The sequence below is a fragment of the Mycobacterium sp. 1081908.1 genome, from assembly GCF_001673535.1.
Taxonomy (GTDB): Bacteria; Actinomycetota; Actinomycetes; order Mycobacteriales; family Mycobacteriaceae; genus Mycobacterium.
Genome location: NZ_LZLY01000085.1, coordinates 1 through 95,850, shown reverse-complemented (window position 1 = coordinate 95,850; position 95,850 = coordinate 1). Strand labels below are relative to the sequence as shown.

Here is a 95,850-nt window from a genome sequence, read left to right as displayed (position 1 = left end):
CTCGCCGTCGGCCACGTCCAACTCGTCGGGCACCACGGCCAGCTTGGCCGCCGCGACGTCGACGTAGATCGCCCGGGCCTCGGCGCAGGCCTGGCGCAGCGCCGCGCCCGACTGCTGGATCGAGCGGCTGCCCGCGGTGAAGCCCTCGTCGGGGCTGCGATCGGTCGCCGCGGCCGTCATCCGCACCCGGGCGATGTCGACGTCGAGTTCCTCGGCGGCGATCTGCGCCAACGCCGTCAACACGCCCTGACCGAGCTCGACCTTGCCGGAGCGCACCTCCACGACGCCGTCCGACCCGATCCGAACCCATTCGCCCAGAACGGGATTAGCCGACAGTGACTCCGGCAGCTCAGGCATCCGCGGACCCCCGCATCTCGGCCGCCGCGCTCAGCACCGCCGCCACCACCCGGTTGTGCGAGCCGCACCGACACAGGTTGGGGTCCAGCGCAGCGCGCACCTCGGGCTCCGTCGGGTCGGGGTTGTCGGCCAGCAGCGCCGCGGCCGCGACCACGATGCCCGACATGCAATACCCGCACTGCGCCGCCTGCCGCGCGATCAACGCGCGCGAAACCGGGTGCGGCCCGCCGTCGTCGCCGAGCCCTTCGACCGTGCGGATGGATCGGTCGCCCACCGACCACAGCGGGGTGTCGCACGAGTAGATGGGGCGGTCGTCGGCCAGGACAAAGCACGCGCCGCACAACCCCACCCCGCAACCGAACCGCGTCCCCTTCAAGCCCAGGTCGTTGCGCAGCACGTACAGCAGCGGCGTGTCGTCCTCGGCGTCGACCTCGTGGCGCCGCCCGTTGACCGTCAGTCTTCGCATGGACTCCAGCATCCTCCGCCGGGGCGCTAGGGCAGGATCGACAGGTATGGATCAGCTATGGGCCAACCGGGCGGCCAGCTCCGAAGCCGCTGTCGCGCAACGCCACCTGAAGCGGTTGTGGGCGCTGCCGGCGACGCAGCTGGGGGTGGTGGCCTGGCCGGCGGCCCGGCGCGACCGGCTGTTCGGCACCTGGCACTACTGGTGGCAGGCGCACCTGCTGGATTGCCTCATCGACGCGCAGCTGCGCGACCCGCAACCGCACCGGCGCACGATGATCAACCGGCAGGTCCGCTCGCACCGGCTGCGCAACAACTTCCGCTGGACCAACAGCTATTACGACGACATGGCGTGGCTGGCGCTGGCGCTGGAACGCGCCGCTCGGATCGCCGGCGTCGAGCGCCATCGCGCGCTGCCCAAGCTGGCCGCCCAGTTCGTCGGGGCGTGGGCGCCCGAGCACGGCGGTGGCATCCCGTGGCGCAAGCAGGACAAGTTCTTCAACGCCCCGGCCAACGGCCCGGCGGGCATGTTCCTCGCCCGCTACGGCGACCACCTGCAAAGGGCCGACCAGATGGGCGACTGGATCGACCGCACCCTGATCGACCCCGAGACGCACCTGGTGTTCGACGGCATCAAGGACGGCTCGCTGGTGCGCGCCCAGTACACCTACTGCCAGGGCGTCGTGCTGGGACTTGAGACCGAGCTCGCCGCGCGCACCGGCGCGGAGGCCAGGGCCCGGCACCAGGCGCGGGTGCATCGGCTGGTCGCGGCGGTCGGCGAACACATGGCGCCCTCGGGCGTGCTGCAGGGCGCCGGCGGCGGCGACGGCGGCCTGTTCGCCGGCATCACCGCCCGATACCTCGCGCTGGTCGCCACCACCCTGCCCGGCGACTCGGCGGACGACGCCGTGGCCCGCGACGCCGCGCGCACCATCGTGCTGTCGTCGGCGAAATCGGCCTGGGACTGCCGGCAAACCGTGGACGGGCTGCCGCTGTTCGGCGCGTTCTGGGACCGCGACGCCGAGCTGCCCGAGGCGGGTGGCGAAGAGGCGCAATTCGTCGAGGGCGCGGTCAACGCTTCGGAGATCGCCGAGCGGGATCTGTCGGTTCAGCTATCGGGCTGGATGCTGATGGAGGCCGCATGTAACGTCACCGCCGTGAGCGAGAGATGAGCAAACTCAACGGCGATTGGATCCCGGACGAGGCGACGCTTGCCGACGCCAACCTGACCCGCTTCATGGCCTGGCTCGCCGAGACCGGTCGCGGCGAGTACGGCGACTACCACGAGCTCCTGCGCAACTCGGTCGACGACATCGAATGGTTCTGGGAAGCCGTCTGGCATTTCTTCGACATCCAGGCCGACAGCCCCCCGAGCGCGGTGCTGGGCGACCGTTCCATGCCGGGCGCCGAGTGGTTTCCGGGCGCCACGATCAACTACGCCACCGAGGTGTTCCGGCACGCCACCGACGCGCGCCCGGCCCTGATCGCCGTCGGCGAGGACGGCTCGACCGAGTGGCCGTGGGCCCGGCTGCAGCGTGAGACGGCGGCGTTCGCGGCCTACCTGCGCGGCCTCGACGTGCAGCCCGGCGACGCCGTCGTCGGCTACCTGCCCAACGTCGCCGAGGCCGTCGTCGCCGCCCTGGCCGCGGCCAGCGTCGGCGCGATCTGGGCGGTGTGCAACCAGGACGTCGCCGTCGAAGGCGTCATCGCCCGGCTGGGTCAGGTGCAGCCGGCCGTGCTGGTGGCGACCGACGGGTCGGTGTACGGCGGCAAGCGCATCGATCGGCGCGCGGAGCTGGCCACGATCCGGCAGGCGATGCCGACGCTGAAGGCCACCGTCGTGGTGCCCCGGCTCGGCCTCGACGCCGGCGACACCGTGCCGTGGTCCACGGCGGTGGCGGAGGACGCCCCCCTGGAGATCACGCCGGTTCCGTTCGCCCACCCGCTGTGGGTGATGTTCTCGTCGGGAACGACGGGCAAGCCGAAGGGCATCGTGCACGGCCACGGCGGCGTGGTGCTGGAGCACCTGAAATACCTGAGCCTGCAACTGGATCTGCACCCGGACGACCGCTTCCTGTGGTACTCGTCGACCAGCTGGATGATGTGGAACTTCCTGGTGTCCGGTCTGCTGGTTGACACGACGATCGTGCTCTACGACGGCAGCCCAACGCATTTGACCACCGATGGCCTCTGGCGGGTCGCCGCCGAGGCCGGTGTCACGGTGCTCGGCGCCGGCGCGGGCTACCTATTGGCTTGCGCCAAACAGGAATTGAAGCCGGGCGAGGTGTATCCGCTGGACGCGGTGCGCGCGGTCGGATCCACCGGTTCCCCGCTGCCGGCGTCGGGATTCCGCTGGGTGCAGGAGGGGCTCGGCCGGGCCGTCCCGGTGATCTCGATGAGCGGCGGCACCGACGTCTGCACCGCCTTCATCGGTGGTTGCCCGATCGTGCCGGTAAAGGCCGGCGAGTTGTCGTCGCTGTGCCTGGGCGCGGCCATCGAGGCGTGGAAGGGCCTGGGCCACCCCGTGATCGGGGAGGAGGGCGAGCTGGTGGTGACCAAGCCGATGCCGTCCATGCCGGTGTTCTTCTGGAACGACGACGACGGCAGCCGCTACCGCGCCGCCTACTTCGACAAGTACCCCGGCGTGTGGTGCCACGGCGACTGGATCACCATCACCGAGCGGGGATCCGTTGTGGTGCACGGCCGTTCGGACGCGACCCTGAACCGGATGGGGGTGCGGATGGGCAGCGCCGAGATCTACACGGCGGTCGAGCGGATGCCCGAGGTGCAAGATTGCCTCGTCGTCGGCGTCGAGCAGGACGACGGCGGCTACTGGATGCCGTTGTTCGTGGCCCTGGCCGACGGCGTCGAGCTCGACGAGGCGCTGCGGTCGAGGATCGCCGCGGAGATCCGCCAGCACGCCTCGCCGCGCCACGTGCCCGACGACATCCTGGACGTGCCCGGCATTCCGCGGACGCTGACCGGCAAGCGGCTGGAGATCCCGATCAAGCGGATCCTGCTGGGGGCCGCGCCGGACCAGGCCGTGCAGCAGAGTTCGATCGACAGGCCGGACCTGCTAGGCGCTTTCGTTGCTTACCGCAGAAGTCGGGTGTCCTGAGTCGGGCTCCTCGCCGGCCGCGCGGCGGCGCCCCCGATACGCGCGCCATGCGGCGATGAACGCCGGGATCAGCGACACGAACAGGATGCCCAGGATGATCTTTTCCAGGTTCTGGTGCACGAACGGCACCGTGCCCAGGAAGTAGCCCGCCAGCGTCACACCGCCGCCCCACAGGACGCCGCCGACGATGTCGAACCCGAGGAACACCGGGTAGCGCATGTACGACACCCCGGCCACCGGCGGGACGAACGTGCGCACGAACGGCGCGAACCGGGCCAGGATGATCGCCCAGGGCCCGTACTTCTCGAAGAACGCGTGCGACTCGGTCACGTAGTGCTTCTTGAAGAACCGGGAATCTTCCTTCTTGAACAGCGCCGGGCCGATCCGCCGCCCGATGAAATACCCGCACTGATCGCCCGCGATCGCGACCAGCGCGACGGCCGGGGCCAGCACCCAGATGCTCGCGGGCGGGTTGGGGTGCGCGGTCAGCAGCCCGCCGGTGAACAACAGCGATTCGCCCGGCAGCAGCGGAAACAGCAGCCCGGTCTCGATGAAGACGATGACCAGGATCCCGGGCAGCACCGCCTTCCCGAAGACGCCGCCCGAGCCCAGCCAGTACATCGGGTCGAGGATGTTCGGCAGGGCCGTCACCACGGTGCTCACGATGCTTCAACATACCGGTCTTGCGATACTTGACGGACCCAGCCGCCAGGAGGAGCCCATGCCCATCGCCACGCCCGAGGTCTACGCCGAGATGCTGGGACGCGCCAAGGAGAACGCGTACGCCTTCCCGGCCATCAACTGCACCTCGTCGGAAACGGTCAACGCCGCGCTCAAGGGCTTCGCCGACGCCGGCAGCGACGGCATCATCCAGTTCTCCACGGGCGGTGCGGAGTTCGCCTCCGGCCTCGGGGTCAAGGACATGGTGGCCGGCGCCGTCGCGCTGGCCGAATTCACCCGCAGCATCGCGGCCAGATACCCGATCAACGTCGCGCTGCACACCGACCACTGCCCCAAGGACAAGCTGGACAGCTACGTGCGGCCGCTGCTGGCGATCTCCGCCGAGCGGGTGGCGGCCGGCGAGGACCCGCTGTTCCAGTCGCACATGTGGGACGGCTCGGCGGTGCCGGTCGAGGAGAATCTCGCCATCGCACAGGAGCTGCTCAAGGAGGCCGCGGCCGCCAAGATCATCCTCGAGGTCGAGATCGGCGTGGTGGGCGGCGAGGAGGACGGCGTCGCCCACGAGATCAACGACAAGCTCTACTCGACGCCCGATGACTTCGAGCGGACGGTCGACGCGCTGGGCCACGGCGAGCACGGCAAGTACCTGCTGGCCGCGACGTTCGGCAACGTGCACGGCGTGTACAAACCCGGCAACGTCAAGCTGCGCCCCGACGTGCTGGCGCTGGGCCAGCAGGTCGCGGCGGCCAAACTGGGCCTGGCCGCCGACGCCAAGCCGTTCGACTTCGTCTTCCACGGCGGTTCGGGCTCGCTGAAGTCGGAGATCGAGGAGGCGCTGCGCTACGGCGTGGTGAAGATGAACGTCGACACCGACACCCAGTACGCGTTCACCCGCCCGATCGCGGGTCACATGTTCGCCAACTACGACGGCGTGCTCAAGGTCGACGGCGAGGTCGGCGTCAAGAAGGTCTACGACCCGCGCAGCTACCTCAAGAAGGCCGAGGCCGGCATGAGCGAGCGGGTCGTGGAGGCCTGCAACGACCTGCACTGCGCCGGCAAGTCGCTGGGCTGAGGCTGATTCTTCGCGAACGTGCGGCTGGCCGCACACTCGGCACCGAACGTGCGGCTGGCCGCACACTCGGCACGGCTAGCCGCTGGGGGACTGGCAGATCTTCCACCGGTCGTCGCGGTACTGCAGGTCGAGGCTGCGCGTCGAACGCAGCGACGGGTCGTACGCCATGAACGTGGTGATGTTCGCCTCGGCGTGCTGGCCGTTGACGACGACCTGGTCGACGCTGGCGATCACCGGATACTGCTTGGCCGCCGAGACCCGCTGATAGGTTTCCTGCCACGCGCGTTCGTCGTAGTCCACGTACCCGTCGCGGACGGTCCCGCACGTGACGGTGCGCAGCGCGGTCAGGTCGCCTCGCTGCACCGCGATGTCGTACTGCTGGATGGTGTGCCGAACCTGGTCTTCCTCAGACACTTTCGCGTGTTTGCCGCGGGTCAGCAGCACGGTGCCCAGGATCGCGATCGCCGCCAGCGCCAGCACGATCACCACCAGCGCCAGCACCCAGCCCCAGTTGAACTGCCGCGTGGTGCGCAGCTTCGCCCCCAATCTGGGCGGAATCGACTGCGGCACAGCGGCTTTCGGAGGCACGCCCATCTGCGCCGTCGCGCCTCCGGCCGGCGGCGGCGACGCGAAGACCTCGGTGGCCGGCTCCGGGGAGGTCGCGATGACCTGGGTCTCCTTCGCGTCGAAGCCGGGTGCGGTGAAACGACGCTCCCGCTGCTGGCCGTCCGCGGCCTCGGCATCGCTGTCCTGATCGCCCTTGTTGATCACCACGGTCTCGGTCTCGGGGTCGACGGGCACCAGCGGCTGGTCCTCGGCTGCCCCTTCGGGTTCGGGTGGATTGGGCATAGAGGGAGCTTAGCGACCCGTCGCGGGGGAACGGCAAAATAGACGCCATGACGTCGATGGGAGATCTCCTCGGACCCGATCCGATTCTGCTGCCGGGCGATAGCGACGCCGAGGCGGAGCTGTTGGCCAACGAGAACCCGACCGCGGTCGCGGCCGCGCATCCGTCGGCGTCGGTGGCCTGGGCCGCGCTCGCCGAAGGGGCGCTGGCGGAGGACAAGGCCGTCACCGCCTACGCCTACGCGCGCACCGGTTACCACCGCGGCCTGGACCAGCTGCGGCGAAACGGCTGGAAGGGCTTCGGCCCGGTGCCCTACGCGCACGAGCCCAACCGCGGCTTCCTGCGCTGCGTGGCGGCGCTGGCCAAGGCCGCCGACAGCATCGGCGAGACCGCCGAATACCTGCGCTGCCTGGACCTGCTCGACGATTGCGACCCCGCGGCGCGCCAGGCGCTCGGCCTCTAAAAGCCTTCCGCGCAGTCGCCGGGCCGGTCCGGCGACTCGATCTGGACGGTGGCGTGGTCCAGCCCCCGCGCGGACAGCACCGCGCGCGCGTCGGCCAAGACCCGGGCGGAGTCGCCGTCGCTGGTCAGGTGCGCGGTGCACATGTCCTTGCCGGGCGAGAGCGTCCACACGTGCAGGTCGTGCACCTCGGTCACGCCGTCGACGGCGCCCAGCGCGCCGCGCAGCTCCTCCACGTCGATGTGGGCCGGCGAGGCCTCGGACAGGATGCGCAGCGCGTCGCGAGCCAGGGAGATGGCTCGGGGCGCCACCCACAGCGCGACCAGCACCGCGACCACCACGTCGGCGTACGGCCAGCGCGTCGTGACGGTGACGATGCCGGCGATCAGCACGCCCAGGCTGCCCACGCTGTCGGCCACCACCTCCGTGTAGGCGCCCTTGACGGCCAGGCTGCCTTCCGCGTGCGACCGCAGCAGCAGCGCGACCACCAGGTTGGCCAGCAGGCCGAGCAGCGCGACGACGATCATCGGCACGCCGGGGATCGACGGGGTCTCCTTGAGCCGCTGGATCGCCTCCCACAGGATGAACAGGGCGACGCCGATCAGCAGCCCGGCGTTGGCTACCGCGGTGAACACCTCGGCGCGGTGCCAGCCGTAGGTGCGCGCGGGCGACGAGCTGCCGCGCCGGGCCAGCGTCACGGCGGCCAGCCCCATGAACACCGCGACGACGTCGGTCAGCATGTGTCCGGCGTCAGCCAGCAGCGCGATCGAGTTGATCAGCAGCGAGGTGGTCAGCTCCACCACGAAGAACACCGCCAGGATCGCCGCCGCGGCGACCATGCGGGGGATCATCCGCGAGGCGTCGCTCTCGGCGGGGGTGTGGTTGTGGCCGGCGCCCATAGCCAGCAATATATGCGTAACGACGCATATATTGCAAGGGTCAGAACCAGGCGCTCCAGAACCGGGTCAGCGAGTTGCCCCAGGCCACCAGCACGTGCGGCACCCCGGAGAAATCGAACAGATAGAGCACCAGCCCGAAGAACCAGCGGCTGGCCGCCAGGATCAGGAACAGCAGGATGAAGAAGCCCCACTGCTTCGCGGGCGCCAGCGCGCGCTGCGTCTCGGGGCTCAGGTGCGGCTCCAGGGCGTCATACCCGTCCAGGCCCGGAATCGGCAGCAGGTTCAGTAACAGAGCGGTGAGCTGAAGGAACCCCAGGAACGCCACCCCCGACCACAGCACCGCATGGTCCGGGTCGAAAAAGAACCGGGTCAGCGCCAGCAGCAGCACCGCCAGCACCAGGTTGGCCGCCGGGCCCGCCAGGCTGACCATGGTCCGGCGGGCGGGCGTCATGAACCACGTCCGCACGTACACCGCGGCCCCCGGCAGGCCGATCCCACCCAGCAGGATGATGACCACCGGCAGCAGCAGCGAGAGCGCGGGGTGGCTGTAGCGGCGCGGGTCCAGGGTCAGATACCCGCGCACCGCGACATCGTGATCGCCGAATCGCCAGGCAGTCACGGCGTGCCCGAATTCGTGCAGGCACAGCGACACCACCCAGCCGGCGACCACGAAGACGAAGACGCCGGCGTAGGACAGCGGCCGCACGCTAGACCCGGCCAGCCACGCCAGCACGCCGCCGGCGGCCGTCAACGCGACCAGGGCCAAAAAGAGCGGGCTGGGCCGCACCGATTCGTGTTGCCGGGCGGGGAAGCTCACCGCTTGAAATTACCTCGACACCCGCCGCCGCTGCGGGCGCAGCGCCCAGGACGCAACGGTCAGGCCCGCGAGTAGCACGGGACCCACCAGCGTTGTGGCGTCGTCGCCGACCCACAGATGCGACGCCGTCGCTCCGGTGTAGATGAACATCAGACCCGCGTATGCCCACTCCTTGACCAGCGCGGTCCGCGGGGCCAGCAGAACAATGCCGGCCGACACGTAGCAGACGCCGAGAATGGTCATGAAATACAGCGGATAACCGAGATGTGTCACGACGCCTTCGAACGGCTGCAGGCGCAACGCGCCCATCACCCCACCGACAAAACATTCGGCGGCGAGCACGGCGGTCGCCGCCCAGTAGATCCGGTTTCGGTAGCCGGAAGCGGAACGTGTCATCGGCGAAGCCTCCTCACAACTTCGACACCCCGCGGACCCGACGTGTGACCGGACCGGATTGAGCGAAGACGCGAAAACCCACGTTTGCGTCGGGGACCCGGCAGCCGCCCGCTACCGTCCCAAAACCATGACGGATGCAAGCGGTTCGCTCGAGGTCTGGCTGCGCCAGGACGACGAGGAGATCGTGTGCACGGTCGTCCGTGACGACGAGAGCACCTACGAGCTGGACGTGGACGCGCTGTCAATGCGCGGCGCGCAACGCGAGATGACCGGCTACTTCATCGACGAAGGCTACGAGCCGGCGGGCCCGTGGCAGGACGAGGTTGCCGGCCACGACGGCCCCGCGGAGACGGCGCGCAGGTTCCGGCCGGCAGCGCTCCAGGCGTCGGACCCGAACGTCGACCTGGCGGTCGACGCGTACGACACGCTCGAGGCCGGTGCCGGTGAGGTGTTGCCGTAACACCGACGACGCCTAGCGGACCAGCAGCCAGCCCTCGACATTGCGGTAGAACGTCGACCGCCGCGTGGCGCGCGGGGCGGCGACGCCGTCGCGCACGACGGTGACGCCGGCGCTGCCGAGCTGGGCCGCGCGGCCCGCGACCCACCGGCCCTTCACCCGGGCCCGGAGGCCCGGCACGGCCAGCGTCGGCTCGATCCACGCCCCGGCGACCTCCCCGTCGAACAGCGTGGTGTCGTCGACCACGGCCTCGCCGTGGACGGTCGCCCGGCCGTCGGGGGGCAGCCAGCGCGCGCGGCCCACGATCACCGACCCGGTGTCGTCGCGGATCAGGGTGGCCCGGCCGGCAGCGCCGCGGATCGCGCGTCGCGCCGCCCGGCGCCCGGCCGGGACTTTGTACGCTCGGGTGGCCGGGGTGCGCCGGGGCGGCACGTAGGCCACCTCGACGTCGAGCCGCTCGGCGCGCAACAGCCGGGTCAGCACCGCGGCCAGGTCGGCGTCGGCGCCGACGACCACCAGCCGCCGGTAGGAGCCGATCGCGGCGTCGAGATCCGCCGAATGGACCGGCAGGCCCCTCAGCGCACGCGGCACCCGCCGCCCGCCGAAGACCAACACCCCCACGTTATTCATGCGTCGCTTCCGAGCTCCTGGGATAGGGTGTGTCACCGGCTGGACCACAATAAGCAGGCGAGATCAGGTGGGAGCAACGTCATGCCGGCAATCGTCCTCATCGGCGCCCAATGGGGCGACGAGGGCAAAGGTAAGGCCACTGACCTGCTCGGCGGCCGCGTCCAGTGGGTGGTGCGCTACCAGGGTGGCAACAACGCTGGGCACACCGTCGTGCTGCCCACCGGCGAACACTTCGCCCTGCATCTGATCCCGTCGGGCGTGCTCACCCCCGGGGTCACCAACGTCATCGGCAACGGCGTCGTGGTGGATCCCGGGGTGCTGCTCGACGAGCTGAAAGGCCTCGAGGACCGCGGCGTCGACACCGCCAGGCTGCTGATCTCCGCCGACGCGCACCTGCTGTTGCCCTACCACGTGGCCATCGACAAGGTCACCGAGCGCTACATGGGCAATAAGAAGATCGGCACCACCGGCCGCGGCATCGGCCCGTGCTACCAGGACAAGATCGCCCGCCAGGGGATCCGCGTGGCCGACGTGCTCGACCCCGACGCGCTCACCCACAAGATCGAGGGCGCGCTGGAACTCAAGAACCAGATCCTGGTCAAGATCTACAACCGCAAGGCCCTCGACCCGCACCAGGTGGTCGACGCCCTGCTGGCGCAGGCCGAGGGTTTCCGGCACCGGATCGCCGATACCCGGCGGCTGCTCAACACCGCGCTGGAGGACGGCGAAACGGTCCTGCTGGAGGGATCGCAGGGCACCCTGCTCGACGTCGACCACGGCACGTATCCCTACGTCACGTCGTCGAATCCGACCGCGGGCGGCGCGGCCGTCGGCTCCGGGATCGGCCCGACCCGGATCACCGCGGTGCTGGGGATCCTCAAGGCCTACACGACCCGCGTCGGCTCCGGCCCGTTCCCCACCGAGCTGTTCGACGAGAAGGGCGAGTACCTGTCCAAGACCGGCGGCGAATTCGGTGTCACCACGGGGCGGCGCCGGCGCTGCGGCTGGTTCGACGCCGTGATCGCCCGCTACGCCACCCGGGTCAACGGCATCACCGACTTCTTCCTGACCAAGCTCGACGTGCTGTCCAGCCTGGAAACGGTGCCGGTGTGCGTCGGCTACCGGATCGACGGGGCGAGCATCAACGACATGCCGATGACCCAGAGCGACCTCGCCCGCGCCGAACCGATCTACGAGGAGCTGCCGGGCTGGTGGGAGGACATCTCGGACGCGCGGGAGTTCAACGACCTGCCCGCCAAGGCGCGCGATTACGTCTTGCGGCTGGAAGAGCTTGCGGGAGCACACATTTCGTGCATCGGCGTCGGTCCCGGACGCGATGAGACGATCGTGCGCCGCGACGTCCTGGCGGCCCGCCCGTGACCGAACCCGACCCGAAAGAGCTCGACCCGGAATACGAACACCACGGTGGTTTCCCGGAATACGGCCCGGCCAGCCCCGGCCCCGGATTCGGCCGGTTCGTCGCGGCCATGCGCCGGCTGCAGGACCTTGCGGTGTCCGCCGACCCGGGCGACGACGTCTGGGACGACGCGGCCGACCGCGCCGCGGCGCTGGTGGAGGTGCTGGGCCCGTTCCAGGCCGAGGAGGGCAAGGCGCCGGCGGGGCGGACGCCCGACGTTCCTGGCATGGGCAGCCTGCTGCTGCCGCCCTGGACGTTGACGCGTTACGCGCCCGACGGTGTCGAAATGACCGGGTATTTCAGCCGGTTTCACGTCGGCGGCAACCACGCCGTGCACGGCGGCGTGCTGCCGCTGCTGTTCGACCACATGTTCGGGATGGTCTCGCACGCGGCCGGGCGGCCGATCAGCCGCACGGCCTTCCTGCACGTCGACTACCGCAAGGTCACGCCGATCGACACGCCGCTGCTGGTGCGCGGGCGGGTCACCCGCACCGAGGGGCGCAAGGCGTTCGTCGCCGCGGAGCTCGTCGACGGTGACGACGCCGTGCTGGCCGAGGCCAACGGCCTGATGGTGCGGCTGCTCCCGGGTCAGCCGTAGCCACGCCGGGACCGACCTATCCTTGAGCGGTGACTGACGGCTTGACCCAAGGACAGGACGACAAGACGACCGCGCTCGCCGTGTCGCCGCAGGCTGCCCCCCAACCGCCGGAAGACGGCAGGCCGGCGGTGCTGCTGCTCGGCTCCGGCGAGCTCGGCCGGGAGCTGGCGGTCGCGCTGCGCCACCTCGGCGCGCGGGTGATCGCGGCCGAAGACGACCGCATCCCGCTGACCGACGGCGCCGAGCTGTCCAAGGCGATTCAGCAGCTCAAGCCCGACTTCGTGGTGACCGCGACCGACGCGGTCGCCACTGGAGCCCTCGAGGCGCTCGTCGACGGCCAGCGCCCCCAGCTGGTGCCCAATGCCCGCACCGTCCGGCTCACCTCCGACCGGGAGGCGCTGCGGCGGATGGCCGCCGACGAGTTGGGGCTGCCCACCGCGCCGTTCTGGTTCGTCGGCTCGGTCGGCGAACTGCAGGCGGTGGCCGCCCACGCCGGCTATCCGCTGCTGGTGAAGCCGGTGACGGGCCGGGGACACTCGGTGGTTTCCGGGCCCGACGACATCGAGCCGGCCTGGCAGCGCGCGCAGGGGAGTTCGGCCGGGCGGGTGCTGGCCGAGACGGTGGTCGAGGTCGACTTCGACGTCACCCTCCTCGTCGTGCGCGGCGAGGGCCCGAGCGGTCCGCTGATCGAGTTCTGCTCACCCATCGGCCACCGCGACGTCGACGGCGCCGTGCTGGAATCCTGGCAGCCCCAGCAGATGGGCGAGGCCGCGGTGGATGCGGCCAAGTCGATCGCCGCGCGAATCGTCAAGGCGCTCGGCGGGCGCGGCGTCTTCGCTGTCGAGTTGATGATCAAGGGCGACGAGGTGTATTTCGTCGACGTCACCGCGCACCCGCACCCGAGCGTCTGGGTGACCGTACGCAGCCAGCGGCTTTCGGCGTTCGAACTGCAGGCCCGGGCCATCCTGGGCCTGCCGGTGGACACCATGATGATGTCGCCGGCCGCCGCCCACGCGATCAATCCGGCCCCCGACGGCGCGTCGTCGGCCACCGACGCGTTGACTCGCGCGCTGCGGGTGCCGGAAAGCGATCTGCGCGTCTTCGCTACGGGGCATGGGGTGGCGCTGGCGACCGCACCCGAAGTGGCGACCGCGCGCGACCATGCCCGGCAGGTGGCGAACGCGCTGAATATGCGAGACTCACGCGGATGAGCTACGCGGGAGACATCACGCCGGAACAGGCGTGGAAGCTACTGAGCGACAACCCCAACGCCGTGCTGGTCGACGTCCGCACCGACGCCGAATGGCGGTTCGTCGGCGTGCCCGACCTGTCGAGCCTGGGCCGCGACGTGGTGTACATCGAGTGGGTCACCGCCAACGGCATGCCCAACGCGAACTTCGCCGACGAGCTGACCAGCCGCGTCCCGCCGGCAGACCAAGAGCGGCCCGTGATCTTCCTGTGCCGCTCGGGCAACCGCTCGATCGGCGCGGCCCAGGTCGCGACCCAGGTGGGCCTCACCCCGGCCTACAACGTGCTGGACGGTTTCGAGGGCCAGCTCGACGCCAGCGGCCATCGCGGCGAAAACGGTTGGCGCGCGGTCGGATTGCCCTGGAAGCAAGGATGACGGACGACCAACCGGTCCGTACGCCCAAGGCGCTGCCCGACGGCGTCAGCCAGGCCACCCTCGGCGTGCGCGGGGGTCTGCTGCGATCCGGTTTCGAGGAGACCGCCGAGGCGATGTTCCTGACGTCCGGCTACGTCTACGAGTCGGCGGCCGTGGCGGAGCGGTCGTTCACCGGCGAGCTGGACCATTTCGTCTACTCGCGCTACGGCAACCCGACCGTGACGATGTTCGAGGAGCGGTTGCGCCTGATCGAGGGCGCGCCCGCGGCGTTCGCCACCGCGAGCGGCATGGCCGCCGTGTTCACCTCGTTGGGCGCGCTGCTGGGCGCCGGCGACCGGCTGGTCGCGGCGCGCAGCCTGTTCGGGTCGTGCTTCGTGGTGTGCAACGAGATCCTGCCGCGCTGGGGGGTCGAGACCGTCTTCGTCGACGGCGACGACCTCGCCCAGTGGGAAGAGGCGCTGTCGGTGCCCACCCAGGCGGTGTTCTTCGAGACCCCGTCAAACCCCATGCAGTCGCTGGTCGACATCGCCGCGGTGACCGAGCTTTCCCACGCTGCGGGCGCGAAAGTGGTGCTGGACAATGTCTTTGCCACACCGCTTCTGCAGCAGGGCTTCCCGCTCGGGGTGGACGTGGTGGTGTACTCCGGGACCAAGCACATCGACGGGCAGGGCCGGGTGCTGGGCGGCGCCATCCTCGGCGACAAGGAGTACATCGACGGCCCGGTGCAGAAGCTGATGCGGCACACCGGCCCGGCGATGAGCGCCTTCAACGCCTGGGTGTTGCTGAAAGGCCTTGAGACGCTGGCGGTTCGGGTCGAGCACTGCAACGCGTCGGCACATCGCATCGCGGAGTTCCTGGAGACCCATCCGGCGGTGAGCTGGGTGCGCTATCCCTTCCTGACGTCGCACCCGCAATACGACCTGGCCAAGCGCCAGATGACCGGCGGGGGGACGGTGATCACCTTCGCGCTCGACTGCGCCGAAAGTGCCGCCAAGCAGCGGGCTTTCGAGGTGCTGGACAAGCTGCGGCTGATCGACATCTCCAACAACCTGGGCGACGCGAAATCCCTGATCACCCATCCGGCGACCACGACGCACCGCGCCATGGGCCCGGAGGGCCGCGCGGCGATCGGGTTGGGCGACAACGTGGTCCGCATCTCCGTCGGGCTGGAGGGCACCGACGACCTGATCGCCGATATCGATCAGGCCCTGGGCTAGCCGGCCTGCTTCTCGGCCGCTTCGATGCGTTCGGCCGCCGCCAGCGTCCCGTCCTGCGCCTGCTTCTCCACCCAGTCCACCACCGGCCGCGCGTACATCATCTGGCTGGTGATGGCCATCTGGCCGCGGGTGCGCCCCAGGAAGGAGATGCCCCAGGCGAACATGGCGGCGATGCGGTTGCGGAAGCCGACCAGGTACAACAGGTGCAGCAACAGCCACGCCAACCAGGCGACGAAGCCGCCGAACTCCAGCTTGCCGACCTGCGCGACAGCGCTGTAGCGGGAGATGAGGGCCATGCTGCCCTTGTCGAAGTACTTGAACGGCTTGCGGTTGGCCGGGTCGTCGTGGCCCTTCACGGCGTTCTTGATCAGCGCGGTGGCGTAGTGCGCCCCCTGGATCGCGCCCTGGGCCATCCCGGGCACGCCGGGAACCGACATGAGGTCGCCGACGACGAAGACGTACGGGTGACCCTTGACCGAGAGGTCGGGTTCGACGACCACGCGTCCGGCGCGGTCGGTCTCCGTGCCGTCGGACTGTTCGGCGATCATCTTGCCCAGCGCACTGGCCTGAACGCCGGCCGCCCACACCTTGCACGCGCACTCGATGCGGCGCTCGGTGCCGTCCGTCTCCTTGACCGTGATGCCCATGTAGTCGACAGCGGTCACCATCGCGTTGAGCTGGACCTCGACGCCCATCTTCTCGAGCCGCCGCTGGGCCTTGAGGCCAAGCTTCTCGCCCATCGGTGGCAGCACCGCGGGCGCGGCGTCGAGCAGGACGACCCGGCACTCGCTGGGCGTGATGGTCCGGAACGCCCCGGCCAGGGTGCGCTCGGCGAGCTGCACGATCTCGCCGGCCAGCTCGACGCCGGTCGGCCCCGCGCCGACCACGACGAAGGTCAGCCGGCGTTTCCGCTCGTCCGGGTCGGTGGCGACCTCGGCGGCCTCGAACGCGCCGAGGATGCGACTCCGCAGCTCGAGCGCGTCGTCGATGCTCTTCATCCCGGGGGCGAAGGCGGCGTAGTCGTCGTTGCCGAAGTAGGACTGCTGGGCGCCCGCCGCCACGATGAGGCTGTCGTAGTGCGTCACGGTCTCCATCCCCATCAGGTGCGACGTGACCGTCTGCGCCGTCAGGTCGATCCCTTCGACTTCGCCCCACAACACCCGGACGTTCTTCTGCTTACGCAGGACGAGCCGGGTGGTGGGCGCGACGTCGCCCTCGGACAGGATGCCGGTGGCCACCTGGTAGAGCAGCGGCTGGAACAGGTGGGTGGTGGTCTTCGAGATCAGGGTGACGTCGACGTCGGCCCGCTTGAGTGACCGCGCCGCGTTCAGGCCCCCGAATCCGCTTCCGATGATGACGACGTGATGGCGCGCCATGCCTACCCCTTCGTGTCGTGGTCCCCGCAGCCCATCACCAGCCTAGGTTGTCGGGGGGCCGGACCATGGCCAGCTACCGGTCTTGATTTTGCGCCGCGCGGACCACATGAGAACCGAGCCCGTCGCGATTGCGAGGACGCCCCCGGACGCCCACAGATAGTTCGGCTTTCCCTCGCTCGCCGTGAAGGCCGCATAGGTGCCGTCGCGCTTGCCGATGAGATGAACGTCCACCTGCGACCCGACCGCATGTCGGTCGTAGTCTCCGACGATCAGGCCGGTGTTCGACTTTCCGCTGACGCCCCACCTGCCGTAGCAGCTTTCGTCGTCCCCGCGCAGCGAGGTGTGCGAGTCGCAATGATCGATCGTCACCGTCGTGGGTGTGCCGAACCGATACGCAACGGCGTGCCACACACCGAATTCCAGACCAAAGATCAGCCCGCCGACCACGCAGACGCCGCCAAGCACCCCGGCGACCCACGCCCCGATGCGCGCCGGCTTGCGGCTCCCGATGTGCTGCTCGGGGTCGTCCTCGTCCATCACCAGATCCCTTCTAGCGCACTTAGAAAGGCCACGCCGCGGCGTTGGTCTTGTACTTCCCGTTGAGCTGATTGCAGAAGTCGTCGTTGGAGCCGGCGAGGAAGATGTAATAGGCCTCGGCGTTGCTGCGGCGGCTGTCGAAGGAATTGGGCGTGGTCCAACCGCTGTTGCACATCGCCGTGTCCGACCCCGTGGTGGGCTTGCGCCAATTGGTCTTGGCGCAGGCGCTGAGGGCGTCGACGTTGGGGGTGGCGCTCTTCGCGGCGACGAGCATCGCGCCGCCCCACAGCCCGTCGTTGCGCCGGTAGGCGCGCGCCCCGAATCCCGCGTTGTTCGTCTGGCACGCCATCGCCCGCTTGAGTAGCCCGAAGGGGGCGGCGAGCTGCGGATTGCCGACCGCCGCTGCGGCCGTGATGAATTGGGCCGCGTCCGAGCCGTCGACCTCCTGGACGTTCGGGTTGCCAAGGCCGGTCAGCTGCTGCGCAATCCCGGAGTTGTTGCCGCCGCCGATGATCGGTCCGCCGCCGCCGGACGTCATCGGGGGCAGGGTGACGGGATCGGCGGTTGCGACGGGGGCGGACAGGGCCAGCCCGCACGCGGCGAACAGCACGCCGATCCGATATACGACAGATCCCATGAGCGGTTCTCCTATCAGCGGAACGCGTCGCTGCCGGTGAAGGCCTGGCCGAGGACGAGCTGGTGCATCTCCGGGGTGCCCTCGTAGGTCAGCACCGATTCCAGGTTGACCATGTGCCGGATGACGGGGTATTCCAGCGATATCCCGTTGCCGCCCAATATGGTTCGGGCGGTCCGGCAGATCTTGATCGCCTCGCGGGTGTTGTTGAGCTTGCCGAAGCTGACCTGCTCGGGGCGCAGTCCGACGCCGTCCTTGAGGCGGCCGAGGTGCAGCGACAGCAGCTGCCCCTTGTGCAGTTCGACCGCCATGTCGACGAGTTTGGCCTGCGTCAGCTGGAACCCGGCGATGGGGCGGCCGAACTGGGTGCGCTGCGTGGCGTAGTCGAGGGCGGCCTGCCAGGCCGACCGCGCCGCGCCCATCGATCCCCAGATGATCCCGTAGCGCGCCTCCGACAGGCACGACAGCGGGCCGCGCAAACCCGTCGCCCCGGGCAGCATCGCATCGGCCGGCAGGCGCACGTCGTCGAGCACCAGCTCGCTGGTGATCGACGCCCGCAGCGACAGCTTGTGGTGGATGGTGTTGGCGGTGAAGCCCGCGGTCCGGGTGGGCACGATGAAGCCGCGGATCCCCTCGTCGGTGGCCGCCCACACGATCGCCACGTCGGCGACCGAGCCGTTGGTGATCCACAACTTGCGACCGTTGATCACCCAGTCCGAGCCGTCTTGGCGCGCACGGGTTTTCATCGCGGCCGGATCGCTTCCGACGTCGGGTTCGGTCAGCCCGAAGCAGCCGAGGAGTTCACCGGCGGCCATGCCCGGCAGCCACCGCTGCTTCTGCTCCTCCGACCCGAAGTTCCAGATCGCGAACATCGCCAGCGACCCCTGCACGGAGACCATCGACCGGATGCCCGAGTCGGCGGCCTCCAGCTCGGTACAGGCCAGGCCGTAGTGCACCGCCGAAGCGCCTCCGCAGCCGTAGCCGTGCAGGTGCATCCCGAGCAGTCCGAGCTGGCCGAACTGCTTGGCCAGCTGGCGGACCGGAAGGTCGCCGATCTCGAACCACTCGCCGACGTACGGGATGACGTGCTCGGCGCAAAACTTTCGCACGGTGTCGCGCACGGCGAGCTCGTCGCCGGACAGGGAGGCGTCCAGACCCAGCGGGTCGTCCCGGTCGAACGCGGGGGGTGCATCGGTGCTCATGGTTGCCAGCCTGCCACCCGGTAGTCTCGCGGCATGCGACGGATTGCATACCTGCTGGTGGACGTCGTCGCCGTCCTGGTGTTTTGCGCCGCCGGGCGCCGCAGCCACGCCGAAGGGCTGACGATCGGCGGCCTCGCGACGACGGCCTGGCCGTTTCTGACCGGGACGCTCGTCGGGTGGCTGCTGTCCCGCGGCTGGCGGCGGCCCGCCGCCGTCGCGCCCACGGGGCTGATCGTCTGGGTGTCCACCGTGGTCGTCGGCATGCTGCTGCGCAAAGCCAGCTCGGCGGGAGTGGGCGCGAGCTTCGTGGTGGTCGCCGCGTCGGTCACCGCGGTCCTGTTGCTCGGCTGGCGGGCCGGTGTGGGCCTGGCCCTGCGGCGCCGCTCCGACGCCTGAGCCGACGATGGCACCTGCCCGCTGGAATCCGGCCTCCGGGGATGGCCTGACCACCACGTTCGACGCGGTCGTGCGGGCCGTCGCCACGAACAAGGGCCTCCTGCACGACCCATTCGCCGAGCCGCTGGTGCGCGCCGCGGGGGTGAAGTACTTCGCCGAGGTGATCGACGACGAGCGCTACGCGGACGACGACGGCCACCCGATCATGGCGGGGCTCATCTACGTCCAGGCGGCCTACGGAAGGTTCCTGGACGAGTTCCTCGCCGACGCGGGCCGGTCCGGCATTCGCCAGGTGGTGATCCTGGCGTCGGGCCTCGACACCCGGCCCTATCGGCTGTGGTGGCCACCGGGGACGACGGTGTACGAGATCGAACGGCCGGAGGTCCTCGATTTCAAGGCCGAAGTGCTGCGGGGGCTGGACGCGCGGCCCAACGCGCACCGGCGCGAGATCGGCGTCGACCTGCGTCAGGATTGGCCGGCGGCCCTGCGGCGGGCCGGTTTCGACGCCGCGAGGCCCACGGCCTGGATCGCCGAGCAACTGCTCGTCGGCTACCTGCCGCCCGACGCGCAGCACCGGTTGCTGTACGGCGTGAGCGAGGCGAGCGCGCCCGGTAGCCGCTTCTCCGCCGATCACATGGCCACCTGGACGCCCGAACGGCAGGCGGCGCGGCAGGCCTTTGTCGACGGCTGGCGACGGCACGGCCTCGACGTCGACCTGGCCGGCCTGACCTACCCGGGCGAATACCGATACGTCCCCGAATATCTGGCGGCGCACGGCTGGGAGACGGCCCAGCGCAACGTCGTCGAGTTGTTCGCCGCCATCGGTTTGAGCGATTCCTGGCGCGGCCGCCCCCAGGACGTGAACCTCGTGCCGGGATATGTGACCGCCGTCCGGCCCGGAATGCCTCCCCACGACGAGCGTTAGACGTTAGGTGATGACCGAAATCCAGCTCGAGTTCGTGCCGGCCACCCACGACGACCCGTTGGCGGGGCCGCTGCTGGCCGAGCTGGCCGTCGAGTACGCGCAGCGCTACGGCGGGACGCCGGACGCGCACCTGGCCTGGTTGCCCGTGCCGGCGGAGGAGCTGGCGCCACCCGACGGCGGCCTGCTGATCGGGGTGGTGAACGGAGCGCCGGTCACCGGTGGGGCGTTTCGGCGGTACGACGCCGACACCGCCGAGCTCAAGCGGATCTGGACCGACAGCGCGCATCGGCGCCGCGGCTACGCCCGGGCGCTGCTGGCGGCGCTGGAGGCCGAGGCCGCCGCGCGCGGCTACCGGCGGCTGTACCTGATCACCGGCAATCGGCAGCCCGAGGCGGAGGCGCTCTACGATGCGACGGGCTACACCCGCATCGCCCCCGACCCGCTGCCGGACTGGGGGCCGTTCCTCCCGATCGCCTTCGAGAAGTGGCTGCGATGAGCCCTCAGTTCCATTTGGGCGTAGCGCTCGACGGATACGGGTGGCATCCCCACGCGTGGCGGGCGGCCCTGGAGGCCGGCGCGGCCTCGGTGCTCAGCGGCGCCTACTGGGCCGGGCTGGCGGCCACCGCCGAACGCGGGCTGCTGGACTTCCTTACCATCGACGACACCCTGATGCCGCAGATCGGGCGAAGCTCCCGGATTCATCCGGATCGGCTGACCGGCCGCGCCGACGCCGTGCTGGTCGCGGCCCGGATCGCCCCGGCCACGCGGCACATCGGCCTGATCCCGGTGGCCACGGTCACCCACACCGAGCCATTCCACGTCTCCAAATCGATTGCGACCCTTGACTTCGTGTCGCACGGCCGGGCCGGCTGGCAGCCACGGGTGAGCGCCACCACGCATGAGGCGGCGCTGTTCGGCCGCCGGGACGTATCCCAGGTGCCCCTCTTCGAGGAGGCGGTCGAGTACGTCGACGTGGTGCGCCGGTTGTGGGACAGCTGGGAGGACGACGCGATCATCCGCGACGCGAGCACCGGGCGCTACGTCGACGTGAACAAGCTGCACTACGTCGACTTCACCGGGAAATACTTCTCGGTCAAGGGGCCCTCGATCACGCCGCGCCCACCCCAGGGCCAGCCCGTGGTGGCCGCGCTGGCGCACGTCGGCCCCGCCTACGAGTTCGCCGCGGCCGGCGCCGACGTCGTCTTTATCACGCCCACCGACGGCGCCTCGGTGCAAAGAATCCTCGCCGACGTGCGCGCGGCGGGCGGCACGCACCTGAAAACCCTTGCCGACGTGGTGGTTTCGTTCGACGGCACCGCCGACTTCCGTTCCGACGCGCTCGTCTTCACCGGCGGGGCCACGGAATTGGTGGAGCTGCTGCTGGACTGGCAGCGGCTGGGCATCGACGGCGCCCGCCTGCGCCCCGCCGTCAACACCACCGACCTGCCGGTGATCGCCGACGAGGTGGTGCCGCTGCTGCAGCGGGCCGGGCTCTTCCGCACCGGCTATCGCGAGGGGGAAACCCTGCGCGCCCGCCTCGGCCTGCCCGTGGCGCCCAATCGCTATGCGGCGGTGAACCGGTGACCCCGGTGCCGCTGTCGATCCTCGACCTGTCGCCGATCAGCTCGGGCGGCGACGCCGCGACCGCCCTGCGCAACACCGTCGACCTGGCCCAGCACGCGGAGCGGTGGGGCTTTCGCCGGTTCTGGATCGCCGAACACCACTTCGTCGCCGTTGCCAGCGCGGCGCCGGCCGTGCTGATCGGCCAGATCGCGGCCGCCACCAACACGATTCGCGTCGGCTCGGCAGCCGTGCAACTCAGCCACACCACGGCCGCCGCGGTGGTGGAGAGCTTCGGCATGCTCGACGCGTTCCACCCGGGCCGCATCGACCTGGGCCTGGGCCGCTCCGCGCAGCGGCGGATCACCAAGCCGCGATCCCCGAAACCCCCCAGGCCCGAACCTTCCCGGGAATGGCGCGAGGTCGACGGCGTCGTCATCCCGCCGCCGTTCGACCTGCGCAAGCTGCTGGGCGGCGGCCGCGTGCAGGCGACCCAGGCGATCCTGCAGCAGCCCGAGGCCGTCGCGCCCGAGTTCGAAGAGCAGCTCGGGGACATCATCGCGATGTTGACCGGCACCTACCAGGTCGACGGGTTCGACGTGCATGCGGTGCCCGGCGAGGGCTCCGCGCTGACGCCGTGGATCTTCGGCAGCAGCAAGGGACGCAGCGCCCGCGCCGCCGGCGCGCTGGGGCTGCCGTTCGTGGCCAGCTACCACCTCACGCCCGCGACCGCGCTGGACGCCATCGACGCCTACCGGGACGCCTTCGTCCCCTCGGGATGGCTGCCGCGGCCCTACGTCGTGGTGTCGGCCGACATCGTCGTCGCCGACGACGCCGCCACCGCAAAGCATTTGGCGTCCAGCTACGGCCACTGGGTGTATTCGATCCGGGCCGGCGGCGGCGCCATCCCCTATCCCGACCCCGACCGGTGCGATCCCCTGACCGACGAACAGCTCGAGGTCGTGATCGACCGCATCGCAACGCAATTCGTCGGCAACCCCGACGAGGTCGCCGAGCGGCTGGAAACGCTGCAGCGGGCCACCGGCGCCGACGAGCTCGTCATCACCTCGGTCACCCACCGGCACGAGGACCGGCTGCGCTCGCACGAACTGATCGCCAAGCGCTGGGGGCTCACCGGATGAGCGTGCGGGAGGGCAAGCAGCGCAAGCCGATTCACCTGGCCGCCCACTTCCCGGGCGTCAACAACACCACGGTGTGGACCGACCCGGGCTCGGGCAGTCAGATCGAGTTCGAGTCGTTCGTGCACCTGGCCCGCACCGCCGAGCGGGGATTGTTCGATTTCTTCTTCCTGGCCGAGGGGCTGCGGCTGCGGGAGCATCGGGGGCGCATCTACGACCTCGACGTGGTGGGCCGCCCGGACACCTTCACCGTGCTGGCCGCGCTCGCCGGCGTCACCGACCGGATCGGGCTGACCGGAACCATCAACACCACCTTCAACGAACCCTTCGAGGTGGCACGGCAATTCGCGTCGCTGGACCACCTGTCCGGGGGCCGCGCCGGGTGGAACATGGTGACCTCGTCGGACGCCTTCACCGGCGCCAACTTCCGCCGCGGCGGCTTTCTCGACCACGCCGAGCGCTACCAGCGGGCCGAGGAGTTCCTGGCCGTGGCCCGCCAGTTCTGGGACAGCTGGCAAGCCGACGCCGTGCTGGCCGACGTCGGGGCCGGGGCCTATGTCGATCCCGACCGAATCCGAAGCGTCGAGCACCGCGGCCCGCAATTCGACGTGCGCGGGTTCGCCACGCTGCCCGCCGGGCCGCAGGGCCATCCGATTCTGCTGCAGGCCGGCGACTCCGCCGACGGCCGCGCGTTCGGCGCCCGCAACGCCGACGCCCTGTTCACGCTGCACGGGTCGCTGGAGGACGGGCGGCGCTATTACGCCGACGTCAAGGGACGCGCCGCGTCCTACGGCCGGGATCCCAACCGGCTCAAGGTGTTTCCGGCGGCGACGTTCGTCATCGGGGACACCGACGCCGAGGCGCAGGACCGGGCGCGGCACATCCGCTACCAACAGGTCAGCGGCGCGACGGCGATCGCCATGCTCGAGCAGGTGTGGGGCCGCGAGCTGTCCGACCACGACCCGGACGGCCCGCTGCCCGACTTCGACCCGGTCGTCGACAGCGCGATCACGCAGGGCCGGGTGCGGCACGGCGACCCGGTCGCCGTCGCCCGCAGTTGGCGCGAACGCGCCGACGCCGAGAACCTGTCGATCCGCGAGCTGATCATCGCCGTCACCAGTCGCGAGCAGTTCGTCGGCACGCCGGGTCGCATCGCCGACGCCATCGACACCTACATCCAGTCCGACGCCTGTGACGGTTTCATCCTGGTGCCGCACCTGACGCCGCACGGCCTGGACGAGTTCGTCGACCGGGTGGTGCCGGTGCTGCAGGAGCGCGGCGCGTTCCGCACCGGGTACGCCGGCGAGACGCTGCGGGACCACCTCGGGCTGTAACGCGCCCTACTTGTGGTACGCGTCGTCCTGGATGACCTTCACGCCGCGCCAGCCCCAGTACACGCAGTGGCGCTGGATGAGCCCGTCGGCGATCTCCATGACCTCGACGAAATCCATCTGCTCGCCGTCGGGCGCGTCGCGCGGGTATTCGAACATCATCGTTCGCGCGCCGTCGGTGAGATAGCCGGTCCGGTGGTAGGTCCGCAGCGGCGGCTTGCGGGCCGCGACCCGCTCGAGCAGCGGCCGCAATTCGCTGTGCCCGTGGACTATTCCGGTTTCGGTGCCCAACGTCAGCGGAACCGCCGGGCTCTCCAGCACGGCGTCGGGGGCATAGAGGGCCAGGAGGGCGTCGACGTCGTCTTCGCTGAGCGCCTTGTCCCAGTCGTGGTAGATGCGTTCGGCCGCCTGCTGGAAACTCTCGTTGTCTGGCATGCCCAACGGGTACCCAGGTTGGCCCGAATGTCATCGCGGTCCGGTCGGGGCGGAAAGCTTGGTGGCGGCGAGTTTGACGAGGCTGACGATCGCGGCGCCCACTCCGCCGATGTAGGCCTTGGCCATGTCATGCGTGGACGCGCCCGGGGCGGCCCGCAACGAAGCCAGCCACGCGACCGCGTCGTCGCGTTCGTTGTCCTGATACACCCGCACCGGGCACGGCATCCACGCGCCGATGCTGCGGGCCGGCACCCGAACCCAGCCAAGGTCGCTCACAACCGCGCAGCCGTCGAGCAGCCGCGTGTAGCTCGCCCCGAGTCGGGCGTCTGCCCACAGCGCGCCCGGTGTGATGCGCTGGAAGCCCGGGCCGAATTGGTACAGCAGCCGCAGCCGACTACCCGTTCGTCGCGCCCGATCGACCAGCGGTGCAAAGACCTGGTCGTAATCTGCCGTCGTTACGGTGCCGACCGCTTCCAAGGCCTGGATCCCGTCGGGCATGCCCGCCAGTTCTTCCAGCACGATGACCCTCGCTCGCAACGCTGACTAATTGCCTAGTGCAACTATTGCCTAATGATATAATCATTTTGGGCTGCGTTGAAAGGGGTGTGCGCATGAAGGTCGCCATCGTCGGTGCCGGCATCGCCGGCCCGACGCTCGCGTACTGGCTTTGGCGTTATGGCCACGAGCCGACCCTGATAGAAAAGGCGCCGCGGCTGCGCACGGGCGGCTATGTGGTGGATTTCTGGGGTGGCGGGTATGCGGTCGCCGAACGGATGGGGCTTACCCCCGAATTGCACGCCGCCGGTTACGTGGTCCGGGAACTGCGCCTGGTGGACCGCAATTCGCGGAAGGTGGGGGGCTTTTCGGCGGAGTCGTTCCGGCGCAACCTCGATGGCCGCTTCGTCACCGTCCCGCGCGGGGATCTGGCCGCCGTGATCCACCGCTCGATCGACCCGCATGTCGAAACCCTGTTCGGTGAAAGCGTTTCGGCCATCGCGCAAGACGGCGCGGGTGTTCGGGTCACGTTGGAGGGCGGCCAGTCGCGACGGTTTGACTTGGTCGTCGGCGCCGGTGGCATCCATTCGCCGGTGCGTGGCTTGGTGTTCGGGCCGGAGTCTCGATTCGAGGCCGACCTCGGTTACCGCGTGGCCGCCTTCGAGGCCGAGGGCTACCGGCCGCGCGACGAACTCGTCTACCTCGCCTACACCACACCCGGGCGAATGCTCTCGCGGTTCGCGATGCGTGACGAAAAGACCTTGTTTCTTTTCGTTTTCACCGCCGAGCACATGCGCGGCCCCGACCCACGGGACGTGCCGGAGGTCAGGGCCACCCTGCGGCAGGTCTTCGGCGACACCGGCTGGGAATGCCCCGAGATCCTGCGCGAACTCGACCGTGCTCCCGACGTGTACTTCGACCGCGTGAGCCAAATCGTCATGGACCGCTGGTCGCAGGGGCGGGTGGCGCTGATCGGCGACGCCGCGGCCGCGGTCTCGCTGTTGGCCGGGGAGGGGACGGGTCTGGCGATGGTGCAGGGCTACATCCTGGCCGGCGAACTCGGCCGCGCCGGCGCCGACCACCGCGAGGCGTTTCTGCGCTATGAACGCCGGCTGCGTCCGATCGTCGAGGCCCGGCAGCGGTCGGCGCGTGCGTTCGCGTCGATGTTCGCGCCGAAGACGTCGCTCGGATTGTGGACCCGGAACCAGGCCTCCAAATTGCTGGACATCCCGTGGGTCGCCGACCGGCTCATCGGGACTGAATTCCGCGACGACATCGCCCTGCCCGAGTACGTCGCTTCGCGCTAGATCGCCGCCCCGTTCGTCATTGCGCGCGCTTGAGCGCCTCCTCCGTCGCATCGCGGATTGGACCGCGCCACACGTCGCCGTGACCGGGCAGCAGCACCTCGGTGTCCAGCGCGGCCAGCGCCTCCAGGCTGCGCAGGCAGTTCTGCTGGTCGTGGCTGAACACCGCCGGCAGCAGTTGTGGCCCGCCGCGCCGCAGCAGCGGGTGGCCGGTGATCAGGGCGTCGCCGCTGGCCAGCACGCCGTCGACGACGTACGAGCAGTGCCCGCCGGTGTGTCCCGGGGTGGCGACGGCCGTCGGGTTGCCGGGCAGGCCCGCGGCCACCTCGGCGGTCAGCGGCCGCGTCGACGGGATGCCGTCGCGGATCAGACCGCCGTTGCGCACCACGTGCGCGCCCCACACCGCCCACCGCGGCCGCCAAATGCGCAGCGCCACATCGAAAACGGACACCTGTTCCAGGTATTCCCGCTTGGCGTGACCCACCTCGTCGGCGTGGCAGTACACCGGGGTGCCGTGCTCGCGCGCGAACCAGATCGCCGAGCCCAGGTGGTCGATGTGCGCGTGCGTGAGCAGGACGGCGCGCACGTCGCCCGCGCCGTAGCCCAGCTTGGCCAGCGAGGCCAGCACGTCCTCGCGATCCCCGGGGTAGCCGGCGTCGATCAGCAGCACGCCGGTGCCGTCGACGACCAGGGTCCAGTTAACGGCGTGGCCCTGGGCGAGGTAGACGGTGTCGGTGACCTGAACAAGTGTTGGCGCTGGTGCCATGCCCAACACTGTAGGAGTAGAAATAACCCGTGGCTGAACTCAAACTCGGATACAAGGCGTCCGCCGAACAATTCGCACCGCGCGAGCTCGTCGAACTGGCCGTCGCCGCCGAAGCGCACGGCATGGACAGCGCAACCGTCAGCGACCACTTCCAGCCGTGGCGGCACAAGGGTGGGCACGCCCCGTTCTCGCTGGCCTGGATGACCGCGGTCGGCGAGCGCACCGAGCGGATCGTGCTGGGCACCTCGGTGCTGACCCCGACCTTCCGGTACAACCCCGCCGTCATCGCGCAAGCCTTCGCGACCATGGGCTGCCTGTACCCGAACCGCATCTTCCTGGGCGTCGGCACCGGCGAGGCCCTCAACGAGATCGCGACCGGATACGAGGGCGAGTGGCCGGAGTTCAAGGAGCGCTACGCGCGGCTGCGCGAATCGGTGCGGCTGATGCGCGAACTGTGGCTCGGCGACCGCGTCGACTTCCAGGGCGAGTACTACAAGACCAAGGGCGCCTCGATCTACGACGTGCCCGAGGGCGGTATCCCGATCTACATCGCCGCGGGGGGGCCGCAGGTGGCCAAGTACGCCGGGCGCGCCGGCGACGGGTTCATCTGCACCTCCGGCAAGGGCGAGGAGCTCTACAAGGACAAGCTGATCCCCGCGATGCGCGAGGGCGCCGAGGCGGCGGGCAAGAACCCCGACGACATCGACCGGATGATCGAGATCAAGATCTCCTACGACACCGACCCGGAACTGGCCCGGGAGAACACCCGGTTCTGGGCGCCGCTGTCGCTGACCGCCGAGCAGAAGCACAGCATCGACGACCCGATCGAGATGGAGAAGGCCGCCGACGCGCTGCCGATCGAGCAGATCACCAAGCGCTGGATCGTCGCGTCGGATCCCGACGAGGCCGTCGAAAAGGTCGGTCAATACGTGACCTGGGGCCTCAACCACCTGGTGTTCCACGCGCCGGGTCACGACCAGCGCCGGTTCCTGGAGCTCTTCGAAAAGGACCTGGCGCCCAGGCTGCGCCGACTTGGCTGAAAGTTCGGCGATATACATCGCCGCGCCCGAGCCGGAGACCGGCAAGTCGACGATCGCGCTGGGGCTGCTGCACCGGCTGACCGCGACCGTCGCGCGGGTCGGCGTGTTCCGTCCCATCACGCGCCTCGGCGAGGACCGTGACTACATCCTCGAGCTGCTGCTGGAGCACACCACCGCCGGCCTGTCCTACGAGCAGTGCGTTGGCGTGACCTACCAGCAGCTGCACGCCGACAGCGACGCCGCGATCGGCGCCATCGTCGACGCCTTTCACGCGATGGCGCAGTCCTGCGACATGGTGGTGATCGTCGGCAGCGACTACACCGACGTCACCCGGCCCGCCGAGCTCTCGGTCAACGCGCGCATCGCGGCCAACCTCGGCGCGCCGGTGCTGCTGACGGTCAGCGGCAAGGGCCGGACCCCGCAGGAGGTCGCCGGCGTCGTCGAGGTGTGCCTGGCCGAGCTGATCGCCCAGCACGCGCACGCCGCGGCGGTGGTGGCCAACCGGTGCGACCCGGCGGACCTGGCGGAGGTAGCGGAAGCGTTGTGCGCGTTCACCCAGCGCAGCTACGTGCTGCCCGAGGCGCCGCTGCTGTGCGCGCCGACGGTGGCCGAGCTGGAGCGGGCCGTGGCCGGGACGCCGGTCAGCGGTGAGGCGTCGCTGCGGCAGCGCGAGGTCACCGACGTGCTGGTCGCCGGGATGACCGCCGATCACGTCTTGGAACGGCTGCGCGACGGCATGGCGGTCATCACCCCGGGCGACCGCTCCGACGTGGTGCTCGCCGTGGCCAGCGCCCATGCGGCGGAAGGGTTTCCGTCGCTGTCGTGCCTGGTGCTCAACGGCGGGTTCGAGCTGCATCCGTCGATCGCGGCGCTGGTGAGCGGCCTGCGGCTGCGCCTGCCGATCATCGCGACCGCGCTGGGCACCTACGACACGGCCAGCGCGGCCGCCTCGGCGCGCGGCCGGGTCACCGCGATGTCGCAGCGCAAGATCGACACCGCGCTCGAGCTGATGGACCGCCACGTCGACATCGCGGATCTGCTTGCGCAGCTGACAATTTCGGTCCCGACCGTGATCACCCCGCAGATGTTCACCTACCAGCTTCGGCTGCGGGCCCGGGCGGATCGCAGGCACATCGTGCTGCCCGAGGGCGACGACGACCGCATCCTCCGCTCGGCCGGCCGCCTGCTGCAGCGTGGCATCGCCGACCTGACCATCCTGGGCGACGAGGCCCAAATCCGGCTGCGCTCGGCCGAACTCGGGGTGAACCTCGACGGCGCGCAGGTGATCGACCCGCTGGCGAGCGAGCTGCGCGACCAGTTCGCCGATCAGTACGCGGAGCTGCGCAAGGCGAAGGGCATCACGGCCGAGCACGCCCGCGAGATCATGCGCGACGCCACGTATTTCGGCACCATGCTGGTGCATAACGGCGTCGTCGACGGCATGGTTTCCGGCGCCGCCCACACCACCGCGCACACCGTCCGGCCGGCGTTCGAGATCATCAAGACGGTCCCGGACGTCTCCACCGTCTCCAGCGTCTTCTTCATGTGCCTGCCCGACCGGGTGCTGGTGTACGGCGACTGCGCGATCATCCCGAACCCGACGTCCGAGCAGCTCGCCGACATCGCGATCAGCTCCGCCCGCACCGCCGCGCAGTTCGGCATCGAGCCGCGGGTGGCCATGCTGTCCTACTCGACCGGCGACTCCGGCACCGGCGCCGACGTCGACAAGGTCAGGGCGGCAACGGATCTGGTGCGACGGCGCGATCCCGAGTTGCTGGTCGAGGGTCCTATCCAATACGACGCCGCGATAGAGCCGTCGGTGGCGGCCACCAAGCTGGGGGATTCGCCGGTGGCCGGGCACGCCACCGTGCTGATCTTCCCGGACCTCAACACCGGCAACAACACCTACAAGGCGGTGCAGCGCAGCGCCGGGGCCATCGCGATCGGCCCGGTGCTGCAGGGGCTGCGCAAGCCGGTCAACGACCTGTCCCGCGGCGCGCTGGTCGAAGACATTGTGAACACCGTGGCGATCACCGCCATCCAGGCGCAGGCCACCACCCATGGCCGATAACCGCCTCGTGCTGGTGATCAACTCCGGCTCGTCGTCGTTGAAATATCAACTGGTCGACCCGGATTCGGGCGAGGCGCGGGCGTCGGGCCACATCGAGCGGATCGGCGAGGACGGGTCGGGGGTCAGCGATCACGAGGCCGCGCTGCAGCGCGCCTTCGACACGTTGGCATCCGACGGCATCGACCTGCGGACCTGTGGGCTGACGGCGGTGGGGCACCGGGTGGTGCACGGCGGCAACGAGTTCTACCGGCCCACGGTGATGGACGACGCGCGGGTCGCCGCGCTGGGCAAGCTGTCCGAATTGGCCCCCCTGCACAATCCGCCCGCGCTCAAGGGCATCGAGGTGGCGCGCAAGCTGCTGGGAGACTTCCCCCACGTGGCCGTCTTCGACACGGCGTTCTTCCACGACATGCCGCCCGCCGCGGCGACCTACGCGATCGACCGTGAGGTGGCCGAGCGGTGGCAGATCCGCCGCTACGGGTTTCACGGCACGTCGCACCGTTACGTCAGCGAACGGGCCGCCGCCTTCCTCGATCGCCCCCTCGGCGGCCTGAAACAGATTGTGCTGCACCTGGGCAACGGCTGCTCGGCGTCCGCGATCGCCGGCACCCGGCCGATCGACACGTCCATGGGCCTGACGCCGCTGGAGGGTCTGGTGATGGGCACCCGCAGCGGCGACATCGACCCCAGCATCGTCAGCTACCTGTGGCACCGGGCCCAGATGGGCGTCGACGACGTCGAGGAGATGCTCAATCAAAGGTCCGGGGTGCTCGGCCTGGCCGGCGAGCGCGACTTCCGGCGCCTGCGGGCCATGATCGAATCCGGCGACGGCGCCGCGCAATTGGCCTACAGCGTGTTCATTCACCGGCTGCGCAAGTACATCGGCGCCTACCTGGCGGTGCTGGGGCACACCGACGTCATCAGCTTCACCGCCGGGATCGGCGAGAACGACCCGGCGGTGCGCCGCGACGCGGTGGCGGGCCTGGAGGAGCTGGGCGTCGTGCTCGACGAGCGCCGCAACCTCAGCGGCGGGCGGGGCGCGCGGCAGATCTCCGCCGAATCGTCGCCGATCGCCGTGCTGGTGATACCGACCAACGAAGAACTGGCCATCGCCCGCGACTGCGTGCGCGCGCTAAGCGGTTAGGAAGCCCAGGCTGTTTCGTCCCGGCCCGACCGACGGGGTGGGATCGGCCGCCACGGTCCGGGTCAGCAGCTCGTGGTAGACGTCGCGAAAGTCGGTGGTGTACTTCAGGTCCCCGTTGTCGAGGTCGGTGAGGCTGGGTTCCTCGCCGTAAAACCCGCCCTTGACCGGCGCGCCGGCGACGAAGACGGGGCCGGCGGTGCCGTGGTCGGTGCCTTGCGAGGCGTTCGCGCGCACGCGGCGCCCGAACTCGGAATACGCCATCACGACCACGTTCGGATCGCCCACCTGCTGCAGGAACGACGTGACGGCCTCGTCGAACGTTCCGAGCAGGCGCTGCTGGGTTTCGCGTTCGTCGGCGTGGGTGTCGAATCCGCCCAACTGCACCGTGTAGACGCGCGTCGGGACGCGGGCCCGTACCGCGGCGGCGACTACGCCCAGCTGCGCGGCCAGCGAATTATGGCCCTTGGCGACGGGTTTGATCGAGTCGAACGCGCCGTTGGCGGTCCGTGCGGCGCGGTAGGCCTTGCGCACCGCGGCCATCGCCGGGGTGTCGTTCGGGTCGTCGGCGCCCAGCGCGCCCATGATGCCGTCGAATTGCTGGGCCTTATCCGGCGCCCCGCCCGGCGAAAGCGCCGCCGCCGTGCACTTTTCGCCGACCGCCAGCGGCGGCAGGACGGGCCCGACGTTGACCGCGCGCAGCGGGTCGTCCCCGGTGGCGTCGAGCCAGCGGCCGATCCAGCCGGTTGCGACCGGCTCGGCCGGCGACGCCGTCTGCCAGATGTCCATGGACCGGAAGTGGCTGTGGTCCGGCTTGGGGTAGCCGACGCCGCGCACGATGGCGAGTTGACGCCGGCCCCACAGTTGCGCGAGCCCCTTCATCGCCGGGTTGAGCCCGAGCCGCTCGTCGAGGTGGATCACGTCGCCCGGGGCGTAGGCAAGCTCGGGTCGGGCGTCGTGGTAGGCGTTGTCGCCGTACGGGATCAGGGTGTTGACGCCGTCGTTGCCGCCGTACAACGTGACGAGCACCAGCACGCCGGCGCCCTCGGGCAGCGGCCGGTCCCGGGCCGCGCGCATCAGGTCGGGCCATTCGACCGCGACGGCCGTCGAGAGCAGGCCGGCCGCGCCGACGCCCGCGCTGGCGATCAGGAATTTGCGGCGATTGATCTCGGGCATGCTCGGTCTCACTCAGGACGTCAGGTATTCGGGCGTGTTGACCGCGGCCGCGACCAACTGCGGCGGCGTGCGGACCAGGGGGGCCAGCGCGTCGGCCGTCCGGGCGGACCAGTCGCCGACGCCGATCAGGTAGCCGACCGCGTCGATGCGGTCGTTCGGCGCGGCTCCTTCGACGGCCGAGAGGTCGCCCGCGTGCGCCAGCTGCGTCGCGGCGCGCAGGCGCGCCCCCGCGCTGGCGGTGGACAGCCACACCGGGCCGCGGGGCCAGCCGCCGACGCTCGGCGGGTAGAACGGACGCTGTCCCAGCGCGCGCAGCGTCGCGTCGGCGAGCTTGCGCTGCGCGGGATTTCCGATGGGCACGCGCAGTGCCCGCAGCACGCCGACGAGCCATTCGACCGGGGTGTTGACGACCGTGGCCCGCCCGCCGGTGAACTCGGCGTCCGTGAGGATCGCCCGCGTCAGCGCCCGCAGGTCGCGTCCCGGGCCGTACGCGGCGACGAGGCGGTCGAGCGCGCCGGGCGACGGCGGGTCGTCGGAGGCCAGCTGCTGCCACAGCCTCCGCGCGACGTACTGCGCCGACTCGGGCTGGGCAAGCACGGCGTCGCAGAACGCCGCGGCGTCGAAGTTGCCGGTCGACCCGAAGAGCGTCTTGGCCGTCGGGTCATGGCGTTTGGGCACCACCGCGGTTTGGCCGTCGGCGCCGATCACCCAGCCCGTCAGCGCCCTCGCGCCGGCCCGCACGTCGTCCTCGGTGTAGCCGTTGCCGTGTCCCAGCGCGAACAGCTCCATGAATTCGCGGGCCAGGTTTTCGTTGGGGGCCTTGGCGGTGTTGGTCTGCCCGTCGAGCCAGCGCAGCATCGCGGCGTCGGTCAGCATCGCGTAGGCCAGCGAGCGGAAATCGCCCAGCGCCCCGGTGCGCAGCTTCTGATTCTGCGCGGCCAGGTACGCGGCCACCCGAACCTTCTGCGCGGAAGTGGCGAAGTGGTTGTGCCACAACAGGGTCAGCTTCTCGTGGATCGGCTGGCCGACGCCGACCATGCGGCTCAGCCACCAATCCGACAGCGCGCGCTGCTGCTCGGACATCGCGGCGTTGTACTGCTTGCGGGCCGCCTGCGGCGCGCCCTTGCCGGGCGGGCGCGTCGCCTCCAGGGTGGGCATCGGGGTGGCGGCGGCGCCCGGGTCCGCGTCGGGGTCGGCGGCCAGGATGGCGTCGACGTATTGCGGCCAGTCCCGGGCCGCGACCGCGTCGACCTCGGCGCCCGTCACGCCGAACCCGGCCCGACGCAGCGCGCGGGCCGTGCTGATCCACCGCGTGGACTGCCCCGGCATGTCATAACTGTGCGGTACGAACCTATGTCTGGGCTGTGCGTGCGCCTGTGGTTTTGAGTGGGCACTGAGGGTCTTGAGTGTGTGTCCCGGGCGAGGAAATCGCCAAGATCCCGCCACCGGTTCACCCGCAAAGCCGTGAGCGCACACCCGCCTGCCTGCTGTGGATAGATGTCGGCGTGGACCGCGGATACTGTGCGATTGTCCGCCGCATGAGGGAACCATTCATCGGCAGCGTGGCCGTGGCATCTGGAGCGCTGAGCCGGCATCAACTGCGAACGCGCTATCGCGCGGTCTTTCCGAACGTCTACCTGCCGAAGGACGTAGAGCCGTCCCTCGAGTTGCGCACCGCCGCCGCATGGCTGTGGTCGGGAGGGAAGGCGACGATCGTGGGAGCGGCCGCCGCGGCCGTGCACGGAGCCAAGTGGATTCCCGATAATGTCCCGATCGAGCTGAATCAGGCCAACAGTCGCCCACCACACGGCGTGCTGACGAGGCGCGACGCGCTGGCCGACGGCGAGACGCAGGTCGTGGACGGACGTACCGTCACCACTCCCGAACGGACCGCCTTCGACATCGGCCGGCGCGGTGCCATCCGCTCGGCCGTGGTCCGGTTGGACGCCCTCGCGCGGGCAACGGGTTTCAAGGTCGAGGACGTGCTGGCTGTTTCGCGACGACACCCCCGCTCGCCGGGCCTGCGGCGATTGGAGACCGCGCTCGAACTCGTCGATGCCGGCGCACAGTCTCCCCGAGAGAGCTACCTGCGGCTGCTTCTCATCGACGCCGGATTCCCGCGGCCGCAGACCCAGATACCGGTGTTCGGCGCCGACGGTATGCCGGTCGCGCACATCGACGTCGGCTGGGAGGAGTTCATGGTCGGCGTTGAATATGACGGCGATCAGCACCAGACCGACCGCCGGCGGTACGTGCACGACATTCAGCGCCTGGAGACGCTCGAGCGAATGGGCTGGATCATCGTGCGAGTCGTCGCCGAGGACCACCGCGCAAACATCGTGCGCCGCGTCCGCGTGGCAATGGCCGAACGCGGTTGGCCTGCGGGCTGACCCGTTGAGAGTGAGCCCATGGCTTTGAGTGTGAGCGAGCGGTGGGATCTGCCCGATTTCGCCGCCCAGCATTCACACCCAAAGCCCAGGCTTCACACGCGAATTCATCGGCCGTCGGATGTGCGCTGACGCGGTTGGCCTGGGGTCTGACTCGTCGACCGTGAGCCCGCGGCTTTGAGTGTGAGCTCACGGCTTTGAGTGTGCGCCTGAGGCTTTCAGTGTGAGCCGGTGGCGGGAGCTGGGCGATTTTCCCGCCCAGGATTCACACGCAAAGCCCAGGATTCACACGCGAAGTCCAGGATTCACACGCGACGCGAAAGCGCGACGCAGCCCTAGAACGTGCTCGTGGGTCGCACCTTGTTCGCCATGTCCACCAGCGTGTAGCGGTGCCGCTGCGTGGGCGCGACGCGGGCCAGGCTGCGCAGCGACGCCTCGACGCCCAGGCGCAGGCCGTGTTCGGTGAAGGGGAAGCCGAGGATGTGATTGGTGCTGGCCTCGTTGTCCTGCAGCCAGTCCATCGCGCCGCCGAGCACCAGGGCGCGGATCTGCAGCACCCGTGGCTCGGTGGGGGGCAGCGCCTCGACGCGCCGGGCCGCGTCGCGGATCTGCGCCTCGGTGATCTCGCCGGTGGAGCGGCCCGACATCAGCGTCACCGCGCTGGTCAGCCGCGCGGTGGTGAAATGCCTTGAGGTGGGCGGCACCTCGTCCAGCGTGTTCACCGCGTCCTCGCGATTGCCCTCGGCCGAAAGGGACCTGGCCAGCCCGAAGGCGGCGGAGATCACGCCGTCGTTGGTCTTCCACACCGTCTCGTAGAACTTGTGCTCGTCGGTGTTGCCGGCCAGCTCGGCGGTGGCGGCCAGCGCCAGCTTGGGCGCGAGCTCGCCGGGGAAGGTGTCCAGCACCTCGGTGAAATGCTTTGTGGCCGAGTCGTAGTCGCCGGTCAGCAGCTCGGAGACGGCCCGGTACCATACCAACCGCCACCGCCAGCCGACGCGCTCGGCGAGGTCGTCGAGCTTGCGGGTGGCCTTGGCCACGTCGCCCAGGTCCAGCAGCGCGCGGACCTCCATCAGCGGCAGCTCGATCGACTCGGCGACCTCGATGCCGTCGGCGTCCAGCGACCCGTGCCGCGCCGCGCGCAACGAGTCCAGCGTCTGCACCGGCTGGGACAGCACGGTCGCCTGCAGCACCGGGGCAGCGACGTCGGCCGGGTCGACCAGCGGCACCGGCAGCGCGGTCACGATCTCCCGGGCGGTCAGCTTCTCCGAATGGACCTGCCCGTCCAGGTACACGTCGGTGTGCGCGACCAGCAGGTCCACCCCGAACGTCGAGCGGCTGGGGGAGAAGATCGTCGACAGGCCGGGCCGCGGGATCCGGGTGTCCTGGGCGACCACCTCGCGCAGCACGCCCATCAACTGGGCCGACATCTCCTCGGCGGTGGAGAACCGGCGCCGCGGATCGGGGTCGGTGGCGCGGCGCAGCAGCCGGCCGAACGAGTCGTAGGTCTTCAGCACGGGATCGTCGTCCGGCAGCCCGTCCACGTAGCGGCCGTTGCGGGTGCGCAGGTTCAACGTCAGCGCCGCCAGCGTGCGTCCCACGGTGTAGATGTCGGTGGCCACCGTCGGGCCGGTCCGCACGATCTCCGGCGCCTGGAAACCCGGTGTGCCGTACAGATACCCGAACGAATTGATCCGAGACACCGCGCCCAGGTCGATCAGCTTGAGCTGCTCCTCGGTGAGCATGATGTTCTCCGGCTTCAGGTCGTTGTAGACCAGGCCGATGGAATGCAGGTAGCTCAGCGCGGGCATGATCTCGAGCAGGTAGGCGATGGCCTCGGAGACCGGAAGCTTCTCGGATTTCCCGTCTTTGAGGTTGCGCCGCAGCGACTGCCCGCCGATGTACTCCATCACGATGTAGCCGACCGGCTCCCCGTGCCGGTCGGTGTGCTCGACGAAGTTGAAGATCTGCACGATCTGCGGGTGAACCACCTCGGCGAGGAACTGGCGCTCGGCCATGGCGATCGCCTGCGCCTCGGCGTCGCCGGAGTGCACCAGGCCCTTGAGCACCACCGGGCGGTCGTTGACGTTGTGGTCGACCGCCAGGTAGACCCAGCCCAGCCCGCCGTGCGCGATGCAGCCCTTCACCTCGTACTGGCCCGCGACGGTGTCGCCTGGATTCAGCTGCGGCAGAAACGAATACGGGCTCCCGCAGGCGGGGCACCAGCCCTCCGACGCGCCCTTGCCCTCGGATCCGGAGCGGCCGACGGGCTTTCCGCAGTTCCAGCAGAAGCGCTTGGACTCCGGCACCACCGGATTGGTCATCAGCGCCTCGAGCGGATCGATGTCGCGCACCCGCGGGATCTCGACCAGCCCACCGCCGAGCTGCCGGGTCGGTGGCAGCACCCGGGTGGCCACCGTCATCCGCTCCGGCGCGTCGGTGTCTATGCCGGGGATGAGGAAGTCGTCGTCGTCATCGTCGTCGAAATCGGGACGGAACAGCGCCTGGGTGGCCTGCGGCCGCGACTCTGCCGCCGCGCCGGTTTGCACGTCCGGCGCCTGGCCGACCTCTTCGGAGTCCATGGCCTCGGCCATCAGTCCACGTACCTCGGTGTGGGCGGGGCGGGCGCGGGTCCCAACACCGTCAACCACTTGCGGTACAACGTGTTCCACGTCCCGTCGCGGCGGATGCGTTCCAGCGTGCCGTTGACGAACCGGACCAGTCCGGGGTTGTTCAGGTTGACGCCGATGCCGTACGGCTGGGTGGCCATGTTCGGCCCGACGATGTGCAGGTACGGGTCTTCCTCCACCAGCCCGGCCAGGATCGAGTCGTCGGTGCTGACGGCGTCGATCTCGCGCTGTTGCATGGCCACCAGGCAGTCGGCCCAGTTCACCACCGACACGATGACCGGCGCCGGGTCGATCTGCTGGATGCGGTGCAACGACGTGGTGCCCCGCGCCACACAGACCCGCTTGCCGGACAGGTCGGCCGCCCGGGCGATCGGCGAGTCGCGCGGGGCCAGGATGCGCTGGTTGGCGTCCAGGTAGACGGTGGAGAAATTCACCAGCTTGCGCCGCTCGCAGGTGATGGTCATGGTCTTGACGACGACGTCGACCTCCGACCGCTGCAGCGCGGTGACCCGCTCGTCCGACGACAGGATGCGGTACTCGACGTGCGAGGGGGCGCCGAAGATGTCGCGCGCGATCTCGCCGGCGATGTCGACGTCGAAGCCGGTGATCTCGCCGGTGATCGGGTCGCGGAAGCTGAACAGGTTGCTGCCGATGTCGAGCCCGACGATCAGCCGGCCGCGGGCGCGGATGTCGGCGACGGCGGCGTCGGCCTCGGCCTTGTTGGGGAAGGGGCGCAGGCTGGCCGTCAGGTCGCAGCCCTGGCTCGGGTCGTCCGGCGGCAGCGGCGGCTCCGGGGGCAGCTGCTGCATGCCGACCGGCGTGGGCGGCGGCAGGGTCGGCGCGGTGGCCACGGTCAGCGACTCGGTGTGGCCGCAGCCCGCGAGCAGGCCCGCCGCGGCGAGCGCCCCGAGGCAGCGCCGGATCACCGGTACTCCTTGAGCCGCGGCCACAGGCCCAGCGCGACGGCGATGGCCGCGCCGAGGGACAGCACCACGCCGCCGACCTGGGCGCCGGACAGCCCGCTGCGCGCGTTGATCACGTCGTTGCGCAGGTGGGTGCGGCTCTGGTCCATGGCCTTGCCCAGTTCGTCCTCGAGCTTGTCGAACGCCGGGGTGGAGTCGTCCTCGCCGCTGCCGAGGGCGACCTGGGTGGCGGCGCGGTAGTTGCCCACCGAGATGTAGGAGTTGATCCGGTCGTTGGCCTGGCGCCAGCGGAGCAGCAACTGATCGGCGCCCTGCAGGTCCGGCTTGTCGACGGCGTCGCTGCGCGACAGGTACTGGTCGAGCTGCTGATGCATGGAGTCGATGCGCTGGTAGAACGACTGCTTGCGCATCTCCTCGTCACCGCGGCGGATCAGCGACAGCGTCTCGTCGGCCCGCGCCTGCTGGGCGGTGATGGCGACGTTGGTGACGGTCCGCAGGGACTCCGCGGCGGTGTCCTTGGCACTGCGACTCGCGGTCGTCGAGATGGTCAGCGCGGTTCCCACCCATACCACCATGACGAGGATACCGAGGGCGCCGACGACCAGCCCCGGGTTGATTCGGCGCCGGGTGCGGCGGGCCAGCCAGCGATGCGAGAACGCGCCGAACACCACCGTGCTGGCCACGACGAGGATCACCGGGGCCGGGAAGTGGGTGGACGCGGTGGTCTCGCTGTCCACCCGCTCGGACGTCGCCTGGTACAGCTGCGCCGCGTCGGGCAGGATCCGCGACTGCATCAGCCCCGACGCCTCCGACAGGTACGACGACCCGACCGGATTGCCCTCGCGGTTGTTGGTCCGGGCGATCTCGATCAGACCGGTGTAGACGGCCAACTCCGCGTTGAGCCGGCCCAGCAGCTGCACCAGCGGTTCGTCGGTCAGCCCGCTCGACGCCCTCGTCACGGCCACCGCGGCGTCGGTGATGGCCTGCTCGTAGCGCTGCCGGACGGGCCGCGGTTCGGCCTGCGCGATGAACGCGGTCGCGGCCGCGGCGTCGGCCACCGACAGCGTGGTGTACAGCCGCCCCGCGGCGAACGACAGCGGCTCGGTGTGGTTGAGCACCGTGGACAGCACCTGCTGCCGGTGGTTGATGGTCGTCGAGGTGGCGAAGGCGCTGGAGACGCCGAGGGCCGCCAGCACGATCCCGATCGTCAGGATCCGTCCCGGCGTCGTGGAGATGAACCACCAGCGGGGATGGGCCGGTTCGGCCGGCGACCGCGACCCCTTCGGTTCGGTCGACGGGTGCGCCAGCTCAACCGTCACGTCAGATCAGCCCTCATACTTTCGGCCCACGAACCCGGATAAGCGAATTCTAAGAGAATGTTCGCGCGGATGGGGGGAGGCGAGTCAATTGACCGGCGGGGTCGCCTGCATATCCTGATCTCGTGCACGGCGACGGCGACGGATGGGTGGTATCCGAGGGTGGCGCCCACTACTGGGGCCGCTTCGGCGCGGCGGGCTTGCTGTTGCGCGCGCCGCGGCCCGACGGCACGCCCGCGGTCCTGTTGCAGCACCGGGCGGTGTGGAGCCACCAGGGCGGGACGTGGGGGCTGCCGGGCGGCGCGCGGGACAGCCACGAGACGCCGGAGCAAACCGCGGTCCGCGAAGCCCACGAGGAGGCCGGGCTGGCGGCCGAGCGGGTCGCCGTGCGCGCCACGGTCGTCACCGCCGAGGTGTCCGGGCTCGCCGGCACCCGCTGGACCTACACCACCGTCGTCGCCGACGCGGCCGAGTTGCTGGACACCGTGCCCAACCGGGAAAGCGCCGAGATGCGCTGGGTCGCCGAGAGCGAGGTGGCCGACCTGCCGCTGCACCCCGGCTTCGCGGCCAGCTGGCAGCGGCTGCGCACCGCGCCGGCGCTGTTGCCGCTGGACCACGGCGACGAACGCCGGCACCACCTGCCGCGCACGCTCGAGGTCGAGGCCGGGGTTTTCGTGTGGTGCATGCCGGGTGACGCCGACGAGGAGCCCTCGCAGCTGAGTCTCCGGATCAGTTCGCTGCTGCAAGCGCCGACCTGAGCCTTTCGGCCGCCGCCCGCGGGTCCCGCGCCGCGGTGATCGCCCGCACCACGACGACGCGGCGCGCGCCGGCGCCGAGCACCTCGGGCAGCCGCCGTTCGTCGATGCCGCCGATCGCGAACCATGGCTTGTCCCCGCCGACGCGGGCGGCTTCGCGCACCAGGTCCAGGCCCGGCGCGGCGCGGCCGGGCTTGGTCGGGGTGGGCCAGCATGGGCCGACGCAGAAGTAATCAGCCTCCGACGCGGCGGCGGCGGCCAGCTGGCCGCCGTCGTGGGTGGACAGGCCGATCAGCACCTCCGGGCCGACGATGTCGCGGGCCACGGCCGGCGGCAGGTCGCCCTGGCCCAGGTGCAGCACGTCGGCGCCGGCCGCGCGGGCGATGTCGGCGCGGTCGTTGACCGCGAACAGGGCGCCGTGCCGGCGGGCCGCGTCGGCGAGGATCTCGCAGGCGGCCAGCTCGTCGCGGGCCTCCAGGGGACCGAACCACCCCTCACCCGCCGACCCCTTGTCGCGCAGCTGCACGATGTCGACCCCACCGGCCAGGGCGGCATCGACGAACTCGGCCAGGTCGCCGCGCTCGCGGCGCGCGTCGGTACACAGATACAGCCTCGCCGCCGCGAGCCGGGTGGACGGTTGGTGCACACCGCGACGCTAGCGCGCTAGCGTGGAGTCCGAAGAGCACGGGAGTCCCAGCGGCCGGGGACTGAGAGTGGGCGCGCACGCCCTTACCGTCACACCTGATCCGGGTCATGCCGGCGAAGGGAGCAAAGGATGCCGGACTCACTGGCCGTTGTCGGCGGCGGCGTCATCGGGCTGTCGGTGGCGCGCCGCGCGGCGCGGGCCGGCTGGTCGGTGGTGGTGCATCGCAGCGGCGAGCCGGGCGCGTCATGGGTGGCGGGCGGCATGCTCGCCCCGCACAGCGAGGGTTGGCCCGGCGAGGAGCGGTTGCTGCGGCTGGGCCTGGAGTCGCTGCGGCTGTGGCGCGAGGGCGGCTTCACCGACGGCTGGCCGCCGGAGGTGATCACCGCCCGCGAGTCGCTGGTGGTGGCCGTCGACCGCGCCGACGTCGCGGACCTGCGCACCGTCGCCGACTGGTTGTCCGGGCAAGGCCATCCGGTGGTGTGGGAGCCGGCCGCCCGCGACGTGGAACCGCTGCTGGCGCAAGGCATCCGGCACGGGTTTCGGGCGCCCACAGAGCTGGCGGTGGACAACCGCGCGGTGCTCGACGCGCTGGGCCGGGACTGCGAACGCCTCGGGGTCCGGTGGGCGGGGCCGGTGAGCGACCTCGCCCGGGTTCAGGCCGACGCGGTGGTGGTCGCCAACGGCGTCGACGCGCCGGCCCTGGTGCCGGGCCTGCCGGTGCGGCCGGTGAAGGGCGAGGTGCTGCGGCTGCGCTGGCGGAAGGGATGTATGCCGTTGCCGCAGAGGGTGATTCGCGCACGGGTGCACGGGCGGCAGGTGTACCTGGTGCCGCGCCCGGACGGGGTGGTCGTCGGCGCCACCCAGTACGAGCACGGACGCGACACGGCGCCGGTGGTGTCGGGGGTGCGTGATCTGCTCGACGACGCGTGCGCGGTGCTGCCGGCGCTCGGCGAGTACGAGCTGGCCGAGTGCGCGGCCGGGCTGCGTCCGATGACGCCCGACAACCTGCCCCTCGTGCGACGCGTGGACGAGCGAACCCTGGTCGCGGCGGGCCACGGCCGGTCGGGGTTCCTGCTGGCGCCGTGGACCGCCGAACAGATCGTCGCCGAGCTGAGCCCGGTCGGGGCCCGGTCATGATCGTTACGGTCAACGAAAAATCGGTCGAGGTCGACGAGCGGACCACCGTCGCCGCGCTGCTGGAGTCGCTGGGCTTTCCCGGCCGCGGAATCGCGGTGGCGATGGACGACGCTGTGCTCCCGCGATCCGACTGGACCGCAACGCTTTTCGATGGCGCCCGACTCGAGGTGGTGACGGCGGTGCAAGGTGGCTGATTCGAAACTGACGATCGCCGATCGCAGCTTCGCCTCGCGGCTCATCATGGGCACGGGCGGGGCGACCAACCTGGCGGTGCTGGAGGAGGCGCTGATCGCGTCGGGCACGGAGCTGACCACCGTGGCGATCCGCCGCGTCGACGCCGAGGGCGGGACCGGGCTGCTGGACCTGCTCAACCGGCTGGGCATCACGCCGCTGCCCAACACCGCGGGCTGCCGCGGCGCGGCCGAGGCGGTGCTCACCGCGCAGCTGGCCCGCGAGGCGCTGGACACCAACTGGGTCAAGCTCGAGGTGATCGCCGACGAACGCACGCTGCTGCCCGACGCCGTCGAATTGGTCCGCGCAGCAGAGCAATTGGTGGACGACGGGTTCGTCGTGCTGCCCTACACCAACGATGACCCGGCGCTGGCACGCCGGCTCGAGGACGCCGGTTGCGCGGCGGTGATGCCGCTGGGCGCCCCCATCGGCACCGGCCTGGGCATCACCAACCCGCACAACATCGAGATGATCGTCGCGCGGGCCGGGGTCCCGGTCGTGCTCGACGCGGGCATCGGCACCGCGAGCGACGCCGCGCTGGCGATGGAATTGGGTTGCGACGCCGTGCTGTTGGCCACCGCCGTGACCCGCGCCGCCGACCCGCCGGCGATGGCCGCCGCCATGGCCGCGGCCGTCACCGCCGGACACCTGGCGCGGCGGGCCGGACGGATCCCCAAGCGATTCTGGGCGCAGGCGTCCTCCCCCGAGCGATGAAACGCTATGTCGCCCTGGGCAGTTCGATGGCCGCCGGCCCCGGCATCCGGCCCCGCGCCGAGGCCGCGCCGCGGTGGTCGGGCCGATCGGCCCGCAACTATCCGCATCTGGTCGCCGGGCGGTTGGGCCTCGAACTGGTCGACGTCACGTTTTCCGGCGCCACCACCGCCCACGTGCTCGCCGATCGCCAGCACGGCTGGCCGCCGCAGATCGCCGCGCTGGACGGCTCGGAGGCCCTGGTCACCGTGACCATCGGCGGCAACGACGTCGGCTACGTTCCGCTGTTGATGGCCGCCTCGCTGCCGCCCGCGGCGCGGCGCCTGCCGCTGCTGGGCGGGCTGATATCCGGACTGCTGGACCGTGATACGCGCGATCGGGAGCTGGCCGACGCGTTCGATTCGTTGCGGGCGGTCGGCACGGCGCTGCGCGAGCGCGCGCCGAAGGCACGGATCGTTTTCGTCGACTACCTGACCATCCTGCCGCCCGCCGGCGCGCCGGCCCCGCCGCTGCGGCGGGCGGACGCCGACCTCGGGCGGCACGTGGCCGCGACGCTCGAACGCCTCACCGCCGAGGCGGCCGCGGCGACCGGATGCGAGGTCGTCGGCGCCGCCGCGGCCAGCCGGGACCACCACGCCTGGTCGGCCGAGCCGTGGACGACCACCCCGGCGCGCTTCGTTGTGTCGCTGCCGGGCCGGCCGGCCCCGCTGCACCCCAACGCCGCCGGAATGCGCGCGGTCGCGGAATTACTTGCCGCGCAACTGTAGATCCTCAGCCGTTGGTGCGCCACCACTGGTAGAGCGCGTTGACGTCGGTGTTGGACGCGCGGATGTGGCTCAACACGTTCTTGGCGTCGGTGGTCCAGGTGATGACCGCGGCGCTCTTGTAGGTTCCGCACGCCACCTGTCCGGCCGTCGCGCCGGTACTGCCCGTGTGCCAGGTGCCCGGCGATTGGCCGTTGTCCCCGCAGGGGCTCAGCGACACCCCGTTGATGCCGCCGGTGAACGCGGCGGCCAGGTCGCTGCCGTTGGCGAAGAGCTGGTAGACGCCGGCGGCCGGGCCGTTGGGGTCGGGGCTTTGCCCGCAGTCGAGCTCGGCCAGGATCGGGCCGGACAGCTGGGCCGGCTGGCAGTTGTTGAGGCCGTAGCCCTTCGACAGATTGGCGGCCAGCGTGTTGATGTCCGCCGAGTTACCCGTGCCGGGATCCGCGGCCGCCGTGGCGGTGCCGGCGATGATCGAGCCGCCCATCAGCGCCACGGCCGACGCCGCCCGCAGCGCCTTGGAGAGAGGGGACATTCTGAACTCCTTCGTTGCGTTGGAAAACCAAGGAACCGAGCGTCTTTCGGGCGTCAGCCGTTCGCGCGCCACCACTGGTACAGCGCCGGCACGTCGTTGTTCGACCCGCGAATGAGGCTCAGGACGTTTTTGGCGTCCGTGGTCCAGATGATCTCCGCGGCGTTCTGGTATGTCCCGCACGCCACCGATCCGGAGTTGGCGTTGCTGCTGCCCTGATGCCAGGTGGTGGGCGACTGCCCGGCGTCCCCACAGGCGGTCAGCACGTCGTCGCGGATGCTGGTCTTGAACGAGCCGGCCAGGTTGTCGGCGTTGTTGAACAGGATGTATCTGGCCTGGACCGGGCCGCTGGGGTCGGGGCTCTGCCCGCAGGTGAGCACGGCGAGTTCGCCGGCGTCGAGGTTTCCGGCGGTGCAGTTGTTGAGGCCGTAGCCCTTCGACAGCGTGGCGGCCAGCGTGTTGATGTCCGCCGAGCTACCGGTATTGGTGGGGTCCGCGGCCGCCGTCGCGGCGCCGGCGATCGCGCAACTGCCCGCGGCCACCGTGGCCGCCGCGGCGCGCAGCGCCTTGCTGAGATGAGGCATCTTTGGCTCCTATCGGTGCGTCGCTCACCGGAAATAGTGCTTCCGCTAAAGGGATCGTAGGTCTATGTCCTGTCCATGCAACACATTCCGCTGGAAATTATCTGTCTGGTCATCATTGCGGTTACCGGCGGCCGAAGGCGCTCGGCCGGGAAAGTGGTTGAAAGCACGCGACTTTCGCACCCGCCGGGCCCCCTCGCCAGGGCGGGTGGCAACGCGACTGTGGTCGGCGGATCCGTCGCGGCGCCGACGGAAACGGCGAATTTCGCGGAGATAGTGCCCTCGCGGCGCCGCTCCGGTATGGTAAGCACCGCTCGACGCCAGCTAACTCGCCTCGACTGGAGAACCCATGACACAGCCGCCCCCTCCGCCCGGATACCCGCCACAGCAACCTGCCGGGCAAGCGCCGAACAACTACCTGGTGTGGTCGATTCTGGTGACGCTCTTCTGCTGTCTGCCATTCGGGATCGTGGCGATCGTCAAGTCCAGCCAGGTCAATGGTTTGTGGGCGCAGGGCCAATACGCGGAGGCTCAGGCGTCCGCCGACAGCGCCAAGAAGTGGGTGATCTGGTCGGTGGTTGCCGGTGTGGTCGTGGGCGTCATCTACGGCATCCTGATGGCCGTTGGTGCGCTGAACGTCAACACGAACACCGCGCTCGCCGCGATGTTCTAAGCCGGCGTCGCAATCATGGTGACCCGCCCCGGGTCGGCGCGCCTGAGTCTGGGTGCGCCGCTCCTGGTGGCGGCGTCCACCACCCTGGTCTGCGCCGCCACCTGGGTGGGTGATCCGACGACCCCGGGCGGGCCGCTGCCGGTGTGCCCCACCAAGGCCCTGTTGGGCATCGACTGCCCGGGTTGTGGCAGCGCGCGGATGTTGTATTCGCTCATGCACGGCAATGTGATGGCCGCCGCCCGGTTCAACGCGCTGGGCCTGGTGGCGCTGGTCTTGCTGGTGTGGGCGTACGCGGCGTGGACCTACGGGCGGGTGACGGGCCGGCCGGTCAGGGGCTGGCAGCACCAGCGCTGGGCGGCGGCGGTGACGCTGGCGCTGGTCACGGCCTGGTTCGTGGTGCGCAATCTGCCCTTTGCGCCATTCAGCGCGCTGTTTGTCTAGCCTTGGGCGCGATGGCAAAAACTTCCAGGACGATTGGCGCGGTGCTCGCCGTGCTCGCCCTGACCGCGTCTCTGACCGGTTGCTCTCACCGCCGCGAGAACTCGCAGCAGGCCACCGGCGACCCCGGCGCGGCCGACTTCGCCAACGGCCTGCACAAGAAGGTCACGACCGACGCCATGATGGCGCACCTGACCAAGCTCCAGGAAATCGCCAACGCCAACAACGGCACTCGCGCGGTCGGCACCCCCGGCTACGACGCCAGCGTCGACTACGTGGTGAACACGTTGCGCAACAGCGGCTTTGACGTCCAGACGCCCGAATTCTCGGCGCGGGTATTTCACGGCGACAAGCCGACGGTGACGGTCGGCGGGCTGGCCGTGGAGGCGCGCCCGCTGGAGTTCAGCCTGGGCACCCCCCCCGACGGGGTGAGCGGGCCGTTGGTGCCGGTGCCGCCGGGCGACGACCCGGGCTGTAAGCCCGCCGACTTCGACGGGCTGCGGGTGCAGGGCGCGGTGGTGCTGGTGGACCGCGGCACCTGCCCGTTCGCCCAGAAGGAGAACGCCGCGGCGCAGCGCGGTGCGGTCGCGATGATCGTCGCCGACAACGTCGACGAGCAGCAGATGGGCGGCACCCTGGGGGCCGACACGGAGGTGAAGATCCCGGTCGTGAGCGTCACCAAGTCCACCGGGCTGCAGCTGCGCGGGCAACCCGGGCCCACCACGATCAAGCTCAACGCCAGCGTCCAAACCTTCAAGGCCCGCAACGTCATCGCGCAGACCAAGACCGGCTCGCCCACCGACGTGGTGATGGCGGGCGCACACCTGGACAGCGTGCCCGAGGGGCCGGGCATCAACGACAACGGCTCCGGCGTGGCCGCCGTGCTGGAAACCGCGGTGCAGCTGGGGAACTCGCCGCCGGTGCACAACGCGGTGCGGTTCGGATTCTGGGGGGCGGAGGAACTCGGGCTGATCGGGTCGCGCAACTACGTGGAGTCGCTGAACCTCGACGGGCTCAAAGACATTGCGCTGTACCTGAACTTCGACATGCTCGCCTCGCCGAACCCCGGCTACTTCACCTATGACGGCGACCAATCGCTGCCGTCGGACTCCCGCGGCCAGCCGGTGGTGCCGGAAGGCTCGGCCGGCATCGAGCGCACCCTGGTCGCCTATTTGAAGTCGGCGGGCAAGACCGCGCAGGACACGTCGTTCGACGGGCGTTCGGACTACGACGGATTCACGCTGGCCGGCATCCCGGCGGGCGGGCTGTTCTCGGGCGCCGAGGTCAAGATGTCCGCCGATCAGGCCAAGCTCTGGGGCGGGACCGCCGAGGCGCCCTTCGATCCCAACTACCACCAGAAGACCGACACCCTCGACCACATCGACCGCACCTCGCTGGGCATCAACGGCGGCGGTGTGGCCTACGCGGTGGCCCTTTACGCGCAGGACCTCGGCGGCCGAAATGGCGTGCCGGTGATGGCCGATCGCACCCGCCACGTGCTGAACAAGCCATGATCCGTCGGCTTGCCGCGGCGCTGACGCTGATCGGATTGGTGGCGGGGTGCTCGCCGTCGCGGCCCGCGCCGCAGGCGGCAGCGCCGGATCTGGCCCGGGGACTGGCGGCAAAGGTGACCGCGGACCGGATGGTCGCGCATCTGCGCGCGCTGCAGGGCATCGCCAACACCAACCGCGGAAGCCGCGCCGACGGCACGCCGGGCTACGACGCCAGCGTCGACTACGTGGCGAAGACGTTGCGGGACAGGGGCTTTAAGGTCTCGACCCCGCAGTTCGACCGGCTCTACAACGTCACACCGGGCAAGCCGACGGTGATGGTGGCCGGCCGCACCTATCCGGTCGACCAGGCGTCGATGCTGGTCCGAACGCCGCCCGGCGGCCTGACCGGTCCGCCGGTCCACCCGGCGCGGCCGTCGGGCTGCGCCGCCGGTGACTACCCGGCCGCCCTGCCCGCCGGCGCGATCGCCGTCGTCGACGACGCGGGCTGCTCGGTGGTCGACAAGCAGAACGGCGCCGTGGCCAGGGGAGCGGCGGGGCTGATCGTGGTGAGCGCGCCCAACGGGCAGGGCGCCCCGCCGACGCTGTTCGGCCCCGGCTACTTCAAGCAGCTGACCGTGCCGGTCGCCGTCGTCGGCGCCACCGGCGCCGCGGCGCTCGCCCACGACACCGCGCCGGTGCGTCTGGTGCTGGACGCCGAGAACCGCACGATCTCATCACGAAACGTGTTGGCGCAGACCGAAACCGGCTCCCCGCACGAAGCGATTGTGGTCGGCGCGCATCTGGACAGCCCGCGCGACGGTCCGGGGATCAACGACGACGGGACCGGCGTGGCCGCGGTGCTGGAAACGGCGCTGCAGCTGGGGCCGCTGGCCGCGGTGAACAACGCGGTGCGGTTCGTGTTCTGGGGCGCCGACGAGGACGGCATCAACGGCGCGATGGACTACGTCTTCGGCATGGACCGCGACCAGCTCAACGACATCGCGATGTACCTCGACTTCACCATGCTCGGTTCGCCGAACGCCGGCTTCTTCACCGATGACGGCGACCAGTCCGGACCGCCCACGCCCGGCATCGCATTCGGCGACGTGCCCGACGGCTCGGCCGGCATCGAGCGCACCCTGGGCGGCTACCTGAACCTGGCCGGCAAGCGGCCCGCCGACATGCCGTTGGGCACCATGACCGACTACCACCCGTTCATGGTCGCCGGCGTTCCGGTCGGGGGCCTGACCGCCGGCGCCTCCCAGCTCAAGACCACGGTGCAGGCGCGGCTGTGGGGCGGTCAGGCGGGTGTCCCGTTCGACCCCAATTTCCAGAGCCCGCGGGACACCGTCGACGCCGTCAACCGGGAGGCGTTGGCGGTCATGGGTTCTGGCGCGGCGTTCGCGGTGGGCACCTACGCGGAGTCGATCGGCGGGGCCAACGGCGTCCCGCCGCACGACAAGCGGCATCGCACGCGCGTGCCCTAGCCGTCGGGCCGGGATTAGGATCGCGCCATGAGGCCACTTCGGGTGCCCGATGCGTTGGCCGCGCTGGCCGGACGCACTGACACGCTGGCCGGTGAGGTCCTCGCCGGGCAAGCCCCGGCCTCGGGTGCTCCGTCGCAACCCAGCGCGGCAGCGGTGAGCGCCGCGCACGCGGGTGTGGCGGCGGTGGGGGCGGCGTCGGCGGCGCGGATGCGGGCCACCGGAAGCAGGTTGTCGGCCGCCTGGGTCGACTACTCCGAGAACGAGGCACAATCGGCGCGCGAGCTGGGTGGATTGGAGAGGGGACTCTAGATGGCCGCCGGACCGCTGCCGCCGCTGTCGGAGCTGTTGTCTTGGGGCACCGCCCACTTGATCGACGGCGCGGATTATTGGGTTCGCTTCGCCAACCGCCTCGAGTCCGGGTTCGTCGATGTGCACCAACGCATCCGTATGAGTGGCTGGGAAGGCGAGGCGTACGACACGGCCGAAGGCCGGGCCGCCTCGGACATCGAGAAGGCGACCGGCGTCGGCGACCGCTTGCGCGGGGCCGCCAAAGTCGCCTGTGCGGGTGCGTCCGACGAGTCGGCCGCCCAAAGCGGATTGCGCTACGCGCTGGAAGACGCGTGGGACGCAGGTTTTGACGTCCACGACGACTACACCGTCAAAGACGCCGGAACTGTCGAGACCATTGAGGAGCGGGCCGCCCGGCAGGCGCAAGCCGAAGCCCTCGCCGGGAACATCCGCGCGCGTGCGGCTCAGCTGGTGGGTCTCGACCAGCGGATCGGGGCCCACATCACCGCCGCCCTGGGCGGTTTGGCCGGCTTCAGTTTCGACGAAAAGCCGGCCGGCTTTGCACCGGAATCCATGTTTGCCCCACCACCCGATGTGAGCCTTGTGTGGTGCGTAGCGCAGGTGACGGGTTTTCTGTGCACGCAGTACTTCCACGACGGCAGCACGTATGTCTACCCGTCTCCGACCGATCGCTCCGGTGTGGTGACGCAGCACGGACCTTGAGTTCCCGGGAGGAGCGTGACATGGAGTCGGAAGACCGCCCCCTCGGCGAAGACGTAGGGGCAGATGCGATGGGGTTTTACAGCCGACCGCAGCTCGAAGAGTTACCCGACGGGTCGTGGCGCGCCTATTACCCGGCCTCGGATTGGTCGATCACCGCGGCCAGTCGGGACGCAGCGATAGCGAAGCTGCAACTCGAAGATCAGCGCAGGAGCCAAGAGCAGCCGGACTACACGGCCACCCGTTACAGGGCGCTGCGCCGCCACTTGATCGAGCCCATCCCCGGGGTGTACGCGATCAGCCAGGAAGAAGCCGAACGCATCCGCTCAACGCCGGACCCGCAGGCCGAGTTCAACCGGATCGCGGACGAGATGGACGCCGGTAACATCCCCAATCCACCCGCGTGACCGGCTGGTCGCGGCAAACGCACCGCGATGCCTTCGCGCACCGCCGACGCCGCCGCGGGGCGTGCCCGGGGGCACCGGCAATTTACGGGCTGAATACCGCCCGGCCCGTTGATGTTTCGCGATGGGACACCGCGGCAAACCGCGAGCGCCATTTGGGCTGTCAGAGTTAGCCAGGCCATCTAGAATGAGATCCCTTTGATGCTGCCTTGCAGCCCGGTCGGGATGAGGTTTTGTCATGAGTGTGCGCGGGCGGAGTCGACGTCTGAAGGCGGCAATCGCCTGCGCGGGGGCGGTGCTCGTGGTGGCGGGCTGCACCACGATGGTCGATGGGCGCGCCCTGTCCATGCTCAACGACCCCTTCCGGGTGGGCGGCCTGCCCGCGACCAGCGGTCCCAGCGGGATCCGCGCGAACGCGCCGGCCCCCACCGGCACGGTGGTCAACACCGACAACGGGCCCATCGACAAGCTGTCCCTGCTCTCGATCAACGACATCGAGGACTACTGGAAGTCGGTGTACAGCGAATCGCTGAAAGGGACCTTCATCCCGGTCGCCAAGATGGTGTCCTACGACTCCGACAATCCGAACAGTCCCATCGTTTGCCACAGCGAGACCTATAAGCTCGTCAACGCCTTTTTCACGTCGCGCTGCAACCTGATCGCCTGGGATCGCGGGGTGTTCATGGCCGTCGCGCAACGCTATTTCGGTGACATGTCCGTGAACGGTGTGCTGGCGCACGAATTCGGGCACGCCCTGCAGCAGATGGCGAAGCTGGTGACCCGAACGGACCCGACCATCGTCCGCGAACAGCAGGCCGATTGCTTCGCGGGCGTGTATCTGTTCTGGGTGGCGGACGGCAAGTCGCCGCGCTTCACGCTGAGCACCGCCGACGGGCTCGACCACGTGCTGGCCGGGATCATCACCACCCGCGACCCGGTCCTGGACGCCGACACCACCAACGACGACGAACACGGGTCGGCCCTGGACCGGATCAGCGCCTTCCAGATGGGGTTCATCGACGGCGCCTCGGCGTGCGCCGGCATCAACAAGCAGGAAATCGCCCAGCGCCGCGGCGACCTGCCGACCGCCCTTCGGACCGACTCCAGCGGGGACCCCGAGACCGGCGAGGTCCCGATCAACGAGGACACGTTGTCCACGCTGATGGAGCTGCTGGGAAAGATCTTCTCCCCCAAGAGTCCGCCGACGCTGTCCTATAAGCCGGCCGACTGCCCGGACGCCAAGGCCAGCCCGCCGGCGTCGTACTGTCCGGCGACCAACACCATCGTGATCGACCTGCCCGGGCTGGCGAAGGCGGGCAAGGTCGCCGCCGAGAACGAGCACACCCTGCCGCAGGGTGACGACACCGCGCTGTCGATGGTGATGTCGAGGTACGCGCTGGCGGTGCAGCACGAGCGCGGGCTCGCGATGCAGAGCCCCTGGACCGCGCTGCGCACCGCGTGCCTGACGGGTGTCGTGCATCGCAAGATGGCCGAACCGATCGAGCTGCCGTCCCAGAAGCAGCTCGTGCTGACGGCCGGCGATCTCGACGAGGCCGTCTCCGGCCTGCTGATCAACCACCTGGTCGCCAGCGACGCCGACGGCACCAGCGTGCCGGCCGGCTTCACCCGGATCGCCGCCTTCCGCGGCGGCGTGGCCGGCAACATGGACGCCTGCTACTCGCGCTATCCCGGCTAGCCTCAGGCGATTTCGGCGAGCCGGGGCACGACCTCGTCGCCGAACCGGCGGATGAAGCCGACGGGGTCGGGGTTGCCGGGCACGGGACCGGTGTTGATCATCTCGATGCCGAGCGAGGCATAACGCTCGACCGTCTTCAGGTACGCGTCGGTGTCCGCAAAGGGGTCGTCGAAAAAGCCGACCGTCTTGCGGATCTCGCCGGGATCCCTGCCCACCGCCTCGCAGTGCCGGTTCAGCACGTCGACCTTGTGCTTCAGCGCCTCGACGTCGCTCGTCGTGCTGTTCCAGACATCGGCGTACCGCGCGACCAGCCGCAGCGTCTTCTTCTCGCCGTCGCCGCCGATCAGGATCGGGGGCCGCCGAATCGGTTGCGGCACACAGATTGTCTCGGCCAGCCGATAGTGCTGGCCGGTGTAGGGCCCGTCGTTGTCGCTCCACATCTGCAGGCAGACCTGCAGCGTCTCTTCCAGCATCTCGAAGCGCGCGCCGAGCGGCGGGTACGGAACGCCGAGGCCGGCGTGTTCGCGGTCGTACCACGCCGCGCCGAGGCCGAGCATGGACCGGCCCGCCGACAGCACGTCCAGAGTCGTCACCGTCTTGGCCAGCACGCCCGGGTAGCGATAGGTGACCCCGGTGACCAGCAGGGCCAGGTCGATGGTCGCGGTCTGCCCGGCCAGGAACCCCAGCGACGTATAGCCCTCCAGGAACGGATCCTCGGCCCGCCCAACGGTTTCCATCTGGAAGAAGTGGTCGGCCAGGGTGAACAGCGTGGCGCCGCCCTGCTCGGCGGCCCTGGCGGCGTCGGCCAGCGTCGGGCCCAGCTTCGCCGGATCCCCCGGCAGGAAGTCGATGAAGTGAATTCCCAGTTCCATTGCGGTGTCCCCTCTTTTCGTCATTCGGTCAGGCGCTCGAGCAGCGACAGCGCATCGAGGATGATCCGGCGTTCCCGTTCGGAATACCGCTCCTGGATGGCGCGCGCCAGCCATTCCTCCCGCAACCGGCGATCGCTCTCGGCGCGCCGCCGGCCCTTGACGGTCAGCGAAACAACCTGGCGGCGGCCGTCTTCGGGGTCGGGCGCGCGTTCGATGAGCCCGCGTCGCTCGAGCGCGGCCACGATCGTGGCCATCGACTGCGGTCGCACCCCTTCGGCGCCGGCCAGCGCGCTGGCCGACGACGCGCCCTCTTTCCAGAGACGGGTGAGCACCGCGGTCTGGGACGGCGTGAGGTCGTCGTCGACCCCGAGGCTGCGCAGCCGCCGGCGCAACCGGCTGAACAGCACCCGCAGATCGCGGGCCGCCGCCACGGCCGAGTCACCGACGCCGTCCATGACTCCACCCTAAATTAGACAGTCAAAACTGTCCAGTTTTAGCTGACTAAAGCCGTCACGTCATGCAGACGTTTGCGACGATCAGGACCGGCCACGACACGATCGAGCCCAGGAAGGACACCGCCAGGTCGACGCCGTGCATCTGGTGCAGATGCTCGGTGTGGGTGGTGGACCAGATGGTCCCCACCAGCAGGTAGGGGGTGCCGAGGATGAGCCCGATCGCCATCAGCTGGGCGATGCTCAGCCGGAATTCGAGCACTCGGCGAAGTTTTTCCAACATGGTTGCGGTTTATGTTATTCGAATCAGCCGCAGCGCGGCCTCGATCGCGAGCGCGGGCACGTCCAGGGTCTTCGAGCGCAGGTCATGGCGCGCGCCGGTGATCTCGACGACCTCCGTCGGCGCGGCGATCAGCGCGGCGGCGGCGCGCAGCTCCTCGGGCGTGCCGAACGGATCGGACGTCCCGTGGGTGAAGACGGTGGGCACCCGGATGTCGGGCAGGTGCTCGGTGCGGGCTCGCTCCGGCTTGCCCGGCGGGTGCACCGGATAGGAGAACAGCGTCAGCACGTCCACCGGAGCCTCGCCGCCGGCCACCACCATGGACGTCTGCCGGCCGCCGTAGGAGTGGCCGCCGGCGATCAGCGGGCCCCCGGACAGCCCGCGGCACAACGTGATCGCCTCGACGATGCCCTCACGGTCGCCGGCCGCCGAACCGGACGGCGGGCCCTTGGGCCGGCGCCGGCGGTACGGCAGGTTGTAGCGCACCGCGAGCCAGCCGCGCCGGGCCCATTCGTCGCAAACCCGTTGCAGCAGCGGCGATTCCCGGTCGCCGCCGGCTCCGTGGGTCAACACCACGACGCCGGCCGGCGATCCCGCGGGTTGGTGCGCGACGCCGGCGATCTGATCGAGGTTCACGAGAGCCTGAACAGGGGCGAGACGGGGCCGTGGCCGCCGCCCAACGGGTAGGCGGCGCGCAGGGATTCGGTGACCCAGCGCTTGCCGAACCCGACCGCGTCGGGCACCGTGAAACCGTGCGCCAGCGCGCACGCGACCGCGGTCGCGAGCGTGTCACCACCCCCGTGGTCGTTGCCGGTGGGCAGGCGAGGCGAGTCGAACTCGTGGAAGTCGGCCCCGTCATAAAGCAGGTCGCAGCTGCGGTCCGACGAGCGCAGGTGGCCGCCCTTGACCAACACCCAGCGCGGGCCGAGCGCGTGCAGCGCCTTGGCCGCCGCCCGCTGCGACGCGGGGTCGGTCACCTCGATGTCCACCAGCAGCCGCACCTCGTCGAGGTTCGGTGTCACCAGCGTGGCGAGCGGAAACAGCTGTCCGCGCAGGGAATCCAGGGCCGACGACGCCATGAGCGCGTCGCCGTGCATGGACGCGCACACCGGGTCGACGACGAGCGGCACCGTCAAGCCCAGCCGGCGCCAGGTGGCGGCCACCGCCGCGATGATGGCCGACGACGCCAGCATCCCGGTCTTGGCGGCCTGGATGCCGATGTCGGTGACCACGGCGTCGATCTGGTCGCCGACCACGTCGCCGGGCACCTCGTGAAAGCTCTTGACCCCCAACGTGTTCTGCACGGTGACCGCGGTGACCGCGACGCAGGCGTGCACGCCCAGCAGCGCCATGGTGCGCATGTCGGCCTGGATGCCCGCGCCGCCGCCGGAGTCCGATCCGGCGATGGTCAGCACGCGCAACGGCGTGCAGCCCGCCGGCGCCAACGGCAGGAAACTCACTGCGTGATCGGCAGATACACCCGATTGCCGTGCTCGGCGAACTCGTGCGACTTCTCCGCCATCGCGGCCTCGATCGCCTCCTCGCTGTCGAGACCGTGCGCGGCCGCGTAGTCGCGGACGTCCTGGGTGATGCGCATCGAGCAGAACTTCGGCCCGCACATCGAGCAGAAGTGCGCCGTCTTGGCCGGTTCGGCCGGCAGCGTCTCGTCGTGGAATTCCCGCGCGGTGTCGGGATCCAGCGACAGCGCGAACTGGTCGTTCCAGCGGAACTCGAAACGCGCGGTGCTCAACGCGTCGTCGCGCTCCTGGGCGCGGGGGTGCCCCTTGGCCAGGTCGGCCGAGTGGGCCGCGATCTTGTAGGCGATCACGCCGTCCTTGACGTCCTTGCGGTCGGGCAGCCCCAGGTGCTCCTTGGGGGTCACGTAGCACAGCATCGCGGTGCCGGCCTGGGCGATGATCGCCGCGCCGATCGCCGACGTGATGTGGTCATAGGCCGGCGCGATGTCGGTCGCCAGCGGGCCCAGCGTGTAGAACGGGGCCTCCTCGCACAGCTCCTCTTCCAGCCGCACGTTCTCGACGATCTTGTGCATCGGGATGTGCCCCGGACCTTCGATCATCACCTGCGCGCCATGGGCTTTGGCGATCTTGGTCAGCTCACCCAGGGTTCGCAGCTCGGCGAACTGGGCGGCGTCGTTGGCGTCGGCGATCGAGCCCGGCCGCAGCCCGTCGCCGAGCGAGAATGTGACGTCGTAGCGCGCGAAGATCTCGCACAGCTCGTCAAAGTTGGTGTACAGGAACGATTCCCGGTGATGAGCCAGGCACCAGGCCGCCATGATCGACCCGCCGCGGGACACGATGCCGGTGACCCGCTTGGCGGTCAGCGGCACGTACCGAAGCAGCACGCCGGCGTGCACGGTCATGTAGTCCACGCCCTGCTCGCACTGCTCGATCACGGTGTCGCGGTAGATCTCCCAGGTCAGCTCGGTGGGGTCGCCCTTGGTCTTTTCCAGCGCCTGGTAGATCGGCACCGTACCGACGGGCACCGGCGAGTTGCGCAGGATCCACTCGCGGGTCTCGTGAATGTTCTTGCCGGTGGACAGGTCCATGATGGTGTCGGCGCCCCAGCGGGTGGCCCAGACCATCTTGTCGACCTCTTCGGCGATCGACGACGTCACCGCCGAGTTGCCGATGTTGGCGTTGACCTTGACCGCGAACGCCTTGCCGATGATCATCGGCTCGCTCTCGGGGTGGTTGTGGTTGGCCGGGATCACCGCGCGGCCGCGGGCGACCTCGTCGCGCACCAGTTCGGCGGGCAAGCCCTCGCGGGCCGCGATGAACGCCATCTCGGCCGTGATCTCACCGGCGCGGGCCCGCTGCAGCTGGGTGCCGCGGTCGCGGACCACGCCGGGCCGCGCCGGCAGCCCGGCCGTCAGGTCGATCGCCGCGTCCGGATCGGTGTAGGGCCCGGACGTGTCGTAGAGGTCGAAGTGGTCTCCGGTGGACAGGTTGACCCGCCGGAAGGGCACCCGCGCACCGCCGTCCAGCTCGCGGTAGGCCTTGCTGCTGCCCCAGATCGGTCCGGTGGTGACGGACGGCTCGATGGTGACGGTCATGCTCTTCTCCCTACGCCGGCATTACCCGGTCAGGTTCGTACGGTCGACGGCCCCGAGCCGTCCTCTCAGCGCACTCGGCGTGCGCTCCCGCGTGGTGGATGGGTCCGTCCGCGACGTTACCCCCTAGACGGTAGCCGCGAGTACCCGCCGGGTGGGAGGATGCAAACGTGCAACCCGCCGAGAGCCCGACGCAGCCGAGCGGCGCAACCGAGGCCGCGACCAGGTACATGAATGTCGGCGCCTTCCGCTTCTGGTTCGTCGGTCAGCGCTGGGAATGGTCCGACGAGGTGGCCCGGATGCACGGCTACGAACCCGGCCAGGTGGTGCCGACGACCAAACTGCTGCTGTCGCACAAGCATCCCGAGGACCGCGCCCACGTGCAGGACCTGCTGGACTACGCCCTGCAGTCCGAGGAGTCGTTCTCCAGCCGCCACCGGTTTATCGACACCGCGGGCAACGTGCACGACGCGATCGTGGTGGCCGACCGCATGCTGGACGACTCCGGCGCCGTGGTGGGCACCGCCGGGTATTACATCGACCTCACCGACACCTTCGACGAGGCGCGCCAGGAAGTGCTCGACGAGGCGCTGCCGGACCTGTTCGAGAACCGCGCGGCCATCGAGCAGGCCAAGGGCGTGCTGATGTACGTCTATCGGGTCAGCCCCGATCAGGCCTTCCGCGTGCTGCAGTGGCGCTCGCAGGAGACCAATGTGAAGCTGCGCTCGCTGGCGAAGCAATTGCTCGCCGAGGTCATGACGCTGCCCGCGCCGACCGCCGCCGCCCAAAGTCAGTTCGACCATTTGCTGCTGACGGTGCACGAACGGATTCCCGCGGAGCCTTCCGGGTAATCGCTAGGCTTCGAAACATTCTTTCCTGGGCATGCTGCTAATTCGGGCCGTCGCAGTGGTGCCCAGGGAAGGAATTCTCCCTTGTTCGAGGCGGTGAAAGGCATGGAGTTGTTGGCGGTTGACCACGAGGCCCGGGAGGACGCTGTACTCGTTCGGGTAACGGGCGATGTCGATTCCAGCACCGTCGACCAGCTCACGCCCCATCTGGTCGCCGCGCTGCAGGTGGCCGCGAAGCATCCGGCGCGGCTGGTGATCGTCGACCTGCAGCCGGTGACCTTCTTCGGAAGCGCGGCGTTGAACGCGGTTCTCGATTGTCACGAGGGCGGGAGGGAAGCCGGCACGTCGGTGCGGCTGGTGGCGGACAACGACCAAGTCCTTCGACCGATCCAGGTGACCGAGCTCGATCGCATCCTCGAGGTGTATCCGACGGTGTCCGACGCGCTGCAACGCGACCGCCGGCAATGAATCCGCTGCCGGCCGACCTCGCGGCCGCGGTCGCCCTGGGCGGCGAGATGGGCCGCCGGTTTGCCGAGTTCGATTGGGCCGCACATCCTTTGGGACCGCCGCAGCAATGGCCGGCCGGGTTCCGCGCGGCGGTGGTGACGGCGCTGACGTCGCGGTTCCCGATCGTGCTGTGGCTGGGGTCGCAGGATCTGTTCCTGGTCTACAACGACGCCTACATCTCGGCGCTGGCCGACAAGCACCCGTCCGCGCTGGGCCGGCCCGGCCGGGAAGTGTGGTGGGACATCTGGGAACCGATCAGCCCCATGCTGGCGAGCGTCGTCGCGACCGGCAAAGCCACCTGGTCCGACGACTTGCTGCTGACGATGGTGGTGGAGGGCCGGCGGCTGGACCGGTATTTCACCTTCACCTACGGCCCGTTGATCGGCGATAGCGGCGACGTCTCCGGAATCTTCTGCGCGGTCAACGAAACGACCGAACGGGTGCTGGGGGAGCGGCGCCTGCGCCTGCTCAACGACGTGGCCGCCGCCGCCATGGGCGCCCAGAGCATCGACGAGGCCGTGGCCGCGGCCGTCGCGGCGTGTGCGGCCCAGCCGGCGGACCTGCCGTTCATCGCCGCCTACGTCGCCGGCGCGGACGGCGACGTCGCGCTGCGGGGCGCGACGGCGTCGGTGCTGCCGGTCCTGCCCCGATCGCTTCGGACCCTGATCAATTCCGGTTCGAAGTCGGAGATCGGCGACGTCGCGGCGGCGGTTCCCGGGATCGAGGCGATCCTCGGTGGCGACTGCCCCGAGCGGGCGCTGGTGTTGCCGCTGGGCGAGGGCGATACCGCCGGGGCGCTGGTGGTCGGGATCAATCCGCGCCGCCTGCTCGACGACCAGTACCGCGGCTTCTGCCAGCTGCTGGCCGACCAGCTGTCGGCGACATTCGCGCGGATCGCGTCCTACGAACAGCAGCGGATGCGGGCCGACGCGCTCGCCGAGTTGGACCGCGCCAAGACGGCGTTTCTGACCAACGTCAGCCACGAATTCCGCACGCCGCTAACGCTTTTGCTGGGACCGCTGGAGGACGCCCTGTCCGATGCGCCGCCCGAAAGCGCGCTGGCGGATCGGCTGACCACGGCGGCGCGCAACGCGCGGCGCCTGCAGCGCCTGGTCGACTCGTTGCTCGATTTCTCGCGCATCGAGGCGGGCCGGGCGAACGCCAAACTGGTGTGCACCGACGTCGGCGCGCTCACCGAGCACATCGCGTCGTCGTTCACCGAGCTGTGCCGGCGGGCGGGCCTGGATCTCGTGTTGGACTACGGCCCGGCGATCGCCGACGTCGACCCGGGCATGTGGGAAACCATCGTGCTCAACCTGCTGTCCAACGCCGTCAAGTACACGCTGCGCGGATCGATCACGGTCGAGGTGCGCGCCGAGCCCACGGATTGCCGAATCACGTTGCGGGACACCGGTGTCGGGATCGGCCCGGAGGACCTGGACCGGCTGTTCGAACGCTTCTACCGGGCCGACAACACCCGCGGCCGCAGCGTGGAGGGCGCCGGCATCGGGCTGTCGCTGGTGCGCGGGCTGGTCGAGCTGCAACGCGGAACGGTGGAGATCGACAGCGAACCGGATCGCGGAACCGCGGTCACCATCCGGCTGCCCCGATCGGCCAACGCCACGCCCGTCGAGTCGTCCCCCGCCGGCGCGCCGGACGGGGGCAACCCCTACGTGGCCGAGGCGCGGCAGTGGCTGACCGCCGTCGCGGACCCGGTCGCTTCGCGGGACGGGCAGCGCCGATTGGTGCTGGTCGCCGACGACAACGCCGACATGCGCGCCCACCTGGAGCGCGTGCTATCGCCCCATTGGCAAACGGTTTTGGTCGCCGACGGGCAGTCGGCGCTGGCCGCGGCCCGGGAGCTGCGACCGGACGCGATCGTGACCGACATCATGATGCCGGGGCTCAGCGGCTTCGACCTGGTCGCGGCGATCCGCGCGGATCCGGCGCTGGCCGCCACTCCGGTCCTGATGCTGTCGGCGCGTGCCGGCGCGGAGGCTCTCGACGAGGGCTTCGCCGCCGGGGCCGACGACTACCTGCCCAAACCGTTCCGGTCGCAGGAGCTGGTCGAGCGGGTGGCGTCGCGGTTGTCCGCGGTCGCTCGCGAGCGCGATCGCCAGCGCCGCGAGGCGCCGCTCGACCTGGCGCAGCTCGACGCCGCCCTGCAGGCCGCCGACTCGGTGGCCGGAATCTTGCGCGCGCTCATCGACTCCAGCTCCGGTCCGGGCGATGCCGCCGCCGTGACGATCGGGTTGTTCGACGGCGAGCGCCACGTCCGGTTCGAGTACGCCGGCGACGTCCCCGCGGAGGTGCGCGACCGCTACCACGTCGCCGCGCTCGACGCGCCCTTGGTCGGAGTCGACGTCGTGACCGCCGGAGAGCCGATGGTCATCACCGACACCTTCGACCTGCCCCCGCGCTACGAGCACGCCGTGCGCGACACCGCCGCAAGTGTCCGCGCGTGCGTCGCTCATCCGTTGCGGGACAACGGGGGTCGCGTCATCGGCGTGCTGGTCCTGCTGTGGCCGGCCCCGCGCCAGTTCGACGCCGCCGAACTCGACACGTTCGCACGGATCGCCGCGCTCACCCAGTCGGCGGTGGACCGCGTGCGCGTGATGGCGCGCGAGCACCGGATCGCCGTCGACTTCCAGGAGCACCTGCTCGACCTGGACCGCGGCTCGACCGCGGCCGTCGTGGCGGCCGTCTACCAGCCGGCCGGGGAGGCGATGCGCGTCGGCGGCGACTGGTACTCGGTGACCCCGCTGAGCCACCCGGGAAGGATCGGCATATCGGTCGGCGACGTCGTCGGGCACGGCCTGGCCGCCGCGATCGTGATGAGCAGGCTGCGCGCCGCGGTGGCCGCCTCGGCGCTCAGCGCGGCCGAGCCGGTCTTGGTGCTGGGCGCGTTGGACAGGTACGCCGCCAGCATCACCGGCGCCCGCTGCGCGACGGTGGCCTACGCCCTGATCGACACCGGCGCGGGTGGCGCCACCGTCAGCTACAGCTGCGCCGGGCACCCGTACCCGTTGCTCATCCCCCCCGACGGTGATCCGGTCTTCCTCGAGTCGGGTCGGCGGCCCCCGGTGGCCGTGGCGGACGCCGTGGCCGACGACGCCGCGACCGCCGAGCTGGCGCCGGGCAGCCTGATGCTGCTCTATACCGACGGACTCATCGAGCGGGCCGGGGAAACGCTCGACGAGGGGTTCGCCCGCCTGAAGGCGGCGGCCGCCGGTTGCGCCGGCCTGCCGGTCGAATCGGTGTGCGCCGAGCTGCTGGCGCGGATGACCCCGCCGGGGGGCTACCGCGACGACGTCGTGGTGCTCGCGCTGCGCCCGCCCCACACGGCCGCGCGCAGCTTCGCCACCGTGCTGCCGGCGGTGCCGGCGCAGATCCCCGTCGCGCGCCGCCGGCTGCGGGGCTGGCTGGACGGCCTCGCGGCGGTGCCGCGCCGCGAGGAGGACATCCTGCTGGCGACCGGGGAGGCGGTCACCAACGCCATCGAACACGGCAGCCGCTGCGAGCCGCGACAGACGGTCTCCGTCGAGGCCTTCGTGCACGGGCGGACCGTCGCGGTCACCGTCAGCGATAGCGGGAGTTGGGTCGGCGATTCGTCCGTCAGCATGCGCAGCCATCGTCGCGGGCGCGGGCTCACCCTGATCGGTGGGCTGGCCGACCGCGTCGCCACCGTCCGCACCTCGGGTGGCACCCGCGTCACGCTGGAGTTCGAGCACGCGGTGAGCGACTAGACCTCTTCCATCGCCTCGCCGAGCTCCTCGAGGAGCCGGTTGTGGTGGTTGCTGGCCAGCACGTGGCCGGCGGCGATGACCAGCGCGACGGGCCAGTCGATGAGTTCGAATGCCGCCAGGGCGGCCAGGCCGCCGTAGTAGGCCAGTTGCTCCGGGCGCGGAATCTCCACCTGACCCACCACCGGCACGTTCACCACGAAGGTTTCGCCCTCGCGGATCTTCTCCACGGCTTCGCGCTGCGTCGTCCCCTTGCGCGATTTCTTTTCGGCCATGATTCGCCTTTCGGTAACGAAGGGTTTGCCGCCCCGCCGGGTACTCCGACCAACGTCGGACTTATGTCGACGACCGACTCCGTGTCCGACCCGCTGGTTTCGTCGATCGCTTTGGTGCTGAAGGTGCCCCTGGTGGAACTCTATGCGCTGCTGTGGCGGGTCGGGGTGGTCGAGATTCGCCATTCCGATCGGACGGCTCAGCGCTCGTCGCGTCAGGTGCCGGTGGCAGCGTGTGCGGCGTGCCCCAACCGTCCGAAACCCGGTTCAGAACGGCTATCGCGATCGTCGCCCCGGCGGCGGCACCCAGCGCCTGTCCCCAGCCGAGGGGACCAAGCGGCGTGCAGCCGAGCAATTGGCTGACCACCGGGATGCTGATCAGCGTTCCCATCGCGCCGAGCGAGCCCACCGCCGTGAGCACCACCAGCGGGGCGTGAGAGTCCAGCAGCGTCTGGCCCAGCTCGGCGCCGACTAGCGCGACCAGCGCCACGGTGGACGCCCGCTGCGGGCGCCCGGTGACGCTGGCCATCGCCCACGCCACCGTCGTCGCGGCGGCTGTGGTGACCCCACGGATGGCCACCGCGCGCCACAGCGCGGGCTGGTCGGGGCCGCGAACGCCCGGGTCGATCGGGGTGCTGGGCTCGCTGACCGCAAGGGCGGCGGCCGGCAGCGCGTCGGTCATCATGTTGACCAGCAGCAGCTGGCGGGTGTTCAGCGGCGACGTGCCGGTGATCGCGGCACCGATGACGGCGAACAGCACCTCGCCGGCGTTGCCGCCGAGCAGCACCGACACCGCCGCCTGCACCCGCTGCCACAGCTGGCGCCCCTCCTCGATGGCCTGCACCAGCGCCTCGATGCGGGCGTCCACCAGGACCACGTCGGCCGCCATGTGGGCCGGGTCGCTGCCCCCCGACACGACGCCAATGCCGACGGTGGCGGCACGGATGGCGGCGGCGTCGTTGGAGCCGTCGCCGACCATCGCGCACAGCACGCCGGCACCCTCCAGCGTCTGGACGACCTGCACCTTGTTCTCGGGCGTCATCCGCGCGAAGATCACCCGCTCGGTCACGACGCGCTCTTGTTCCTTGCGCGACAGCGCGTCCCACTGCGAACCGCTGATCACCTGCTCGTCGGTCACCGACAGGCCCAGCTCCCGGGCGATGGCCAGCGCGGTGATGGGGTGGTCGCCGGTGATCAGCTTCACGCCCACCCCCTGCCGGCGCAGGTTCGCCAGCAGGTCGACCGCCTCGGCCCGCGGCGTGTCGGACAAGCCGAGGAAGCCCGTCAGCGTCAGCCCGTCGCGGCAGAAATCCGCGATGTCGTCGGGGTCGTCCCGGATCGCCTCGGCCTGTTGCGGCGTCAGCCGGCGCTGCGCCACCGCGATCACCCGCAGGCCGCCGGCGGCCAGCTCGCCGACCGCTTTCTTGATCTTCGGGCCGGTGTTGTCGCAGGCGGCCAGCACCACCTCGGGCGCACCCTTGACGGTCAGCTCCGTGCCGGTGACCGACGCGGAGAACGACCGCCCGGAGCGGAAGGGCAGGTGCGCGTCCGCTTCCCCGCTCGGCGCCGAGCCGTCGAGCGAACGCAGCGCCGCCTCGACGATGGCGGCGTCGGTGGCGTGCGCCTGCGGGCTGCCGTTGGCGGCCGGGGCGGCGTGCGCGGCCTCGCGCAGCACCTCCTCGGGAGGGTGCCCCGGCGCCGGGCGGACCTCCGCCACCCGCAGGCGGTTCTCGCTGAGCGTCCCGGTCTTGTCGAAGCAGACCACGTCGATGCGGCCGAGCGCCTCCACCGAACGCGGAACGCGGACCAGCGCGCCGAACTTGGTCAGCCGTCGCGCCGAGGCCGACTGCGCCAGCGTCGCCACCAGCGGCATCCCCTCGGGGACCGCGGCGACGGCGATGGCGATGCCGCTGGCCACCGCCTGGCGCAGGCCCGTTCCGCGCAGCATGCCCAGCCCGCCGACCAGCGCGCCGCCGGTGACGCTGACGGGGAAGGCCCGATTGGTGAGCTGGCTGAGCTGGTGCTGCAGGCCGACGTCGGAGGACGTGTCGCCGGACACCAGCTCGGCCGCCCGGCGTTCCTGGGTGTCGGCCCCGACCGCGGTCACCACGGCGACCGCGGTGCCCGCCACGACGGTGGTCCCGGCGTACAGCATGCAGCGGCGCTCGGCGAGGTCGGCGCCCGGCGTGGCGTCCACCTGCTTCTCCACCGACAGCGACTCGCCGGTCAGCGTCGACTCGTCGACCTCGACGTCGACCTCCTCGACGATCCGGGCGTCGGCGGGCACCACCTCGTGCGTCCGGATTTCGATGACGTCGCCGGGCCGCAATTGCGCGGCGATGACGTCGGTGTACGTCCGCTCGCCGTCCAGGCCGGTCTCGACCCGCCGGGCCGGCGGGATCTGCTGCGCCAGCAGGCGGTCGAGGCGGTTCTCGGCGCGCAGCCGCTGGCTGGCCGCCAGGATGGAGTTACCGGTCAGGACCGAAAACACCAGGACGGCGTCGACGGGCGAACCGAGCACCGCGCTGGCCGCCGACCCGAGCGCCAGCACCGGGGTCAGCGGGTCGGTCAGCTCGGCGCGGACGGCCTTGAGCAGCTGCCACACCGCATTCGGGGGTGCGTCGACCCGCCCTTCGGGCCGGGCCTCCGCCTCCGGGCCGGGCGGCGGCAGGGCCCTGCGCACCTGCTCGACCGACATCGCGTGCCATTCGTGAACGGCCGCCGGCCGCGGCGAGTCCGCGGTCATGACCCCGCGTGCCAGCAGGTAGCCGGAGAGCGCGCCCGCCGCGGCGCCGGTGGTCACCGGGCCGGGCCCGATGCCGCGGACGCCCGGGATCATCAGGAGCGATCCCATGGCCGTCGCGCCCGCCGATATCCCGACCCCGCGCTGGGTGGCGGCCTTGGCCGCCGGGAGCGCGTGCAGGACGCGCCAGGCGGCCGTCAGGTCGGGCAGCACCAGATCGGCGCACCAAGGCGGCGGGCCGGCGCCGGGCCGGGGCAGCACGCCCAGCGCCACGTCCGCGGACGAAAGCGCTTGTGCGCCAGACGAAGACAGCACGGCGACCGTGCGACCCGCCCGCTGCAGTTCGGCGACGGCGCGGGCGAGGGCGTCGTCGACCGACCCGTTGCCGAGCGGCGTGATCTCGTCGAAGGCGGGCCGCAGCTCGCCCAGCGAATCGACGTCGACCGACACCAGGTCCGCCCCGCTGCGGTGGGCCTCGGCGACCACGGCCGACGCCAACGGGTCGTGGGAGGGGCGGAAAAGCGCCTCGACCGTCGCGTGCGGATCGCTGGCCGACATCCCCGGCACCCGGTGCCAGCCCGGCCGGTGGCCGTTGTTCTGCAGCACCACCTGGGCGCGGTTCCACGCGGCGGACAGCTCACGCTCGTCGGCGCCGCGGATGCGCGCCACCCGCATGCCGGTGGTGCACAACACCCGTGGGTCGATGACGATCGCGTCGACGCGGTCGAGGCGGCGCAGCGCGTCCGGCCGCAGCGACAGCACGGCGTGCCGCTCGGCCAACCCGCGTCCGAGGGAGGCGGCGAACGCCTCCGGCGTGGTGCGGCTGGCCTTGGGGGCGGTCACCAGCACCGCGGTGGCGGTCATGTTCGGGTTGCGGGTGGTCACCGCGACCAGCCCCGCGCCGAGCGCCTGGACGAGCGCGAAACGGCCGGCGCTGCGTTCCACGACCCGGGCCCGCGGCGGCCTCGGCGACGGCGCGTCGCCGGGCGGTTGGTCGGCGTGGCGGGCCAGCTCGGGTTCGTGGTGGCGCCAGGCCCGGGCCTCGGCGCGGCATTCGGCGGCCTTCATCGATTGCATCAGCAGACCCACGGACAGCGACGCCGGCGCGAGGGTGACGGTTTCGGCGGCCGCCATGGCCAGCGTCAGCACGGTGTCCGTGGCGGGCCCGCCGATGCGGTCCTCGATCAGGCGCCGCAGCCAGGGCTGGTAGTCGATCGCCACGATGGGCGCCTGGACGCCGATCGGCAAGCGCGGCCAGTGCAGCGCGCGGCCGGCCAGCGCGACGCCGAGCCCGGCCGCGTTGGCGGCCAGCGTCACGGCCCTGGTCGCCGCCACCACGCCGTCGCCCGGCAAATCCGTGGCGGGCGCCTTGCTCGTTGCGCGGCAACGCTTTTCGGCGTCCTCGACGACGCGGCACAGGTCACGCAGCGAGGCGTCCGGATCGCCGAGGGTGACGACGACGCGCGACAAGGGATGGTTCAGGCTGGCCGACGTGACGCCGGGGTGCTCGCGCAGGCCGTCGAGCACGGCCTGGCCCAATTCGCCGTCGCTGGCGTCCTCGAGGCCGCGGACCTCGATCCAGGCGCGTTGATCCCCGCGCCAGCAGCGCCGGCTCAGCGTTTCCTGGGGCAGGTCGCCGGTGAGCGCCCTGGCGCCTTCGCGCAGCGGAATCGCCGCGATGTGAAGGGCCTCTTGTGCCAGTCCGGTCAGAGCCCGCAGCGGCGTCGATCGTGGTAACGACGTGACAATGCTCAAGGGCTCCCCGGACGATTCTCAGTTGGTGCTGCGCAACTCGGCGGCACCGGCGCGGCGCCCGGCCGCCTTCTTGGCCGCCGGCTTGCCGGCGGCCTTCTGCGGCACCGCCTTTTTCGACGGCTCGGACGGCACCGGCTTGAGGTTCGCCTTCGGCGCCGCGGCGCTCTCGGGCTTGCGGCTCATCCTGTGCAAGAGCAGCGCCCCGCCCCCGACGGCCAGCAGCACCGGCCACTCGACCAGGCCGGCCACGCCGATCGCGCCGAGCGCCAGCGCGGCCGCCGGCGTCGAATGACTGCCGCTGCTGATGCCGCGTTTGATGCCCTCAGCGGCTCCGGTGACACCGCCGACGATTCCGTTGACCGCGGCGCCACCCACGGCGCCCGCGGCCGCCGTGGTCGCGTCGGCCGCGCGACCCACCGTCTTGCCTACGCTGCGTACTGTCCCACCGACGACACCCATGATCACTCCCTGGTATCTCATCGCTCTCACTGGGAACCGCGTGGCAACCCGTGTAACCGCTGAACGCGAGGTTAACAGCAACAACGAAATTGTTCTCTCTATCTATAAGGCGAAAGCCTGCCACTTTACAAACGCGCGTACAACGAGCAACTTCGTAAACCGGGCTCACATCGACCTTAAATGTGGCTCACATCGACCAGCACCGGTGCGTGATCGCTGGGGGCCTTGCCCTTGCGTTCGTCCCGGGCGATCTGCGCGGCCGTCACGCGGCGGGCCAACGCGGGCGATGCGAGGATGAAATCGATGCGCATGCCCCGATTCTTCGGGAACCGCAGCTGGGTGTAGTCCCAGTAGGTGTAGACGCCCGGGCCCGGGGTGAATGGCCTTACCACGTCGGTGAATTGCGCGTCGAGGATGGCGTCGAACGCGCGGCGCTCCGGCGCGGAGACGTGGGTGGCGCCGGCATAGAATTCGGTGCTCCACACGTCGTCGTCCGTCGGGGCGATGTTCCAGTCGCCGACCATCGCGATCGGCGCCTCCGGATCGTCGCGCAGCCAGCCGGCCGCCGTATCCCGCAGCGCGGCAAGCCAATTCAGCTTGTAGGTGTAATGCGGGTCGCCGACGGCGCGGCCGTTGGGCACGTACAGGCTCCACACCCGCACCCCGCCGCAGGTGGCGCCCAGCGCGCGGGCTTCCGCGGTGGCGGCCACCTCCGGCTTGGACGTCCAGGTGGGCTGGCCCGCGAAGCCGACCGCGACGTCGTCGAGGCCGACGCGGGAGGCGATGGCCACGCCGTTCCACTGGTTGAAGCCGACGTGCGCCACCTCGTACCCGAGTTCGAAGAACGGCAGGGTGGGGAACTGGCCGTCGGCGCACTTGGTCTCCTGCATGGCGAGCACGTCGACGTCGGCGCGGGCCAGCCAGTCGAGGACCCGGTCCAGGCGCGTGCGAATCGAATTCACGTTCCAGGTGGCGAGCCGCAGCGTGCCGTCGGGCATGGCTAGACGGTATCGGTCGCTCGGATGAAGCGGCGCCGGTGGTGCAGCCGGAAGCCGAGGGACGCGGCGTGGGCGACGTTGTCGGCGTCGTCGTCGCCGACCTGCAGGTAACCGCGGGTCGCCCCGCGGCCGGCGCCCCAGGCCAACAGCGTCTCGCAATCGCCCGCCGGGCCGTCGGCCGAAAGGCACAGCCACCGGGTGCCGTCGGGTGCTTCGGTCACCGCCGCGCGCCAGCCCCCCTCGTGCCGTGGTCCCGGCGTGACGCCCGCGAGGTCGCGTACCAGGATGCGTTCGGTGCGTTCGCCCGGCAGGCCGGGTGGGATCCTCACCAGGCGGTCGGGGATGACCAGCCAGGGCGTCAGGTCGCGCTGCCGGTACCAGTCGACGATCGCGGGGACCGCGCTCAAGCGAGCCGAAATGTCAAGCGGCGTGGCCGAATCGGCGAAGGGGCCGCCGCCGGGGCCGGTGCGCAGCAGCCAGCCGTCGAGCCAGGCCTGTTCGGCGCCGGGCCAGGCCGCGACGGCCACCCGCTCGATGGCCCGGATGTCGGAGGTGCGCACCGGCGCGTCGGTCAGCGCCCGCAGCGCGACGACGTCGGCGGGCGCGAACTGCACCACCGCGCCGGTTTTCGTCCGCACCCGCACCAGCGGGTCGACCGCCAGCAGGTGGCCGACCGCGTCGGTCAGCGGCGGCACCGACCCGGCGGGGAGCCGGTAGCGAACCGTCACCCGCGTTCCCAGGTCCGGCCACGAGACCATCAGTGACCGAACGGGTCCGGCCCCTCGCCCGGCAGCCACGACAATCCCGGAACGCCCCAACCGTGTGACTTCACGGCCCGTTTCGCGGCGCGCGCGTGCCGGCCGATGAGGCGATCCAGATACAGGAAGCCGTCCAGGTGACCGGTTTCGTGCTGCAGCATCCGCGCGAACAGGCCGGTGCCCTCGATGGTGATCGGGCTGCCGTCGGCGTCGAGTCCGGTCACCCGCGCCCACTTCGCCCGGCCGGTGGGAAAGGACTCGCCGGGAACCGACAGGCAGCCCTCGTCGTCGTCGCCCGGGTCGGGCATGGTTTCGGGAATCTCGGAGGTTTCCAGCACCGGGTTGATGACGACGCCGCGGCGGCGGTCGGTCAGGCCGCGGTCCTCGGAGCAGTCGTAGACGAAGAGCCGCAGGCCGTATCCGATCTGGTTGGCGGCGAGCCCGACGCCGTGCGCGGCGTCCATGGTGTCGTACATGGTGGCGATCAGCTCGGGCAGATCGGCCGGCAGCGAACCGTCGGCGGCGACGGCCACCGGCGTCGTCGGGGCGTGCAGGACCGGATCTCCGACGATGCGTATGGGGACGACTGCCATGATCGGCTAGCTTAAGCGGGGTCCGTGGGGGCGCCGGGGGGAGCCGGGCAATCGCAGCCAATCGGCCGACTCGCGGGTCTGGATTACGGCTTGAGGGTTCGCGGCGTGGTTCAATATTCGCGCGAAACATGCCCTTTAAACGCCTACGTAAGTCAGTCATTCGAGCACGTTGAGAATCGCCGGAAGGGTCCAGGGGAAGCGGATATGGACAGCGCCATGGCGCGGGCAAATCGATCGGGGGACGACGCTGATATCGCCGATGGCCTCACCCGTCGCGAACACGACATCCTGGCGTTCGAGCGCCAGTGGTGGAAGTACGCCGGGGTCAAGGAGGACGCCATCAAGGAGCTGTTCTCGATGTCGGCGACGCGGTACTACCAGGTGCTCAACGCGCTGGTCGATCGACCCGAGGCGCTGGCCGCCGACCCGATGCTGGTGAAGCGGCTGCGACGGCTGCGCGCGAGCCGGCAAAAGGCACGGGCCGCCCGCCGACTCGGCTTCGAGGTGACCTGACTCGCTACAGTGGGGCTCGATGAAAGAGCGTGTGCCCGACTCCACGGGCCTTCCCCTGCGGGCCATGGTGATGGTGCTGTTGTTCCTGGGCGTCATCTTCCTGCTGCTCGGGTGGCAGGCGCTCAGTTCCTCCGGGAAGTCCGATGACGAGTCGTCGTCTGCGGCTTCCAGCGTCACCAACACCACCAGCGCGACGGGCGCGACCACCAGCGCCCCCGCGAACCAGGCCGAGGTGCACGTCTACAACATCTCGTCCAAAGAGGGTGTCGCGGCAAAGACCAAGGATCAGCTCACTTCCGCTGGGTTCAAGGTGACCGACGTCGGAAACCTGACGATCCCCGACGTCACCGCCACGACGGTGTACTACAGCGATGCCGAGGGTGAGCACGCCACCGCCGACGCGGTGGGCCAGAAGCTGGGAGCGCCCGTCCAGCCGCGGATTCCGGCGCTCAAGGACCAGCCGCCCGGCGTCATCGTCCTCGTGACGGGCTGAGCATCGCAACTCCAAATTCGGGGATGCTCGGGATAGGCTTCTCGCTATGCCTAAGCACCGCAATGCCGCTGCTGCCGCCGCCGCCGTGTCCGCGATCGCATTGGTGGCGGGGTGCGCATCGCCCCAACACGCCGCGACCGTCCCCGGCACCACGCCCGCGGTGTGGACCGGGTCGAGCGCGCCGACGGCGAGCGCGGGCACCGAGGGCGATCAGCAGCAGCAACCCGCTGGGCGCAGCATCACCACCCAACTGAAGGGGCCCGACGGGGTCGAGGTCGCGACCGCGAAGTTCGATTTCAGCAACGGCTATGCCACCATCACGATCGCGACGAGCGGCGCCGGCCACCTCGCGCCCGGCTTCCACGGCGTGCACATCCACAAGGTCGGCAAGTGCGAGGCCAATTCGACGGCCCCGACCGGCGGCGCGCCCGGCGACTTCCTGTCCGCGGGCGGGCACTTCCAGGCGCCCGGGCATTCCGCCGAGCCCGCCAGCGGCGACCTCACCTCGCTTCAGGTTCGCAAGGACGGTGTCGGGATGCTGGTGACGACCACGGACGCCTTCGCCATGGAGGACCTGCTCACCGGCGAGAAGACCGCGATCGTGATCCACGCCGGGGCCGACAATTTCGCCAACATCCCGTCGGATCGCTACAACCAGACCAACGGAACGCCGGGCCCCGACCAGATGACGATGACGACCGGTGACGCCGGCAAGCGGGTGGCGTGCGGTGTCATCGGTGCCGGCTAGCAGGTCCCGCGCTCACATCGACTTCGCCCGCTCACCGCGGCCGACCATCGGCGTGGAGTGGGAGTTCGCGCTCATCGACGCCCAGACCCGCGACCTGAGCAACGAGGCCCCCGCGGTGATCGCCGAGATCGGCCAAAACCCGCGCGTGCACAAGGAATTGCTGCGCAACACCGTCGAGGTGGTCAGCGGCATCTGCGACTGCGCCGCGCAGGCGATGGAGGACCTGCGCGACACCCTGGGCCCCGCCCGCAGGATCGTCCGGGACCGCGGCATGGAGCTGTTCTGCGCCGGCACGCACCCCTTCGCCAAGTGGTCCACGCAGAAACTCACCGACGCGCCGCGCTATGCCGAGCTGATCAAACGCACCCAGTGGTGGGGCCGGCAGATGCTGATCTGGGGAGTGCATGTGCACGTGGGGATCTCGTCGGCCAACAAGGTGATGCCGATCATGACGTCGCTGCTCAACTACTACCCGCACCTGCTGGCGCTGTCGGCGTCGTCGCCGTGGTGGGCCGGTGAGGACACCGGGTACGCCAGCAACCGCGCGATGATGTTTCAGCAGCTGCCCACCGCCGGGCTGCCGTTTCACTTTCAGACCTGGGCGGAGTTCGAAGGCTTCGTCTACGACCAGAAGAAGACCGGCATCATCGACCACATGGACGAAATCCGTTGGGACATCAGGCCGTCGCCGCACCTCGGCACGCTCGAGGTGCGGGTCTGCGACGGCGTGCCCAACCTGCGCGAGCTGGGCGCGCTGGTCGCCCTGACGCATTGCCTGGTCGTGGACCTGGACCGCCGGCTGGACGCCGGCGACTCGCCGCCGATCATGCCGCCGTGGCATGTGCAGGAAAACAAATGGCGCGCAGCGCGATACGGCCTGGACGCGGTGATCATCCTGGACGCCGAGAGCAACGAGCGGCTGGTCACCGAGGACCTCGACGACGTGCTGACCCGGCTGGAGCCGATCGCCAAGTCGCTGCATTGCGTCGACGAACTGGCCGCGGTCTCCGACATTTACCGCGGCGGCGCGTCGTATCAGCGGCAGCGGCGGGTGGCCGAGGAGCACGACGGCGACCTGCGCGCGGTCGTCGACGCGCTGGTGGCCGAGCTGGATATCTAGCATGACGGCTCCCGAACGCGTTGAGCGGGCGATGTTCCCGCTCGAATCGGCGCTGTTGCCCGGGCAGGAGCTGCCGTTGCGGATCTTCGAGCCGCGCTACGCCGCGCTGGTGCGGCGCTGCCTCGCCGGCGCGGAACCGTTCGGCGTCGTGCTGATCGCGCAGGGCCGCGAGGTCGGCGGCGGCGACGCCCGCTGCGACGTCGGCGTCCTGTCGCGGATCGAGGAACACGCCGACCTCGGCGCCGGCCGGTACGCGCTGCGCTGCCGCACCGGCGAGCGGATCCGGGTGTGCGAGTGGCTGCCCGACGACCCGTATCCGCGCGCGACCGTGACGCTCTGGCCCGACGAACCGGGCGACCCGGTCACCGGCGCGCAGCTGCTCGATCTGGAGGACCGGGTGATCGCGCTGTTCGAGCGGATCGCCCAGGCGCGCGACGCCCGGCTGCCGGAGCGCGAGGTGCTGCTGGGCTACCGGGAGGGCTCTGAAACCCAGGCCGGACAACGCCTGTTCGCGTTGGCATCTCGCATCCCGATCGGCGCCGCCGACCGGTACTCCGTGCTGTCGGCGCCGTCGGCCGCCGACCGCTTCACCGCGCTCAGCGAGGCCGTGGACGCGCTTGCCGACATGGTGGAATTCCAGCTGTCCGAATAGGGGGCGATGCGATGAGCGCCGACGTGACGATCGACATCGACGCGGGCGTGGCCGTGCTGACGCTGAATCGCCCCGACCATCTCAACGCCTATACCGCCGAAATGGGCGGGCTGCTGAGCGGGGCGTACCGCGACTGCGACGGCGACGACGACGTCCGCGCCATCGTGGTGACCGGTGCGGGCAGCGCCTTTTGCGTCGGCGCGGATTTCTCGGGCAACATCTCGCCGTTCGACGCCCCGGCGGACGCCGGCGCGTTCTCGGCGTCGCCGATCGACCCGGCCGCCTTCGAGTTGCGCAAGCCGGTGATCGCCGCGCTCAACGGTCACGCGATCGGGATCGGCCTGACGATCGCCCTGCAGGCCGACATCCGCGTGGTCGCCGAGGACGCCAAATATGGTGTGGTGCAAGTGCGCCGGGGAGTGATACCCGACTGCATGTCGCACTGGACGCTGGCGCATCTGGCCACGCTGGGGGTGGCCGCCGAGGTGCTGCTCACGGGCCGCACCTTCACGGGTGCCGAGGCGGTGGCGCTCGGCATCGCGAACCGGGCGCTGCCGGCCGAGCGGGTGCTCGACCACGCGGTGGAGATGGCCCGCGACATCGCGGCCCACGTGGCGCCGATGTCCGCGGCGTTGTGCAAGCGACTGCTGTGGGACAGCGCCATCCACAACTACACCCCGCGACAGGTGGCGTCGCTGGAAACTCAGCTGCACCACCGCGTGATGGGCACCGCGGACGCCCGCGAGGGGGTCACCGCGTTCCTGGACCGCCGCGCGCCGCGGTTCAGCTCACGGCTCTCGGCCGACTGGACGGACCTGCCGGAGCCCTGAGCGTCGGGTGTGCATCGGTGTACTTGTTTGTGCATCCAGGGCGAAAATTCGGCGAATATCCCGCCCTACGTTCACACGCGAATGCCTGGATTCACACGCGAATGCCGTGATTCACGCCCTGTCGCACAACTTTTCGGACAGCAGCCACCAGTCCGCGGCGCGCTGTTCGTCGCTCGCGTAGGGCGCGACCGCGTCGCTGACCCGGCAGTCTTCCAGGTACAGCGCGCCCTTCTCGGCCAGCTCCGGGCTGACCGCGGCCCACACCTGGGTGGCCGCGCCCTGCTCGGGCGTGGCGCGATCCAGCCCGCCGTCCGACGGCTCGCCGCGGGCTGCGGCGCGGGCGGCCACCATCTTGCGCAGCTCGGAGAAGTCCGTGCGGGACATGTAGCGCGCCAGGGAGGTGGCCACCGTGCCCGGATGGACGGCGAAGGCGCGGATGCCCGAGCCGCGCAGCCGCCGGTCCGCTTCCACCGCGTGCAGGATGTTCGCCGTCTTGGACGCGCCGTACGCGACGAACTTGTCGTACCGTCGGCTCTCCCAGTTGGGGTCGTCGAAGTCGACGTCGCCCATGACGTGGCCGCCGGAGGACAGGGTGACGATGCGGGCCTGCCGGGCGGCCGCCAGCTGCGGGACGAGCAGCCTGGTGAGTTCGAAGTGCCCGAAATGGTTTGTGCCGATCTGCGTTTCGAAGCCGTCGGCGGTCCGGCCGAACGGCGTGAACATGACACCGGCGTTGTTCATCAACACGTCTATCGCCGGCGCGACGTCGCGGATCGCGCCCGCCGCGGCGCGGACGCCGGCCAGCGCCGTGAGGTCGAGCGCCACCGTCGAGGCCCGGGCGCCGGGCACCTCGGCCGTCACCCACCGGGCCGTCTGCGCCAGGGCGTCGGGATTGCGGGCGGCCAGGACGACGTGCGCGCCGGCGGAGGCGAGCGCGCGTGCGGACTCGCGGCCCAGCCCGGACGACGCACCGGTGATCACACATGTCTTGCCGGACAGGTCGATTCCCTCGACGACCTGCAGGGCGGTGCGACGTTCGGTCATGCTCGATGACAGTAGCGTCAGCGCGCCGGGTTGAGCTCCAACGGGATCTCGGCGACGGGCTCGGCGGGCGCCGGCGCGTTCTTTATGGCGAGGCCGCCGACGGCGGCGCCGACGAAGAACAGCGCCGCGCTGACCACGATGAGCCGGGCAAAGCTGGCATCCGTGAGCCGGTTGGCGGTGATCACCCCCACGCAGGCCACCGCGATCAGCGCGGAGGTGCGCCCGGTCGCGTTCTGGATCGCGGCGGCGATGCCGCTGTGCGCGGACTTGACGGCCGCCAGATTGACCACCGTCAGGGGGGTGACGGCAAGGACCATGCCGACGGCCAGCACGATCCGGCCCGGCAACACGTCGGTGACGGCGTGCAGCCCGTGCGCGGTGGGGCGGATGAGCAGCAGCCCGAACCCGGCCAGCGCGGGACCCGCGATCAGGAAGACGCGCGGTCCGATCCAGGCGGCCAGGCCGCCGACGCCGCGGGCGAACAGCAGCGACATGATCGGGCTGGGCAGCGTGATCAGGCCCGAGGCGGTGGCCGAATACCCCGCCACCTCTTGCAGGTACAGCGCGATCGCCAACGAGCCCATCGTGATGCCGCCGTAGACGAACGCGGTGACGAGGTTGGCCCCGGCGAAGTTGCGCGCGGCGAACAGGCTCAGTGGCACCATCGGGTGGGGCGCGCGGCGCTGCCATGCCACGAACGCGAACAGCGCCGCGATGCCCACCGCCAACGCCGCCCTGACCAGCGAGTCGGCCCAGCCCCGCCGGCCCTGTTCGATCAGCGCGTAGACCGTGGCGGCCAGCCCGACCGCCGACAGCGCGGCGCCGACGATGTCGAGCCGGACGCGGCCGGAGGGGCCGGGAATCCCCCGCAGCCAGAACGTCAACGCAAAACCGACGGCGATGGGGACCGCCGACAAGACGTAGATCCAGCGCCAGCCCAGAAAGTCCACGGCCAGCCCGCCCAGCAGCGGTCCGACCGCGAACGCGGTGCCGGTCCACGCCGTCCAGGATCCGATCGCGGCGGCCCGGCCACCGGGCTCGAACGTCGAGTTGATCAGGGCCAGCGAGCCGGGCACCAGGAATGCGCCGCCCAGCCCCTGCACGAGGCGCCCGGTGATCAGCACCGATGGGGTGCCCGCGGTGGCCGCCAGCGCCGAGCCCACCCCGAAGGCCGCCAGCCCGAAGCGCATCACCGGTATCCGGCCGAACAGGTCGGAGATGGCGCCGCCGGGCAGGACCATGGCCGCCACGGCGAGCAGGTAGCCGTCGACGACCCACTGTTGGGTGCACATGCCCCCGCCGATGTCGCGCTGCGTGGCCGGCAATGCCAGGTTCACGACGGTGCCGTCGAGGAACACGACCATCGAGACCATGATCGCCACCGTCATGACCCGCGTCGTCGGGGCGACATCAGGGAACTTCACGAAACCGGTCCTGCTCTGCTCGGTGATTGTCGGACGCTGGTTAGTAGCCAACCGGGTTACATCAGCTCGGACGAATGAACGGGCTAAACGGTTCAGGCGATGGCGGCCGCGGCTTCGCGCTCCGCGAGTGACTTCAACGTCAGCAACTGTTTTCGCATCATCACGAGGTCACCGAGCGCGAGGACACGGGCGATCGGCCGCGGCCCGGGGAAGAGCACTCGCGCGTGAAGCCGAGACCCGCTGCCCTCGGGCCGGACGCGGTACGTGACGGCTACGCCCTTGGACCGCAACGTGATCTGCTCACCGTCGACGAACGAGTGCAGTGTGAAGATCATCATGAACCGCTGCCCGACCCGCAGGTTAACCAATTCGGGGTCGCGTTCGCGCGGACTGCGGCGGCCGAGGTTGTCGAGGATGTCGTAGCTGTAGGGCGCGACGCGCAGCTGGCACAACCACGAGAAGACGACGGAGGAAGGTGCGGCGATGACGATCGCGCGGTCCGCCCGGACGCCGGCGTGGGGACGGAGCGCGTCGCAGGGCAGGGGCGCCGCTCGTTCCGACGGAGGCACTGCCGCAAGGCCTTTCAGCATCGGGGCGCCCGGGTGAGGCCCGTGTGAGCGGTGTGCTCCATCAGCCTCGGCGCCACGATCCGATGCAGTGGTCCGATCGCGGCCCAGACCGTTCGGGCGGCGATCTTGTTACGGTAATGCAGGCGGGTGACGAGCGTTGCGCGACCGTTCCGGCGTCGCAGTGTCAACTGGCCGTTCATCAGCGGGCCGCGCGCCGTCAGCACGATCTCGTCGCGATCCGAACGCGTTATGGGCCAGCCGATTATGTGATCGGGCGAGGAATACGGGCCGAGATGAAACCTCAGCACGTGGCGGTGGATCCACAACACGAGGCCTCCGCCTCCGCCCGGTTCATCCCCCACCGCGTCGCGGAGCGCCTGTTCGGCGGTGCGCGAATCACCGGGCTGGATCGGGACTTCGAAGACGTCCGCGTAATCAGCCTCGAGCGCCGTCGCCGCCACGCGTTTCAGCGTCCATCGCACCGCGAGGCGGTGTGCGCCGGTGCCGATGACGAGGGCCCGATAGATCTTGCCGTGGATACCCGGGAAGGCCGCCCAGGTTGCGGAGCGCACCCGGGTGCCGGGCGCTAAGTCATCCAACTCGAACGCCCACCGGTAGACCGCGAACGGGTGGCGGCCCTTGAGCGCGAACCGCTCCGGTCGCCGCGCCTGGTCCAGGACGAAACCCGGCGGCACGGTCGACGGGTCGCGCGGGTCCCGGCACATCACCCGCAGCAGCGCCGCCCACGTGTCGTCGCGATTCGCGCTCACAGTTATGGCATGCTCATCGATATAGGGTAATCGTTCCATATAGAAGGAATGTACTAGATCATGGCGCCACCGCGGAAGCACGAAACCGATGTGATCCTCGACGCAGCCCGCGCGCTGGTGCTCGACGGGGGACCGCGGGCGGCGAGCGTGGCGGCGATCTCGGAGGCGAGCGGCGCGCCCGCGGGCACGTTGTACCACCGGTTCGGCAACCGCGACGGCATCCTGACGGCGGCGTGGCTGCGGGCGCTCGGACGCTTCCAGGCGCGGGCGATGGCCGCCGAGGCCGACGCGGCCCTCGACACCGCGGTGGCGATGGCCGTTGCCGCCGTCGGCTTCGCCCGCGAGCTCCCCGCGGACGCCCGGCTGTTGTTGAGCATCCGGCCGACCGACCTGCTCGACGGCGAGCCCGACACGACCTTCCGGGACACGCTCGCCGCGATGAACGCGCCCCTGACCGAACGGGTTTCGGTCCTGGCGAAGCAGCTGTACGGAAAGCGCGATCGGCGATCGGTCGACGCCGTCGCGCGCGCCGTGTCCGACCTGCCGTATGCCGTCGTCCGTCGCCACGCGCACGACGAGCCGATGCCGGCCTGGCTCGAGGCCGATGTCGCGGCGTCGGCGCGGGCGGTGCTAGAGAGCCACCTAGAGCGACTTGCCGAACGCGCGTAAGGACTCCACCTGCGCGGGGTCCAGCGACGGGCGCACGGTCTTGCGGGCGGCGTCGATGTCGGCGGCCGTCACGTCGGAGGCGTCGATGGATCGCCGCATCGCGGTCAGCGCGGCCTCCCGCAGCAGCGCGACGCAGTCGGCGGCGCTGTAGCCCTCGAGCGAGGCGGCAACCTCGTCGAGGTCGACGTCGTCGCTCAGCGGGATGGATTTGCCCGCGGTGCGCAGGATTTCGCCGCGGGCGGCGGCGTCGGGCGGTTCGACGAACACCAACCGCTCCAGCCGGCCCGGGCGCAGCAGCGCGGGGTCGATGAGGTCGGGCCGGTTGGTGGCGCCCAGCACCACGACGTCGCGCAGCGGGTCGATGCCGTCGAGCTCGGTCAGCAGCGCGGCCACCACCCGGTCGGTGACGCCGGAGTCGAAGCTCTGCCCGCGCCGGGGCGCCAGCGCGTCCACCTCGTCGAGGAACACCAGCGACGGCGCCGAATCGCGGGCCCGCCGAAACAGTTCGCGCACCGCCTTTTCCGAGCTGCCCACCCACTTGTCCATCAGCTCGGAGCCCTTGACCGCGTGCACGGACAGCTGCCCGGTGCTGGCCAGGGCGCGGACGATGAACGTCTTGCCGCAGCCGGGCGGGCCGTACAGCAGCACGCCGCGCGGGGGATCCACGCCGAGCCGGGCGAAGGTGTCGGGATGCCGCAGCGGCCACAGCACCGCCTCGGTCAGGGCCTGGCGGGCCTCGGCCATGTCGCCGACGTCGTCGAGCGTCACGTTGCCGACGGTCAGCTCCTCGCTGGCCGAGCGGGACAGCGGCCGGATGACGGTCAGCGCGCCGACGAGGTCGTCCTGGTGCAGCTTCGGCGGTTGCCCGTCCGCGCTGGCCCGCGAGGCCGCCCGCAGCGCGGCCTCACGCATCAGCGCGGCGAGGTCTGCGACGACGAAACCCGGTGTGCGCCCGGCGATCTCGTCGAGGTCGAGATCGCCGGTGGGCACCGGTTTGAGCAGCGCCTCCAGCAGCGCCTTGCGGGTGGCGGCGTCGGGCAGCGGCAGGCCCAGCTCCCGGTCGCACAGGTCGGGGGCGCGCAGCCGGGCGTCGAGCTGGTCGGGATGTGCGGAGGTGGCGATCAACGCGACGCCGCCGGTGGCGACGGCGGCGCGCAGCTCGCCCAGGATCAGGGCGGCCACCGGCTCTGCGGTGGCCGGCAGCAGCGCGTCGACGTCAGCGATCAGCAGGACGCCGCCCGCGTCGCGAACCTTCTTCACCGCCGCGGCAACGGTTTTCAGCCGGTCGTCGGCGGCCAGCGCGCCGACCTCGGGGCCGTCGAGTTCGACCCGCCTGCGGCCGTCGCACACCGCCCGCACCAGCGTCACCTTGCCCACGCCGGCCGGGCCCGACACCAGCACACCGAGGTTGGTGCCGGCGCCCAGGCTCGTGAGCAGGTGCGGCTCGTCGAGCGAGAGCTTGAGCCATTCGGCGAGCTTGGCGGCCTGCGGCTGCGAGCCCTTGAGTTCCTCGACGAGGATCTCCGGGGTGCCGGTGCTCAGCTGTTCGTGCGGCGAGTCGCCCAGGCCGGCCGGGACGCCGGTGCCCCAGCTGACCAACGAGTTCGGCTGCACGCTGACCGGCCCCGCCGGGTCGACGTCGGTGACGGTCAACAGTTCCGACGTCCAGCTGATCCCCACCGAGGAGGCCAGCGCCCGGGTGGCTTCGGACGTCGAGGTCCCGGGGCCCAGGTCGCGCGGCAGCAGCGACACGGCGTCGCCGACGGTCATCACCTTGCCCAGCAACGCCTGCCGCAGGGTGACCGGCGTGATCGAGGCGGCCGCCATCGACGAGCCGGACAGCGTCACCGACCGCGCGCCGTAGACGGTGACCGCGCCGACGATCACCGCGGTGCCCTCGCGCAGCCCGGCGTTGGACAGCGTCACGTCGTCGAGCAACGCGATGCCGACCGGGGTGTCCGGGCCGGCCAGGCCGACGACGGCCGCGGTCGTCCGCGACCCGGTCAGCGAGACCGCGTCCCACTCCCGGATACCAAGGGCCGCAACGGCATTCGGGTGTATGCGCACCACGCCGCGCCGGGAGTCGACCGCGGAGGTGTTCAGCCTGGCGGTGAGGGTGAGCTGACCGGCCTGGCCGCCCGGCATCATCGCAGGCGCCCGCCCGGCTTCCGCAGCCCCAGCCGCGTCATCGACCGGCGGTTCGGCTGCGCCCGGCGGTCCGCGCGCCGCACGGCGCGGCGCTGCTTGGGCTTGTCGTCCCACACCTCGGGGTGCTTGGCCAGCCAGCTCTTGGTGCGCACCGCGAACGGCACGTGGCACAGGTAGGCGATGATGATCACCCAGATCAGGATGTAGGGCTGCAACACCGCGGCCGCCGCGACGGCCGCGAGCACCGCCAGTAGGGGAACCGCCCAGTTCGGCGGAATCGCCACGGTGTGCAGCTTCTTCATCGGGATCGCGCTGACCATCAGCATCGATGTCCCGGTGATCCAGACCGCGAGGAACCACACCGACGTCCACCAGCCCTCGCCGAACTGCAGCTTGAGGGCGATCGTGCCGATCATGGAGACCGCGCCCGCCGGCGCGGGCATCCCGACGAAGAACTCATGCTGGTAGGCGAGCTGGGTTTCGTCGTCCTGCTGCGCGTTGTACCGGGCCAGCCGCAGCACGACGCACACCGCGTACAGCAGCACCACCGCCCAGCCGACCGGCCACTTCGACAGCAGCATCACGTAGACCACCAGGGCGGGTGTCACCCCGAAGTTCACCGCGTCGGCCAGGGAGTCGATCTCGGCGCCGAGCCGCGACTGGGCGCCCAAGATGCGGGCCACCCGTCCGTCCAGCGCGTCCAGGATCGCCGCCGCGGCGATCAGCGCCATCGCGGGTATCGGCTTGCCGTCGAGGGCGAACTTGATCGACGTCATGCCCGCGCAGATGGACAGCACGGTCATCGCGCTGGGCAAAAGTTGCAGGCTTGCGGTTCGCCTGTCGCGGCGCTTGTCGGTCATGGCAGTTCGGCCAGGACGGTCTCGCCGCCGACGGCGCGCTGTCCGACCTTGACCAGCGGTTCCGTCCCGGGCGGGAGGTAGGTGTCCAGGCGGGATCCGAACCGGATCAGCCCGTAGGTGTCGCCGATCGACAGCTTGTCGCCGACGCGGGCGTCGCAGACGATGCGGCGCGCCAGCAGCCCCGCGATCTGCACCGCCACCACGTCGGCGCCGCGGTCCGTCCGGATCCGCAGGCTGGTGCGTTCGTTCTCGGTGCTCGCCGCGGCCAGGTCGGCCGACCCGAACCGGCCCGGCCGGTGCTGCACGGCGATCACCTCGCCGCTCACCGGCGCCCGCTGCACGTGGGCGTCCAGCAGCGACAGGAAGATGCTGACCCGCGGCAGCGGCGCGTCGCCCATGCCGAGCTCGGCCGGCGGGGCCGCCGCGTCGATCACGCAGACCTCGCCGTCGGCGGGGGCGACGACGGCGCCGGGCCGGGAGGGCGGCACCCGCGGGGGATGGCGGAAGAACGCCGCGCAGGCGCCGGCGGCCAGCAGACCCGCCCGGCGCAGCCAGCGGTGGTTGCGGCCGACCAGGGCCGCGCCCAGGCCGGCGGCGATGAACGGGCGCCCGGCCGGGTGAACCGGCGGAATGGCGGAGCGCACCAACTCGAGGGCGTGCTGGGGGCTGAAGGCCGGGTCCTCGGCGGTCGGGCCGACGGTGCGGGGGCGTCTTGCCACGCGGCCATCTTACGGAGCCCGGGGGCTAACTCAGATCCCAGACCTGAAGCTCGGTTCCCGCGGACACCTCGACGACGTCCTCGGGGATGTCCAGCAGCCCGTTCGCCGACGCCAGCCACCGCAAATGGTGTGAGGCCGGCGGCCCGTAGCTGGTGACGCTGCCCGCCTCCCGGTCGAGGATCGCCCGCCGGAACTGGCGTTTGCCCCGCGGCGAGGTCAGCGACTCGGCCAGGACCGCGGGCCGGTGCGGCCGGTCCGGGTCGGGCAGGCTCATGGCCCGGCGCAGCGCGGGACGGATGAAGACCTCGAAGGACACCAGCGCGCTGACCGGATTGCCCGGCAGCGTCACGATCGTCGCGCCGGCCACGCGCCCGATGCCCTGCGGCATCCCCGGCTGCATCGCCACCTTGACGAACTCCACACCCTGGTCGCCGTCGCGCCCGAACGCGTCCTTGACGACCTCATACGCGCCGGCGCTGACGCCGCCGCTGGTGATGATCAGGTCGCAGTCGGCCGCGTGCCGATCGAGGATCGAACTGAACTGTGCGACATCGTCTTCGGCGGTCGCGACGGCGATCACCTCGGCGCCGGCCTCGCGAACCGCGCCGGCCAGCATGATCGAGTTGGACTCGTAGATCTGCCCCGGCCGCAGCGGCGCCCCCGGCGCCACCAGCTCCGACCCGGTCGACATCACCAGGACCCGTTGGCGCGGAATGACTTTCAGCTCCGCCAGGCCCAGCGCCGACGCCAGGCCGAGCACCGCGGGCGTGACCACCTGGCCCTTGCGCAGCACGGTGGTGCCGGGCGCGACGTCCTCGCCGGCCCGCCGGATGTGGGCGCCCTCGGCGCGCGGCGCCCGGATCGCCACCGAGTCGACGCCGCCGTCGGTGTCCTCGACCGGCACCACGCCCGTCGCCCCGGCCGGCAGGGGCGCCCCCGTCATGATGCGGTGCGCGGTTTTCGGCTGCAGCGCCAGCTCGTCGACGCGCCCGGCCGGAATGTCCTCGGCGACCTCCAGCACCACCGGGCGCTCGGGCGTGGCGCCCGCGACGTCCTCGGCGCGCACCGCGTATCCGTCCATCGCGGAGTTGTCGAAGACCGGCAGCGCCAGCGACGCGACCACGTCGTCGGCCAACACCAGGCCCTGGGCCTCGGCCAGCGCGACCGGGACCGCCGGGCGGGGGCGGATCATCTCCGCAACGACTCGCTGATGCTCTTCGACTGACCGCACCCGGCCATTATCCAAGGCCCAAAAAAACGGCTCGCGGACGTAAGGTTGAGAACGTGATTACCGGGTTGGCCCACGCCGGGGTGTGCGTACCCGACTGCGAGGCCGCGGTGGCGTTCTACCGGGAGGTATTGGGCCTGCGTGTGCTCTCGCCGCCGTACGTCATGAGCGGTAATGCCATTCGCGAGGACATGGGTGAGCTGGTTTCCGACCCGACCATGAAGGCGGCCATCGTCGGGTTCCCCGGCGACGGCGACCGGGTGCTCGAGGTGATCGAATACCTCAACGTCGACGGCTCGGACGGTGCCGGCCGCGCCCTGACCGACACCGGGCTCTCGCATGTCGGGCTGATCTGCGAGGACCTCGACGCCACCCGCGCCGAACTCGAGGGCAAGGGGGTGCGCTTCCTGGTCGGCGGCATCGCCGACGTCGCGAACGTGCGCACCACCTGGTTCGTCGACCCCTTCGGCGTGGTGTTCATCCTGGTGGAGAAAAGCCGGCCCGAGCGACCGTACTTCGCGCAATGGGGCTGAAGCCGCGCGTCGGGATCATCGGCGCGGGTGCCGGCGGCATCGCGATGGGCATCCAGCTGGCCGACGGCGGCTACGACTTCACGATCTTCGACCGGGCCGACGGCTTCGGCGGGACCTGGCGGCACAACACGTTTCCGGGCGCGGCCTGCGACGTGCCCTCGCACCTGTACTCGTATTCGTTCGCGCCCAACCCGCGCTGGAGCAAGACCTACGCCAACCAGCCCGAGATCCTGGCCTACCTCGAGAAGGTCGCCGCTGACCACCGGCTGGCGTCGCATCTGCGGCCGCACACCGCGATCACCACGGTGCGCTGGTCGGATGCCGAGCGGCGCTGGACGCTTGGCACCGACGACGGCGCCGAGCACCACTTCGACGTCGTGGTGAGCGCCGTCGGGATGCTCGACGTGCCGCACGTCCCCGACATTCCCGGCGCGCGGCGATTCCGGGGACGCCAATTCCATTCGGCGCGTTGGGATCACAGCAAGCCGACGGCCGGGGAGCGGGTCGCGTCCATCGGCACCGGCGCCAGCGCCGTCCAGTACGTGCCCGCGATCGCGCGAGAGACCGCGCACCTCACCGTGTTTCAGCGGACCCCGATCTGGATCGCGCCACGGTTCGACTTCCCGTTCACGCCCGAGCAGCACGCCGAGTTCGAGCGGCACCCCGAGACGGCGCGCAAGCTGCGCGACGAGGCCTTCGACGCCTACGAGTCATCCGACTTCGACGTGGACGCCGCGCAGACGCGCGAGGCGACCGAGCTGGCCCGCAGCTACTTGATGCGCAAGGTCGCCGATCCCGAGCTGCGGGCGAAGCTGACGCCGGACTACCCCGTCGGCTGCAAGCGGCCGCTGATGTCGCGCGACTGGTACCCGACGTTCGCCCTGCCCAACGTGAGCCTGGAGACGACTGCCATCGCCGAGCTGACCGAACGCGGCGTGCGCACCGTCGACGGCGTCGAGCACCGCGTCGACACCGTCATCTACGGCACCGGCTTCAAGGCCGCCGACTACCTGGCGAGCATCGACGTGTACGGGACCGGCGGGCGCCACCTGCGCGACGAGTGGAGCGGGGGCGCGGAGGCCTACCTCGGCACGCTCGTCGCCGGGTATCCGAACTTCTTCACGCTGTACGGCCCGAACACCAACGGCGTCAACTCGATCCTGTACATCCACGAGGCGCAGACGACGTTCGTTCGCCACATCCTCGATGTCATGGGCGATCGCGGCGCGCGCACGATCGAGGTCACGGCCGCGGCGCAGCGCCGCTACAACGACGAGCTCCAGGCCGCCATGGCGGGCAAGGTCTGGCTCGCGTGCACCAACTACTTCCGGCACCCCAGCGGCAAGGTCGTCACCCAATTGCCCTACAGCGGCCGGACGTTCTTCGAGCGGACCCGCGGGCTGGTCGACGGCGACTACCGATTCGCCGGTTAGCGGCCGGTTCGACCCGGTGGCGGTGAATCCGCACGCCTCGCTCGCCCCGGTGCCGGGCCGGCGCCCCGGTTCCGGCCTGCGCCAAGGCGCTTGGCGCCGGCGGCCGGCTGCCCTGCCTCACCCGCTTGACCCGCTCCGCGGCCCGGATCGGGGCGCTGCGCGCCATCTCGATTTTGGTCCGCGCCCACGCCGCTTCCCGCTTCGACTGCGGTTTCTTGGCCTGCACGGCCAAACCCTACGTCGCACCCCGGCCGGTCATCGTGGCCCAACACCGAATGTTCGCCCAGCATTAACCCGGCTACTGCACCCAATAGTTGTCGTGGCGGATGAACCACTCTCGGCGTTCGTCGTCGCTCATGTCGGCCAGCGCCGCGAAGCCCTCGAAGTAGGCCTCGCGCGGGGCGCCGGGCGCGAACAACATCAGCACCGATGCCGGCGCGTCCGCCTCGTTGCGGAAACCGTGGACGCCGCCGGGCGGGACGTAGAGGAAGTCGCCCTGGTGGCCGTCGAGCCACTCGTTGCCGTCGAACAGCTTCATCGTCCCGGACAGGACGAAGAACGCCTCGGACATCGCCCGGTGATAGTGCGCCGGCGGCCCGCCGCCGGCCGGCGCGATGTCGACCCGGTACAGGCCGTAGTCACCGTCGGTGGCCTGCTGGTTGGCCAGGTAGTGGTACTTGGTCCCGAACGTCTCGTAGTCGGGGGGTTCGTCGGCGCGCTTGAGCCAGGCGCTGATCTCCGGTTCGTCCTCGGTGTAGCGCGGCGGCGGGTACGGGGGCACGACGAGGGACATGCCTCCAGTGTTACCCCCTTAGTCGAACCGGTAGACCACCCCGGTGAGCTGCTCCGAGACCTCCCACAATCGCCGCTGCAACTCGGCGTCGTGCGACTTCCGGCTGGACGCAACGATTTTCGGGTAGCCGCGGGTTTCGGCGAACCCGTCGGGGCCGTAGTACTGGCCGCCAAGCACGCCGGGGTCGGTCGCGGCGCGCAGCGTCGGGAGCGCGCCCATGGCCGCGTCCTGCGCAATCACGTTGAAGAACACGTTGACGAGCGGCCGGAACGCCGTGGGCGTGTAGCGGCCGAGCTCGGTGTTCGACCCGCCGGGGTGGGCGGCGGCGGCGATCGTCGTGCCATGCGCGGCGAGCCGGCGCTGCAGCTCGTAGGTGAACAGCAGGTTGGCCAGCTTGGCCTGTCCGTACGCCGCCACGCGGTTGTAGCGGCGCTCCCACTGCAGGTCGTCGAAGTGGATGTCGGCGAGGATGCGATGGCCCATGCTGCTGACGGTCACGACCCGGGAGCCGGCGACGGGCAGCAGCCGGTCCAGCAGCAGGCCGGTGAGCGCAAAGTGGCCGAGGTGGTTGGTGCCGAACTGCATCTCGAAGCCGTCCGCGGTGGTTTCCTTCGGGGTGTACATCACCCCGGCGTTGTTGATCAGCAGGTCGATGCGGTCGTGGGCGGAGCGCAGCTGCTCGGCCGCGGCGCGGACGGACTCCAGCGACGTCAGGTCCAGCTCCTGCAGCGCCACGTCGGCGTGCGGGCTGCTGGCCGTGATGCGCGCGGCGGCGTCCTTGCCCTTGTCGAGGTTGCGCACCGCCAGCACGACGTGGGCGCCGTGCTCGGCCAGCGCCAGGGCGGTCTCGTAGCCGAGGCCGGTGTTGGCCCCCGTGATGACGGCGACGCGACCGGTCTGGTCGGGAATGTCCGCGGCGGTCCACTTGGCCATGGGGAAGCTCCTACGCTAGTAAGGTAAACGGGGCGAGCGCTCCGGTTGCCTCCAGACTATACGGAACGCACGCCCCGTTTTGTCAACCTCGAGGTGGTGAACAGTTGGCGCAACCCGCACGGCCGTTGCGGGCCGACGCGGCGCGCAACCGCGCGCGCGTGCTCGACGTCGCCTACGAGACGTTCGCGGCCGAGGGCCTGTCGGTGCCGATCGACGAGATCGCCCGGCGCGCCGGCGTCGGCGCCGGCACCGTCTACCGGCACTTCCCCACCAAGGAGGCGCTGTTTCAGGCCGTCATCGAGGACCGGATGCAGCGCCTCGTCGACGACGGGCGCGCGCTGCTGGAGTCCGAGGGGCCGGCGGAGGCGCTCTTCGTCTTCCTGCGCTCGATGGTGCTGCAATGGGGCGCGGCCGACCGCGGGCTGGTCGACGCGCTGGCCGGATGGGGCATCGACATCGCCAGCGCGGCGCCCGACGCCGAGGACGCGTTCCTGGCCGTGCTCGACGAGCTGCTGCGGGCCGCGCAGCGGGCGGGAACCGCGCGGGCCGACCTCGGTGTGCGCGAGGTGAAGACGATCCTGGTCGGATGCCAGGCGATGGAGGCCTATAACTCGGCGCTGGCCGAGCGGGTGACCGACGTCGTCGTCGACGGTTTACGCGCGCAGCGATAACCCCGGGCCGTTCTTGCACTCGGCATAGGCGAGTGCTAAGAATGACGTTGGCACTCGCGACCGGCGAGTGCTAGGTCGGGACGGTGAGACCAGCTTGGTCGTCCGTCGCGGGCACTGCACCCGGCCACAGCGTAAATGGGGCGACTCGACAAGCGGTCGCCCTGAGTGTCACCCCATAAATCCGGAGGAATCACTTCGCAATGGCCAAGACAATTGCGTACGACGAAGAGGCCCGTCGCGGCCTCGAGCGGGGCCTGAACAGCCTTGCCGACGCGGTAAAGGTGACGTTGGGCCCCAAGGGCCGCAACGTCGTCCTGGAGAAGAAGTGGGGTGCCCCCACGATCACCAACGATGGTGTGTCCATCGCCAAGGAGATCGAGCTGGAGGACCCGTACGAGAAGATCGGCGCCGAGCTGGTCAAGGAAGTCGCCAAGAAGACCGACGACGTCGCCGGTGACGGCACGACGACGGCCACGGTGCTGGCCCAGGCGCTGGTGAAGGAGGGCCTGCGTAACGTCGCAGCGGGCGCCAACCCGCTGGGCCTCAAGCGCGGCATCGAGAAGGCCGTCGAGAAGATCACCGAGACCCTGCTGAAGTCGGCCAAGGACGTCGAGACCAAGGAGCAGATCGCGGCCACCGCGGCCATCTCCGCCGGCGACCAGTCGATCGGCGACCTGATCGCCGAGGCGATGGACAAGGTCGGCAACGAGGGCGTCATCACCGTCGAGGAGTCCAACACCTTCGGCCTGCAGCTCGAGCTCACCGAGGGCATGCGGTTCGACAAGGGCTACATCTCGGGCTACTTCGTCACCGACGCCGAGCGTCAGGAAGCGGTCCTGGAGGACCCCTACATCCTGCTGGTCAGCTCCAAGGTGTCTACCGTCAAGGACCTGCTGCCGCTGCTGGAGAAGGTCATCCAGGGCGGTAAGCCGCTGCTGATCATCGCCGAGGACGTCGAGGGCGAGGCTTTGAGCACCCTGGTCGTCAACAAGATCCGCGGCACCTTCAAGTCGGTGGCCGTCAAGGCCCCCGGCTTCGGTGACCGCCGCAAGGCGATGCTGCAGGACATGGCCATCCTCACCGGTGGTCAGGTCATCAGCGAAGAGGTCGGCCTGTCGCTCGAGACCGCCGACATCTCGCTGCTGGGCAAGGCCCGCAAGGTGGTCATCACCAAGGACGAGACCACCATCGTCGAGGGCGCCGGTGACCCGGACGCCATCGCCGGCCGGGTGGCCCAGATCCGCACCGAGATCGAGAACAGCGACTCCGACTACGACCGCGAGAAGCTGCAGGAGCGCCTGGCCAAGCTGGCCGGCGGTGTTGCGGTGATCAAGGCCGGAGCCGCCACCGAGGTGGAGCTCAAGGAGCGCAAGCACCGCATCGAGGACGCGGTCCGCAACGCCAAGGCGGCCGTCGAGGAGGGCATCGTCGCCGGTGGCGGCGTGGCCCTGCTGCAGTCGGCTCCGGCCCTGGACGAGCTTCAGCTCAAGGGCGACGAGGCCACCGGTGCCAACATCGTCAAGGTTGCGCTGGAGGCTCCGCTGAAGCAGATCGCCTTCAACTCCGGGCTGGAGCCCGGCGTTGTCGCCGAGAAGGTCCGCAACTCGAAGGCCGGTACCGGGCTCAACGCCGCCACCGGTGAGTACGAGGACCTGCTCAAGGCCGGCGTTGCCGACCCGGTGAAGGTGACCCGTTCGGCGCTGCAGAACGCGGCATCCATCGCGGGGCTGTTCCTGACGACCGAGGCCGTCGTGGCCGACAAGCCGGAGAAGGCGGCCGCTCCCGCGGGCGACCCGACCGGCGGCATGGGCGGCATGGACTTCTGAGTCCGCACCAGAAGAAGCCCGCTCCCTTTGGGGGGCGGGCTTTTTCGTGTCCTTGAGTGTGGGGGATAAGTACGTCCGCACATCGATTTTCATCCACAGAACCCACAGTCGACGCACGCGCAGGCCGGCAAGGGCCGCGAATATGCCAGCATGCGGCCATTTCTGGGCAGCGAAGCGCTGGCAAGCGGTGCCGTCACCCGCAGTCAATTGCGCACCCGATACCGGGCGGTGTTCCGCGATGTCTACGTCGCGGAAGGCATTGAGCTGACGGCAGCCGTCAAAGCGCGCGCGGCCTGGCTGTCCACGGGCGCGACGCTGGCCGGCCTGTCCGCCGCCGCCGTATATGGCACAAAGTGGCTAGACGTGCGCGCCCCCGCGGAGATCCTGCGTGGGGATCGGCACTGTCAGCGAGGCATGGTCGTCCGCAGCTACAAGCTGGCCAGCGACGAGGTATGCACCGTCGAAGGGATGCGCGTAACGACCGCGGCCCGAACAGCATTCGATATCGGTCGCGGCATGGCCGTTGTCGCGTCGGTGCCGATCCTCGACGCGTTGCTCAATGCGACGCGTATCAAGCCCGTGGACGTCGTTGCTTTGGCCAACCGGCACCCGGGAACACAAGGCATCCGGCGACTGCGTACCGCGTTGGAGTTGGCCGACGGCGGTGCCGAATCGCCGCAAGAGACGAAGGTACGACTGCTGTTGGTCGGCGCGGGACTCCCCAAGCCGGAGACGCAGATCGAGTTCCCGAATCTGCGCATTCGCGTCGACATGGGCTGGCGGCAGTGGAAGGTTGCTGTCGAGTATGACGGCATCCGGCATTGGGAGGACCGATACCAGCGGTCGTGGGACATCGAGCGGATAGCCCTGCTGGAAGCGGCCGGGTGGACGGTGGTCAGAGTCAGTGCCGAGATGCTGTCGCGACCGGACGCCCTCGTGGGGCGCGTGAAGGACAAGCTGCGCGCGCGTGGGGCCTATGGATGAATTCGAGGCAGTTTTCGTACCTAGGGCCCACACTCGGCGCGCCGAAACTCAGGCCGGCAGCGAGAACACCACGCAGTCGTGCAGGCAGCCTTTGGCCACCGACGGGGAGTCGGCCTCGCGGTGCAGCAGCGCGCGCTCGGGCACCACGCCCAGGCGGACCGTCTCGTCGGCCGACTCGCTCACCTCGGCGGTGCCGTCGACGATCAGCGAGTACCCCCCGGGCTCGCGCGGGGGCCACAGCAGGGTGACGTCGCGGCGGTGGGCCAGGTTGGTGCGCGTGCGGCCGCCGATGAGGCCGATGTCGAGGACCGCGCCGTCACGCAGCCGCGGCTCGACCGTCACGGTGTGCGCGCGATAGTCCTCGCCGACGGTGATCAGGTAGGCGAACGGGTAGTCCGGCAGCGCCGCGGCCAGCCGCTTGACGTCGACCTTCTTCTTCGTGCGCATGGCTTCGAGGATAGGCCGCTAGTCGGTGAGCAGCGGCTCCCTGGTCCCGGGGTCGGGAGCGTCGGGGCCGCGCTCGGCCTTGTTGAAGAAGCCCGAGCTGGGGATGTTCGACTCGCGGCTGGGCGGCAGGCTCCGGACGCCGGGGTCGCCGTTGCCGGCGGCGAAGAACCCCGGAGGCGCGCCCGTCGTGGTCCGCAGGGCCGGCGGGGTGGGCGTGGGTCCACCCGCGGCGCTGACGGCGGAGTTCGCGTGGCCCGCTTCGAGGCCGCTGGCAATGGCGGAGGCGTCGGCCGGCGCGGAGAAGCTGGCGTTGCTGAGCAGGCTCGATCCGGCCGCGGCCGGCAGGCCGCCGGTCGAGGCGGTGACCGAGTTGAGCAGACCGGAGCTGAGGTTGGCCGCGCTGACGCCGCCCGTCATGTAGTGGCTGGAGTTGACCGCCTCCGCGCTGCTCAGCCCGTCCCCCTGGAAGAAACCGGTGTTGGCGGTGCCGGTGTTCAAAATGCCGGCGTTGACCGAACCCGAATTCAGGAAGCCGGTATTCGAGACGCCCGAGTTCCCGATGCCGAGGTTTCCGCTCCCGGAGTTGAAAAAGCCGATGTTGCCGGTGCCCGAGTTGAACAACCCGATGTTGCCACTACCGGAGTTGAAGCCGCCGAAGCCGATCTGGTTGCTCCCGGTCAGCCCGATTCCGAAGTCGTTGCTGCCGCTGTTGCCGAACCCAAAGTTGTTATTTCCGAGGTTGCCGAGGCCGAAGTTGTTGTTACCCGAATTTCCGGAACCGACATTCAGGCTGCCGTTGTTTCCGAAACCGATGTTCGAATTGCCCATCGTTAGCGGACCGAAACTCATTCGCCCGTTGGCGAAGCTGAAACCGAGCTTCTGCAGGACCTGCTGCCAGGGCGCCAATTGTGCGACGGCCGCCGTCGCGTCGGCGTGGTAGCCGAACATCGCGGCCACGTCGGCCGCCCACATCGCCTCGTACGCGGCCTCGGTGTCCATGATCGCCGGGATGTTGAATCCGAACCAGTTCGTGGACGCCAGGGCCTTAACCAGGGAGCGGTTGGCCGCGACCACCGCGGGCTGCACGGTGGCCGCCACCGCCGTCTCGAACGCGGCCGCGATGGCCGCGGCCTGGCTCGATGCCGCCTCGGCCTGAGCCGCCGCCGCGCTGAGCCAGCTCACATATTGCGTTGCTACGGTCATCATCGCGGCCGCCGACGCGCCCTGCCACGAACCGTTGGCCAGATCGTTTGTCACCGAGAAGAATGACGAAGCCGAAGACGCCAGATCCTCGGCCAACCCGTCCCACGCGGCGGCCGCAGCGAGCAGCGGCGCCGCCCCGGGACCGGCGAAGATAAGTGCCGAGTTGATTTCTGGCGGCAACCACGCAAAATGCGGGCTTGTCACTAACCCAACTTAACCGGGATGGGGGGCCCTTCGTGGCGTTATCGACCAGGTACCGGAATGGGCTTTCGGCCGCGGACCAACTTCCCTGGCCGCGCGGCGGTCGGAACGCCATTTTCGGCAATTATCTCACCGGAAACGATCGTTGTCACATATCCTTCCGCGGTCTGGTCCAGTCTTCGGCCCCCGGCGGGTAGGTCGTGCCGAATCACGGGCTTGTGCAGCCGCAGCGCGCCGTGGTCGATGACGTTGAGGTCGGCCTTGTAGCCGACGGCGATGCGGCCGCGATCGCCCAGCCCGGCGACGCGGGCCGGCACGGACGTCAGCTCCCGCACGGCCTCCGGCACGGTGAACCGGCCGGACTTGCGATCGCGCGCCCAGTGGGCCAGGAAGTACGTCGTGTAGCTGGCGTCGCAGATCATCCCGTAATGCGCGCCGCCGTCGCCGAGCCCCAGCACCACGTCGTCGCGGTGCAGCAGCTCCCCGACGGTGTCCAGCGAGTTGCCCTGCAGGTTGCTGGTCGCGACCAACAGCATGGCCCGGCCGTCATCGTCGAGCAGCCGGTCGTAGGCCTCCTCCATCGGGTCCACCCCGCGGGCCCGGGCGCGGGCCCCGACACTCGTCGACGGGTCGGGCTCGTAGTCGGGGCTGTCGCCCAGCGGGAAGATCCAGTCCCACATCTGGGCCACGTACAGGATCGGGTGACCGGCGCCGGGCTTGTCGGCCAGGATGCGGGCGCGGACCTCCGGCTTGCGCATCTCGGCGACCCGCTCGGCCAGCGGCAGGTGCGCGATCTCGCGGTAGCTGGGGTAGAGCACGAACGGGTTGGCGGACAGTTGCAACCCGATGATCAGCCCGATCGGGCGCGGCAGCAGCTGCGCGGTCACCTGTGGCTCTTCGCCGGCCGCCCGTGAGTTGGCCTTCTCGATCATCGTGATGGCGTCCGGCCACGTCGGGTCGCCCGCGTTGGCGACGACCAGCGTGAACGTGACCGGCAGCCCGACGTCCTCGGCCACGTCGAACACCGTCTGCAGCACGGGCTGGTAGCCGCCGGCCGGGATGTCCGGCACGAACTGCAGCAGGCCGCCGCCGCCGTCGACCACACCCCTGGCGATCTCCTCGATCTCCTCGCGGGCGGCGTCGTAACTCGGTATGGGCGAACCGCTTTCGGTCTTGTGGATCGTCAGCCGCGACGACGCGAAGCCCAGCGCGCCGACCTCGATCGCCTCCTTGGCCAGCGCCCGCATCCTGGCGAGGTCCTCGGCGGTGGCCGGCTCGCGGTCCGCGCCGCGCTGACCCATCACGTACACCCGCAGCGGGGAGTGCGGCAGGTAGGCGGCCACGTCGATGTCGCGCTTGCCCGCGTCCAGCGCGTCCATGTATTCGGGGAAGGTCTCCCAGTTCCACGGCAGGCCGTCGGTCATGACGACGCCGGGGATGTCCTCGACCCCGGCCATCACGTCGACGAGCACGTCGTGGTCCTCGCGGCGGCACGGCGCGAAGCCGACGCCGCAGTTGCCCATCACTACCGTGGTGACCCCGTGCGCCGACGACGGCGTCAGCCGCTCCGACCAGATGGACTGACCGTCGTAGTGGGTGTGCAGGTCGACGAAGCCGGGCGTGACCAGCAGGCCGGTGGCGTCGATCTCCCGCGTCGCCCCGTCGCCGTTCACGGACCCGACCGCCGCGATCACCCCGTCGCGCACCGCCACGTCGCCGACGTACGGCTCACCGCCCAGCCCGTCGACGATGGTGCCGTTGCGGATGATCAGGTCGTAAGTCATTCAAACAATCTACGACCGCGTCGGTGCGTCGTGCCAGGATCTCTTCCGTGATCGATCACTTCGGAATCAATTGCGCCGATTATTCGAAATCGCAGGATTTCTACGACCACGTGCTGGGAGTGCTGGGGTTCTCGCGGCAGATGGACGTCGGTCCGGCCATCGGATACGGCCGTGACGGCAAGCCGTCGTTCTGGATCGCCGACGGGACCGGCATGGGCCCCAACCGCGAGGTGCACGTGGCCTTCGCGGCCGACGGCGAAGACGCGGTGCGCGCGTTCCACCGGGCGGCCATGGAACGGGGCGCCGAGTCGTTGCACGAGCCGCGGCTGTGGCCGGAATATCACCCCGGCTATTTCGGCGCGTTCGTGCGCGATCCCGACGGCAACAACGTCGAGGCGGTCTGGCACGGCGCGTAGGGTCGGCTCTATGGGAGCTGAAAGTGACGCCGCCACACAGGAACTGCTTCGCGACGCGTTCACCCGGTTGATCGAGCACGTCGACGAGCTCGCCGACGGGCTGACCGACGAGGTGTCCGACTACCGCCCGACGCCGAACGCCAACAGCATCGCCTGGCTGATCTGGCACAGCGCGCGGGTGCAGGACATTCAGCTGGCGCATGTGGCCGGCGTCGAGCAGGTGTGGACCCGCGACGGCTGGGTGGACCGGTTCGGGCTGGACCTGCCGCGCAACGACACCGGCTACGGGCACGGCCCCGACGAGGTGGCGAAGGTCAAGGCGCCGGCCGACCTGCTCGCCGGCTACTACCACGCGGTGCACAAGCTGACCCTCGAATACATCGCCAGCGTGACCGCCGACGAGCTGTCCCGCGTCGTCGACACCAACTGGGACCCGCCTGTGACGGCCAGCGCGCGGCTGGTCAGCATCATCGACGACTGCGCCCAGCACCTCGGGCAGGCCGCCTACGTGCGGGGGATTCAGTAGGTTCTAGGGCGTGCGATTCGCCGCGACCCTGGTGCTGTGGCTGACCGCCACGCTCGCCCTGGCCGTCGCGATCCCGGCGTCGTGGGCGCAGCGCAACCTCGTCAGCGAGGACGGCTACGCCGCGCTGGCGCAGCGCGCGGCGGGCGACCCCGGCCTGCAGTCGGCCATGGCGGCCGAGCTCACCACCCGGGCCATGGCGCTGATCGCGGCGCACGGCGGGGGGCGTTACCCTGTGGATGGCTCGGAGGTGCACGACGTCGCCGCCGCCTTCACCGCCGGGCCTGGGTTCCCGCCGCTGTTCGCCCGGGCGAACCGGGCGGCACATCGCTACCTGTTCACCGCCGACGGGTCGGCCCAATGGGCGATCGACGTGGCCCCGATGCTCAACGACGCCTCCTTCCAGCAGGTGCTGAGCCGCCACCGCGTGACGGTGCCGGCGAACCTGACGGTTCCGCTCACGGTGTCGATGCCGTCCTCTTGGCGGCCGGGGCGGCTGAGCCCGCTGGCGAGGTGGGGGCCCTGGATCAGCGCCGAGACGCCCAGGCTGGTCAGGGCCTTGTCGCGGCGGCGCGCGGCG

99 protein-coding genes, 2 pseudogenes and 2 riboswitches are annotated in these 95,850 nt (G+C 70.4%); of the genes and pseudogenes, 53 read left to right on the top strand and 48 right to left on the bottom strand.

All coding sequences use genetic code 11. The features are described from left to right. Positions 1 to 357, bottom strand: a 357-nt coding sequence (locus tag A5655_RS12225; RefSeq protein WP_156764832.1) for a molybdopterin cofactor-binding domain-containing protein, incomplete at its 3' end; no start/stop codon positions are given. Continuing rightward, positions 350 to 823, bottom strand: a complete 474-nt coding sequence (locus A5655_RS12220) for a (2Fe-2S)-binding protein (protein ID WP_067010241.1) — start codon at positions 821 to 823, stop codon at positions 350 to 352. The genes A5655_RS12225 and A5655_RS12220, both read right to left, overlap by 8 nt. Before the next feature lie 46 nt (positions 824 to 869). Here A5655_RS12220 and A5655_RS12215 point away from each other — a divergent pair, with 46 nt between their 5' ends. Both A5655_RS12215 and A5655_RS12210 read left to right on the top strand, forming a co-directional pair. After that, positions 870 to 1,991, top strand: a complete 1,122-nt coding sequence (locus tag A5655_RS12215; RefSeq protein ID WP_067010214.1) for a glycoside hydrolase family 76 protein — start codon at positions 870 to 872, stop codon at positions 1,989 to 1,991. Then, entirely contained in the window at positions 1,988 to 3,937 is a 1,950-nt protein-coding gene (locus A5655_RS12210) for an acetoacetate--CoA ligase (RefSeq protein ID WP_067010211.1), read from the top strand. The genes A5655_RS12215 and A5655_RS12210 overlap by 4 nt, the downstream gene beginning before the upstream one ends. Here the strand turns inward: A5655_RS12210 and A5655_RS12205 are convergent. After that, positions 3,896 to 4,600 carry a DedA family protein gene (locus A5655_RS12205; protein ID WP_067010208.1) on the bottom strand — a complete coding sequence of 235 codons (705 nt, stop codon included), beginning with the start codon at positions 4,598 to 4,600 and terminating at the stop codon, positions 3,896 to 3,898. The two genes, A5655_RS12210 and A5655_RS12205, sit on opposite strands and share 42 nt — an antisense overlap. 58 nt (positions 4,601 to 4,658) lie before the next feature. On the opposite strand from A5655_RS12205, the gene fbaA reads away from it, so the two are divergent. After that, complete coding sequence (fbaA, locus tag A5655_RS12200; protein ID WP_067010205.1) at positions 4,659 to 5,690, top strand: class II fructose-bisphosphate aldolase; 1,032 nt, start codon at positions 4,659 to 4,661, stop codon at positions 5,688 to 5,690. A gap of 75 nt (positions 5,691 to 5,765) precedes the next feature. Here the strand turns inward: fbaA and A5655_RS12195 are convergent, their stop codons facing one another. Next, complete coding sequence (locus A5655_RS12195) at positions 5,766 to 6,539, bottom strand: hypothetical protein (protein ID WP_067010203.1); 774 nt, start codon at positions 6,537 to 6,539, stop codon at positions 5,766 to 5,768. A 47-nt stretch (positions 6,540 to 6,586) separates the two neighbouring features. Between A5655_RS12195 and A5655_RS12190 the strand changes: the two genes are divergently transcribed. Continuing rightward, positions 6,587 to 7,000, top strand: a complete 414-nt coding sequence (locus tag A5655_RS12190) for a DUF3151 domain-containing protein (protein ID WP_067010200.1) — start codon at positions 6,587 to 6,589, stop codon at positions 6,998 to 7,000. Here the strand turns inward: A5655_RS12190 and A5655_RS12185 are convergent. From A5655_RS12185 to A5655_RS12175, 3 genes are read right to left on the bottom strand one after another with little or no spacing between them, the layout of a single operon-like run. Then, positions 6,997 to 7,896, bottom strand: a complete 900-nt coding sequence (locus A5655_RS12185) for a cation diffusion facilitator family transporter (RefSeq protein ID WP_067010197.1) — start codon at positions 7,894 to 7,896, stop codon at positions 6,997 to 6,999. The two genes, A5655_RS12190 and A5655_RS12185, sit on opposite strands and share 4 nt — an antisense overlap. Positions 7,897 to 7,936: 40 nt before the next feature. Continuing rightward, positions 7,937 to 8,713, bottom strand: a complete 777-nt coding sequence (locus tag A5655_RS12180) for a site-2 protease family protein (RefSeq protein ID WP_067010194.1) — start codon at positions 8,711 to 8,713, stop codon at positions 7,937 to 7,939. A gap of 9 nt (positions 8,714 to 8,722) precedes the next feature. After that, positions 8,723 to 9,109 carry a DoxX family protein gene (locus A5655_RS12175; protein ID WP_067010191.1) on the bottom strand — a complete coding sequence of 129 codons (387 nt, stop codon included), beginning with the start codon at positions 9,107 to 9,109 and terminating at the stop codon, positions 8,723 to 8,725. A 127-nt stretch (positions 9,110 to 9,236) separates the two neighbouring features. Between A5655_RS12175 and A5655_RS12170 the strand changes: the two genes are divergently transcribed. After that, a complete protein-coding gene (locus A5655_RS12170; RefSeq protein ID WP_156764831.1) occupies positions 9,237 to 9,569 on the top strand; it encodes a hypothetical protein in 333 nt (110 codons plus the stop codon). Between the two features lie 12 nt (positions 9,570 to 9,581). On the opposite strand, the gene A5655_RS12165 is transcribed toward A5655_RS12170, so the two are convergent. Continuing rightward, positions 9,582 to 10,196, bottom strand: coding sequence for a peptidase M50 (locus tag A5655_RS12165; protein ID WP_067010185.1), 615 nt, complete (start codon positions 10,194 to 10,196; stop codon positions 9,582 to 9,584). An 81-nt stretch (positions 10,197 to 10,277) separates the two neighbouring features. On the opposite strand from A5655_RS12165, the gene A5655_RS12160 reads away from it, so the two are divergent. From A5655_RS12160 to A5655_RS12140, 5 genes are read left to right on the top strand one after another with little or no spacing between them, the layout of a single operon-like run. Further along, on the top strand, positions 10,278 to 11,576 hold the full coding sequence (locus A5655_RS12160) for an adenylosuccinate synthase (protein ID WP_067010182.1): 1,299 nt from the start codon (positions 10,278 to 10,280) through the stop codon (positions 11,574 to 11,576). Beyond that, positions 11,573 to 12,211 (top strand): PaaI family thioesterase, encoded by a 639-nt coding sequence (locus tag A5655_RS12155; RefSeq protein WP_067010179.1) that lies wholly within the window; start codon positions 11,573 to 11,575, stop codon positions 12,209 to 12,211. Before A5655_RS12160 ends, A5655_RS12155 begins: the two co-directional genes overlap by 4 nt. 29 nt (positions 12,212 to 12,240) lie before the next feature. Further along, positions 12,241 to 13,422: a formate-dependent phosphoribosylglycinamide formyltransferase gene (purT, locus tag A5655_RS12150; protein WP_067010176.1), complete on the top strand. Its 1,182-nt coding sequence runs from the start codon at positions 12,241 to 12,243 to the stop codon at positions 13,420 to 13,422. Beyond that, entirely contained in the window at positions 13,419 to 13,835 is a 417-nt protein-coding gene (locus A5655_RS12145; RefSeq protein WP_067010172.1) for a rhodanese-like domain-containing protein, read from the top strand. Before purT ends, A5655_RS12145 begins: the two co-directional genes overlap by 4 nt. Further along, entirely contained in the window at positions 13,832 to 15,052 is a 1,221-nt protein-coding gene (locus tag A5655_RS12140) for an O-succinylhomoserine sulfhydrylase (RefSeq protein ID WP_067010169.1), read from the top strand. The genes A5655_RS12145 and A5655_RS12140 overlap by 4 nt, the downstream gene beginning before the upstream one ends. Here the strand turns inward: A5655_RS12140 and A5655_RS12135 are convergent. The 4 genes from A5655_RS12135 to A5655_RS12120 are packed head-to-tail and all read right to left on the bottom strand — an operon-like array spanning position 15,049 to position 18,801. Continuing rightward, positions 15,049 to 16,428, bottom strand: coding sequence for an NAD(P)/FAD-dependent oxidoreductase (locus tag A5655_RS12135; RefSeq protein WP_067010166.1), 1,380 nt, complete (start codon positions 16,426 to 16,428; stop codon positions 15,049 to 15,051). The genes A5655_RS12140 and A5655_RS12135 overlap by 4 nt on opposite strands. Positions 16,429 to 16,470: 42 nt before the next feature. Further along, positions 16,471 to 16,965, bottom strand: a complete 495-nt coding sequence (locus A5655_RS12130) for a hypothetical protein (protein ID WP_067010162.1) — start codon at positions 16,963 to 16,965, stop codon at positions 16,471 to 16,473. 22 nt (positions 16,966 to 16,987) lie between these two features. Then, positions 16,988 to 17,602, bottom strand: a complete 615-nt coding sequence (locus tag A5655_RS12125) for a hypothetical protein (RefSeq protein ID WP_067010159.1) — start codon at positions 17,600 to 17,602, stop codon at positions 16,988 to 16,990. Positions 17,603 to 17,616: 14 nt separating this feature from the next. After that, positions 17,617 to 18,801: an acyl-CoA dehydrogenase gene (locus A5655_RS12120; RefSeq protein ID WP_067010157.1), complete on the bottom strand. Its 1,185-nt coding sequence runs from the start codon at positions 18,799 to 18,801 to the stop codon at positions 17,617 to 17,619. A 33-nt stretch (positions 18,802 to 18,834) separates the two neighbouring features. Here A5655_RS12120 and A5655_RS12115 point away from each other — a divergent pair, with 33 nt between their 5' ends. From A5655_RS12115 to A5655_RS12090, 6 genes are read left to right on the top strand one after another with little or no spacing between them, the layout of a single operon-like run. Next, a complete protein-coding gene (locus A5655_RS12115) occupies positions 18,835 to 19,197 on the top strand; it encodes a DUF3054 domain-containing protein (RefSeq protein WP_067010150.1) in 363 nt (120 codons plus the stop codon). Between the two features lie 7 nt (positions 19,198 to 19,204). Then, positions 19,205 to 20,122 carry an SAM-dependent methyltransferase gene (locus A5655_RS12110; RefSeq protein WP_067010148.1) on the top strand — a complete coding sequence of 306 codons (918 nt, stop codon included), beginning with the start codon at positions 19,205 to 19,207 and terminating at the stop codon, positions 20,120 to 20,122. Between the two features lie 10 nt (positions 20,123 to 20,132). Continuing rightward, complete coding sequence (locus A5655_RS12105; RefSeq protein ID WP_067010146.1) at positions 20,133 to 20,618, top strand: GNAT family N-acetyltransferase; 486 nt, start codon at positions 20,133 to 20,135, stop codon at positions 20,616 to 20,618. Continuing rightward, complete coding sequence (locus A5655_RS12100; RefSeq protein WP_067010144.1) at positions 20,615 to 21,706, top strand: LLM class flavin-dependent oxidoreductase; 1,092 nt, start codon at positions 20,615 to 20,617, stop codon at positions 21,704 to 21,706. Before A5655_RS12105 ends, A5655_RS12100 begins: the two co-directional genes overlap by 4 nt. After that, entirely contained in the window at positions 21,703 to 22,824 is a 1,122-nt protein-coding gene (locus A5655_RS12095) for an LLM class flavin-dependent oxidoreductase (protein ID WP_067010142.1), read from the top strand. The genes A5655_RS12100 and A5655_RS12095 overlap by 4 nt, the downstream gene beginning before the upstream one ends. After that, the gene (locus A5655_RS12090; RefSeq protein WP_067010139.1) at positions 22,821 to 24,155 is read left to right on the top strand and encodes an NtaA/DmoA family FMN-dependent monooxygenase; all 1,335 of its coding nucleotides are present in this window, start codon (positions 22,821 to 22,823) and stop codon (positions 24,153 to 24,155) included. The genes A5655_RS12095 and A5655_RS12090 overlap by 4 nt, the downstream gene beginning before the upstream one ends. A gap of 6 nt (positions 24,156 to 24,161) precedes the next feature. Here the strand turns inward: A5655_RS12090 and A5655_RS12085 are convergent, their stop codons facing one another. Next, positions 24,162 to 24,587 (bottom strand): nuclear transport factor 2 family protein, encoded by a 426-nt coding sequence (locus tag A5655_RS12085; RefSeq protein WP_067010137.1) that lies wholly within the window; start codon positions 24,585 to 24,587, stop codon positions 24,162 to 24,164. Between the two features lie 30 nt (positions 24,588 to 24,617). Next, entirely contained in the window at positions 24,618 to 25,106 is a 489-nt protein-coding gene (locus tag A5655_RS12080; protein ID WP_067010237.1) for an STAS/SEC14 domain-containing protein, read from the bottom strand. Positions 25,107 to 25,198: 92 nt separating this feature from the next. Between A5655_RS12080 and A5655_RS12075 the strand changes: the two genes are divergently transcribed. Beyond that, the gene (locus A5655_RS12075) at positions 25,199 to 26,389 is read left to right on the top strand and encodes an FAD-binding domain (protein ID WP_067010135.1); all 1,191 of its coding nucleotides are present in this window, start codon (positions 25,199 to 25,201) and stop codon (positions 26,387 to 26,389) included. 16 nt (positions 26,390 to 26,405) lie between these two features. Here the strand turns inward: A5655_RS12075 and A5655_RS12070 are convergent, their stop codons facing one another. Beyond that, positions 26,406 to 27,152 carry an MBL fold metallo-hydrolase gene (locus tag A5655_RS12070; protein ID WP_067010235.1) on the bottom strand — a complete coding sequence of 249 codons (747 nt, stop codon included), beginning with the start codon at positions 27,150 to 27,152 and terminating at the stop codon, positions 26,406 to 26,408. A gap of 29 nt (positions 27,153 to 27,181) precedes the next feature. Between A5655_RS12070 and fgd the strand changes: the two genes are divergently transcribed. From fgd to A5655_RS12055, 3 genes are read left to right on the top strand one after another with little or no spacing between them, the layout of a single operon-like run. Continuing rightward, entirely contained in the window at positions 27,182 to 28,192 is a 1,011-nt protein-coding gene (fgd, locus tag A5655_RS12065) for a glucose-6-phosphate dehydrogenase (coenzyme-F420) (protein ID WP_067010133.1), read from the top strand. Next, positions 28,185 to 30,263: a phosphate acetyltransferase gene (gene pta, locus A5655_RS12060; RefSeq protein WP_067010131.1), complete on the top strand. Its 2,079-nt coding sequence runs from the start codon at positions 28,185 to 28,187 to the stop codon at positions 30,261 to 30,263. Before fgd ends, pta begins: the two co-directional genes overlap by 8 nt. Next, the gene (locus tag A5655_RS12055) at positions 30,253 to 31,407 is read left to right on the top strand and encodes an acetate kinase (RefSeq protein WP_067010129.1); all 1,155 of its coding nucleotides are present in this window, start codon (positions 30,253 to 30,255) and stop codon (positions 31,405 to 31,407) included. The genes pta and A5655_RS12055 overlap by 11 nt, the downstream gene beginning before the upstream one ends. Here A5655_RS12055 and A5655_RS12050 read toward each other — a convergent pair. Both A5655_RS12050 and A5655_RS12045 read right to left on the bottom strand, forming a co-directional pair. Further along, positions 31,396 to 32,580 (bottom strand): DUF1501 domain-containing protein, encoded by a 1,185-nt coding sequence (locus A5655_RS12050; RefSeq protein ID WP_067010127.1) that lies wholly within the window; start codon positions 32,578 to 32,580, stop codon positions 31,396 to 31,398. The genes A5655_RS12055 and A5655_RS12050 overlap by 12 nt on opposite strands. Positions 32,581 to 32,592: 12 nt before the next feature. Beyond that, positions 32,593 to 33,909: a DUF1800 domain-containing protein gene (locus tag A5655_RS12045; protein WP_067010126.1), complete on the bottom strand. Its 1,317-nt coding sequence runs from the start codon at positions 33,907 to 33,909 to the stop codon at positions 32,593 to 32,595. Positions 33,910 to 34,118: 209 nt separating this feature from the next. On the opposite strand from A5655_RS12045, the gene A5655_RS12040 reads away from it, so the two are divergent. Further along, positions 34,119 to 34,970 (top strand): hypothetical protein, encoded by an 852-nt coding sequence (locus tag A5655_RS12040; protein ID WP_067010124.1) that lies wholly within the window; start codon positions 34,119 to 34,121, stop codon positions 34,968 to 34,970. 332 nt (positions 34,971 to 35,302) lie between these two features. On the opposite strand, the gene A5655_RS12035 is transcribed toward A5655_RS12040, so the two are convergent. The 3 genes from A5655_RS12035 to glnX are packed head-to-tail and all read right to left on the bottom strand — an operon-like array spanning position 35,303 to position 39,836. Beyond that, a complete protein-coding gene (locus tag A5655_RS12035) occupies positions 35,303 to 37,558 on the bottom strand; it encodes a serine/threonine-protein kinase PknG (protein ID WP_067010116.1) in 2,256 nt (751 codons plus the stop codon). After that, positions 37,558 to 38,544 carry a glutamate ABC transporter substrate-binding protein gene (locus A5655_RS12030; RefSeq protein ID WP_067010113.1) on the bottom strand — a complete coding sequence of 329 codons (987 nt, stop codon included), beginning with the start codon at positions 38,542 to 38,544 and terminating at the stop codon, positions 37,558 to 37,560. The genes A5655_RS12035 and A5655_RS12030 overlap by 1 nt, the downstream gene beginning before the upstream one ends. After that, a complete protein-coding gene (gene glnX, locus A5655_RS12025) occupies positions 38,517 to 39,836 on the bottom strand; it encodes a protein kinase G-activating protein GlnX (RefSeq protein WP_067010110.1) in 1,320 nt (439 codons plus the stop codon). The genes A5655_RS12030 and glnX overlap by 28 nt, the downstream gene beginning before the upstream one ends. Positions 39,837 to 39,958: 122 nt before the next feature. On the opposite strand from glnX, the gene A5655_RS12020 reads away from it, so the two are divergent. Next, positions 39,959 to 40,591, top strand: coding sequence for an NUDIX hydrolase (locus A5655_RS12020; RefSeq protein WP_067010107.1), 633 nt, complete (start codon positions 39,959 to 39,961; stop codon positions 40,589 to 40,591). Here A5655_RS12020 and thiE read toward each other — a convergent pair. Next, positions 40,563 to 41,234, bottom strand: a complete 672-nt coding sequence (gene thiE / locus A5655_RS12015; protein ID WP_067010106.1) for a thiamine phosphate synthase — start codon at positions 41,232 to 41,234, stop codon at positions 40,563 to 40,565. The two genes, A5655_RS12020 and thiE, sit on opposite strands and share 29 nt — an antisense overlap. 28 nt (positions 41,235 to 41,262) lie before the next feature. Continuing rightward, positions 41,263 to 41,373: riboswitch (TPP riboswitch) on the top strand. Between thiE and thiO the strand changes: the two genes are divergently transcribed. The 4 genes from thiO (at position 41,364) to A5655_RS11995 (ending at position 44,080) form a co-directional block, all read left to right on the top strand. Continuing rightward, on the top strand, positions 41,364 to 42,371 hold the full coding sequence (gene thiO / locus A5655_RS12010; protein WP_067010103.1) for a glycine oxidase ThiO: 1,008 nt from the start codon (positions 41,364 to 41,366) through the stop codon (positions 42,369 to 42,371). Its footprint overlaps the riboswitch before it by 10 nt. After that, positions 42,368 to 42,565: a sulfur carrier protein ThiS gene (thiS, locus tag A5655_RS12005; RefSeq protein WP_067010102.1), complete on the top strand. Its 198-nt coding sequence runs from the start codon at positions 42,368 to 42,370 to the stop codon at positions 42,563 to 42,565. The genes thiO and thiS overlap by 4 nt, the downstream gene beginning before the upstream one ends. Beyond that, entirely contained in the window at positions 42,558 to 43,316 is a 759-nt protein-coding gene (locus tag A5655_RS12000; protein WP_067010100.1) for a thiazole synthase, read from the top strand. Before thiS ends, A5655_RS12000 begins: the two co-directional genes overlap by 8 nt. Further along, positions 43,313 to 44,080 (top strand): SGNH/GDSL hydrolase family protein, encoded by a 768-nt coding sequence (locus A5655_RS11995; protein WP_067010092.1) that lies wholly within the window; start codon positions 43,313 to 43,315, stop codon positions 44,078 to 44,080. The genes A5655_RS12000 and A5655_RS11995 overlap by 4 nt, the downstream gene beginning before the upstream one ends. A 4-nt stretch (positions 44,081 to 44,084) precedes the next feature. Here the strand turns inward: A5655_RS11995 and A5655_RS11990 are convergent, their stop codons facing one another. Beyond that, complete coding sequence (locus tag A5655_RS11990; protein ID WP_067010232.1) at positions 44,085 to 44,609, bottom strand: serine/threonine protein kinase; 525 nt, start codon at positions 44,607 to 44,609, stop codon at positions 44,085 to 44,087. 53 nt (positions 44,610 to 44,662) lie between these two features. Beyond that, positions 44,663 to 45,190 (bottom strand): serine/threonine protein kinase, encoded by a 528-nt coding sequence (locus tag A5655_RS11985; protein ID WP_067010087.1) that lies wholly within the window; start codon positions 45,188 to 45,190, stop codon positions 44,663 to 44,665. Between the two features lie 346 nt (positions 45,191 to 45,536). Here A5655_RS11985 and A5655_RS11980 point away from each other — a divergent pair, with 346 nt between their 5' ends. From A5655_RS11980 to A5655_RS11945, 8 genes are all read left to right on the top strand, one after another. Beyond that, entirely contained in the window at positions 45,537 to 45,860 is a 324-nt protein-coding gene (locus tag A5655_RS11980) for a CD225/dispanin family protein (RefSeq protein WP_067010086.1), read from the top strand. Positions 45,861 to 45,875: 15 nt separating this feature from the next. After that, positions 45,876 to 46,301, top strand: coding sequence for a DUF2752 domain-containing protein (locus A5655_RS11975; protein WP_067010084.1), 426 nt, complete (start codon positions 45,876 to 45,878; stop codon positions 46,299 to 46,301). Positions 46,302 to 46,312: 11 nt separating this feature from the next. Further along, a complete protein-coding gene (locus A5655_RS11970) occupies positions 46,313 to 47,812 on the top strand; it encodes a M28 family metallopeptidase (protein ID WP_067010229.1) in 1,500 nt (499 codons plus the stop codon). Then, complete coding sequence (locus tag A5655_RS11965) at positions 47,809 to 49,278, top strand: M28 family peptidase (RefSeq protein ID WP_067010081.1); 1,470 nt, start codon at positions 47,809 to 47,811, stop codon at positions 49,276 to 49,278. The genes A5655_RS11970 and A5655_RS11965 overlap by 4 nt, the downstream gene beginning before the upstream one ends. Before the next feature lie 27 nt (positions 49,279 to 49,305). Then, positions 49,306 to 49,587 (top strand): hypothetical protein, encoded by a 282-nt coding sequence (locus tag A5655_RS11960; protein ID WP_067010079.1) that lies wholly within the window; start codon positions 49,306 to 49,308, stop codon positions 49,585 to 49,587. Further along, positions 49,588 to 50,289, top strand: coding sequence for a hypothetical protein (locus A5655_RS11955; protein WP_067010076.1), 702 nt, complete (start codon positions 49,588 to 49,590; stop codon positions 50,287 to 50,289). Positions 50,290 to 50,309: 20 nt separating this feature from the next. Then, positions 50,310 to 50,693 (top strand): hypothetical protein, encoded by a 384-nt coding sequence (locus A5655_RS11950; RefSeq protein WP_156764829.1) that lies wholly within the window; start codon positions 50,310 to 50,312, stop codon positions 50,691 to 50,693. 235 nt (positions 50,694 to 50,928) lie between these two features. Continuing rightward, the gene (locus A5655_RS11945) at positions 50,929 to 52,386 is read left to right on the top strand and encodes a peptidase (protein WP_067010070.1); all 1,458 of its coding nucleotides are present in this window, start codon (positions 50,929 to 50,931) and stop codon (positions 52,384 to 52,386) included. A 2-nt stretch (positions 52,387 to 52,388) separates the two neighbouring features. Here the strand turns inward: A5655_RS11945 and A5655_RS11940 are convergent, their stop codons facing one another. The 6 genes from A5655_RS11940 to thiC all read right to left on the bottom strand — a co-directional run bounded on the left by A5655_RS11940 (position 52,389) and on the right by thiC (position 57,063). Beyond that, entirely contained in the window at positions 52,389 to 53,258 is an 870-nt protein-coding gene (locus tag A5655_RS11940) for an LLM class F420-dependent oxidoreductase (RefSeq protein ID WP_067010067.1), read from the bottom strand. Positions 53,259 to 53,278: 20 nt separating this feature from the next. Continuing rightward, the gene (locus A5655_RS11935) at positions 53,279 to 53,713 is read right to left on the bottom strand and encodes a MarR family winged helix-turn-helix transcriptional regulator (RefSeq protein WP_067010064.1); all 435 of its coding nucleotides are present in this window, start codon (positions 53,711 to 53,713) and stop codon (positions 53,279 to 53,281) included. 55 nt (positions 53,714 to 53,768) lie between these two features. After that, positions 53,769 to 53,993 carry a hypothetical protein gene (locus A5655_RS11930; protein ID WP_067010062.1) on the bottom strand — a complete coding sequence of 75 codons (225 nt, stop codon included), beginning with the start codon at positions 53,991 to 53,993 and terminating at the stop codon, positions 53,769 to 53,771. Between the two features lie 9 nt (positions 53,994 to 54,002). Continuing rightward, positions 54,003 to 54,626 carry an alpha/beta family hydrolase gene (locus A5655_RS11925; RefSeq protein ID WP_067010059.1) on the bottom strand — a complete coding sequence of 208 codons (624 nt, stop codon included), beginning with the start codon at positions 54,624 to 54,626 and terminating at the stop codon, positions 54,003 to 54,005. Continuing rightward, on the bottom strand, positions 54,623 to 55,450 hold the full coding sequence (gene thiD / locus A5655_RS11920) for a bifunctional hydroxymethylpyrimidine kinase/phosphomethylpyrimidine kinase (RefSeq protein ID WP_067010057.1): 828 nt from the start codon (positions 55,448 to 55,450) through the stop codon (positions 54,623 to 54,625). Before thiD ends, A5655_RS11925 begins: the two co-directional genes overlap by 4 nt. Then, the gene (gene thiC / locus A5655_RS11915) at positions 55,447 to 57,063 is read right to left on the bottom strand and encodes a phosphomethylpyrimidine synthase ThiC (RefSeq protein ID WP_067010226.1); all 1,617 of its coding nucleotides are present in this window, start codon (positions 57,061 to 57,063) and stop codon (positions 55,447 to 55,449) included. The genes thiD and thiC overlap by 4 nt, the downstream gene beginning before the upstream one ends. After that, positions 57,054 to 57,164, bottom strand: a riboswitch (TPP riboswitch). It overlaps the preceding gene by 10 nt. Before the next feature lie 126 nt (positions 57,165 to 57,290). Here thiC and A5655_RS11910 point away from each other — a divergent pair. The 3 genes from A5655_RS11910 (at position 57,291) to A5655_RS11900 (ending at position 62,161) form a co-directional block, all read left to right on the top strand. Next, on the top strand, positions 57,291 to 57,911 hold the full coding sequence (locus A5655_RS11910; protein WP_082978615.1) for a PAS and ANTAR domain-containing protein: 621 nt from the start codon (positions 57,291 to 57,293) through the stop codon (positions 57,909 to 57,911). Positions 57,912 to 58,013: 102 nt separating this feature from the next. Then, complete coding sequence (locus A5655_RS11905) at positions 58,014 to 58,376, top strand: STAS domain-containing protein (protein ID WP_067010052.1); 363 nt, start codon at positions 58,014 to 58,016, stop codon at positions 58,374 to 58,376. Continuing rightward, positions 58,373 to 62,161 (top strand): SpoIIE family protein phosphatase, encoded by a 3,789-nt coding sequence (locus A5655_RS11900; RefSeq protein ID WP_067010047.1) that lies wholly within the window; start codon positions 58,373 to 58,375, stop codon positions 62,159 to 62,161. Before A5655_RS11905 ends, A5655_RS11900 begins: the two co-directional genes overlap by 4 nt. Here the strand turns inward: A5655_RS11900 and A5655_RS11895 are convergent. Continuing rightward, positions 62,158 to 62,433, bottom strand: a complete 276-nt coding sequence (locus tag A5655_RS11895) for a hypothetical protein (protein WP_156764828.1) — start codon at positions 62,431 to 62,433, stop codon at positions 62,158 to 62,160. The genes A5655_RS11900 and A5655_RS11895 overlap by 4 nt on opposite strands. A 63-nt stretch (positions 62,434 to 62,496) precedes the next feature. Here A5655_RS11895 and A5655_RS29120 point away from each other — a divergent pair, with 63 nt between their 5' ends. Beyond that, complete coding sequence (locus A5655_RS29120) at positions 62,497 to 62,793, top strand: Rv1535 domain-containing protein (RefSeq protein ID WP_255361999.1); 297 nt, start codon at positions 62,497 to 62,499, stop codon at positions 62,791 to 62,793. On the opposite strand, the pseudogene A5655_RS29115 reads toward A5655_RS29120, so the two are convergent. The 5 genes and pseudogenes from A5655_RS29115 to A5655_RS11870 form a co-directional block, all read right to left on the bottom strand. Beyond that, positions 62,759 to 65,128, bottom strand: a pseudogene (locus A5655_RS29115) (cation-translocating P-type ATPase); the annotation flags it as partial. The gene A5655_RS29120 and the pseudogene A5655_RS29115 overlap by 35 nt on opposite strands. 1,818 nt (positions 65,129 to 66,946) lie before the next feature. Beyond that, positions 66,947 to 67,387 carry a hypothetical protein gene (locus A5655_RS27855; RefSeq protein WP_067010223.1) on the bottom strand — a complete coding sequence of 147 codons (441 nt, stop codon included), beginning with the start codon at positions 67,385 to 67,387 and terminating at the stop codon, positions 66,947 to 66,949. Between the two features lie 176 nt (positions 67,388 to 67,563). Continuing rightward, entirely contained in the window at positions 67,564 to 68,370 is an 807-nt protein-coding gene (locus A5655_RS11880; protein WP_197508672.1) for an exodeoxyribonuclease III, read from the bottom strand. Between the two features lie 17 nt (positions 68,371 to 68,387). After that, a complete protein-coding gene (locus A5655_RS11875) occupies positions 68,388 to 69,143 on the bottom strand; it encodes a GCN5 family acetyltransferase (RefSeq protein WP_067010038.1) in 756 nt (251 codons plus the stop codon). Beyond that, positions 69,143 to 69,736 carry a peptide deformylase gene (locus A5655_RS11870; RefSeq protein WP_067010036.1) on the bottom strand — a complete coding sequence of 198 codons (594 nt, stop codon included), beginning with the start codon at positions 69,734 to 69,736 and terminating at the stop codon, positions 69,143 to 69,145. The genes A5655_RS11875 and A5655_RS11870 overlap by 1 nt, the downstream gene beginning before the upstream one ends. Positions 69,737 to 69,940: 204 nt before the next feature. Between A5655_RS11870 and A5655_RS11865 the strand changes: the two genes are divergently transcribed. The 6 genes from A5655_RS11865 to A5655_RS11840 are packed head-to-tail and all read left to right on the top strand — an operon-like array spanning position 69,941 to position 74,092. Further along, positions 69,941 to 70,249 carry a DUF3263 domain-containing protein gene (locus A5655_RS11865; protein ID WP_066917645.1) on the top strand — a complete coding sequence of 103 codons (309 nt, stop codon included), beginning with the start codon at positions 69,941 to 69,943 and terminating at the stop codon, positions 70,247 to 70,249. A gap of 19 nt (positions 70,250 to 70,268) precedes the next feature. Then, complete coding sequence (locus tag A5655_RS11860) at positions 70,269 to 70,742, top strand: LytR C-terminal domain-containing protein (protein ID WP_067010033.1); 474 nt, start codon at positions 70,269 to 70,271, stop codon at positions 70,740 to 70,742. Between the two features lie 46 nt (positions 70,743 to 70,788). Next, positions 70,789 to 71,490, top strand: coding sequence for a superoxide dismutase family protein (locus A5655_RS11855; protein ID WP_067010030.1), 702 nt, complete (start codon positions 70,789 to 70,791; stop codon positions 71,488 to 71,490). Further along, complete coding sequence (locus tag A5655_RS11850; RefSeq protein WP_082978614.1) at positions 71,480 to 72,610, top strand: glutamate--cysteine ligase; 1,131 nt, start codon at positions 71,480 to 71,482, stop codon at positions 72,608 to 72,610. Before A5655_RS11855 ends, A5655_RS11850 begins: the two co-directional genes overlap by 11 nt. Before the next feature lies 1 nt (position 72,611). Beyond that, complete coding sequence (locus A5655_RS11845) at positions 72,612 to 73,262, top strand: LON peptidase substrate-binding domain-containing protein (RefSeq protein WP_067010024.1); 651 nt, start codon at positions 72,612 to 72,614, stop codon at positions 73,260 to 73,262. Positions 73,263 to 73,273: 11 nt separating this feature from the next. Further along, the gene (locus tag A5655_RS11840; protein ID WP_067010020.1) at positions 73,274 to 74,092 is read left to right on the top strand and encodes an enoyl-CoA hydratase-related protein; all 819 of its coding nucleotides are present in this window, start codon (positions 73,274 to 73,276) and stop codon (positions 74,090 to 74,092) included. Positions 74,093 to 74,203: 111 nt separating this feature from the next. On the opposite strand, the gene A5655_RS11835 is transcribed toward A5655_RS11840, so the two are convergent. From A5655_RS11835 to A5655_RS11820, 4 genes are all read right to left on the bottom strand, one after another. Then, the gene (locus A5655_RS11835) at positions 74,204 to 75,136 is read right to left on the bottom strand and encodes an SDR family NAD(P)-dependent oxidoreductase (protein WP_067010017.1); all 933 of its coding nucleotides are present in this window, start codon (positions 75,134 to 75,136) and stop codon (positions 74,204 to 74,206) included. A 17-nt stretch (positions 75,137 to 75,153) separates the two neighbouring features. Then, positions 75,154 to 76,560 (bottom strand): MFS transporter, encoded by a 1,407-nt coding sequence (locus A5655_RS11830; RefSeq protein WP_231999141.1) that lies wholly within the window; start codon positions 76,558 to 76,560, stop codon positions 75,154 to 75,156. Positions 76,561 to 76,652: 92 nt separating this feature from the next. Beyond that, entirely contained in the window at positions 76,653 to 77,129 is a 477-nt protein-coding gene (locus A5655_RS11825; protein ID WP_231999140.1) for a hypothetical protein, read from the bottom strand. A gap of 14 nt (positions 77,130 to 77,143) precedes the next feature. Next, the gene (locus tag A5655_RS11820) at positions 77,144 to 77,938 is read right to left on the bottom strand and encodes a DUF2867 domain-containing protein (RefSeq protein ID WP_067010008.1); all 795 of its coding nucleotides are present in this window, start codon (positions 77,936 to 77,938) and stop codon (positions 77,144 to 77,146) included. 21 nt (positions 77,939 to 77,959) lie between these two features. Between A5655_RS11820 and A5655_RS11815 the strand changes: the two genes are divergently transcribed. Continuing rightward, positions 77,960 to 78,568, top strand: a complete 609-nt coding sequence (locus tag A5655_RS11815; protein ID WP_067010005.1) for a helix-turn-helix domain-containing protein — start codon at positions 77,960 to 77,962, stop codon at positions 78,566 to 78,568. Here the strand turns inward: A5655_RS11815 and A5655_RS11810 are convergent. The 4 genes from A5655_RS11810 to glp are packed head-to-tail and all read right to left on the bottom strand — an operon-like array spanning position 78,542 to position 83,526. Beyond that, positions 78,542 to 80,716 carry an AAA family ATPase gene (locus A5655_RS11810; RefSeq protein ID WP_067010002.1) on the bottom strand — a complete coding sequence of 725 codons (2,175 nt, stop codon included), beginning with the start codon at positions 80,714 to 80,716 and terminating at the stop codon, positions 78,542 to 78,544. The genes A5655_RS11815 and A5655_RS11810 overlap by 27 nt on opposite strands. Beyond that, entirely contained in the window at positions 80,713 to 81,576 is an 864-nt protein-coding gene (gene pssA / locus A5655_RS11805; RefSeq protein WP_067009999.1) for a CDP-diacylglycerol--serine O-phosphatidyltransferase, read from the bottom strand. The genes A5655_RS11810 and pssA overlap by 4 nt, the downstream gene beginning before the upstream one ends. After that, a complete protein-coding gene (locus tag A5655_RS11800; RefSeq protein ID WP_082978613.1) occupies positions 81,573 to 82,295 on the bottom strand; it encodes a phosphatidylserine decarboxylase in 723 nt (240 codons plus the stop codon). Before A5655_RS11800 ends, pssA begins: the two co-directional genes overlap by 4 nt. Positions 82,296 to 82,320: 25 nt before the next feature. Further along, a complete protein-coding gene (gene glp, locus A5655_RS11795; RefSeq protein WP_067009997.1) occupies positions 82,321 to 83,526 on the bottom strand; it encodes a gephyrin-like molybdotransferase Glp in 1,206 nt (401 codons plus the stop codon). A 53-nt stretch (positions 83,527 to 83,579) separates the two neighbouring features. On the opposite strand from glp, the gene A5655_RS11790 reads away from it, so the two are divergent. Beyond that, the gene (locus tag A5655_RS11790) at positions 83,580 to 84,056 is read left to right on the top strand and encodes a VOC family protein (protein ID WP_067009992.1); all 477 of its coding nucleotides are present in this window, start codon (positions 83,580 to 83,582) and stop codon (positions 84,054 to 84,056) included. Beyond that, positions 84,047 to 85,489, top strand: a complete 1,443-nt coding sequence (locus A5655_RS11785; RefSeq protein ID WP_067009989.1) for an NAD(P)/FAD-dependent oxidoreductase — start codon at positions 84,047 to 84,049, stop codon at positions 85,487 to 85,489. Before A5655_RS11790 ends, A5655_RS11785 begins: the two co-directional genes overlap by 10 nt. Before the next feature lie 298 nt (positions 85,490 to 85,787). On the opposite strand, the gene A5655_RS11780 is transcribed toward A5655_RS11785, so the two are convergent. Both A5655_RS11780 and A5655_RS11775 read right to left on the bottom strand, forming a co-directional pair. Next, positions 85,788 to 86,282, bottom strand: coding sequence for a cupin domain-containing protein (locus A5655_RS11780; protein WP_067009986.1), 495 nt, complete (start codon positions 86,280 to 86,282; stop codon positions 85,788 to 85,790). An 18-nt stretch (positions 86,283 to 86,300) separates the two neighbouring features. After that, entirely contained in the window at positions 86,301 to 87,215 is a 915-nt protein-coding gene (locus A5655_RS11775; RefSeq protein WP_067009983.1) for an SDR family NAD(P)-dependent oxidoreductase, read from the bottom strand. Positions 87,216 to 87,319: 104 nt separating this feature from the next. Here A5655_RS11775 and A5655_RS11770 point away from each other — a divergent pair, with 104 nt between their 5' ends. The 3 genes from A5655_RS11770 to A5655_RS11760 all read left to right on the top strand — a co-directional run bounded on the left by A5655_RS11770 (position 87,320) and on the right by A5655_RS11760 (position 90,696). After that, positions 87,320 to 87,886, top strand: a complete 567-nt coding sequence (locus tag A5655_RS11770; protein ID WP_067009981.1) for a TetR/AcrR family transcriptional regulator — start codon at positions 87,320 to 87,322, stop codon at positions 87,884 to 87,886. Positions 87,887 to 88,086: 200 nt separating this feature from the next. Next, on the top strand, positions 88,087 to 89,712 hold the full coding sequence (groL, locus tag A5655_RS11765) for a chaperonin GroEL (protein WP_067009979.1): 1,626 nt from the start codon (positions 88,087 to 88,089) through the stop codon (positions 89,710 to 89,712). 150 nt (positions 89,713 to 89,862) lie between these two features. Next, on the top strand, positions 89,863 to 90,696 hold the full coding sequence (locus A5655_RS11760) for a DUF559 domain-containing protein (RefSeq protein WP_067009976.1): 834 nt from the start codon (positions 89,863 to 89,865) through the stop codon (positions 90,694 to 90,696). A gap of 48 nt (positions 90,697 to 90,744) precedes the next feature. Here A5655_RS11760 and A5655_RS11755 read toward each other — a convergent pair whose 3' ends face one another. Genes A5655_RS11755 through A5655_RS11745 form a run of 3 tightly spaced genes read right to left on the bottom strand, consistent with a single transcriptional unit; the run spans position 90,745 to position 94,331 of the window. Then, a complete protein-coding gene (locus tag A5655_RS11755; protein ID WP_067009973.1) occupies positions 90,745 to 91,143 on the bottom strand; it encodes a hypothetical protein in 399 nt (132 codons plus the stop codon). Positions 91,144 to 91,161: 18 nt separating this feature from the next. Next, entirely contained in the window at positions 91,162 to 92,550 is a 1,389-nt protein-coding gene (locus tag A5655_RS11750; RefSeq protein WP_067009970.1) for a PPE family protein, read from the bottom strand. A 38-nt stretch (positions 92,551 to 92,588) separates the two neighbouring features. Beyond that, a complete protein-coding gene (locus A5655_RS11745; RefSeq protein WP_067009967.1) occupies positions 92,589 to 94,331 on the bottom strand; it encodes an amidohydrolase family protein in 1,743 nt (580 codons plus the stop codon). Positions 94,332 to 94,378: 47 nt separating this feature from the next. On the opposite strand from A5655_RS11745, the gene A5655_RS11740 reads away from it, so the two are divergent. The 3 genes and pseudogenes from A5655_RS11740 to A5655_RS11730 form a co-directional block, all read left to right on the top strand. Next, complete coding sequence (locus tag A5655_RS11740) at positions 94,379 to 94,747, top strand: VOC family protein (RefSeq protein WP_067009964.1); 369 nt, start codon at positions 94,379 to 94,381, stop codon at positions 94,745 to 94,747. 10 nt (positions 94,748 to 94,757) lie between these two features. Continuing rightward, the gene (locus A5655_RS11735) at positions 94,758 to 95,273 is read left to right on the top strand and encodes a mycothiol transferase (RefSeq protein WP_067009963.1); all 516 of its coding nucleotides are present in this window, start codon (positions 94,758 to 94,760) and stop codon (positions 95,271 to 95,273) included. 10 nt (positions 95,274 to 95,283) lie between these two features. Beyond that, positions 95,284 to 95,850, top strand: a pseudogene (locus A5655_RS11730) (hypothetical protein); the annotation flags it as partial.

What these genes read in the sequence shown, in the direction of transcription:
- A5655_RS12220 (WP_067010241.1), bottom strand. Translation starts at nt 823, where the DNA reads ATGCGAAGACTGACGGTCAACGGGCGGCGCCACGAGGTCGACGCCGAG.
- A5655_RS12215 (WP_067010214.1), top strand. Translation starts at nt 870, where the DNA reads ATGGATCAGCTATGGGCCAACCGGGCGGCCAGCTCCGAAGCCGCTGTC.
- A5655_RS12210 (WP_067010211.1), top strand. Translation starts at nt 1,988, where the DNA reads ATGAGCAAACTCAACGGCGATTGGATCCCGGACGAGGCGACGCTTGCC.
- fbaA (WP_067010205.1), top strand. Translation starts at nt 4,659, where the DNA reads ATGCCCATCGCCACGCCCGAGGTCTACGCCGAGATGCTGGGACGCGCC.
- A5655_RS12195 (WP_067010203.1), bottom strand. Translation starts at nt 6,539, where the DNA reads ATGCCCAATCCACCCGAACCCGAAGGGGCAGCCGAGGACCAGCCGCTG.
- A5655_RS12190 (WP_067010200.1), top strand. Translation starts at nt 6,587, where the DNA reads ATGACGTCGATGGGAGATCTCCTCGGACCCGATCCGATTCTGCTGCCG.
- A5655_RS12185 (WP_067010197.1), bottom strand. Translation starts at nt 7,896, where the DNA reads ATGGGCGCCGGCCACAACCACACCCCCGCCGAGAGCGACGCCTCGCGG.
- A5655_RS12175 (WP_067010191.1), bottom strand. Translation starts at nt 9,109, where the DNA reads ATGACACGTTCCGCTTCCGGCTACCGAAACCGGATCTACTGGGCGGCG.
- A5655_RS12170 (WP_156764831.1), top strand. Translation starts at nt 9,237, where the DNA reads ATGACGGATGCAAGCGGTTCGCTCGAGGTCTGGCTGCGCCAGGACGAC.
- A5655_RS12165 (WP_067010185.1), bottom strand. Translation starts at nt 10,196, where the DNA reads ATGAATAACGTGGGGGTGTTGGTCTTCGGCGGGCGGCGGGTGCCGCGT.
- A5655_RS12160 (WP_067010182.1), top strand. Translation starts at nt 10,278, where the DNA reads ATGCCGGCAATCGTCCTCATCGGCGCCCAATGGGGCGACGAGGGCAAA.
- A5655_RS12145 (WP_067010172.1), top strand. Translation starts at nt 13,419, where the DNA reads ATGAGCTACGCGGGAGACATCACGCCGGAACAGGCGTGGAAGCTACTG.
- A5655_RS12140 (WP_067010169.1), top strand. Translation starts at nt 13,832, where the DNA reads ATGACGGACGACCAACCGGTCCGTACGCCCAAGGCGCTGCCCGACGGC.
- A5655_RS12135 (WP_067010166.1), bottom strand. Translation starts at nt 16,428, where the DNA reads ATGGCGCGCCATCACGTCGTCATCATCGGAAGCGGATTCGGGGGCCTG.
- A5655_RS12130 (WP_067010162.1), bottom strand. Translation starts at nt 16,965, where the DNA reads ATGGACGAGGACGACCCCGAGCAGCACATCGGGAGCCGCAAGCCGGCG.
- A5655_RS12125 (WP_067010159.1), bottom strand. Translation starts at nt 17,602, where the DNA reads ATGGGATCTGTCGTATATCGGATCGGCGTGCTGTTCGCCGCGTGCGGG.
- A5655_RS12120 (WP_067010157.1), bottom strand. Translation starts at nt 18,801, where the DNA reads ATGAGCACCGATGCACCCCCCGCGTTCGACCGGGACGACCCGCTGGGT.
- A5655_RS12115 (WP_067010150.1), top strand. Translation starts at nt 18,835, where the DNA reads ATGCGACGGATTGCATACCTGCTGGTGGACGTCGTCGCCGTCCTGGTG.
- A5655_RS12110 (WP_067010148.1), top strand. Translation starts at nt 19,205, where the DNA reads ATGGCACCTGCCCGCTGGAATCCGGCCTCCGGGGATGGCCTGACCACC.
- A5655_RS12105 (WP_067010146.1), top strand. Translation starts at nt 20,133, where the DNA reads ATGACCGAAATCCAGCTCGAGTTCGTGCCGGCCACCCACGACGACCCG.
- A5655_RS12100 (WP_067010144.1), top strand. Translation starts at nt 20,615, where the DNA reads ATGAGCCCTCAGTTCCATTTGGGCGTAGCGCTCGACGGATACGGGTGG.
- A5655_RS12090 (WP_067010139.1), top strand. Translation starts at nt 22,821, where the DNA reads ATGAGCGTGCGGGAGGGCAAGCAGCGCAAGCCGATTCACCTGGCCGCC.
- A5655_RS12085 (WP_067010137.1), bottom strand. Translation starts at nt 24,587, where the DNA reads ATGCCAGACAACGAGAGTTTCCAGCAGGCGGCCGAACGCATCTACCAC.
- A5655_RS12075 (WP_067010135.1), top strand. Translation starts at nt 25,199, where the DNA reads ATGAAGGTCGCCATCGTCGGTGCCGGCATCGCCGGCCCGACGCTCGCG.
- A5655_RS12070 (WP_067010235.1), bottom strand. Translation starts at nt 27,152, where the DNA reads ATGGCACCAGCGCCAACACTTGTTCAGGTCACCGACACCGTCTACCTC.
- A5655_RS12055 (WP_067010129.1), top strand. Translation starts at nt 30,253, where the DNA reads ATGGCCGATAACCGCCTCGTGCTGGTGATCAACTCCGGCTCGTCGTCG.
- A5655_RS12050 (WP_067010127.1), bottom strand. Translation starts at nt 32,580, where the DNA reads ATGCCCGAGATCAATCGCCGCAAATTCCTGATCGCCAGCGCGGGCGTC.
- A5655_RS12045 (WP_067010126.1), bottom strand. Translation starts at nt 33,909, where the DNA reads ATGCCGGGGCAGTCCACGCGGTGGATCAGCACGGCCCGCGCGCTGCGT.
- A5655_RS12040 (WP_067010124.1), top strand. Translation starts at nt 34,119, where the DNA reads ATGAGGGAACCATTCATCGGCAGCGTGGCCGTGGCATCTGGAGCGCTG.
- A5655_RS12035 (WP_067010116.1), bottom strand. Translation starts at nt 37,558, where the DNA reads ATGGCCGAGGCCATGGACTCCGAAGAGGTCGGCCAGGCGCCGGACGTG.
- thiO (WP_067010103.1), top strand. Translation starts at nt 41,364, where the DNA reads ATGCCGGACTCACTGGCCGTTGTCGGCGGCGGCGTCATCGGGCTGTCG.
- thiS (WP_067010102.1), top strand. Translation starts at nt 42,368, where the DNA reads ATGATCGTTACGGTCAACGAAAAATCGGTCGAGGTCGACGAGCGGACC.
- A5655_RS11995 (WP_067010092.1), top strand. Translation starts at nt 43,313, where the DNA reads ATGAAACGCTATGTCGCCCTGGGCAGTTCGATGGCCGCCGGCCCCGGC.
- A5655_RS11990 (WP_067010232.1), bottom strand. Translation starts at nt 44,609, where the DNA reads ATGTCCCCTCTCTCCAAGGCGCTGCGGGCGGCGTCGGCCGTGGCGCTG.
- A5655_RS11985 (WP_067010087.1), bottom strand. Translation starts at nt 45,190, where the DNA reads ATGCCTCATCTCAGCAAGGCGCTGCGCGCCGCGGCGGCCACGGTGGCC.
- A5655_RS11980 (WP_067010086.1), top strand. Translation starts at nt 45,537, where the DNA reads ATGACACAGCCGCCCCCTCCGCCCGGATACCCGCCACAGCAACCTGCC.
- A5655_RS11975 (WP_067010084.1), top strand. Translation starts at nt 45,876, where the DNA reads ATGGTGACCCGCCCCGGGTCGGCGCGCCTGAGTCTGGGTGCGCCGCTC.
- A5655_RS11970 (WP_067010229.1), top strand. Translation starts at nt 46,313, where the DNA reads ATGGCAAAAACTTCCAGGACGATTGGCGCGGTGCTCGCCGTGCTCGCC.
- A5655_RS11965 (WP_067010081.1), top strand. Translation starts at nt 47,809, where the DNA reads ATGATCCGTCGGCTTGCCGCGGCGCTGACGCTGATCGGATTGGTGGCG.
- A5655_RS11960 (WP_067010079.1), top strand. Translation starts at nt 49,306, where the DNA reads ATGAGGCCACTTCGGGTGCCCGATGCGTTGGCCGCGCTGGCCGGACGC.
- A5655_RS11955 (WP_067010076.1), top strand. Translation starts at nt 49,588, where the DNA reads ATGGCCGCCGGACCGCTGCCGCCGCTGTCGGAGCTGTTGTCTTGGGGC.
- A5655_RS11950 (WP_156764829.1), top strand. Translation starts at nt 50,310, where the DNA reads ATGGAGTCGGAAGACCGCCCCCTCGGCGAAGACGTAGGGGCAGATGCG.
- A5655_RS11945 (WP_067010070.1), top strand. Translation starts at nt 50,929, where the DNA reads ATGAGTGTGCGCGGGCGGAGTCGACGTCTGAAGGCGGCAATCGCCTGC.
- A5655_RS11940 (WP_067010067.1), bottom strand. Translation starts at nt 53,258, where the DNA reads ATGGAACTGGGAATTCACTTCATCGACTTCCTGCCGGGGGATCCGGCG.
- A5655_RS11935 (WP_067010064.1), bottom strand. Translation starts at nt 53,713, where the DNA reads ATGGACGGCGTCGGTGACTCGGCCGTGGCGGCGGCCCGCGATCTGCGG.
- A5655_RS11930 (WP_067010062.1), bottom strand. Translation starts at nt 53,993, where the DNA reads ATGTTGGAAAAACTTCGCCGAGTGCTCGAATTCCGGCTGAGCATCGCC.
- thiC (WP_067010226.1), bottom strand. Translation starts at nt 57,063, where the DNA reads ATGACCGTCACCATCGAGCCGTCCGTCACCACCGGACCGATCTGGGGC.
- A5655_RS11910 (WP_082978615.1), top strand. Translation starts at nt 57,291, where the DNA reads ATGAATGTCGGCGCCTTCCGCTTCTGGTTCGTCGGTCAGCGCTGGGAA.
- A5655_RS11905 (WP_067010052.1), top strand. Translation starts at nt 58,014, where the DNA reads ATGGAGTTGTTGGCGGTTGACCACGAGGCCCGGGAGGACGCTGTACTC.
- A5655_RS11900 (WP_067010047.1), top strand. Translation starts at nt 58,373, where the DNA reads ATGAATCCGCTGCCGGCCGACCTCGCGGCCGCGGTCGCCCTGGGCGGC.
- A5655_RS11895 (WP_156764828.1), bottom strand. Translation starts at nt 62,433, where the DNA reads ATGGCCGAAAAGAAATCGCGCAAGGGGACGACGCAGCGCGAAGCCGTG.
- A5655_RS29120 (WP_255361999.1), top strand. Translation starts at nt 62,497, where the DNA reads ATGTCGACGACCGACTCCGTGTCCGACCCGCTGGTTTCGTCGATCGCT.
- A5655_RS27855 (WP_067010223.1), bottom strand. Translation starts at nt 67,387, where the DNA reads ATGGGTGTCGTCGGTGGGACAGTACGCAGCGTAGGCAAGACGGTGGGT.
- A5655_RS11875 (WP_067010038.1), bottom strand. Translation starts at nt 69,143, where the DNA reads ATGGTCTCGTGGCCGGACCTGGGAACGCGGGTGACGGTTCGCTACCGG.
- A5655_RS11870 (WP_067010036.1), bottom strand. Translation starts at nt 69,736, where the DNA reads ATGGCAGTCGTCCCCATACGCATCGTCGGAGATCCGGTCCTGCACGCC.
- A5655_RS11865 (WP_066917645.1), top strand. Translation starts at nt 69,941, where the DNA reads ATGGACAGCGCCATGGCGCGGGCAAATCGATCGGGGGACGACGCTGAT.
- A5655_RS11860 (WP_067010033.1), top strand. Translation starts at nt 70,269, where the DNA reads ATGAAAGAGCGTGTGCCCGACTCCACGGGCCTTCCCCTGCGGGCCATG.
- A5655_RS11855 (WP_067010030.1), top strand. Translation starts at nt 70,789, where the DNA reads ATGCCTAAGCACCGCAATGCCGCTGCTGCCGCCGCCGCCGTGTCCGCG.
- A5655_RS11845 (WP_067010024.1), top strand. Translation starts at nt 72,612, where the DNA reads ATGACGGCTCCCGAACGCGTTGAGCGGGCGATGTTCCCGCTCGAATCG.
- A5655_RS11840 (WP_067010020.1), top strand. Translation starts at nt 73,274, where the DNA reads ATGAGCGCCGACGTGACGATCGACATCGACGCGGGCGTGGCCGTGCTG.
- A5655_RS11835 (WP_067010017.1), bottom strand. Translation starts at nt 75,136, where the DNA reads ATGACCGAACGTCGCACCGCCCTGCAGGTCGTCGAGGGAATCGACCTG.
- A5655_RS11820 (WP_067010008.1), bottom strand. Translation starts at nt 77,938, where the DNA reads ATGGAACGATTACCCTATATCGATGAGCATGCCATAACTGTGAGCGCG.
- A5655_RS11815 (WP_067010005.1), top strand. Translation starts at nt 77,960, where the DNA reads ATGGCGCCACCGCGGAAGCACGAAACCGATGTGATCCTCGACGCAGCC.
- A5655_RS11810 (WP_067010002.1), bottom strand. Translation starts at nt 80,716, where the DNA reads ATGATGCCGGGCGGCCAGGCCGGTCAGCTCACCCTCACCGCCAGGCTG.
- pssA (WP_067009999.1), bottom strand. Translation starts at nt 81,576, where the DNA reads ATGACCGACAAGCGCCGCGACAGGCGAACCGCAAGCCTGCAACTTTTG.
- A5655_RS11785 (WP_067009989.1), top strand. Translation starts at nt 84,047, where the DNA reads ATGGGGCTGAAGCCGCGCGTCGGGATCATCGGCGCGGGTGCCGGCGGC.
- A5655_RS11780 (WP_067009986.1), bottom strand. Translation starts at nt 86,282, where the DNA reads ATGTCCCTCGTCGTGCCCCCGTACCCGCCGCCGCGCTACACCGAGGAC.
- A5655_RS11775 (WP_067009983.1), bottom strand. Translation starts at nt 87,215, where the DNA reads ATGGCCAAGTGGACCGCCGCGGACATTCCCGACCAGACCGGTCGCGTC.
- groL (WP_067009979.1), top strand. Translation starts at nt 88,087, where the DNA reads ATGGCCAAGACAATTGCGTACGACGAAGAGGCCCGTCGCGGCCTCGAG.
- A5655_RS11760 (WP_067009976.1), top strand. Translation starts at nt 89,863, where the DNA reads ATGCGGCCATTTCTGGGCAGCGAAGCGCTGGCAAGCGGTGCCGTCACC.
- A5655_RS11755 (WP_067009973.1), bottom strand. Translation starts at nt 91,143, where the DNA reads ATGCGCACGAAGAAGAAGGTCGACGTCAAGCGGCTGGCCGCGGCGCTG.
- A5655_RS11745 (WP_067009967.1), bottom strand. Translation starts at nt 94,331, where the DNA reads ATGACTTACGACCTGATCATCCGCAACGGCACCATCGTCGACGGGCTG.
- A5655_RS11735 (WP_067009963.1), top strand. Translation starts at nt 94,758, where the DNA reads ATGGGAGCTGAAAGTGACGCCGCCACACAGGAACTGCTTCGCGACGCG.